The following is a 113,546-nucleotide window of genomic DNA, read 5'->3' as shown; positions in this document are numbered from 1 at the left end:
CGGCGGGGGACGCGAACTGCCGCGTCAGAAGCATCTGGACCCTGTAGAAGCGCCGCGCGTAGCGTCCGACGTCACCGTCGATCCGCCAGGCCGACCGGAAGCAGTCCGCGAAGAAACCAAGGCAGGCGAGATTGGAGGTCCCGTTCCGCCGCACCGCCTCCAGGGCGCCGAAATGGGCGAGGTCGGTTCCCCGCCGGCCGAGCATCAGCAGGTCAAGCCAGGACTCCGCAAGCCGATGGCGCATTTGCGAGTCGGTCCGTTGCACAGGATCGGCATCGTAATACTGCCCGGTCACCGAGTAGACCCAGGGATGGAAGACGATATCCAGCGCCATGTGGGTCAGGAAACCGCAGACGAAGGCGAACTTGGCGTCGTCGGAAGCCCTCCCGGCCCTTTCCGTCGTGCCGCCGCGCAGCCGTTCCAGCATTTCGCGGATCGGCGTGCCGGTATCCTCGCCCTCCTCCCCGTGGATGATGTCGCCCCAGGGGTGGAAGTCCCGGTCCAGTACCGGCAGCGTGAACCCGTAGAAGAGCGTGTCGGTGGCGATCGAACCGAAATGGAGCGTCGCGCGTTCGCGCCTCAGCAGGCTCGCCAAGCCGGTCCGGCCGCCTGCTTCCAGGTCGGCCGCCACGGCGTCCGCGAACAGGATATGCGTCAACTCCTTCGGCATCGTCGCCTTTCCCGTCTTCCAGGATCGGCCCCGACAGGAACCGGGAGCCGCGAAAGTTTGTTCAACCCGGGCTACCTTTCAAATTCGGATCGGGAGTTCCCATGGACTTGGACTGGAACAGCATCGAACTGAACTGGGGCAAGTACAAGGAACTGGTTCGGGAAAAGTGGCGGAGGATCCCGCAGGAGATCATCGACGATCTTCAGGGAAGCCGCGACCGGCTGATCGACGCGATCTCGGAGAGCTACGACGTCACGCGGGAGCAGGCGCTGCGGGAGCTGAGCGACTGGGCCGCCGACCTGCGGGAGAGGGCGGGGGTCCAGGCCGAGCGCGCGGCCCGGGCGCGGGCGGAAGCGGCTGCCGCCATCCGCAGGCTGGCCGACCAGACCTCCGGTCAGGCCGCGGCCCGTTCCGCCGCCGGGCAGCGGCGGCTGGCCGAACTGCGCGCCGTTGCCGAGCACGGGAGAGACCGGGCGGTGGCCCGCGCCCAGCGGCGGGTCCGCTCCCAGCCCGGCGCCGCTCTGCTGATCGCGTTCGGCATCGGGATGCTGCTGGGCGGGTTCGTCGGGAGGCGCCGCTGACGGGCTCCTCGGACGATCCCGCGCGGTCCCTGGACTCAGCCCTCCAGCGGCAGCGGCACGAAGCGCAGTTCGCCGCCCCGGCTCAGCAACATCAGCACGTTCTTGCGGCCCGCCTGACGCGCCTGGTCGATCCTCGACGTGACGTCCTCGGGGCTTTCGACCGGCTCCTGGCCCACCTCCACGATCACGTCGCCCGGAGCGATCCCCTGCCCTGCGGCCGGGCTGTCCTGCGCGGCTTCGGTCACCACGACGCCCTCGACCGTATCCGGGATGCTGAACGCGTCGCGTGTCGCCGGATCCAGGGTCGAAAGCGTCATGCCGAGCGTCTCCGTCGTCGGCGGGCTGGTGGTGTCGCCGTCGGGCGGCGTCTGCTCGGCTCCCAGCGCGGCCGATTGCTGCGCCTCGTCCAGATCCCCGACCGTGACCTTGATCGTCCGGTCCTCGCCGCCGCGCTGGACGACGACGTCGGCCTGCTGGCCGATCGGCGTGTCGGCGACGAGGCGGGGCAGCTGGCGCATGGCATCGACGTCCTGGCCGTTGAACCGCAGGATCACGTCGCCTTGCCGGATGCCCGCCCTCTCGGCCGGGCCGCCGCCGGTCACCGTCGTCACCAGCGCCCCGCGCGGCTCGGCCAGCTGCAGGCTCTCCGCGATCTCCGGGGTGACGGCCTGGATCTGCACGCCCAGCCAGCCCCGGCGCGGCTTGCCGTGGTCGCGGATCTGCTCCAGCACCGGCCTTGCCAGCGACGACGGCACGGCGAAGCCGATGCCGATGCTGCCGCCGGTCGGGGAGAAGATGGCGGTGTTGATGCCGATCACCTCGCCTGCCATGTTGAAAAGCGGTCCGCCGGAGTTGCCGCGGTTGATCGAGGCGTCGGTCTGCAGAAATTCGTCATAGGGACCCTGGTTGATGTCGCGCGCCCGCGCCGACAGGATGCCCGTGGTGACGGTTCCGCCCAGGCCGAACGGATTGCCGATCGCCATCAGCCAGTCGCCGATCCTCAGGCGGCTTGAGTCGCCCCAGCGCGCGGAGGGCAGAGGCTTGTCGCTCTTGATCCGCAGCAGCGCCAGATCGGTCAGGGGATCGTTGCCCACCAGTTCCGCGTCGAGCACGGTGTCGTCGTGGAGCGTGACCTGGATCTCGTCGGCGTCGGCGACCACGTGGTTGTTCGTCACCACGAGCCCGCCGGGGTCGATGATGAAGCCGGACCCCAGCGCCGTGACGGGCCTCGGCGTCGGCTGTTGCTCGCGGAACTGGCGGAAGAACTCCTCGAACGGCGACCCAGGGGGAAATTCCGGAATATCGGGACCGCCGGGCCCCCCTGGACCGCCGGGCCCCCCTGGACCGCCCGGGCCGCCGGGACCCTGCCCCGGAGGCCGCCCGGGGAGCCCCGGACCGCCCGCCCCCCGGGACTGGGTCGTCGAGATGTTCACGACGGTCTTGATCTGTTCTTCCGCGAGATCCGCGAAACCGGGCGGCCCGCTCTGCGCCGAAGCCGGTACGGGCAGGCCAAACCCGGCTGCGCCGATAAACGCGGCAAGCGGCAAGGCCAGCAGTCGCCGACCGGCTCCGGCGCGATGCGGGCGATGGTGAGACGGGATCATGAACGGTCCTCCGAAAGATACTTGGCGATAGAAGCCCGGCGACGGAAACTCGGCCTGCGAATTGCCCGGAACGACGGAGTCATCGACCATCACCGGAACCGGGCGCAGCATCGCGGTGCCATGCGGTCACTCAACACTGCAACACCGATGCTCGTTGCGTCATTGTATCGAAGGAAGCATAAACGCCACGACATGACCGTATCGAATCCGGGACATCCTTGCGCAATGTCCATGGTCCGGCTCCTTCGATGCTCCGGGCCATGCTCCGGGAAATCTGCGGAAACAAGAGTTTCGCGAGCAGTTAACCATAATTTATTACTTTAGGCTGCAGTGAAAAGGCTTTTTCAATAAATGAATAAGCTCTTCTTCGGATACAAGCAGAGACAATTTTCGTAGTCTGCGGAGCGCCGACCCGATTCGTCCGGCAGACTGCCGTCGACCGCCAGTCCAACGCTCCATTCGAGTCCTCCGGAGGCTCGGTACGACGCGCCCTCCGCTGTCTCTTCACCTCCCCCGAAATGCCCGATTCGCGCTTGAAAAGGCCAACAAACGGCAGTTTTGACTTCATTCAATGACGGCTACTTCTCCAACCCCGCGATGCGGCAGCGCAAAAATTCGCTGCTCCGCCGACAAATCTCCTGTACGAGTGAAAACGGTGCTGGTATTTTGATGGCGAATACCCAATATTGTTCTCAACAGACCACATCACCACCGCTGTCATGCGTAAACGTAGCTGCCCTCTGAGAGGAAGCCGCGCTGTTTGCGCAATTTTCTCCGAGCAAAGTCACCGAACCAATGACGCAATCTTCACTCTGGCAACCGAGCGATATCATGAGCGCTGAAGCCGGCAATGAGCCGGAGGCGCCCAAGCGGCGCGGCCGAATTCCACAATCGGCATGGCCGCACATCTTGGAGCGGCATCGGGCAGGCGCGACTTTGTCCGCGATTGCTCGCGAGTTCGACTGCACTCCAAGCGCCATCTCCTATATCGTCCGGAAGGCCGAAGCCTCCGGAATGGAACCTGCGGCCCCCCGTGCCAGCGAGACGGCGAGCCCTGCGGAAGCGGAGGAGGCCGCTCCGGCGCAGGAACCTGAAGCGGCGGCTCAGCCCCCGCAGCAGGCCGCATCGGACGAAGCGGACAAATCATCGGCATCCAACCAGGCGCCCGGCGCCCTGGAAGAGCAGCCCGCGGTGGAGCCAGCGGCTCCTCCGCCGGAACCGCGCCCGGCCCCGCGTCGCAGCGCCACTCCGGAAGGCCGGACCCAGCTGCGCGCGTCCGATATCGGCCGCAACGCCGCGCAATCGGCTGCCCGGCCGGCTGAATCCGCTCCGGCCGAGCCCCGTCCCGCTCCCGTCGCGGCAGTTCCGCAAGCCCAGCCGGCCGCCGGCGGGGAGGCGGCGCGGGCCCCCTCCCCGTCCGGCAGGCCGGAGCCGGCCCCTCCCGTCGATGCCGTCGAAGGGCGGCTCCGCGATACTGCCCGGTCATGCCTGGTGGCCTATCGCGGGTGGAAGCAGGCACCCAGCGAAGGCAGCATCCAGACCCTTCACGATGCGGTCCATGAACTGCGCAAGGCTTTGGCACGCATCGAGATCGACATGTCGGCGAGCCGTCGCGACGAGCAGGTGAACCGACCTATTCCGATCCCGGCGCATCGGGCGGCACGCCGCCCACGCTGATGTTTGAAAAGGAGGGGAGTTACTTTCCCTCTCATGTCGAGTGGAAGATCTCGACCGGTTGCCGCACAAGGTGAAAGGCGTTTTTATCGGCCGTTGTCAGGAGATTGCCTGACAACGGCCTTTTTGTTGTTCGCACATCACAGTCGTCCGCGCTGAAATCCGCCTCTTGCCGCGTTCCACCAAAAGTGCGCCGCGAACCGGTCCGGCCCGCGTCGAAGCTTCAAAACCCGAAGGCGTGACCGACAACGGTCCAGCCGTACAATGAAGTGACCAGACCGGCAAAGCCCAGAAATTCAGCGAAAAATTTGTGCACCGACATCGTATCCTCCCTTGCAGGTGATCCATCAGTTGCTGGCCGAGCGACAAGGAGGATGATATGAGAACATCTCAAGAACATCAAGCATCATGTTCGTTCTATGTTCCCATTGGATCCCGCTCAACCCCCGTTCCGGGGGGAACTTCCCCGATCATACGGCGAGGATATTGGAACTTTCAGCGACCCCAGGACGTTCTCAGGGGCATCGACAAACCAGTGTTGGAGAATAAAGTGGGGCGGAACATCTTCTACATCATCGGCGTGATTGTCGTCGTGATCGCGGTTCTTTCGCTGGTCGGCCTCGCCTGAACGAGCGTCGACGCGACCCACGCTTCGGAACGCACGATCCGCCCGGGTTACGGAAACTAACGTCCGTGACCCGGGTCGGCCGCGACGACTACCGAAGCGAGCATGCGGTCTATTCCACCCGTCAGGATTCCTCCGCGACCAACCGCCAGAATTCCTGCGCCGCCCGCGTGAGATAACGTTCCCGATGCCTCATCGCATAGAAGCGCCGTTTCGGCAGGGTTAGGTCGACTCCGACCAGCGTTCCCGCTTTCAGGGAACTTTCCGCAACCAGCCTTGAAATCACGGTCGCACCGGCTCCCGCCTCCACCGCTGCACGCACCGCCTCGTTGGACGGAAGTTCAAGGCGGATCTCAAGCGTCCGCGGGTCGACCCCCATGGTCGGCAGGACGGCCTCGAAGATCGATCTGGTTCCCGATCCGCGCTCCCGGAAGACCCAGGGCTCCCTCGGGAAATCGTCCCTTGGCTCCGGTCGCCGCCCGGCCCAGGGATGACCGGGCGCCACGACAAGCACCAGCTCGTCCTCGGCGACGGGACGGATCGTCAGGGCGGGGGCATCGATCTCTCCCTCGGTGAAGCCGAGGTCCGCCGCTCCCCCATGGACCAGACCCGACACGAATTCGGTGTTCCCGATCGTCAATGTCAGGGCGATGCCGGGATAGCGGCGGCGATACTGATGGATGACGCGGGGCAGCCAATAATTCGCGACGGTCTGGCTCGCGGCGAGTCCGAGAGAACCCCGCCTCAGCCCGGCAAGATCGCCGAGGACCGTCTCCGCGGCCGACGCGCGGGCCAGCACCGCCTTCGCTTCCGCAAGGAAGATCCGCCCCGTCTCCGTCAGCGCGATTCGCCGCCCGACCCGATCGAAGAGCTTGATCGCATAGCGCGCCTCCAGCGCCGCGATGGCCGCACTGGTCGCCGACTGCGTCAGGTTGAGATCGCGTGCGCCCTGGGTGACGTGCTCCCGTTCGGCGACCGCGACGAAGATGCGAAGCTGCTCCAGCGTCATGCCGGCTTCTTTACAGGAAAGCCTTGATCAGTCCCAGGCTGAAGCCGGCGATGAACAAGGAAGCTGCTCCTCCCAGGACCAATGGCCGGAGGCCCCTGGCGCGCAGTCGGGCGAGATCGGTTTCCAGCCCCATGCCGGCCAGCGCCAGCGACAGCAGGAAAGTGGTGGCCGCGGCAATGACCGCTTTCGCCTCGGCCGGTATCGCGACGACGCTGTTGATGCAGACCATCCCGATGAACCCCAGCACGAACCAGGGTGCCGGCGCGCGGCCCTGGCCACGGGCCTCGCCGCCACGGCGCGCCCTCATTGATGCCAGCAGGCCCAAGGCGACCACGACCGGCGCCAGCATCATGACGCGGGACAGTTTCGCGACGCTGCCGATCTCCCCGGCCTCGCTCCCGCCCTGGAAAGCGGCCGCGACCACCTGCGCCACCTCGTGGATCGACGCTCCCGCCCAAATCCCGTAGGCATGCGGGTCAAGGCCGGCCGGTCCGGCCAGCAAGGGATAGACGATCATCGCGACCGAGCCGAACACGGTCACGCAGGCGACCGCGTAGGCGACATCCTCGTCCCGCGCGCCCGTCGCCGTATTGGCGGCGACCACCGCGGAAGCCCCGCAGATCGAGGTGCCGGCCGCGATCAGTTCGGTCAGTCCGCGGTCCACGCCCAGGAATCGTCCCAGCCGGACCGTGAACCCGAAGGTGCAGACGACCGTCGCCACGATCACGGCGATTCCGGCCACCCCGACCTCCGCCACCTGACCCGCCGTAAGCTGAAGGCCGAGCAGCACGATAGCGAGCCGGAGCAGGCCCCGCATCGACAGGACGACGCCCGGCCGCGCCGGGGCGGGCATCCCGGCCACGGCGCGGAACACGATGCCGATCACGATCGCGAGTATCAGGGGGCTGAACCCGGTCAGGCCGGGAACGCGGCCCAGGGCGAGGGCGGCCAGCGCGACCGCCGACGCCAGCAACAGGCCCGGCCACACGCCCGGATCCCGTCCTCGCAAACTCCGGATTCCGGCCCCGACGGTCGAATCGGTGGTTGCCGGTGTCGCTGCGCTCATGGGACGGCTCCTTCTGGTCCGACCCCATGATCACAGGCAGGATCCGATCGATCCAACTCATTATATGGATTGTTCCGTTCGATCGGAACGATCGATCCCTGTCCCTCAGGCCCGGACCGGCGCTGCGAGCGACCAAGTCACGCCGAACGGATCGCGGAGTTGCCCGTACCGATCCCCCCAGAACATGTCCTGCAGCGGCATCACCACTTCCGCCCCGGCATCGACGGCCCGCCGCCACCAGGCGTCGACATCGTCGACCTTCATGTGCAGCGTGAAGGCCTGTGGTGCCTTCAGGGGCTGGCCGTACTCCGGATAGGGATCGTTCAGCATCACGGATCCGCCGTTCACATGCAGGTGGACATGCATCGTCCGCCCCTGGTCGTCGGCCGGCTGGCGCGCGATCTCCACCGCCCCGAAAGCCCGTTCGTAAAACCGAGCCGCCCGGATCGCACCGTCGACCATGAGATACGGCACCACGCCTCCCAGGACGGGTGCGTTCGCAACAGCTTCGCTCATCGTCAATCCTCCCGGATCAGGGCTTCAGGTCGACGGCAGCCCTGTAGCTGCCGTCCATGTGGAACGGAACCGACGTATGCTCGTGGACGATCAGCCACGAAGGGGTGAATCGCCGCAGGAACAAGGTCTGCCTCGCCCAGACCGAGACCTCCTCGCCATCCGTCTTGGTTCCGCTGATCCGGACGAAGCCGTGGCAGCAGGCATGGTCGCCGTCAACCGCCACGGAGAAATCCGCGAGCTCATAGCCGATCGGACCGCGCCAGGTCGCGAACCAGTCCTCCAGGTCCGACCAGTCCAGCGCATCCGGACCGGCCTTCGCCAGGGGAGGCGCCAGATCGAATGTCACGGCATCGGCCGCGAAAGCCGCGAGAGCCCCGCCGGCATCCTTGGCGCGGATCGCGCCCGCCCGATCGCGCAACACCGTGCGGATCGCATCATCATCGTCTTCGCCTTGGTCCGCCATCTCCACTCTCCCCGGCCCGTGTTCACCACTCCAAGGACGCGGGAGAGAGCGCGGCACCGACATGCCGGAGGATGATTCTTCCCTCAGGCCCGCTTCGTCATGGACCGGACCTTGGCCAGGAAGGAGTCCATCGCGACCGGCTTGCTGATAAGCCCCGTGTCCGGCCCCAGGAAGGCGTCGCCATCGGCCGCCGGGCGCGCATAGCCCGTCAGGAACAGCACCTTCAGCGCCGGTCTCAAGACCCTCGCCATCTCGGCGAGCTGCCGCCCGTTGATGCCCGGCAGCCCGACGTCGGTGACCAGCAGGTCGATCGGAACGGGGCCTTCCAGGATCCGCAGAGCGGACTGCCCCTCGGCGGCATCGAGCACCGTGTAGCCCTGCTCCTCCAATGTTTCGACCAGGACCATGGACACGATCATCTCATCCTCCACGACGAGGATGGTTCCCTGGCCCTCCGCGCTCGGCGAGGGTTCCGCGACGGGCTCCACCGCCGCTACCGGCACGCCGCCATGGCGAGGCAGGTAGAGCTTCACGCTCGTTCCCCGTCCCTCCATGCTGTCGATCCGGGCATGCCCTCCCGATTGCCTGGCGAAGCCGTAGAGCTGGCTGAGACCGAGGCCGGTTCCCTGGCCGACCGGCTTCGTGGTGAAGAATGGCTCGAACGCGCGTGCCAGGACTTCCGGCGGCATGCCCTTGCCGGTGTCCGTGACCGCCAGCATCACGTAATCCCCGGCCTGGACCCCGGCTCCGTCCGGCGAGGACTCATCGTCCAGGACGGCGTTCGCCGTCCTGATCGTCAGCAGCCCGCCGTCCGGCATGGCGTCGCGCGCATTGATCGCCAGGTTGAGAAGGACGTTCTCGATCTGGTTCGCGTCGGCCCAGGCGTACCAGATCCGCTCCTCGAGAGCGGTCTCGACCCGTACGGATTCGCCGACCGATCGCCGGACCAGATCCCGCATGCCGGTCACCAGCGCATTCAGGTCCACGACCTCGGGGTTGAGCGGCTGCCGCCGGGAGAACGCCAGCAGGCGCCGGGTCAGCGTCGCCGCCCGGTCGACCGACAGGCGGGCGGCGCGGCTGAAATGCCCGATGTCCGTCCGTCCGGCTTCCAGCCGCCGCTCCACCGCCTCCAGGCTGCCGCCGATCCCTTGCAGCAGATTGTTGAAGTCATGGGCGACTCCTCCGGTGAGCTGACCCAGCGCCTCCATCTTCTGCGCCTGGCGAAGCTGTTCCTCGGCAGCCCGCAGGGCGTCCGTAGCGGCCTTCTCGGCGGTCACGTCGCGGCCGACGCCATGCAGGTATTCGCCGTACGGATCGGCCGAGAGGACCCAGGCGATCCATTTCCAGGACCCGTCGGCCGCCTTGATCCTGTTCTCGAACCGCACGGGCTGGCGACCGGAGCGCAAAGCCTCCATGTGCGCCGATACGGCGTCGAAATCGTCGGGATGAATGATGTCCGGGTAAGGCTGCGCCAGCAGCACGGCCTCGTCATGGCCGAGGAGCCGCGACCAGGACGGGCTGATCCGAAGCAGCCGCCTGCCGTAATCGGCCACGACGAGCAGATCCTCGCTCACTTCCCAAAGCCGGTCACGTTCCCGCGTCCGCTCGGCGACGCGCTCCTCCAGCGTCTCGTTCAGCCGCCGCAGTTCCTCCTCGGACTGGGCCTGCTCGATGGCGGCGGAGGCGAGATGGGCGAGCTGGACCAGCATCGCCTCGTCGTCCGCGCCGAAGGTCCCGCCGTCCAGCCTCTCGGACACCTGGACCATGCCGAGACGGCGGCCTCGGCCGGATACCAGCGGCATGGCCAGCTTCGATCCGGCCACCCGGAGCGGCCTCCTGGAATCCCGCGCCGGCGCGCCGGCAGCCTCGTCGCGGCCCTCATCCCCGGTCAGGCTCACCGTGGCCTGGCCGACGCCGATGATCTCCCGGGCCGCCGCCGCGATCTCCGCCAGGGTCGCGGCAAGCGTGGGGGCCGCGGTCACGGCCAGCCACGCGTCGGCAAGCGCCTGGAGCTGCTCGGCCCGCCGGTGCTGATCTTCCACGTCCACCAGGACGGTGATGGCCGCGGCGACGGCGCCGTCGGCACCGCGCACCGGCGTGCTGCTCACCTGCAGACGCCGGCGCTTGTGTCCCGACCGCCCGCCGAGCAGATAGATCATCGGCTCGCGGTCGACGAACTCGCCCCGCGTCAGCGCCCGGACGGTGGGATAATCCTCGACCTCATAGTTCCTGCCGTCGGGATGCAGGGCGCCGTAAGTCGAATAGCGTCCCAGGCCGCTGCCGAGCACGTCGTGGCCGATCAGTTCCTTGGCCTTGTCGTTCAACGTGACGACATCCCCGGCCGGAGCGTTCGCGATGGAGATCCCGACCGGAGCGCGCCGGATCAGGGTATCCAGGAACTCCCGCTCGAAACGCAGGCGATCCTCGCTTTCCCGCAGAGCCTCCTGGGTCCGGCGGCGCTCCGTTACGTCGCGGAAATACACCGACAGGCCGCCGGTAGCGGTCGGATGGATGTCCATGTCCACCCAGTGGCGAAGGATCGGGGAGATCGTCTCGCACCGGACTTTCCGCCGCAGTCGCATGGCCTCCTGATGGGCGTCGTAGGCTTCGCTGCCGACCGCCTGCGGGAACTCCTCCCAGTACACCCGGCCGATCAGATCCTCGCGCCGGCGCCCCCACCACTCTTCAGCCTTGCTGTTGACATAGGTGAACCGCCACGCGCCGTCGACCGCATAGAAGGCATCGCTGATGCTTTCCAGGATCTCCAGCGTGTGCTCGTGCGACCTGTTCCGCCCGTCCTCCGCCTTCTGCCGTTCGATTGCGACGCCCAGCAGGTTGGCGAACCCCTGCATGAAGGCTATGTCGTCCTCCTCGAAATGGCCGGGGTCCGGACTGTCCACCTCCAGCACGCCGAACGGGTATTCGGCGACGCCGTCGCGGATGACGACGTTTATGGCGCGCCGGACGCCGTGTTCCGCCAGAAGCCGCGGTGTCCGGAACCGGGTCTCTCCCGCGAGATGATTGGAGATCACGGGCGCGCCGGTTTTCAGGGCGAAGCCGGCGGGGGACTCCAGATCGGCGCCGACGATGGCGTGGCCGACCAGCCCCGCGGCCCATCCGACCCCGGCCCGGACCAGCAGCCGATCCTCCGCCGGCTGCCACTCCAGGATCTTGCACAAGCGCGTGGCCATGCCCTCGGCACACATCTCGGTGGCGCGCTGGAGCAAGCCGTCGAGGTCGCGGCAGCGCAGCGCGTGAAAACCGAAATCGGCGAGCAGGCGTTGCTGGCGCAGGCGGTAAGCGAGTGCGTTCTCGATCGGAGCGGGTTGTGTCACGGGTGCTTGCTCAGGAGGAGACCAAGCCGCTCGCGCGGATCTGGTCGGACAGGTCGGCCATGGCCCGGGCGACCCTGGCGAAGTCGTCGCTGCCATGGAGAAAGGCCGGATTCAGCCGGCCGGACACCTTTCCGCCGCTGCAGACCAGTACCTTGTAGACATAGGCGTGCCCATCGCCCCGGTGTTCCATGCCGAAGGCGACCCGGTAGCATGCATCCGGTCCATTGACGTTTCCGGTTGCGGCGACGTCGATGTGCCGGATGGGAAAGAAGGTCTTCATGACGATGGTTTCTATGGTTCCCCAGGTCAATACAGCGGTCGCCGACCCTCTCGCCACTGCGCTTTCGGGGTGCCCGCTAATCCCTTTTTTCCAGGCACTTGCCGACGAAGTGAGAGATGGATCACAGAAAGTCGGGATGGGAAGGGCGAAACTGCGTTACCGATTGTTTAAGGCTGTGACCATGTTGGGCAACGCAGGTGGGGAGATGGCGCGATACGATCTTGATACCATCCTCAACCAGGACATCCCGGATGACCTGCTGATGGACATCGCCTATCACTGGCAGGCCAACGACAATCGCCTGACGGAGGCGCCCCCCGCCGGGGCCGAGCAGCCGCTCCCGGACCCGCCCCAATGGCTGGAAGGTCCGGCCCCGGGCGAAGATCACCGCATGACCTTGACCCTGTCCACCTGTTGAGTCCCGCGAAGATCCATCCAGCACGGGGTTCCCAGGCCATGCGCACGACCATCCTGATATTCCTGGCATCGCTTCTCGCCGTGGCGCTGTCCGGCTGCGTGCAGTCCGACGAGGAGTATTTCGAGTCGGCGAGCAGGTCCGGCATGACGCAAGAGCAGCGCGAGCGCCAGTCCCGGCGGTCCGCCTACGGCACCAACGAGTTCGAGCGCGAGCAGGAGGAAGCTTGGCGGGACCGACGCTGAACCGCCGCGACCGGCGCATCGCCGGCTAAGGAATTCCCTCCGGGTCTTCGGGCCGACTCTTCCCCGACAGCAGGCCGGCGATCAGCGGGTTGGGAAAGCGGCGGCTCTGCGCGATGGCGTAGAAGGTTTCCTTCACCTCGGGGATCCGGCACCATTCGACCAGGACGCCGGCCTTCAGCTCGTCGCGCACGACGATGGGCGGGACCAGCGCCAATCCGGGGCTCTCGCGCGCCATGAGGCGGAGCATGGCCATGTCGTCCACCTCCGCCAGGATGACCGGCCGCACGCCCGCGACCTCCAGGATCCGGTCGAAACCTGTCCTGATGTCGCTGTCCAGACTGGGCAGCAGCACCGGCCAGGTCGCCAAGTCCAGCGGAAAGCGGAAACCCGCCGACTCCGGACCGGGGCGACCGACCAAGCTGACCGGCTGCACGTCCAGCAGGTGGCTGTGCCAGGGGGTCCGCGCATCGCGCTGCACCGGACGGTTGGACAGGACCAGGTCGAGTTCATGGGCTTCCAGCCGCGCCAACAGTTCGCCCATGGTCCCGGAGCGGACCACCAGGCCGACATCCCGGCGCGCCATCAGCGGACGCAGGAACTCGATCTGGAAGTTCCGGGAGAGGGTCGTGATGGCGCCGACCCGCAGCATCTGCCTGCTCTGCCCGCCTCGCCCCTGCAAGGTGCTCAGGAGTTCCTCGCCGGCCTGGAACACGGTATCCGCATAGTCCAGCGCGATCCGCCCGGCTTCGGTCAGGACGAGGCGCTTGCCCTGCCGCTCGAACAGCGGATGCCCGAGCTGGAGTTCGAGCTTCTGAAGCTGCACGGAGAGCGCCGATTGCGACAGGTTCAGCCGCTCCGCCGCTCGCGTCAGGTTGCCTTCATGGGCGACCGCCCGGAAATAGCGGAGATGGCGATAGTTCAGCGCTGCCATGGCGTCCTTTCACAAAAGCGAACGATATCATTCAATCTTTCTATTTTATAGAAATCAACGTTCAGGATAATCCAGCGGTCGCCTCTCACCGGAGCCGACCATGCACACATCACTCCTCTGGCTCTGCGCCGCCGGACCGCTCCTGCTGATCGCGGTCGCGATGCCGTCCCTTTCGTCACCGGCCCCCTCGTCCGACCGTACCCGCCGCTCCACGGCCGGACCCGCGTTCGCCGCCAGCCTCGCCGCGCTCGCCGTCGCCTTGGCGGCCGCGGCGGCCTGGGCCGTCCATGGAACGCTGCGGACCGGGACCTTCGGCATCGGCGGCGTGGGTTTCGGAATCTACCTGGACGGCCTGACCGCGGTGATGCTGGTCCTCGTCGCCTTCGTCGGCGCCGTCGTGATCCGGTACAGCGCCAGGTATCTCGACGGCGACCCGAACCATGCCCGTTTCATGGGCTGGTTGGCCCTGACCCTCGCCGCCGTCCTGCTGCTGATCGTCTCCGGCAACCTGTTCCAGTTCGCCCTCGCCTGGGTCGGGACCAGCGTCGGCCTGCACCGCCTGCTGGTCTTCTACGCCGAACGGCCCGCCGCCGTGCTGGCAGCGCGCAAGAAGTTCCTGGCGAGCCGCATCGGCGACGTTTGCCTGATCGGCGCGATGGTCCTGATCCACCAGGTCTTCGGCAGCCTGGACTACGCCGGGATCTTCGCCGGCGCGGACGCCCTGCGTGCCTCGGGGACGGACGCCGTCCATTCCGCCCCGGTCCACGGGATCGCCCTCCTCCTGGTCGTCGCGGCCCTGCTCAAGTCGGCCCAGTTCCCGCTCCACGGCTGGCTGACGGAGGTGATGGAAACGCCCACCCCGGTATCCGCCCTCCTGCATGCCGGCATCATCAATGCCGGAGGCTTCCTGGTGCTGCGCCTCGCGGACGTGATCTCGCTGTCGATGCCCTCGCTCCACCTCCTGGCCGTGGTCGGCGGGCTGACCGCCCTGTTCGGCTCGGTGGTGATGCTGACCCAGACCTCGGTGAAGGTGTCGCTGGCCTATTCCACCATCGCCCAGATGGGCTTCATGATGCTGCAATGCGGGCTGGGCGCCTACTCCGCCGCCCTGCTGCACATCGTCGCCCACTCGCTCTACAAGGCCCATGCCTTCCTGTCTTCGGGCAGCGTCATCGACATCGCGCGGGCATCCTGGTCGCCCAGCCCGGGCGGCAGGCTGCACCCCGCGCGGATGACGATGGCCGTCGCCGCGGTGCTGGCGACGGTGCTGGTGATCGGAACGTTGTCCGGCGCGAGCCTCGCGGAAAAGCCGGGCGTGTTCGCCCTCGGCGCGATCATGCTCTTCGGCCTCGTCCACCTGATCGCCGGCGCGATCGACGAGCGGCCGACGGGATATGTCATCGGTCGGGCAGCAGCACTCGCGGTGCTGGTCGCCACGGCCTATTTCGCCCTGCAGGTCGGTGCCGAGCGCCTGCTCGCCGGATCGCTCCCGGCGGTCCAGGGACCGGGAAGCCCGCTCGACTACGCGATCGTCGCGGCGGTCGTCCTCGGTTTCGGCGCGCTGACGGTGTTCCAGAACCTGATGCCCCGCCACGCCGGGGAACCGCGCTGGCAGGCGCTCCATGTCCACATCGCCAACGGTTTCTACGTCAACACGATCGCCAACCGGCTGGTCCTGCGCCTCTGGCCCAGCCTTCCGCCGGGCCGATCCGCCTCCCAGGCCGCCACTTCCATGAACGGAGCGCACAGATGAGCATCGCCTTGGCAATCACGCCCGCGATCGAGGCCGACGTCGCCACCGGGACCGGCACTCCCGCTCCCGACCGGGCCGCCCTGCTGGCGGCGATATCCACAGCCTGCGGCAGGATAGCACCGCTCTGGCCGCTCAAGCATTTCGTCGCTGTCAATCCGTTCCTCGGATTCTCCGGCCAGGGCTTCGCGGCCACCTGCGCCACCCTGCGGCGGGTCGCGCGGACCGACATGCTGATGCCCCGGAGCTTCTACCGGCAGGCACTGGCGGACGGGGCGATGGAAGACCGGGACCTGGAAGCTGCGCTTGCCGCCATGCCCGAAGGTGCCGGCCGGCCGGCCGACCTGCCGGCCCTGAAGCGGGCGCTGGCCTCAGACCCTCTCGGCAGCCGTCCCAGGGCCGTCGTCGCCACAGTCGCCGAGATCCTCGATATGCTGGCCGCCGGTGACCGGCAGGCTTCGCGCACGTCGTTCATGATCGACGAGATCTCCAAATGGTGCGCAGCCTATTTCGACGAGGGACAGGCGAACTGGCGGCTGCCGTCGCGCCATCTGCGCCCCTATCCGGCCTGGCGGGCATCCATGCGCCACGACCGCAACCCCGAGGCGATGGGCATCCGGGGTTTCCGCAGGTCGATCGCCGCCCTGCCCGACGACCCGGTGGAGGCGATCGCAGCCGTCGTCGGGAACCTCGGGATTCCCGACCGCGCCGTCGCGGACTACCTGCACCGGGCACTGTTCGACATCGGCGGGTGGGCCGCCTATGCGCGCTATCTCGTCTGGAACAGCGAACTCCATGGGCGCCAGGACGATACGCTGATCCATCTCCTGGCGATCCGGGTCGCCTGGGGCTACGCCCTCTTCCTCGAACGGACCGATCCGGCCTTCAACGATGCCTGGCGGCGCGCGATGGACGAGGCGGCGGTCCTGCCGCAGGACGGGCGGCCCGGCGACGATGCCGACCTCGCCGTCGACCTGATCCTCCAGGACGCCTACGAATCCTGCTATCAGCGCCGTCTGCTGTCCCGGCTCGCCTCAGGGAGCGACCATGCCGGTCAGGCCGGCCCGCGGGAAGGTCGCGCAAGGCTCCAGGCCGCGTTCTGCATCGACGTCCGCTCGGAGGTCTACCGGCGCGCGCTGGAGACCGCCTGTCCCGAAGCCGAGACGGTCGGCTTCGCCGGGTTCTTCGGCTTTCCCATCGAGTACGTGCCGATCGGCCGCGTCACAGGCGGCGGTCAGTGCCCGGTCCTGCTCAAGCCGGCTTTCGTCGTCTGCGAGTCGGTCAAGCAGGCCTCGGAGGAAGAGGAGACGGAGATCCTGGGGCTGCGCCTGCTGCGCCGCCGGGCGGCCAAGGCCTGGAAGTCCTTCAAGACCTCCGCGGTGTCGTCCTTCACCTATGTGGAGACGGCGGGCCTGCTGTTCGGCGCCAAGATGCTGAGCGACGGCGCCGGGCTCACCCGGACCGTAAGCGATCCCGACATCGACGGCCTGGACCGCTCCACGGTCGGCCGGATCGGGCCCCGCCTCGCCCCGCGCACGGTCGGAGGACGCCAGACCGGCTTCACCGAGGGGCAACGCGTCGCGATGGCCGAGGCCGTGCTGCGCGCCATGTCGCTGACGGAGGGCTTCGCGCGGCTTGTCATGCTGACCGGGCACGGCAGCACGACCGTCAACAACCCCCACGCCTCCGGGCTGGACTGCGGCGCCTGCGGCGGGCACACCGGCGAGGCGAACGCCCGGGTCGCCGCGGCGATCCTCAACGATCCGGGAGTCCGCGCCGGCCTGAAAGGGCGCGGCATCGAGGTGCCGGAGGATACCTGGTTCCTCGGTTGCCTGCACGACACCACGACGGACGAGGTCACCATCCACGACGTCGACGAGGTCCCGAAGTCACACGCGGAGGACCTGAAGCAATTGCGCCGGTGGCTCGCGCGGGCCTCGGAGATCGCCCGCCTGGAGCGGTCGGCGCTGCTCGGGCTCTCTCCGCAGGCGCCCGGGGTCCACGCCGCCGTGATCGGCCGAAGCCGCGACTGGGCGCAGGTGCGTCCGGAATGGGGCCTCGCCGGCAATGCCGCCTTCATCGCGGCCCCGCGCGGCCGCACCCGCGGCATCGACCTCGGCGGGCGGGCATTCCTGCACAATTACGACTGGCGGAAGGACGCCGGCTTTGATGTCCTTACCCTGATCATGACGGCGCCGCTGGTGGTCGCAAGCTGGATCAACCTGCAATATTACGGTTCGACGGTGAACAACCGGGTCTTCGGCAGCGGCAACAAGGTGCTCCACAATGTGACCGGGACCTTGGGCGTCCTGGAGGGGAACGCGGGCGACCTGAAGGTCGGCCTGCCCTGGCAGTCGGTCCATGACGGCACACGCTTCGTCCATGAGCCGCTCCGCCTGAACGCCTTCATCGAAGCGCCGGTCCAGGCGATCGACGGGGTGATCGCGAGGCATGAAACGATCCGCAACCTCGTCGACAACGCCTGGATCCACCTCTTCGCCATTTCGGAGTCGGGTCGGGTCTCGCACCGCTATCGCGGCGCCCTCACCTGGGAGGCGCTTGACTGACCCGAGACGGCGCGGCCTCACAGCGCCTTGTGGCCGCGCACCGCCTCTTCCAGGGCGGGCTTGAGGCCGAGGAACCGCCGGTCGAGCGCCGCGGGATCGGTGCGGTTGGTCTCCAGCATCTGCGCCCGGGCCTCGCCGCCGCGCACGATCTCCAAGGCGCCGGCGATCATGCCCGCCACGATCGCCTCGGCGACCGCTTCGACGGGTTCCTTGCTGAAACCCAACTCGGGACCGGCATTGTTCGACCGCATCATCGGCGTGTCGGTCGCGCCGGGATAGACCGTCAGGACATGGATGCCCTCGCCCGCCAGTTCCCGGCGCAAGGCTTCCCCGAAGCGGCCTATCCCCGCCTTGGCGCCCGCATAGACCGCGTAGAACGGGACGCCGACCAGGGCCAGGGCGGACGCGACGTTCACGATCATCGCCTCGCCCGAGGCGCGTAGCAGGGGCAGCGCCGCGCGGGTCAGCAGGATCGGGGCCAGCAGGTCGACCTCGACCATGGCGCGGATCTCGGCTTCGTCCATCGACTCCAGACGGCCGGCACGGACCACGCCGGCATTGTTGACCAGGATGTCGAGGCCGCCGAACGCCCTGACGGCGGCGTCGAGGAAGGCCGCGCGCGCCGCCGGGTCGGCCACGTCGCCGGCCACGGTCTCCACCTCGACATCCTGCGCCCGGAGCGCCTGGCCCGCCTCCCGAAGCGGGGTCTCGCGCCGCCCCGCCAGGACGAGCCGGGCTCCCCGCGCGCCCAGCGACCGGGCGAGCGTCAGGCCGATGCCGCTCGATCCGCCCGTGACCAACACCCGTTTTCCCATGAGATCCATGACGATGTCCCTTTCCGTGGCAGGTTCCGGCTGAAACTTGCTCCCATTCCCGTGGACGATGAAGATCCCGTTCTGGAACAAGCTTCATTCCTGTACGCTATGGGTCATGGATCTGCTCGCCCTGCTCCGAATTTTCACCCGCGCCGCCGAGCTGAACGGCTTCACGGCTGCCGCCCGCGACCTCGGCCTGACCCAGCCGACGGTCAGCAAGTCGGTCGCCGCGCTGGAGGAAAGGCTGGGAACGCGGCTGTTCCAACGCTCGACCCAGCAAATCTCGCTGACCGAGGACGGCCGCCTCGCGCTGGAACAGGCGCGCAACCTGCTGGACGACGCCGCCGCCTTCGAGGAGTCGTTCGGCCATCGGCGCCGGGCACCCACCGGCGTGGTCCGGCTGGGCACCCCGGTCGCTTTCGGCCGCCTGCACGTCGTTCCGCGCCTCGCGGCGCTGATGGATCTCCATCCGGCGCTGGAGATCGACCTGGTGATGGGCGACGGCGCCGCCGATCTGGTCGAAGCCGGCCTCGACGTCGCGATCAGGATCGCCGATCTGGAAGAGCCCACCCTGATCGCGAGGCGGATCGGCGTCACCCGGCGCGTCACGGTCGCCTCGCGCGATTATTTTGACCGGCACGGCAGGCCGTCCTGCCCACAGGATCTCGCGGGCCACAATTGCCTGGCCTACACCTACTTGGCCACGGGCAACCAGTGGCTGTTCGACGGTCCGGGCGGCCGCGTCGCCGTCCGCATCCGCGGGAACCTGAAGGCGAACAACTCCGAGGCGATCCGGGAGGCTGTGCTTGCCGGAATCGGCATAGCCGTCTGTCCCGTCTGGCTGTTCGGGGATGAGCTCCGCTCGGGCCGCGTTGAGACGGTCCTGCCGGACTTCGTGCCGAAAAGCCTGCCGATCCACGCCATCTGGCCGTCCCGCCGCTTCACGTCGCCCAAGGTCCGGGCAATGGTCGATTTCCTGGCCGCCAGCTTCGGAGAAGACCCGCTGCTGTCGGACCGGTGAGACGGCCCGTGGGGCAAGCTATCGTCGCGGTCGGGTCTCCCGCCCCCTCACTCCCACTCGATCGTGCCCGGGGGCTTGCTGGTGATGTCGTAGGTGACACGGTTGATGCCCCGCACCTCGTTGATGATCCGGGTCGCGACGCGGCCCAGGAACTCATGGTCGAACGGGTAATAGTCCGCCGTCATGCCGTCCACCGACGTCACCGCCCGAAGCGCGCAGGCATAGTCGTAGGTCCGCTCGTCGCCCATCACGCCGACCGTCCGGACCGGCAGAAGCACGGCGAAGGCCTGCCAGATCGCGTCGTAGAGGCCGGCGTTACGGATCTCCTCCAGGTAGATCGTGTCGGCCTTGCGCAGGATCGCCAGCTTCTCCGGCGTGATGTCGCCGGGGATGCGGATCGCCAGGCCCGGCCCGGGGAACGGGTGCCGGCCGATGAAGCTCTCGGGCAGGCCCAGTTCCCGGCCCAGCTTCCGGACCTCGTCCTTGAACAGCTCGCGCAGCGGCTCCACCAGCTTCAGCTTCATCCGCTCGGGCAGGCCGCCGACATTGTGGTGCGACTTGATCGTCATGCCGCCGCCGGACAGGGACACGCTTTCGATCACGTCCGGGTACAGCGTGCCCTGCGCCAGGAACTCGGCGCCGCCGATCTTGTGGGCCTCCTCGTCGAACACGTCGATGAAGGTGGCGCCGATGATCTTGCGCTTCCGCTCGGGGTCCGACACCCCGGCCAGCTTGCCCAGGAACAGGTCCGACGCGTCGCGGTGGATCAGCGGGATATTGTAGTGGTCGCGGAACAGGGTGACGACCTGATCCGCCTCGCCGGACCGCATCAGCCCGGTATCCACGAAGATGCAGGTCAGCTGGTCGCCGATCGCCTCGTGGAGCAGGACCGCCGCGACCGAGCTGTCGACGCCGCCGGACAGGCCGCAGATCACCTTGCCCTTGCCGACCTTGGCGCGGATTCGGGCGATCTCTTCCTCGCGGAAGGCGGCCATGGTCCACTCGCCCCGGCATCCGGCGACATGATGGGTGAAGTTCCTCAGCAGCTGGGCGCCGTGCGGGGTGTGGACCACCTCGGGGTGGAACTGCACGCCGTAGAAATGCCGGTCGTCGTCGGCGATCACGGCGAACGGCGCGCCGTCGCTCTGCCCCACGGCGCGGAAACCTTCAGGCAAGCGGGTCACGCGGTCGCCGTGGCTCATCCAGACCTGCTCGCGGGCACCCAGCTCCCACATGCCCTCGAACAGCGCGCAGGGCTCCTTGACGTCCACATAGGCGCGCCCGTACTCGCGGTGCTCGGACCCGGTCACCTCGCCGCCCAGCTGGGCGCACATCACGTGCTGGCCGTAGCAGATACCCAGCACCGGCACCTTCTGCTCGAAGACCTCCTGCGGCGGACGCGGCGAGTTCTCCTGCGAGATGAAGGCGGGGCTGCCGGACAGGATGATCGCCTTGGGATCGAACTCCCTGACCTTCTCCGGCGCCATGCTGAACGGGTGGATCTCGCAATAGACGCCGCTCTCGCGCACCCGACGAGCGATCAGCTGGGTCACCTGGGACCCGAAATCCAGGATGAGAACGCGATCGGCGGTCAGGTCGTTCGAAAGGGGGGCGGTCATGTCTACTCGCTTCAAGCGTGGGAAAGTCTTGCTTCGTCAGAACGTGTGTTAGCGCACCGGAGGGTCGGCGGACAAGCGCGCCAGCGGTGCCAGGTCGCGCCAGCCATAGGCCGCCTCCGTCAGGTCCGCCCCGGCGAAACCGACGATCTTCTCGGCCAGCCGGCAACCGCCCAGGCGTTCGTAGAACCAGCGCGACGGGTTGTTCGCCAGCACCCAGACCACCGCGGAGTTCATACCGTAATTGATCAGTTCGGTCGCCATGGCGGCCATCAGGTGGCGGCCGATGCCCCGGCCCTGCGCATGGTCGTACAGATAGAGCGCGTAGAATTCGCCGCCATAGCCTTCGATGGCGGTCCGCTGGGTCCCGCAGGATGCGAACCCCACGATTCCGGTCGGCGGCTCCACGGCGACGAAGCTGCCATGGATGCGGGACCGGTCGGCCAGGATCCTCCGCCAGCGCTGCGCGTAGCCCGGCACGGACAGGCCGAGCAGGTAGCTGTCGGGCACCATGCCCGGATATGTCGTTCGCCAACTGGCGACATGAACCTCGGCGATGCCTGCCGCGTCTTCCGGACGGGCGGGACGGATCAGCGCCATGCCTCCTCACTTCGCCGCGCGAGCGGCGTCACGTCGGACCACCCGTAGGCCACTTCCATCACCCGCGTGCCGTCGAACATCAGCGGACGCTCGCTTACCAACACGCCGCCCATTTTCTCATAGAAACGGCGGGCGCGTAAATTGTCGCGCAAGGCCCAGACGGTGCTGGCGGTCATGCCTCGAAGCACGAGGTTCGCCGCCATGGTGGTCATCAGCCGGGTGCCCAGCCCGCGGCCCTGCCCGACCTGGAGGACGTAGAGCGCGTGGAACTCCCCGGAATAATCGGCGAGGCCGACCTGCTCCGGTCCGGTGACGCCGAACCCGACGACCCGATCCTCGCCCTCTACCGGCATCTCGGCGACGAAGACGTCGATCCGGTTCCGCTTGTTGTCCAGCACCTGCGCCCAGTACCGCGTGCGGCTGAACACGTCCATGGCGGCCAGCGTGCGGTCGGGGACGATGCCGGGGTAGGTCTCGCGCCAGCCGGCTACGTGGACATAGGCGATCGCGGCGGCATCGTCGAGCCGTGCGCGCCGGATCCGCCCGATCATTCGGCGGCGCTCCCGCGCTCCAGCACGGCGGCAAAGAAGCCGTCCGTGCCATGGCGCGCCGGCGACAGGCGCATGAAGGGGCCGGTTCCCGGGCCGGCGGTGCCGACGGCGCTGGTCCACAACTCGTCCACCGGCTTGACCGCGAAGTCGGGATGGGCCGCCAGGAAGGCTTCGACCTGCCGCTCGTTCTCTTGGGGCAGCATGGAGCAGGTCGCGTAGACCAGCCGCCCGCCCGGCTTCACCAGCCGCGCCGCCGAGTCGAGGATGCCGTGCTGGAGCTTCTCCAACTCCTCCAGCCCCGGCCCGAGAAGCCGCCAGCGGCTGTCCGGGTTGCGCCGCCAGGTGCCCGTGCCGGTGCAGGGCGCATCCACCAGGACTCGGTCGAACTTTCCCTTGTGGCGCTTCACCCAGGGATCGCGCTCGCTGGACAGCGCCCGGGTCTCGACATTGTGGAGGCCGGCACGGCGGATCCGCTCCGCCGCGCGCTTCAGCCGCTTCTCCAGCACGTCGCAGGCGACCAACCGGCCCTTGTTCTGCATGCCGGCCGCGATCGCCAGCGCCTTGCCCCCGGCTCCGGAGCAGAAATCCACCACCTGATGTCCGGGCTTCGCGTCGGTCAGCAACCCGATCAACTGCGAGCCCTCGTCCTGAATCTCGACCATCCCGCTCTTGAACGCATCGGTCGAGGCCAGGGGAGGCCGCCCGTGGATCCGGATGCCGAACGGCGACCAGCGGGTAGGCTCGCCCTCTATCCCGGCGGCGGCCAGCGCCGCCAGCGCCGCGTCGCGGTCCGCCTTGACCGGATTCGCCCTGAGGTCGAGCGGAGCGGGGTCGAGCAGGGCCGCCAGTTCCGGCACGAACCGGTCGCCGAAGAACTCGCGCAGGTGCCCGGCCGCCCAGTCCGGGCATTCGACCGCCACCTCCTCCGGCATGCCGGGGTGGTCCAGGGTGTGGCCGTCGAGCTTGTTGGCCAGCCGGATCTCCCCCTGGCTGAACTGGGCCGGCGCGAATCGGCCGCCGCTGAACAGCTTGTCCAGATGGTCGGCCGGTCGCCCCTGGGCCAGGATCTGGTCCGCGATCAGCAGCGTGCGCGCCGTGACCGGGAAGCCGCCGGCATGCTGGAACCACCAGCGAAGCCGCGCGTGGCGACGCAGCACGCCGTAGACCGTCTCGGCCACGGCGGCGCGATCCTTCGCACCGATGAATCGGCGCGCGCGGAAGAAGGCGCTGATCACGGCGTCTGCCGGACGCGGGGTCACCTCCACCTCGTCGAGGAGTTCGATGGCGGCTTGCAGGCGGGCGCCGGGGGTCATCTTGTCTCTGCTGATCGGACATGGGCACGGGGAAAACGCGAAGGTGTGACATGGGCGATGAAACGCCGCCACGCAACAGCTTTCGTCGTTCCGGCGGCACGAGCGCGTGATGAAAGTGCCGTGGGCGGGTGCGCGGCCCGCCACCCTGGGTACTGCGGCATGAAGAAACTTCGATGATGTATTGCCGAGCGCGCGGACTACCTCCATAGTCCTATGACCGACCCATGGTGCGCCGCACCATGGGCGGGGAGCGAGTCCGATATCGGTAACTTCAATGGTGCGTCGGCTATGTCGCCGGTCGAGATCGTCACTGACATCATGTTCGCCGGACTGTCCGGCATGGTCGGATTCTTCGCGGCCCGCCTGGGCGGCGAGGCCTGGTCGCGGATGATCCTCACGAGCGCCGCCGCGACCCGCGCCCGAACCAAGCTCAGGCGCTGCGCACCGCTGCTGCCCGCCTTCGACCAGCGCCGGGCCAAGTTGCGCATCGCCCTGGCCCAGAGCGAGGCCCGACGCCGCTCGGTAGAGCGCCAGATCGACCAGTTCCAGTCCAAGCTGGAGGAATTGCAGCGGCGGGACGACGAACTGATCCGGATCGTCGGGCGCAAGCGGCCCGGCTGCCGGCTGTTCAAGGCCGTCATGGTAAACCGCCATGTGCAGGCGGCACTGCGCGAAGGACGCTCGCACGGGCTGCTCGACGGCAGCTGGGCGCGGGCACAGCATGTCGAGATCTGGGCCCAGAACCTGCCGGAGGCCAAGGCCAGCCTGGACAACCGCTTCCCGGTCAGCCTCGGATTCATCCTGATCGAGATGATCGAGCCTGAAGAGGCTCCCGGCGCGGCGGCGGACGGCAAAGGGGCGGCCGCATGATCACCACCTACATCCTGTGCTTCTTCACCGGCTATCTCGGCGTGCTGATGGGCCTGCGCCTGGCCCTGGACAGGATCGCTGTCGCCCGCCATCTGGTCAACGGCCTGCAGCGGGACCGGACCCGGCAGGTGGCGGCGATCCGCGAGGCGGCGAGGGGCTGCAGGACCGCCAAGCGCAAGGCGGCCGACAGCGACCTCCTGGTCGGTCGCCTGACGGCGGAGGCGGCGAAGCTGGAGGAGAAGCTCAAGTCCATCCGCAAGAGCGACAACCGGCTGGTCGTCCTGGACGAGCGCCGGCTGCCCGAGGATCACCGCTGGATCGTCGTCATCTCCGGCGGCGGCGGAGCCCTGCCGGAAGCGACCGGCGAGGAAGGCAACGAGAACTGGAGCGGCAACCTCCGCTTCCTGGTCTGGGCGACGACCATGGAGCGCGCGGTCAAGAAGGCCGCGACCCGGTTTCCGCCGAGCCGCGGCTTCAAGATCGAGGTCGCCACGGCACCGAACGGGACGCCGCCCGGCGGCGCCCCATCCCAGCCGACCGCCGCCTAGAGCGGTCCCCGATCAGGTTGAATCGCTCCGGTCCTCGCAGCCGGCCGGTCCATTCGCCGCACTGTGTTGCGCCATGGGCGCAACCTACGGCTCGATGCAGGGCGGAGGTGATGCGGGCCGACGATCGTAGGTTGCGCCCGTGGCGCAACGCATCGAATCAGCCGTCTCGGGCGGGTCGACCTGATCGGGGACAGCTCTAGAGGTCGCGGCGGTAGTTGGGCGCCTCGTTGGTGATCATGATGTCGTGGACGTGGCTCTCGCGCAGGCCCGCGTTGGTGATCTTCACGAAGTTGCAGCGGGTCTGCATCTCCTGGATGCTGCTGTTGCCGGTATAGCCCATGGCCGCCTTCAGCCCGCCGACCAGCTGGTGGATCACGCCGCCGACCGGACCCTTGTAAGGCACGCGTCCCTCGACGCCCTCGGGCACCAGCTTCATGGTGTCGCGGACTTCCTGCTGGAAGTAGCGGTCCGCCGAACCGCGCGCCATGGCGCCGACCGAGCCCATGCCCCGGTAGCTCTTGTAGCTCCGGCCCTGGTACAGGATGACCTCGCCGGGGCTCTCGTCGGTCCCCGCGAACAGGCTGCCCAGCATCGCGCAGTCGGCGCCCGCCGCGATCGCTTTGGCGAGATCGCCGGAATATTTGATGCCGCCGTCGCTGACGACGGGGATGCCCTGGCGGTGGCATTCCTCCACCACGTCCATCACCGCGGTCAGCTGAGGAACGCCGACGCCGGCGACCATGCGGGTCGTGCAGATCGATCCCGGGCCGATTCCGACCTTCACCGCGTCGACGCCGGCCCCGATCAGCGCCTTGGCGGCTTCCGACGTGGCGACGTTGCCGGCGACCACCTGGGTGTAGTTGGACAGCCGGCGCACCCGCTCGATCTGTTCCATCACCTTGCGGGAATGGCCATGGGCGGTATCGACCACCAGCACGTCCACCTCGGCGTCGAACAGCGCCTCGGCGCGGGCCAGCCCGTCCTCGCCGGTGCCGGTCGCGGCGGCGGCGCGCAGCCGGCCCTTCTCGTCCTTGCAGGCGTTGGGGTGCAGCTGCGCCTTCTCGATGTCCTTGACGGTGACCAGCCCGATGCAGCGGTAGGCATCGTCGACCACCAGCAACTTCTCGATGCGGAACTGGTGGAGCAGCCGCTTGGCCTCCTCCCGGTCCACGCCTTCGCGGACCGTCACCAGCCTTTCGCTGGTCATCAGCTCCGAGACGCGCTGCTGCGGGTTGGACGCGAAACGGACGTCGCGGTTGGTCAGGATGCCAACCAGCTTGCCCGAGGGCTGCTCGACCACGGGAATACCGGAAATGCGGTAATTCGCCATCAGGCCCAGGGCGTTGGCCAGGGAGGCGGTCGGCTCGATCGTGATCGGGTTGACCACCATGCCGGATTCGAACCGCTTGACCCGCCGGACCTCGTCCGCCTGCCGCTCGATATCCATATTGCGATGGAGCACGCCGATGCCGCCGGCCTGCGCCATGGCGATGGCGAGGCTGCTTTCGGTCACCGTGTCCATGGCGGCGGACATCAGCGGAATGCCAAGTTCGATCGTCTTGGTCAGCCGGGTGCGGGTATCCGTCTGGGCCGGCAGCACCGAGGATTCGGCCGGCACCAGCAGGACGTCGTCGAAGGTGAGGGCTTCGCGGAACTGCGCTATCTGGGCCATTAACCGTCTCCTGGCGTAAAATTTGCGGCACTATACACAGGAAACGCGCCCTGTGAAGTCTACGTTGCCTTGCGGCATACGCAGGGCTCGCCCCATCGCGCCCTGGTGTCTCCACGCGTCAGCCGACGGACGGTTCGCATATCCGGTGAGCCTTGCCCGCTGATGCTAAATAGTGGTAGATTGCACCCGGCAAGGAGTGCGATGAGTGGCACAACATTTCCGATTTAGTCTATTGGGCAGTCCCGATCACCGGGAACCGCGAAGCGTGTCTGAGCCGCCCGCGCATAAAGGGCCGCGCCTTCCCGGGAGCCTCGCCGAATACCTGAGCCTCCACCACGATGAATTGATCACCTTGGTTGAGGCGAGGCGACGGCCGGAACACGCGGACCAGTGGGAAGAAATCTGAAACCCTCGGCAGATACCCGGCACTGGATTGACTGATCAGAAGAATGGGCTCCAGGTATACTCTCATCGCATTCAAAGGAGTCCTGAAGGACAGCGGACGGAATCATCCCGACGAAGCACCCTTCACTATGCAAAGATCTCATTTGACCGAGGATGAGCGGACCGCTTGCGAATTCGTGATTGAACTTATCCGGAACTACGGGTTCGAGCAGCGGAGAATTGAACCCGACGCAGCCTTGGGCATTCTTGATCATGGTCGAGGCCATTTTCCTTCCGAACCCTCGGACCCGACAAGGACGGTCTGCGGCCGTTACGCCGTCGTTAGGTCGCAGGTCGGAACATCCGGTATCCTGGTTCTCTTCATCCAGTCAAGGCTTCGTGGTGATCGGACTATCGAAATGATCGGTCTGCGGAGATTCAAGACTTTCTCGGACGGATCGCCGGACTTCGGCACCATTTCACCCGTCGTTCCGTCCCGCCCTGACCCGCCGCAAGACGGCTTCTGATCATTCAATCCATGAGGTCCCGCCGGGCCCAATGCAGGACCGCGCGGGACGTCGAGGATCGCCTCCCGTCACACCGACGGGCGGAAAGGCTGTCCCAGGCAGGCGGGCGCCTGGAACCGGCCGCGCCAGGGGCCGGCCGAGATTATGGTCAGCACCGCGATGGTCGCCAGGTAAGGCAGCATGGTGAACACCTGCCCCGGCAGCCCGAAGCCCAGACCGCCGCTTCCCTGCGCGTGAAGCTGGAGGATCGTCACGCCGCCGAAAACATAGGCCCCCAGCAGCACCCGGCCCGGCCGCCAGGATCCGAACACCACCAGCGCCAGCGCGATCCAGCCGCGTCCCGACGTCATGTTCTCCGCCCACATGGGTGTCACCGACAGCGACAGGAAAGCGCCGCCCAGCCCGGCCATGGCGCCGCCGAAGAGGGTCGCCAAGTAGCGCACCCCGATCACCGGATGCCCGATGGAATGCGCGGATTCAGCCGACTCGCCGACCGCCCGCAGCACCATGCCGGCATGGGTCCGCTTCAGGAACCAGCCGACCGCCAGGGTCAGCGCAACGGACAGGTAGACCATGGCGTCGTACTGGAACAGCAGCGGACCCACGACCGGCAGGTCGCTCACGCCGGGAACGGCCAGCTTGGGCAGCCCGGCGATCGGCATGCCGACGAAGCCGGCGCCGATCAGGGCGCTCAGCCCGATCCCGAAGATGGTCAGGGCAAGGCCGGTCGCCACCTGATTCGCCATGAGGGTCAGCACCAGCACCGCGAAGACCAGCGCCAGCGCGGCGCCGGCCAGCGCCGCCGAGCCGATGCCCAGGACAGCGCTGCCGGTCGTCATGGTCACGCCGAAGCCGACCACCGCGCCGATCAGCATCATGCCCTCGACGCCCAGGTTCAGCACGCCCGAGCGTTCCACCACCAGTTCGCCCACGGCGGCGAACAGCATCGGCGTCGCGGCGATCACCACGGATACCGCGATCAGGACGAGGAAATCGATCATGTCGCGGCGACCTCCCGGCGGGGCTTGGCGGCCTGGTGCCTGGCCGACTGGAAACGGATGCGGTACCGGACCAGGAAGTCCGAGGCCAAGAGGTAGAACAGCAGCATCCCTTGGAACACGCCGGTCGCCGCCTGCGGCAATTGGGCATAGACCTGGGCGTTCTCGCCGCCGATATAGGAGATCGCCATCACCAGCCCGGCCAGGATGATCCCCAACGGGTTGAGCCGCCCCAGGAAGGCGACGATGATCGCGGTGAAGCCGTAGCCCGGGGTCAGCTGCGGCGTCAGCTGGCCGATCGGTCCGGCCACCTCGATCATGCCGGCCAGCCCGGCCAGCGCGCCGCCCAGCAGCAGGCTGAGCCAGACGGTGCCCTTCTGGCTGAACCCGGCGAAGCGGGCCGCCATGGGCGCCTGCCCGACCACCTTGACCTGGAAGCCGGTCACCGTGTGGGTCAGCAGGACCCAGGCCGCCACGGCGGCGAACAGCGCGACGAAGGCGCCGGCATGCAGCCGGGTGCCCTCCAGGACGATGGGCAGGATCGCCGCCTCGGTGAACAGCCGGCTCTGCGGGAAGTTGAAGCCTTCCGGGTCGCGCCACGGTCCATGGACCAGGATGCTCAGCACCAGCGTGGCGACATATGTCAGCATCAGGCTGGTCAGGATCTCGCTGACCTCGAACTTCGTCTTCAGGAACGCCGGGATCGCCGCCCACAGCATGCCGCCCAGGGCACCGGCAACGAACATCAGCGGCAGGATCCAGAAGCCCTCGTCACCCCAGAAGGCCAAGGCCACGCCGGCGCCGAATATCGCGCCGATGGTCAGCTGCCCCTCGGCCCCGATGTTCCAGACATTGGCGCGGAAGCCTATGGCGAGCCCCGTCGCGATCAGGATCAGCGGCCCCGCCTTCACCGCCAGCTCGGCGAGGCCGAACTGGGTCTCCAGCGGCGACACCAGGAAGATGTACAGGGTCGATCCCGGGTTCAGCCCCAGGAACATGAACAGCAGGTATCCCGACAGGATGGTCAGCGCGATCGCCAGCAGCGGCGTGCCGTAGACCAGCGACTTCGGGATCTCCCGCCGCGGTTCGAACTTAAGCGACATGCTGGGAGCCCCCTTTGTTCTCCGCCCCCTGGATGGCGGGCACCTCCGCCGACATTCCGTGCAGGCCGCCCATCAGCAAGCCGATCTCCTCCAGGGAGGCGTCCGCCGTGTCGATCGCCTTCGACAGGGTGCCGACATTCAGCACCGCCAGCCGGTCGCACAGGGTCAGCAGCTCGTCCAGATCCTGGGAAACCACGACGATAGCCGCCCCGTTCTGCGCCAAGTTGAACAGCGCCTGGTGGATCGCCGCGGCGGCGCCCGCATCGACGCCCCAGGTCGGCTGGGCGATCACCAGCACCTCGGGCGCCTGGAGGATCTCGCGACCGACGATGTATTTCTGAAGATTGCCGCCGGACAGGCTGCGGGCCGCGGAATCAGGCCCACGCGCCTTGACGCCGAATTCCTGGATGATCCGCTCGGCGAACTCGCGGGTGGCGTCCCGCCGGATCCAGCCGCGCAGCGCCAGCTTCATGCGGTTTCGCGCGCTGATCAGCGCGTTCGACGCCAGGCTCATGTCGGGCACCGCGGCGTGGCCGTTGCGCTCCTCGGGAACGCAGCAGAGGCCCAGCGCCCGCCGGCGCTCGACGCCCAGGCCGCCGACCGGCTTGCCGTCCAGCCGGATGCTATCCGGGTTTCCGACCGTCAGCTCGCCCGACAGCGCCCGCATCAGCTCGTTCTGGCCGTTGCCGGCGACGCCGGCGATGCCGAAGATCTCCCCGGCCGCCACCTCGAACCCGACGCGCCTCAGCGTGGTCCCGAACGGCTGATCGGTCGCCAAATCGAGTGCCTCGACGGTGAAGCGGGTGGCGGCCTTGGGCCGGGTCCCCCGCCGGGCCAGTGTCTTCAGCTCGGCGCCGATCATCATCTGCGCCATGCCGCGGGTGGATTCCACCGCCGGGTCGCATTCCCCGACCACCTTGCCGCCGCGCAGGATCGTGGCGTGGTCGCAGAGGTCCTTGATCTCCTGGAGTTTGTGGCTGATGTAGAGGATCGAGCAGCCCTCCGATGCCAGCAGCCGCAACGTGCCGAACAGCCGCTCGACCTCCTGCGGGGTCAGCACGGAAGTCGGCTCGTCCATGATCAGCAGCTTGGGATCCTGGAGCAGGCAGCGTACGATCTCGACCCGCTGACGCTCCCCGACCGACAGGGTGTGGATTTCTCGCCTCGGGTCCAGCGGCAGCCCGTAGGCCTGCGAGACTTCCACGATCCGCCCGGACAGGGTGCGCATGTCGGGCTTGCCTTCCAGCCCCAGCGCGATGTTCTCCAGCACCGTCATGGCGTCGAACAGCGAAAAGTGCTGGAACACCATGCCGATGCCGAGCCGGCGCGCCGCGTGCGGGTTGGCAAGCTGGACGGCCTGCCCGTTCCACAGCACCTCACCCTCGTCGGCATGCAGCACGCCGTAGATGATCTTCACCAGCGTGCTCTTGCCGGCGCCGTTCTCCCCCAGCAGTGCATGGATCTCGCCCGGCTGGACGGAGAAGCCGACCCCGTCGTTGGCGACGACGCCGGGAAATCGCTTGGTTATTCCGCGAAGCTCAAGGCGGGGCGGAACCCCGCCGGCATCGTTGGTCATGTTCACTCTCCCAGTTCGGCGGGACCCTGTTCCCTCTATGCCTCGGCGTTCGCGGGTTCTGATGCCTCTTTGGACGCTTCGGCCGTCGTTATCAAGAGTTCAGCGGCGACCAGCGCCGCGATCACCTCCGGTCGCTTGTCGCGGTGCAGGGCGGACCCGATCGGGCAGGTCAGCCGGTCCAGCACGCCCGGGTTCCCCCCTTGGGCGGCGAAGGTCCGCTCGAACCGCCGCCGCTTGGTCGCCGAGCCGATCAGGCCGGCATAGGCGAAGTCCCCGCGCCGCAGCACCGCTTGCGTGATTTGGAAGTCCAGGGCGTGCAGGTGCGTCAGCACCAGAAAGCAGGCCCCCGGCGGCGCCTCGGCGACCATGTCCAGCGGCGAGTCCGTGACGACCCGGCGCACCTTGGCCCCCGGCATGGCATCCGGGAACTCCTCCGCCCGCCCGTCGATCCACAGCACGTCCAGCGGCAGCGGCGCCAGCGCCGACGCGATCGCCTTGCCCACGTGGCCGGCGCCGAACAGCAGCACCCGGGGCAGCCTGGCGGCGGCGTCCGCTTCCTCGGCCTGGAGCCGCGCCAGCACCGCCGCGTCGGCCTGCTCCAGCCGAAGCGTCACGTGGCCGCCGCAGCACTGGCCGATCGCGGGACCGAGCGGCACCTCGATCACCTCCTCCAACTCTGCCATGGACCGTGCCCGGGCGATCGCGTCCCATTCCAGCCGGCCGCCGCCGATCGTCCCGGCCGTGGCCGCCGGACCGACCAGCATCCGCGCGCCCGGTTCGCGCGGGGTGGAGCCCCGCGCCGCGGCCACCGTCACCAGCGCCGCGCGTTCGCCACGCGCCAGCATGGCCCTCAGCGCCGGCGCCAGCCCGGTCATGCCTGCCGCTTTCCCGCCCGCAGGGACTCGATCGCCGTCAGCACCTTCTCCGGCGTGGCCGGCGGATCGATCCTCGGGCAGGTCGCGTAGTCGCCGACGCTCGCCACCGCGTCCGAGATCGCGTGGAGCACCGACATGCCCAGCATGAAGGGCGGCTCCCCGACCGCCTTGGAGCGGTAGATCGTGTCCTTTCGGTTCCGCGCGTTCTCCAGCAGGTGGACGTTGAAGATGCGCGGCCGGTCGCTGCAGGCCGGGATCTTGTATGTGCTGGGCGCGTGGGTCCGCAGATGCCCCCGCTGGTCCCACCACAGCTCCTCCATGGTCAGCCAGCCCATGCCCTGCACGAAACCGCCCTCGACCTGGCCGCGGTCCAGCGCCGGGTTCAGCGAATGCCCCACATCGTGCAGGATATCGACCCGGTCGACCCTGTACTCCCCGGTCAGCGTATCGACGGTCACCTCGGCCGCCGCAGCACCGTAGGAGAAGTAATAGAACGGCTTGCCCCGACCGGCCGCCCGGTCCCAGTGGATCTCCGGCGTCTTGTAGAATCCGGTGGACGAAAGCTGGATGCGCGCCATGTAGGCCGTCCGCACCAAGTCGCCGAACGGGATCTCCTGGTTGCCGATCCGCACCCGGTTGGGCAGGAACACCACCTGCTCCCGGGGCACACCCCAGTTCTCGACCGCGAAGCCGATCAGCCGCTCCTTGATCGTCGCCGCCGCATTCTGAGCGGCCTTGCCGTTCAGGTCGGCCCCCGACGACGCCGCGGTGGCCGAGGTGTTGGGCACCTTGCCGGTCGTGGTCGCCGTGACGCGGACCTTCTCGATGTCGATCTGGAACTCCTCGGCGACGACCTGGGCGACCTTCACGTAGAGCCCCTGCCCCATCTCGGTCCCGCCGTGGTTCAGGTGGACGGTGCCGTCGGTATAGACATGGACCAGCGCGCCGGCCTGATTGTACTGGGTGGCCGTGAAGGAAATGCCGAACTTGACCGGCGTCAGCGCGATCCCCTTTCGCAGCCAGCCGCCCCTGGCGTTGTGCGCCCGGATCGCGTCGCGCCGCGCCCGGTAGTCAGACCGCTCCTCCAGCGCCGAGACGATCTCAGGCGCGATATTGTCCTCCACGGTCTGGTGATAGGGCGTCAGGTCCCGGCCTTCGCCGCCGTAGAAATTCAGCTTGCGGATCTCCAGCGGGTCCTTGCCCACGGCATAGGCGACCTCCTCGATCACCCGTTCCGCCGCGACCATCCCCTGGGGTCCGCCGAACCCGCGGAATGCCGTGTTGGACACCGTGTTGGTCTTCAGCGGCAGCGACTTCGCCGTGACCGCCTCGTAGAAATAGGTGTTGTCGCAGTGGAACAGCGCCCGGTCGGTCACCGGCCCGGACAGGTCGGCGGCGAACCCGCAGCGCGCGGCGAACAGGAACTCGACGCCCCGGATCCGCCCGTCATCGTCGAACCCGACGCGGTAATCCACCTCGAAGTCGTGGCGCTTGCCGGTGATCACCATGTCGTCGTCGCGGTCCGGCCGAAGCTTCGCCGCCCGGCCCGTCTTCCTGGCGACCACGGCTGCCGTCGCCGCGAAGAGATTCGCCTGCGTCTCCTTGCCCCCGAACGCCCCGCCCATGCGCCGGACCTCGACCGCCACGGCGTTGGCCGGCACGTTCAGCACATGGGCGACGATGTGCTGGACCTCGCTGGGATGCTGGGTCGAGCAATGGACCAGTACCTCGTCGTCCTCGCCGGGGACGGCCATGGCGATCTGGCCCTCCAGATAGAAATGGTCCTGGCCGCCGATCGAGATCCTGCCTTCCAGCCGGTGCGGCGCTCCGGCGATCGCCGCATCCGACTCGCCGCGCTTCAGGACCATGGGCGGGAACACCACGGTTCCGCGCTCCCGCGCCCGGTCCAGGGTCAGCACCGGCTCCAGGTCCTCGTAGGTCGCGACCGCGAGCCGCGCCGCCCGGCGCGCCTGCTCCCGGGTCTCCGCCGCCACCGCGAACAGGGGCTGGCCGGCATACTCGATCAGGTCGTCGGCGAACAGCGGCTCGTCATGCCGGCCCATGCAGCTCACGTCGTTGACGCCCGGCACGTCCGCCGCCGTGACGACCTCGACCACCCCCGGCGCCGATTTCACCGCCGACAGGTCCAGCGACACCAGCCTTGCATGGGGCCGATCGCTGAGGCCGAGATAGACGTGCAGCAGCCCCGCGGGTTCCCGGATATCGTCGACATAGACGGCTTCGCCGGTCACGTGCTTGTGCGCGCTGTCGTGCCGCCGGTCGGAATGCACGGCACCGGAAATGCGCTCGACGAGACCCGCCTCCGTTGAATCAGGCATGGACCAGCCTCCGGTCGCCGACCAGGCGCGTATCCGCCTCGGGGTCGGTGGTTTCCACATAGAGTTTCATCAGCAGGTTGGCCGCCACGGCTCTGCGGTAGGACGCGCTGGCCCGCCAGTCGGTCAGCGGGGTGAAGTCCCGGCCCAGCGCCGCCATGGCATCGCGCACGGTCGCCTCGCTCCAGGGCTTGCCGACCAGCGCCTTCTCGGCCTCGACCGCCCGTTTCGGGGTCGCGGCCATCCCGCCATAGGCGATCCTGGCTTCCGCCACGGTGCCGCCATCGATCCTGACCGAGAAGCAGGCGCACACCGCCGAGATGTCCTGGTCGAACCGCTTGGTGATCTTGTAGGCACGGAACCGCGCACCCGGCGCGGGTTTGGGCAGGACGACGGTCTCGACGAACTCGCCTGCCCGCCGGTCCTGCTTGCCGTAGTCGATGAAGAAATCCTCGATCGGCATCGACCGCCGGCCGTCCTTCGACCGCAGCACCAGCGTGGCGCCCGCCGCGATCAGGGCCGGCGGCGTGTCGCCGATGGGCGAGCCGTTGGCGATGTTGCCGCCGATCGTGCCGACGTTCCGCACCTGCACCGCCCCGATCCGCCGGATCAGCTCGCCGAAATCGGGATAGAGCGCCCCGACGGGACCCATGACGTCGGTGTAGGTGGCTCCGGCCGAGATCTCCAGCGCGGTGCCGGTGTCCCGGATTTCCCGGAAGCCCTGGATGCGCCCCGTGTAGATGACGACGTCCAGCACCCGCTGGAACTTGGTGACCCAGAGCCCGACGTCGGTCGCTCCCGAGACGATCCGGGCATCCGGATGGTCGGCCAGCAGGTCCGCGAACGCCTCCAGCGTCGCCGGGGCGTAGAACAGCCGCCCGGCCTTTCCGACGCGCAGCGTCTCGCCGTCCTGCAATCCCGCCAGCCGATCCGCCGTGACCGCGGCCTCCGCCGCGAAGCGGTCCGCGGCCGGCGCTCCCAGCGCGTACATCCGCTCGCTCGCCGCGACGATCGGCGAGTATCCCGTGCAGCGGCACAGGTTGCCGGCCAGCGCGTCGTCCACCGCGGCGCCGTCCGGAGCCTCCTCGCCCTTGTACAGCGCGAACATGGACATGACGAAGCCGGGCGTGCAGAAGCCGCATTGCGACCCGTGGCAATCCACCAGGGCCTGCTGCACCGGATGGAGCGAGCCGTCCGCTCCCTTCAGGTGCTCGACCGTCAGCACCTGGCAGCCGTCCAGCGTCGCGACGAAGCGGATGCAGGCGTTCACCGCCTCGTACCGCACGCGGCCGCCCTCCAGCCGCCCGACCACCACGGTGCAGGCGCCGCAGTCGCCTTCCGCGCAGCCCTCCTTGGTGCCGACCTTGCGCTGGTCCAGGCGCAGCCAGTCCAGCACCGTCAGGGTCGGATCGACCTCCCGGATCTCGATCAGCCGGTCTCCCAGCAGAAACCTTACGCAATCGCGCATGCAACGTCTCCCCTCGCGTCAGCTTCCGCGATATGTCGAATAGGCGAACGGGCTGACCAGCAGCGGCACGTGGTAATGGGCGCCGGCGTCCGCGATCCCGAAGCGCAACGGGATGCCGTCAAGGAACGGCGGGTCGGGGAGGTCTACCGCGATCTTCCGGAAATAGCCGTCCACCTCGAACACCAGTTCGTAGATCCCCGTCCGCATCCCGTCGCCGGACAGCAACGGCTCGTCGCACCGCCCGTCGGAATTCGTCTTGGCCTCGGTGATCTTCTCCCGCGCGTCGCCGTCGATCCGGAACAGCGTCACCACCATCCCCGCCGCCGGCGTTCCGTGCATGGTATCGAGGACATGGGTGGTGAGTCGTCCTCCGCTCGCCGCCGCCCCGCTCTCCGCCTGCTGTGAAGTCGCCGCCATGTATCTCTCCTAGCTCGCCTGTTTTCGACTTGTTATCGGTTCGCGGAGTTTCCTAAATTATTCTTTCACCACTCCGTCTCCGCCGTCGACATCCCTCGGGCGGAAAGAGTTTCAAAACTTTCAGGAAGGTCGCGCCGCGGGGATGGCATTATTTTGACGCTACGATCCTAATGGTGGAAGGGCACAAATGTCTCCGGATAGTTCGAAGGGTCTCGCAACCGTCGTGCCAACGGGCGCCGCTCCGGACGACAAGGCCGCCACCGACTTCGTCGCCCGCTTCGGCGGCGTGTTCGAGCATTCGCCCTGGGTGGCGGAGACAGCCCTCGCCGCCCACTCCGCCATCGCCTTCGCCGACATACCAACGCTCCATGGCGGGATGTGCGCCGCGGTGCGTGCCGCCGGCCGGGACCGCCAACTGGCGCTTCTCCGGGCGCACCCCGATCTTGCCGGAAAGCTCGCCGTGGCCGGCGGGCTGACGGCTGACTCCGCCTCGGAGCAGGCCGGTGCCGGCTTGGACCGCTGCACGCCGGAGGAGTTCGCGCGCCTTCAGGTGCTTAACGACTCCTACACGGAGAAGTTCGGCTTCCCCTTCATCATCGCCGTCCGGGGGCTGACCCGCGCCGACATCCTGGACGCCTTCGAGCACCGTATCCACAACACGCCCGAGCAGGAATTCGAGACCGCGCTGGCCCAGGTGGAGCGTATCGCGCTGCTCCGTCTCCAGCAGATGGGCCCGGCTCCCGGCAGGACCCTGATGGACCGGCTCGACGCGTTCGCCGCCATTTCCGCCGAACCGGACGCGCTGACCCGCCTGTTCCTGACACCCGAGCACCGGGCCGCCGCCGACCGGCTGATGGCTTGGATGGCCGAGGCCGGGATGGCGGCACGCATCGACGCGGCCGGCAACGTCGTCGGCCGGTACGAGGGAACCCGGCCCGGACTGCCGGCCCTGCTGATCGGTTCCCACATCGACACCGTGCGCAATGCCGGCAAGTATGACGGCAACCTGGGCGTCCTGGCCGGAGTCGCCGCCGTCGCCGAATTGCACCGGCGCGGCGAGCGCCTGCCCTTCGCGGTCGAGGTCGTCGGCTTCGGCGACGAGGAGGGTGTCCGCTTTCCCGTGACCCTGACCGGCAGCCGAGCCCTGGCGGGCCGCTTCGACCCGGCCGCCCTGGACGCGGTGGACGCCGACGGCATCGGCTACGCCGACGCCCTGCGCGCCTTCGGCGGCGACCCGGACGCCATCGCCTCCGCGGCCCGCGATCCCGCCGACATCCTGGCCTATGTGGAGGCGCACATCGAGCAGGGACCGGTACTGGAAGCCGAAAGCCTCGGTGTCGGCGTCGTCACCGGCATCAACGGCGCCTCCCGCTACAGGGTGAAGGTCGGCGGGACCGCCGGACATGCCGGCACCGTCCCCATGTCGCTCCGGCGCGACGCCCTGGCGGGGGCGGCCGAGATGATCCTGTCGGTCGAACGCCGCGCCCAGGCGATCCCCGACCTCGTCGCGACGGTCGGCCGGATCGAGGCGAAGCCCGGCGCCGTGAACGTCATCCCCGGCGGAACCGTGTTCACGATCGACATCCGTTCCCCGGACGACACCGTGCGCCTCTCCGCGATGGAGGCCATCGCCGACGATTTCGCCGCCATCGCCGCCCGCCGCGCCTTGGCCTTCTCGATCGAGAAGACCCACGACGCTCCTGCCACGGCATGCGCCCCGGCGCTGATCGACCAGCTGTCCGCAGCCGTCGAACGCTGCGGCCTCCCTCCCCGCCGCCTGCCCAGCGGTGCCGGCCATGACGCCATGGCCGTCGCATCCCTTTGCCCCGTCGGCATGCTCTTCACCCGCTGCCGGGGCGGCATCAGCCACAATCCCGCCGAATCCATCACTGTAGAGGATGCCGACCTGACCGTCCGCGTCATCCTGGATTTCATCCGCCATCTCCGGCGTTGATCATCGATCAACAAGGTTCCCATACGTCGGCGGCATATCAGCAACCCGCCGACCCCTGCCTCCTCGTCCTTGAACCGCCGGTGGGGACGGCCAATATGTTAGCATCCTAATAATAAGCTTGCTTGGTTCAGTGTCATGAATTCAAAGACGGCCAATCTCCGGGCGACCTTCGGGTTCCGGCTGGCACGGATCGCGCGCCATTGGCGCCGCGAGATCGACGACGGCCTCCGCCCCTACGGCCTGACCGAGGCCACCTGGCTGCCGCTGCTGCATCTGTCCCACATGGGGAACGAGGCGAAGCAGAAGGACCTCGCCGCCTCGCTCGACATCGAGGGCGCGTCCCTGGTCCGCCTGCTCGACGCGCTGGAGTCGTCGGGCCTGATCGAGCGGTTCGATCACGAGACCGACCGCCGGGCCAAGGTGGTCCGGCTGACCGCGCGCGGTCACGACCTGCTGGACGGCGTCAACGGCGTCGCCGCCGGAATCCGCCGCCGCCTGCTGCTCGGCGTGCTCGACGACGAGATCGCCTCGACGCTCCGCATCTTCGACCGGATCGAGCAGAGCTACTGCCTCGACCATCCGGACGACGAAGCCCGGGAACCCAAGCGGGCGGCCGGCTGACGCGCCGCCGATGTTCCTGTTCGACCCCCGCAACCTGCTGTTCGCGGCGAAGGCTTACGGCGCCGCGATGCTGGCGCTCTACATCGCCTTCGCGATGGACCTGCCCCACCCGTCCTGGTCGATGCTGACGGTATTCGTCGTGGCACAGCCGCTGGCGGGCATGGTCCAGTCCAAGGCCGCCTATCGGGTGATCGGCACCATCGTCGGTTCGGCTTTCGCGGTCTTCGCGATCACCGCCTTCAACGGTTCCCCGGAGCTGCTGAGCCTCGTGCTTTCGCTGTGGGTCGGCCTCTGCGTCTACGCGACCGTGCTGGAGAAGACACCGCGCAGCTACGCCTTCATGCTGGCCGGCTACACCGCGGGTTTCGTGGCCTTTCCCATCGTGGACACCCCCGCGATCATCTTCGACACGGCCATCGCCCGCTGCCAGGAGATCATCCTGGGCATCCTCTGCATGGTGGTGGTCAGCCAGATCGTCTTCCCCCAGCGGGTCGGCCCCCAGCTCATGGGCCGGCTGTCCGCCTGGTTCGACGATGCCGGCCGTTGGTCGTCCGACGTGCTGACGGAGCGGACCGCCGGAACCGCGGGCGAGGCCGACCGGCACCGGCTGATCGTGAACGCCGCCGCCCTCGATGCCCTGCGCGTCCACGCCCGCTACGACACCCCCGAGCTTCGAGGAGCGGACGCAGGCATCCGCCGGCTCCAGCGCCGGCTCCAGATGCTGCTGTCCAACGCGGTGGCGATCCAGGACCGGCTCCGCACCCTTCACCGGACCTGCCCCGACCTGGCGGAGGCCTGGAGCCCCCTTCTGGCCGACGCGGCCTCCTGGATCGACGGCTCGGCGGGGTCCGACCCGCAGGACCGTCAAAAGTCGCGGGACCAGCTTCTGGCCCGGATCGATGCCGCGGCCCCCCCCGACGGGGAGATCCGCCGCGATGCCGACGCGATGCTCGTTCGCTCGCTGGCGGCCCGGGTCCGCGACCTGATCCTCTACTGGGACGAAAGCCTGACCCTGCGCGAAACCATCCAGTCCGGCGAGCGGGTCGCCTCCCGCGAGGAAGCACCCTCCCTGCACCGCGACCATCTGCCCGCCGCCTTGTCCGGCGCCGCGGCGTCGGTCGCCGTCCTGCTCTGCACCGGCTTCTGGATCGCAACCGGGTGGTCGCACGGCTACCTCGCCGCGATGATGGCGGGCGTCGGCGCCAGCCTGTTCGCGACGCTCGACAATCCGGCGGGCGCCGCCGCCAAGTTCCTCAACCTCGCGATCGTCGCCATGCTGCTCGCCGGCGGCTACCTGCTGTTCGTCCTCCCGGCGGTCACCAGCTTCCCGATGCTGGTGGTGGCGCTGGCACCCGTCTTCATCCCGCTCGCCGCCGCCATCGCGGTGCCGACCCACATTCCGGTGGCGCTGCCTGTCCTCCTGACGACAGCGGCGACCCTGGCGCTCCAGAACACCTATACCATCGACTTCGCGGAGTTCCTGAACGGCGGGATCGCCCAGGTTATCGGCCTCGGCTCGGCCGTCGTGGCCCTGTCGCTGACCCGCTCGCTCGGTGCGGACTGGACCGTGGGCCGCCTGATGCAGGCCGTCAGGAGGGACCTGGCCCGGTTGGCCGGAGGTGACGCCGGTCTCGACCGCCGCCGGTTCGAGGGCCGGATGTACGACCGCCTGGGCGGCCTGGTTCCCCGGCTGGCCCTGGTATCCGCCAGGCCGGAGGGGCGGCACCTGATGCGCGACGCGCTGGCCGGGCTGCGCGTCGGCCTGAACCTTCTGGCGCTGCGCCGCGACCGTGACCGTCTCCCTCCGGAGGCGGCGGCCGAGCTGTCACGGGTGCTCGCCGCGATCCGCGGGCACTTCGCCGGGACCGGCGGCGACCGTTCGACGGAGGATCTCCGCACGGCGCTCGACGGCACGGTGGCGCGCCTGTCCGCGATGGAGACGGGACCGGCCGGCACCGAAGTGCTGCTGTCGCTGTTTGGCATCCGGCAGGCGCTGGTCCATTTCCAGCGGCCGGCATGATCAAGGACAAGTCATGAAGGAACTCGACATCGCCGGCGTCTATGTCACGCCGATCCTCGGCTGGGCGCTGATCGCCTTCGTGGTCTGGACGATGCTCCGCCGCCTGATCGACCGCGTCGGGGCATCGCGCTGGATCTGGCACCGCGGCCTGTTCGACGCGGCGCTGTTCGTCATCGTCCTGGGCGGCGTGGCGGCGGTCGCCGGATAACGGAAGCATACGAAGATGAAATTCGCCATTCCCCTCGCCCGCATCGCCGTCACGCTGGTCACGGTGGCCGTCGCCGCCGTCGTCGGCTGGTACCTGTGGGACTACTACATGGCCCAGCCCTGGACGCGCGACGGGCGGGTCCGCGCCGACGTCATCCAGGTATCGCCCGACGTCTCCGGCATCGTCGCCCGCGTCCAGGTCCGCGACAACCAGCATGTCCGGCGCGGCGACCTGCTGTTCACCATTGACCAGGACCGCTACCGGCTGGCGGTCGAGCAGGCCCAGGCGCTGGTCGAAAGCCGCCGCGCCGACATGGTGCAGCACGAGCGCGACATGGACCGGCAGCACCGCCTGAGCGGCGGCGTCGTGTCCGTCGCCGACCGGGAGGCGGCCGAGTCCGCCTTCGCCATCACCCAGGCCAGCTTCCGGCAGGCCCAGTCCGACCTGGACATGGCGACGCTGAACCTGGAGCGCACCGACGTGCGCGCCGTCGCGGACGGCTACGTCACCAACCTGGAGCTTCATGTCGGCGACTACGTCCAGTCGGGCAGCCCGGCCCTGGCCCTGGTGGACAGCAACTCGTTCCATGTCGTGGGATACTTCGAGGAGACGAAGCTGCCGCGCATCCGCGAGGGGGCGCGGGCGTCGGTCGCCCTGATGGGCCTCGGCCGGACCTTCCAGGGCCATGTGGACAGCATCGCGAGCGGCATCGTGGACCGCGAGCGCAGCCAGAGCCCCGACCTGCTGGCCAACATCAATCCCACTTTCACCTGGGTCCGCCTGGCCCAGCGCATCCCGGTCCGGATCGCGCTGGACGACATGCCGGACGGATGGCAGCCGCGGGCCGGCCTGACCGCGACCGTGACGATCCTGCCGGATCCGGTTCCCGCGGACCGGTAGGTTTCCGCCCGATGATCCGCACGATCGTTTGAAGGTGTTTCGGGCAGAAGGCGGATTGTCCGTCTGATCCAACCCACGGACTATTCCCGGGCAAGTTCCACGCGAGGCAGCCATAAGACAACAACAGCCTCGATCAGAAGCCGGGAGGGAACGTGACAGCCGAGACCCTGAACAAGAGCGTCGAGACCGACGCCGCCGCCGATCCGGAACGGGGCGACCGCTCCGCCGACATCGACTACATGCCGCCCCTGACCCAGGCGGTTCCGCTGGGCATCCAGCACGTCCTCGCCATGTTCGTCGGCAACGTCACGGTTCCGATCATCCTGGCTAAGGCCGTGGGCGCCACGCCGGATCAGGTGGTCTTCCTGGTCCAGGCGGCCATGTTCGTCGCCGGGGTGGCGACGCTGGTCCAGACGCTGGGCATCGGGCCGGTGGGCGCCAGGCTGCCGATCGTGATGGGCACCAGCTTCGGTTTCGTCCCGGTCATGATCCCGATCGCCCAGGCCTACGGCCTGCCCGCCGTCATGGGCGGCGCGCTGGTCGGCGGCCTCCTGATGGCCGGCGCGGGCCTGTACATCCGCCGGATCAATTTCCTGTTCCCACCGGTCGTGACCGGGACCTTCGTCGTCATGATCGGCATGATCCTGCTGCCGGTCGGCTTCGCCTATGTCGGCGGCGGCTTCGGCGCCGCCGATTTCGGGGCGCCCCGCCACCTGCTGCTGGCGGCCCTGGTGTTCGGCGTCACCCTGGTGTTCCACCAGTTCTTCAAGGGCTTCCTCGCCATGGCGGCCGTGCTGATCGGCCTGCTGGTCGGCTACGTGGCCGCCATCCCGCTCGGCCTGGTGGATTTCTCCAAGGTGGGCGACGCCGGCTGGTTCCAGCTGCCGCAACCCTTCGCGATCGGGATCGAGTTCCACGCCGCCGCCATCGTCGCCATCGGCCTGATGGCCGTCGTCACGGTGGCCGAGTCCATCGGCGACATCGCGGGCACCGCGATCGGCGGAGCCAACCGCGAGCCGACCCGGCGCGAGCTGTCCGGCGGCGTCATGGCCGACGGGCTGATGAGCAGCTTCGCCGCCGTCTTCAACGCCTTCCCGCAGATCAGCTTCAGCCAGAATGTCGGGCTGGTCGCGCTGACCGGCGTCGCCAGCCGCTTCGTCGTGGCGATCGGCGGGCTGTTCCTGATCGTGGCCGGTCTTCTGCCCAAGCTGGGCGCCCTGGTGTCGACCGTGCCCAACGCCGTGCTGGGCGGGGCCGTGGTGATCATGTTCGGCCTGATCACCAGCGCCGGCATGAAGATGCTGAGCCGGATCGAGTTCAACAAGCGCAACATGCTGATCATCGGCGTCTCGCTGGCCGTAGCGATCGGCCTGCCGGCCCAGAAGGGCCTGATTGCGGCGGCACCGGACAGCTTGCAGACGATCCTGGAATCCGGCCTGATCCCCGGTGCCGTTATCGCGATCCTGCTCAACCTCCTGCTGCCCCGGGGCGGCGTCGAGGAAGAGCACCATTGATCGCCCGCCCCTACTGACCAGCCCCTGAAAGGACCTGCCCCATGCGGCTCTGGATCAAGGACCCCCTCGCCATCCTCGCCGATGGTGCCGACCGCGGGATCGTCGTCGAGCAGGGCCGCATCGTCGAACGGGTGGCGGCGGGCCGGGAACCCGCCGTTCCCGCCGACGCGGTGTTCGACGCCGGCGACCATGTCGTGCTCCCCGGTCTGATCAACACCCACCATCATTTCTATCAGACGCTGACCCGCGCCCTCCCCGCCGCCCTGGACAAGGAGCTGTTTCCCTGGCTGAAGGCGCTCTACCCCGTCTGGGCCCGGCTCGACGCGCGGGCCCTGGACTCGGCGGTCACGGTGGCGATGGCCGAGCTGATGCTGTCCGGCTGCACCACGACCACCGACCACCACTATGTCTTCCCCGCCGGGCTGGAGAACGCGATCGACATTGAGGTCGATGTCGCCCGCCGGCTCGGCATGCGCGCCGTGCTGACCCGGGGCTCAATGAACCTGTCCGAGCGCGACGGCGGCCTGCCGCCGGACGGCGTTGTCCAGGACGAGGACACCATCCTGGAGGACAGCCTGCGCCTGATCGAGGCGTACCACCAGCGGGGCGACGGGGCGATGATCCAGATCGCGCTGGCGCCCTGCTCGCCCTTCTCGGTGACCCGCTCGCTCATGACCCGGACGGCGGACCTGGCGGAGCGGCACGGCGTGCGCCTGCATACCCACCTCGCCGAGACGGAGGACGAGAACGCCTTCTGCCTGGAGACCATGGGCCGCCGGCCGCTCGACTACCTGGAAGACTGCGGCTGGCTCAGCGACCGCGTCTGGCTGGCGCACGGCATCCACTTCACCCCCGCCGAAATCGACCGGCTGGCCACGGCCGGAACCGCGGTCACCCACTGCGCGTGCAGCAACCAGGTGCTGGCGTCCGGCATGTGCCCCGTCCACGGAATGGAGCGCGCCGGCGTGAAGGTGGGCCTCGGGGTGGATGGATCCGCCTCGGCCGACAGTTCCAACCTGATCCAGGAGGTCCGGGCCGCCTTCCTGCTCCAGCGCCTGCAGTACGGCGTAAAGGCGATCAGCCACCGAGACGCGCTGCGCTGGGCGACCGCCGGTTCGGCGGCCTGCATCGGCCGGGGGGACCTCGGCACCATCGCGGAGGGGTTCCAGGCCGATCTCGCCCTGTTCAAGCTGGACGAGCTGCGTTTCGCCGGACACGGCGACCCGCTGGCGGCGCTGGTCCTGTGCGGCGCCCAGAGGGCGGACCGCGTCATGGTCGCCGGACGCTGGACGGTCGAGGACGGCCGGATCCCGGGCCTGGACACGGCGGAGCTGGCGCGTGCCCACCAGTCGATCGCCCGTCGGATGACGGCGGACGCCTGAACCTCAGCCCTCCAGGGCAGCCCCGACCGGTCCGAATCCCCGCAGCGGCATCTCAGGCGGCCGTTGCAGCCAATTGTCCTCGGGGTAGTGGCAGGCCCCGTCGATCACGTGGAGAGCATAGGCGCCACGCGGGTGGGGCGACCTGTTGGGCCCGCTCCGGTGAGGCGTCAGCCCGTGCATCAGGACCAGCGTCCCGGCCTCGGCTTCGAGCGGGACGAAGTCGGCGGTCGAGAAGTCGTCAAGTCCGCCCAGGCGCTCCAGGGCCGCACCACCCTCGGGGCGGCGCCGGAACCGGGACAGCAGTCCGCGCCGCTGTCCTCCGGGCTCGACCCAGAGGCAGCCGTTCTCCGTCGTCGCATCCTCCAGCGCGAACCAGAACCCCAGGACGCTCTGGGGCTCGGTATAGAGCCAGGTCGCATCCTGGTGGTTGCCGATCTCGCCGCCGGTTTGCGCCTGCTTGAAGATCACCATCGACTGGAGCAGGCGAGGATCGGCCATTCCGACCTGATTGCAGATGCGTCCGAGGCGCGGGTCGCGCGAAAAGCCGTCGAACAGCGGATCCAGGTCGTGCAAGGCATGGCCGATCTTGTCGACCCCCTGCCAGGCGGGAGCGTGGGACCCGGCGGCCGCAGGCTGTTCTTGGTCGAAGAAGATCCTGATCTTGTCGCCCGAGGTGAGGAAATAGCCTTCGTGCTCGGCATCCCCCAGCTTCGGCAGGAACGCCATCCGCTTCACCTCCCAGGCGAGTTGCGCGGCGAGTGCCCGTGAATAGTCGAGAAGCGCCTGACATTCGGTGCGGGGCACGAAGCCGGGCAGTATCAGATATCCGGTCGATCGGTATTCGGCGATCTGTTCCTTGCTCAACACGGGGTCGTTCCTTGTCTGAGGATCAGGCGCCGGCGGCCGGACAACTCCCGGCTCCCACGTTTCCCGCCCGAGGCACCTCTACATATTAAGTAATATCCCTATCGACCGTATGGAAACGATACATAGACTCCAAAACGCCTATAGCCTCGGGAAACGCCACGCATCCAGATCCCGAAAGCCCTTTTCAGGACTTCGGAGGCCGACCGTCAAGTCATGCCCACCGCACCGGACTCACCGGAACACCTTCAGTACCATTTCGCCGAGCCCGACAATCTCATGTTTCATGTGCTGCCATGAAGTGATTTTGCGAGGTATGACGTCTTATGGACAGAGTCCTGTCCATAAGACGCCGTCGCGGACCGGCTATGCGTCCTGGTTGTAGGCCGTGACCGCGAGTTCGACCATCCGCTCCAGGACCCGGTCTATGTCGATGTCGGAACTGGCCTCGTCCACCAGCACCTCCTCCAGGTAGGTGCGTAGGCTGAAGGGCTCGACCTCGCCGATCTCGTGCTTCGCCATCAGCGGCATCTCGCCCAGCGCCTTGGCGGCGCGCTTCAGTCTTGCTTCCTGCATTTCCTGTTCCTGTAGTCGTTGCAATCCAATAACGTCCGGTGTGGGAGTATGACGCCGGGTGTTCCCCGATTGCGGACGATAAAGGGCCGTTCGGGCCAGGAAGGTATGGGATGTTCCTTTCGACCGTGGAAGGTCGTTACTGGGTCGAATTGATCGATCAGGCGACCGCGGATTGGGAAAGTTTCCGCATGAACCACGCAGTATCCAAGTATTTCGCCAAGCATGTCGCCGATCGGCGCGCGGTGCCCCCCGGCGACTTCGCCGAGGCGCGCTTCTTTTCCCTCCGGAACAGGAACGCCGATCCGGTATCGACGGCGATGATCCGGCCGAAGCGGATCGATGTCGGCGTCGCCTACGCGAACAGATCGCCGTTTCCCGATTTCATGGAGGACTACTCGATCCTGGCGCGCCATATGCGCGTCGCATTCGATACGCGGTGTTATCCCTACGGCCGCTGACGGCGGCACGCGGATTGCTCACGCCTCGGATCCATCCACGATCCTGTCGGAAACCCGCCAGGATCGCAGCCGAGAGGAGCAATCGATGGTACCAATGCTGACATTGGCCCTGCGGCTCGCCCGCCGGTTTCCCGACGACGCGGCCCTTCTGGCGGAACTGCGGGAGGACAAGCTGGTCCGCAGGACGATCGACGCCTGCGAGTTCCTGGCCCAGGCCGCGCGCGAACGGCGGACGGTCACGGTCGCGGAACTGGCCGCGGCGGTGAAGCTGCCGCTTTCCGGTCCGGCCCAGGCGGCCAACGCGAGGTCGGTCGCCACCATCCTGGCGGCGCTGACCACCTCCGACTTCGAGGGTGCCCGCCCGCTGCTGACCGCCCTGGTCCGCCGCCGGGACGGCAAGCCGCCGCCGCCCGCCTTCTTCGCGCTGGTCGACGATTTCGGCCTGCTCGCCCCCTATGACGACGAGGATGCCTTCCTGGCGGACGAGACCGCCCGGGTGCACGGCGCCTGGGCAGCCTGAGGGGGAAACCCGGAATATTCAGGGACCGCGCGACTTCCCGATTATCGGCCGAGCCTAAAATAGATCATGATGCCGCTGATGCTGGGGGAACTTGCCGATGTTCGACATGACCATGCTGACGGCGGAAGCGTTCGGGCAGGAGATATCCAACGCCTACCGGAACACTTTCGGCGTGCGGGAACCCCACAGGGCGGATTTCCTCGCGTGTTCCGCCCGGCTCGCGGTGGAGCGGATCGCCAACAGCGACGCGCTCTACCACGACGTCCACCATACGATCATGGTGACGCTGGTCGGGCAGGACATCCTGCGCGGCCGGATCATCTCGCACCGGGTCACGCCGTGCGACTGGGTTCATTTCCTGCTGGCGCTGATGACCCATGATATCGGCTATGTCCGAGGCGTCTGTCCCGGCGACGAGGCGGACACCTGCGTGATCGACGATGCCGGCAATTCGGTCCGGCTGCCCAGGGGATCGACCGACGCCTTCCTGGCGCCGTACCATATCGAGCGGTCGAAGCTGTTCGTGCGCGCCCGGTTCGGCGACGATCCGGACATCGACGTGGACCGGGTCACCCGGAGCATCGAGCTGACCCGCTTCCCGGTACCCGACGACGGCGACCACGACGCGACCGATACCGAGGCCGGCCTGGTCAGGGCCGCCGACCTGGTCGGCCAGCTCGCCGACCCGATGTACCTGCGCAAGATCTCGGGGCTCTACTACGAGTTCCTGGAAACCGGCGTGGCGGACCGGCTGGGCTACCAGTCGCCCGCCGACCTGGTCGACTATTACCCGGAGTTCTTCTGGACACGCATCGAGCCCTATGTCGGCCCCGGCCTCCGCTACCTCCAGATGACCAGCTCGGGCAAGCGCTGGATCGCCAACCTGTACAGCCACGTCTTCGCGGTCGAGCACCGGCGCCGCAGCCTCGGCCCGCACATCCCGCAGCAGAGCGCGGATGTGCGGGCCGAGGCACCGCCGGGCCGCCCGGATGCCGGCTAGGAAGGACCCGGTTTGGCGGCACTCCGAAGGCTGGAGCCCTGTTCGTCGGACCAACTTCCTGTCCATATCACCAAACGCTTATGAAGCTAGCCCGATCGTCGCCCGCCTGGAGAGCCAAGGTCGTAATGTGTTAGCCCCGATTTTCCGATAACTTTATCCAAGGCGGATCTCGACGGCCGGTTCCCGAAAGCCCGGCCGGTCGCAAGGTTCCGCGCAAAGCGTTCTCCACGGATTCGAGCGGTCGCCATGCACATCGAGTCAGCAAACTCCGGCTGGAGCGATAGAAGGCAGCCTCTCGTTCTCGTGGTGGATGACGATCCGGTGGCCCGCTTCCTCTATCGACAGGCTCTGGAGCAGGAAGGATTCCAGGTCGTGGATGCCGCCGACGGCGGTCCCGCGCTGACGATCTTCCAGGACCGCGAGCCCGACCTCGTGCTGCTCGACGTCGTCATGCCGTCGATGGACGGCTTCGCGACCTGCGCGGCCCTGCGCCGTCTGCCCAAGGGGATCGGCGCCCACGTCCCGATCCTGATCGTCACCGGGCTGGAAGATCTCGGGTCGATCAGCACGGCCTACGACGCGGGGGCGACCGACTTCGTCACGAAGCCGATCAACTGGACGATCCTGATCCAGCGTCTCCGCTACATGCTGCGGGCGAACGAAGGCTTGCGCCGGCTGTGCGAGAGCGAGCGGCGGCTCGCCCAGGCCCAGCGGATCGCGGCTCTGGGAAGTTGGGACTGGGACATCCGGTCGGGAGAGATGACCTGGTCCCGCGAGATGTTCCGCCTCCTGGGCTACGATGCGGGTCCCGATGCCGACGGGGAAGGCACGGAAGATGTCCGGCCGAGCCTGGCCGCCGTCATCAGCCGCATGCATCCGGACGACCGCGGGCCCTTCGAGGCCGCGGCCGACCACATCATCACGACGGGCGCGGCGATCGACGAGGGCATCGACGTGCGCATCGTCGGCACCGGCGAAGGCGCCGACGAGACGAGGATGATCCGCTTCACCGGGCGGACGATCCTCGACCGCCAGGGTCGCGTGGCGCGGGTCATCGGGGTGGCCCAGGACATATCGGAGCGCCGGCGCGGGGAGGACAAGCTGCGCCAGGCGCTGGAGCAGGCCGAAGCAGCGAACCGGGCCAAGTCGGAGTTCCTGGCGACCATGAGCCACGAGCTCCGCACGCCGATGAACGCGATCCTGGGCTTCACCGAGATCATGGACATGAAGCTCTACGGTCCGCTCGGCAACGAGCAGTACCAGGACTATGTCCGGATGATCCACGAGAGCGGCGAACACCTGCTGCAGCTGATCAACGCGATCCTGGACCTGTCGAAGGCCGAACAGGGCATGATAGAGCTGCGCGAGGACAAGATCGATGTCGCCGGGACCGCGCACGCCTGCCGCCGGCTGCTTCAGACGCAGGCCGACGCCAAGGACATCGCGTTCACCCTGGACCTGCCCGACCGGCCGCCGCCCATCCTGTGGGGGGACGAATTCCGGGTCCGGCAGATCCTGCTGAACATCCTGTCCAATGCGCTGAAGTTCACTCCCGACGGGGGAATGGTGACCTTCCGGATACGTTGCGGCTCCCCCGGCGGGGACGCGCCGACGGACCTGGAGGGCGGCCTGATGTTCGAGATCGCCGACACCGGCATCGGGATGCGGGCGGAAGACATCCCGATCGCCCTCGCCAAGTTCGGACAGATCGACAGCTCCCTGTCGCGCCGCTACGACGGCACGGGCCTCGGCCTGCCGCTGACGAAACGTCTCATCGAACTCCATGGCGGATCGCTGCGGATCAGCAGCGCACCCGGTGCCGGAACGACGGTCACGGTGTGGTTCCCGCGGAGCCGGGTTATCGCCGACGGCCGGCGGAAGGCCGATGACACCGGGATGACCCGTCCGACGGTTAGAACTTTATTAAATCAATACGCCTCCAATTAGTCCCCTGACAGATTTCCATGAGGTTGGCCGCCGTGCGATTCATGCCCGGTCTCAAGACGCTGCTGCCGGCTTTCACCGTGGCCCTCCTGCCGATGGCATCCGGTGCAGCCGCAACCGAACGGGCCGATCTCGCGGACCTGACCCATCTCAGCCTCGAAGACCTGATGAACCTCCGGGTGGAGGTCACGTCGGCATCGAAGAGGGCCGAGACGCTGGGCAAGGTCGCCGCGGCCGTTTCCGTCCTGACCGGTGACGATATCCGCCGCGCCGGAGCCACCAGCATCCCGGACGCGCTTCGGCTGATCCCCGGTGTCCAGGTCGCGCGGATCAACGCCAGCAAGTACGCCATATCGGTACGGGGCTTCAACGGGCGGTTCGCCAACAAGCTCCTGGTGCTGATCGACGGGCGCAGCGTCTACACGCCCCTGTTCTCCGGCGTCTTCTGGGAACTGCAGGACACGCTGCTGGAGGATGTCGACCGTATCGAGGTGATCCGCGGCCCCGGCGCGACGCTGTGGGGCGCCAACGCGGTCAACGGCGTGATCAACATCATCACCAAGCCGGCGGCCGCGACGCAGGGCCTTCTGGTGACCGGCGCCGCCGGAGACGAGGATCGGGCGTCCGGCGCCGTCCGGTTCGGCGGCGCCTTCGCCGGCGGCGACGGACACTACCGGATCTATGCCAAGCACATGCGCCGCGACGGCGGTCTCACCCCGTCGGGGGAAGATGCGCCCGACGATTCGAACCACAGCCGCGTCGGCTTCCGGGCGGACTGGAAGACCGGATCGGCCGATGCCTTCACCGCGCAGGGCGGACTCACGACCGGGCGGACGGGCGAGAGCTCCACGATATTCGAGCCCACGGCACCGTTCATCCGCCCGGTCGAGCAGCGGGACAGGATGCTGAACGCCGACATCCTGGGTCGCTGGACAAGGACCCTCTCCGCCGCATCCGAAGTTTCGCTCCAGGCCTATGTCAGCCGGGAGACCGTCCATCTGCCGCAGGTGAAGGCGACGAACGACACGGTGGACATCGAGTTCCAGCATCACGTCAAGCCGTGGGAACGGCACGACGTCGTCTGGGGGGCCGGATACCGTCTGCACTCCGACGACATCGAAGGCACCTTCTCCCTCTCCGTCGATCCGGTCCGGCGCACGGAGCAGGTGGTCAACGCGTTCGTCCAGGACGAGATCACGCTGGTTCCCGACAAGCTCCGCTTCACCGTGGGGTCCAAGTTCGAACTCAACGGCTACAGCGGCATCGAGCTCCAGCCCAGCGCCCGCCTGCTCTGGACGCCGGCGGCGGACCATACGTTCTGGACCGCGGTCTCGCGCGCCGTTCGCACGCCGTCACGGGCCGAAGACGACATCAGGATCGTCCAGGCGTCCCAACCCGGGCCGGGCGGACTGCCCGTCACGGTCGAGGCGACGGGGCAGCGCGGCTTCGACTCCGAAGACCTGCTGGCATTCGAAGCCGGATACCGGACCAGCCCGGTCTCCAACCTGTCGTTGGACGTGGCGGCGTTCTACAATATCTACGACCACCTGCTGTCGTTGGAACCGCAGCCGATCGCCTTCTCCGCCTCCCCGGCGCCCCGGTTGGCGCTGCCGCTCCTGGCCGGCAACCGGCTGGACGCCAGGACCTGGGGAGCGGAGGTCGCCGCCGAGTGGCACCCGATCGAGAGCTGGCGGCTCCGCGGCGCCTATACCCTGCTGAGGATGGATACCGAGGCCGCCGCCGGCAGCGGGGACACCATCTCGGCGTCGGCCGCCAACGGCAGCAGCCCCCAGCACCAGTTCAACCTGCAGTCCTCCACCGACCTGACTGAGGATGTCGAGTTCGACCTTATCCTTCGGCATGTCGGCGATCTGCCGGCACTTCGGATTGGCGGCTACACGACGCTGGATGCCCGCATCGGCTGGCGGGTTGCGGACGGCGTGGAGCTCTCGCTGGTCGGGCGGAACCTCGTCGGCGGCCCCCGCCTCGAATACCGGCCGGAGTTCCTGTCCACGGACCCGACACAGGTGGAGCGCAGCGTCTATGCCAAAGCGACGCTGCGGTTCTGAAGCATGCCTCCCCGCTTCTTCAGGAACCTGGCCTTGCGGGCGGTCGCGGCGCTGGTCCCGTTCCTCTCGGCCGGGGGCATGGTCTCCAAGACGTGGGCCGCTCCCAGCGAGTACGAGGTCAAGGCTGCATTCCTCTACAACTTCGCCAAGTTCACGGCCTGGCCTCCGGCACCGGAAGCACCCCCAGCCCCTTTCGCCATCTGCGTCCTCGGGGAGGACCGGTTCGGCACGGCGCTTGACGTGCTTCAAGGCAAGCCGGTCGATGGCAGGCCGGTGGTCGTCCGGCGCATGGTCGAGCCCGAAGACCTGCAGCGGTGCCGGATCGTCTTCGTCGGCCCTCCCCATGCCGATCGGATGGATCGCCTCTCCCGGACCCTGCAGGACCAGCCCGTCCTGACCGTCGGCGACAGCCCCGGATTCGTCCGCTCGGGCGGCATGATCGGGTTCGTCATCGAGGACGGACGCATCCGGTTCGAAATCGACCCCGACCGGATCTCGCCGACCGGCCTGACCGTCAGTTCCCAGCTGCTCAACCTCGCGGTCATCGTCCGCGGCAGAGGCCCCCTGTGATGCTGACCTTCTTTCGCCTGATGCCGCTTCGGCGCAAGCTGATCACCATCATGCTGCTGACCAGCGGCCTCAGTCTCCTGATGGTCACGGCAGCCCTCGTCTTGCACGAGGAAGTCCGCTATCGGGAGAGCGCCGTTAAGCAGCTGGCCTCGATCGGGCAGGTCATCGCGGCCAATACCACCGCGGCGCTGGCTTTCGACGACCCGAGGGCGGCGCAGGAAACCCTCGCGGCGCTCGGCGCCCAGCCGCAGATCCGTCAGGCCCACATCATACGGCGCGACGGCGCCATGTTCGCTGCGTACCCCGCCGGCTACGATCCGACGGACCCCGGTTCCCACGGGGATCATCGGGAGGACCTGGGCTTCCTCGAACATGCCGCCGCGGCGATCCAGTCGGGAGCAACCCCGGAATTCTACTCCTTCCGGCACCAGGATCTGGACGTCTTCGTTCCGATCCGCCTGGACGGCGAGGTGCTGGGACTGGTTCACCTGACCTCGGACACGGCCGAGCTCAGCGACAACCTGAGCCGCTACTACGGCATCGTCGCGCTGGCCGCGATCGTCTCGCTGCTGGTCACCGTGATGATCTCGACACGGCTCCAGCGCGTGGTGTCCGGTCCGATCATGGACCTGACCAGGACGATGGCGGACGTTTCCCACTCCAACGACTATGCCGTGCGCCTGCCGCGCCGCTACCGGGACTTCCGGCACCCCGCCCGCCGCGGGGACGAGATCGACGCGCTGATCGACGGCTTCAACGACATGCTGCTGCAGATCGGGCAAAGGGATGACCGTCTTGCCCGACAGGGCGAGATCCTCGAGTCCCAGGTCGCCGAACGCACCGCCGCGCTCTCCGCCGCGAACGGCGAACTGGAGCGGACCGTCCGCGAGCTTCGGCACGCGAAGCGGACCGCCGAAGCGGCGAGCCGGGCGAAGTCCGAGTTCCTAGCGAACATGAGCCACGAGATCCGGACGCCCATGAACGGCGTGCTCGGCATGGTGGAGCTGCTCCTCGAGACCGACCTGTCCGACCGGCAGCGGCGATATGCCGAGACCGTCCGGCGTTCCGGCGAGACCCTGGTCACCCTGATCAATTCGATCCTCGACCTGTCGAAGATCGAGGCCGGAAAGATGGAACTGGAGCTGGGTCCGGTCGATGTCGGGACGCTTGCCCGCGAGGCGACCGATTTCTTCGAGGGCCAGGCCGCCGCCAAGGGCATCCACCTTGCCTGCCACATGCCGGCCACGGTGCCCCTCGGGCTGGTCGGCGATGCCGGACGTCTCCGGCAGATCCTCACCAACCTGATCGGCAACGCGATCAAGTTCACGGAACCAGGCGGAAAGGTCGTGGTGCGCGCCGAGCCCGCCGCGGCGCCGCAGGAGAAGCCGCCGACCAGCAAGGTGCTGCTGCGCTTCGAGGTGACCGACACCGGCGTCGGCATCCAGCCCGACAAACACGGGACCATCTTCGAGGCGTTCGCCCAGGCCGACGGATCGACCACCCGCCGGTACGGCGGAACCGGATTGGGGCTGGCGATCGCCCGCCGGCTCAGCGCCCTGATGGGAGGGGAGATCGGAGTCGACAGTACACCCGGCGAGGGCTCGAGATTCTGGTTCACCGCCTTGTTCGATCGTCCCGGCGATGCCGCGCCGCTCACCGTGGGCGACCTTGAGGGAGCGGGGCGGGAGCGGCACTCCGACGGCGCCCGGCGGCTTTCGGGCCGGGTCCTGCTGGCCGAGGACAATCCCGTCAACCGCGAGGTCGCCACGGAACGGCTGATGCTGCTCGGCTGCGTGGTCGATGTCGCGGCCAACGGGATCGAGGCGCTCGACCGCGCGCGGCTGCACCAGTACGACCTGATCCTGATGGACTGCCAGATGCCCGAGCTGGACGGCTACGACGCGAGCCGGGCGATCCGCCTGGAGGAAGCCCGGATGCCGGCGGCGAGCCCCAGGCACGTCCCGATCGTCGCGCTGACGGCCAACGCCTTGGCGGGAGACAGGGAGCGCTGCCTTGCCGCGGGAATGGACGATTACCTCGCCAAGCCCTTCAGCCAGGGGCAGCTGCGCGACATGCTGGGGCGCTGGCTGGCTTCTCCGGACGCGGAGCCGGCCGCCCGCGCTCCCGACCCTGCGGCGACGGCGGGAGCTCCGGCTCCGCTGGATCCGGCGGTCCTCGACGAGTTGCGCCGGCTGGCCGGCGGCGGCCGGCCCGATGTCCTGGCCACCGTGGCCGGGATATACCTGGAAAGCACGCCGGAACTGCTGGCCCGCCTCCGTACGGGCGCGGATGCCGGCGACTGGCCGCTCCTCGCCGCCACGGCGCACGCGCTGAAGTCGAGCAGCGGCAGCATCGGGGCGCTGGGGTTGGCGGCACTGTGCCGGGACCTGGAAACGGCGTCCCGCCACGCCGCCGACGGCGCGCCCGCGAGCGACCGGGTGCCCGGCCGGGCGGTGGATGCTATCGAGGCGGAGTATGGGCGGGTGCGCGCCGCCCTGACCTCCCTCGCCCCGCCGGCACCACCATCGGCGCCGGCCGAAACGGTCAGCTCCTGAAGACGACGGCCGGTTCCGCGACCTGTTCCAGCGTCGGCAGCCGGGCTTCACCGTCCCGCGGCGGTCGGCAGCCGGAAAGGCGATGCCGGCGCGGACAGCGCGGTGGAGCCGAAAAGCGCCGCGGAGGCGGCCGAGGTCACTACCGGAAGGCCGGAAAGGTCACTATTCCGCTTGGCGCCCGGCTTGCCGGCCGGTGCGGGAGCCGGTGCGGGAGCGGCCGCGGGTCGGATCCGCGTGGGAGCTCCCGCCGTGGAGGCGATCGCGGGGGCCGGCGGCGGGAAGGCTACGGCCTGGACGGCTTCGTCGTCCGGGTCGCAGTCGAGGCCCTCCAGGTCGGCGTCCGGGTGCGGCCTGTCGCCGAGGAAATGGTGCGGGATGCGCTTGTCCTGGACCACGCCGCGCAGCTTCAGCCACAGCTCGATCGCGCGCAGGCTCAGCCCGAGGCTCTTGCGCTCCAGCGCCTCCTCCATGATCGTCCTGACCAGGGTTGCCGCCTCCTCCAGGTCGGCTTGGTGGCCGGCCCGCCGGTCGGCGCGGAGCTGGGCCACGCGGACCTGGATTTCCGGCTGGGTCATCAGGACGGCCCCGCGCTGCTTCGCGCCCTTGGGCGAGTACCCCGCCCGCCGCGCCGCCTCCGCCCCGCCGACGTTGCAGGCCATGGCCTGGCAGAAGGCTTCCTGGCAGGGCGGCAGCACGATCACGGGCGGGGCGGAGGCGGCTTGTGTCGGGGGCTGGTGGTCGAGCATGGCTGGGGCGCCTTGGCCGGATGGGAACAATTAGTGAACATTACCGCTAATTGCCGTCGGATGCAAGATGAGTGGAGGGGCGGCGTCCCGCGCACCGTGGGCGGCGGGACGCCGCCCCTCCGCGTGGCTTCAGTTAAGGGGGCGCTTGACCTCCTCACCCCTACCCTCTCCCCCGAGGGGGGTGCTGTATGGGAACCGTATCAGGGCCGTTCAGAGTTTGTCCGGGACAGGCCGGAGCCGGCATGTTGAAAGCGATCGTCGCGGACAAGGCTCCCTCGCCCCCCTCTCGGGGGAGAAGGTCGGGGTGAGGGGGCGGGCGAAAACCCGTGCGTGCCATGCCCGCCGCCGCCTCAGCTCTTGAAGACCACCCCCAGTTCCGCGACCTGTTCCGGCGTCAGCGGCCGGATCGGGTGCCCGTGGAGCAGGAAGTGGAGCTTGGCGGTCTCCTCCAGCTCCTCCAGCGCGTAGAGCGCGTCGTTCAGGGTCTTTCCGGCGATCACGGGGCCGTGGTTCGCCAGCAGGACCGCCGCGTGCTTGACCGCCATCTCCCTGACGGCGAGGGCCAGCCGCTCGTCGCCCGGGCGGTAATAGGGCACCAGGGCGAGGTCGCCGACGCGCATCACGTAGTAGGCGGTCAGCGGCGGCAGGACAGGCGCGCCGGGCTTGTGGTCCAGGCACGACACCGCGACCGAATGGGTCGAGTGGGTGTGGACGATGGCGCCCGCGTCCGGCCGCACGTCGTAGACGCAGGTGTGCAGGAAGGCTTCCTTGGACGGCGGGTCGCCGCCGACATGCCGGCCGGAGGCGTCCAGCCGGGACAGCCGCGCCGGGTCCAGCAGGCCCAGCGAGCTGTTGGTGGGCGTCACCAGCCAGCCGTCGTCCAGCCGGACGCTGAGATTGCCCGAGGATCCGTGGACCAGCCCGCGCCGGTACAGCAGGTCGCCCATCCGGCACAGGATCTCGCGGGCTTCGTTTTCCCTCGTCATCCGGCTTCTCCCCTCCCCTTCCTTGTTCGGCCGATCAGGCTCAGCCCATCACGGCGTTGGCGACCAGCAGGGTCACCATGGCGGTGGCCCAGCATAGCGTGGTCGGAACCGACCAGACGAGCATCTGGTGCTTCGCGTTCTTGACGCCCAGCATCCGGTTGATCACCCAGAAGTAGCTGTCGTTGAAATAGCCGAACGCCATCGAGCCGATCGCCGCCGCCTGGGCCGCGAACACCATGTTGACGTCGGGGATCTGCATCAGGATCGGGGCCGAGATCGAGGCGCCGGTAATCATGGCGACCGTGCCGCTGCCTTGGATCAGCCGCACGAGGGAGGAGATCACGAAGGGGATCAGCACGGCCGGCAGCGGCAGCGTCGCCACCAGCTCGCCCATGTACTGGCCGGTGCCGCTGTCGCGCAGGACCGCGCCCAGCGCGCCGCCGGCGCCGGTGACCAGCAGGATGATGCCGGCGCTCTCGACGCCCTTCTCCATCTCCATGATGACTTCGTTGCGCGGACGGCGCGATGCCAGGCCGTAGACCGCCACGACGACGCCCAGTCCGACGGCGATGACCGGGTTGCCGACGAAGGCGGCGATCTGGACCGGCAGGGAGGCCGCCAGGGCGGCGTCGCCGCTCGCCTTGACGATGCCCGCGACCAGCGTATTGACGAAGATCAGCACGATCGGGACGACGATCGGCAGGACGGAGAGCCACAGCGGCGGCAGCTCGGGCGACCGGGCCTGCTCGGCGTCCTTGAACTGGCGGTAGGCGGCGCTCAGGTCCTCGCCGGTGTCGCGTTGGATCATCGCCTCGATCCGCGGCCCCATCAAGCGGGCGTACCAGATCAGCACGACGGTGCTGGGCAGGGTCAGGACGACGCCCCAGAAGATCATCAGGCCGATGTCGATCCCGTAGATGCCGGCGACGCCCAGGGGTCCCGGCGTCGGCGGGACCGCGTGGTGGGTCAGCATCAGGCCGCCCGCCAGCGAGATGCCGAGGGTCAGCAGCGACTTGCCGGTGTTCTGGGACAGCGCCCGGACCAGCGGGCTGAGGATCACGAAGGCGCTGTCGCAGAAGATCGGGATCGAGACGATGTAGCCGGTGGCCGTCATCGCCCACTCTTCCCGCTTCTCGCCGAGCGTGCGGACGAAGCTGAGCGCCATGCGCTCGGCGGCGCCGGAGATTTCGAGGATCCGGCCCATCATGACGCCGAAGCCGATGACGAGGCCGATGGTCGAGAGCGTGGCGCCGAAGCCCGTCGTGATCGACTTGACGACCGCTTCCGGCGCCATGCCGGCCGACAGGCCGGAGATGGAGGCGGCGACGACCAAGGCCAGGACGGGATGGATCTTCGTGCGCAGGACCAGCACGATCAGGATGAAGATGGCGAACGCCAGGCCGAAGATGGCCGTGGGACCGACCGCGGAGACCGCGCCGTTCATTGGAGTGCTTCCTTGAAATTCTTGATTGCTTGGGTGTCGGCCGGTCGAGGCTTAGAGGCCGTGATCGCCCATGTGGCTGCGAACCACGGAGTCGAAGTCGCCGTCCTGACGGAACCCCAGCGACAGGCCGCGGGAGACGTCGAAATCGCCGGGCCAGCTCAGGACGATGTTCTTCACCCGGTCGTCCTCCCGGAAGCCGACGCGGGCACGCGCTTCCTTGCCGCCGACCCGTTCCAGGCTCTCCAGCATTTCGGCGACGGTGACGCTCAGGCCGGGCAGGTTGACGGTGCGATGACCCTCGAACCGCGCGCCTTCGACCGAGCCGGCATGGATCAGGTTCGCGATCACGGTCGCCGGCGAGGAGATCCACAGGCGCGTGCCGGCCGGCACCGGGCAGACGCTTTCGACCCCGGCCAGCGGCTCGCGGATGATGCCGCTGGCGAAGGACGACGCGGCGGCGTTCGGCTTGCCCGGGCGCACCACGATGGTTGGCAGGCGGCAGACCCGGCCGTCCACGAAGCCTTTCCGGGAGAAGTCGTTGACCAGCAGCTCGCCGATCGCCTTCTGCGCCCCGTAGGACGACTGCGGCATCACCGCGATGTCGTCGGGAACCAAGTCGGGCAGCTTGCCGCCGAAGACCGCCAGGGAGCTGGCGAAGACGAAGCGCGGCGGCTTGGGCAGCCGCCGGCAGGCTTCCAGCAGCGTGCGGGTGCCGTCCAGGTTGACCGCCATGCCGAGATCGAAATCGGCCTCCGCCTGCCCGCTGACCACGGCGGCGAGATGGTAGACGGCGACGACGTCCGGGGTGACGATGCTCTCGACGAAGTCCTTGTCGGCGATGTTGCCGATGACCGACCGGACGCGCGGGTCGGTGACCGGACAGGGCGCGAGATCGGCCGAGACGATCGAGGAGAATTCCGGGAAGCCGGGTGCGGCGCCTTGCGACAGCAGCGTGCCGATCAGGCGGGCGCCGAGGAAGCCGGCCCCGCCGGTGACGACGAGTTTCATGGGTGCTCTGTTCTCTTGGGTCGTATTGGTCTTCAGGAGGCCGGGGGTCAAACGGTTTCGGACTCCGCGAACTGGTCCGCGATATGGACGGTTATGCCCATCCTCGCGATGGCGTCGCGCACGTTGGGCGCCAGCCCGGCGTCCGTCACGACGGCGCTGAGGGCGTCCAGCGGCACGGCGTTGAAGGTCCCGACCTTGCCGTACTTGCTGGAATCGGTGACCAGCACGGCCTTGACCGCGCTCTGCACGATCGCCTGCTTGACCGGAACCTTGTTCTCCGCCGGCGTCGAGACCCCGCGCATGCCCCATGACGAGGTGGACAGGAACGCGACGTCGAAATTGTAGCGCCGGACCGCCTGGGCCGCGGTGTCGCCGACGCAGGACTGGTTCTCGCGCTCCACCTCGCCGCCGGTATGGTAGAGCCGGCAGGCGGAGTGGCGGGCCAGATAGCCCGCGACGACGAAATCGTTGGTGACGACGGTGATGTCCGAGCGCTCCGGCAGCCGCCGGGCGATCTCCAGCGTGGTAGTCCCCGCATCCAGGTAGACGACGGCGCCTTCCGGCACCAGGGCCGCCGCGGCGCGGCCGATGGCGGCCTTCTGCTCATGCTGGAGGCGCGACTTGACCACATGCGACGGCTCCACCGAGATCCGCTCCGGAAGCCGCACGCCGCCCGGCACGGTCATGACGTGCCCGTCGCGCTCCAATTGCTGGATGTCGCGACGGACGGTCATGTGGGAGACGCCCAGCAGCGCGGTCAGTTCCGCGATGCTGATGACCCCTCGTCCGGCAAGGCTGGACGTGATGAAGTGCTGGCGCTCGGCCGGGATCATCTGAGCCTTGGCCATGGCGCGCATGCCTCAGCCCTGCCGTTCCTGCGCATCGAAGAAGAAGCGCGGCCCGCCGAAATTGCCTGACTTGAGCGCCAGCGAGATCGGCCGGTCCACCGCCCGCACCCAGGGAACGCCCGGCGCGATCTGCGGGCCGATGTGGAATCCGGTCACGCCCAGCGACTGCACCACCACGCCCGAGGTCTCGCCCCCGGCGACGATGAAGGTATCGGTGCCGTCCTCGGCCAGCAGCTTGGCGAGCCGGCCGAAGGTCCGCTCCACCGCGGCGCTGGCCTGCTCGGCGCCGTACTGCCGCTGGATGCGGCCGAGCGTGTCCGGATCGGTCGTGGCGAAGACCAGCGGCGCCAGGTCGCCGCCCTGCTGGTCCCGGGTCCAGGCGAACAGCTCGTCGGCATAGTCGTCGTCTGTCAGGCAGCGGACGACATCGACCGGACAGGCCGGAGCCTCCTCCTTGTAGGCCGCCACCTGGGCGTTGGTCATCTGGGAGCAGGAGCCGGACAGCACGACCGGGCGCGCGCCGGACGGCTTGCCGGCCGCCGCCGCCTGCTCCGGATCGCTGAGCCGGTCGGTCCAGGCCTTCGCCATGCCGTCGGCCAGACCCGAGCCGCCGGTCACCAGCTTCATGCCGGCGACCGCCTGGCCGACGGTCGCCACGTCCCGGGAGTTCAGCACGTCGAGGACGGCGTAGCGCATGCCCTGCGCCTTCAAGGCTTCCAGGGCCGACTTGACCGCCTCGGGACCCTGGGCAACGTCGTCGCTCCGGACGTTGCCGCACTTGCCCCTGGACTGCGCCTCCATCAGGCGCATCAGGTTGCTGTCGGTCATGGGCGTCACGGGATGGTGGCGCATGCCGGATTCGGCCAGCGGCACGCCGTTGACGAACAGGTAGCCGTTGTAGATCGTCCGCCCGTTGACCGGCAGCGCCGGGCAGATGACCGTCAGCTCCTCGCCCAGGGCATCCAGGAGGGCGTCGGTCACGGGGCCGATATTGCCGCGCGCGGTGCTGTCGAAGGTCGAGCAGTACTTGAAGAAGAACTGCTCGCAGTTGCGCTCGCGCAGCCAGTCCAGCGCCTGGAGGCTCATGGCGACCGCCTCGTCCGGCGGGTTGGAGCGCGACTTGAGGCTGATCACGACGGCGTCGGCCTGGACCTGGAGGTCCTTGTCCGGCACGCCGTTGAGCTGGATGGTGCTGAGCCCGTTGGCGACCAGGAAGCCCGCGATGTCGGTCGCTCCGGTGAAATCGTCGGCGATGATCCCGAGACGCATCACTTGGTCTCCTTTTCCGGCAGGGTGATCCCGGCGAAGGTCTTGATCACGGCGCTGTCGTCCAGCTTGCCGTAGCCGGCGTTGCTCGCGTTGGCGAACATGGTCAAGGCCGTGGAGGCCAGCGGCAGCGGGAACTTGAGCGCGCGCCCGGTCTCGGTCACGAGCCCCAGGTCCTTGACGAAGATGTCCACCGACGAGGTCGGCGTGTAGTCGCCGTCGACCACGTGCTTCATCCGGTTCTGGAACATCCAGGAATTGCCGGCCGCGTTGGTCACCACGTCGTACATCAGGTCGAGCGGGATGCCGGCGCGGGCCGCCAGCGCCATCGCCTCGGCCCCGGCGGCGATGTGGACGCCGGCCAGGAGCTGGTGGATGATCTTGACGGTGGCACCCTGCCCGATCTCCGGCCCGATCTCGTAGACCTTGCCGGCGACGGCGTCCAGCAGGGGGCGCAGCTTGGCGAAGGCTTCGGCGCTGCCGGAAGCCATCACCGTCATCTCGCCGGCCGCCGCCTTGGCGGCACCTCCGGAAACGGGCGCGTCCAGCATCAGAAGGCCGTGCTCGGCGAGCCCCGCCCCGATCGACCGGGCGTCTTCGGCGGAGATCGTCGCGGAGACCATCACGCCGGTCCCGGGCCGAAGCCTCCCGGCGAGCCCGTCGTCCCCGAACAGGACCGCCCGGCATTGCGCGGCGTTGACGACCAGCAGGAGCACGGCGTCGAGCCGGTCGGCGAAGGCCGAGCCGTCGGCGGCGACCTCGACGGCACCCGCGCTCTTGAGATCCGCCCGGGCGGCTTCGTCGAGGTCGATTCCGTAGGTCCGGAGACCGGCGCGGATGCACGACTTCGCCGCTCCCATCCCCATGGAACCGAGCCCGACTACGCAGACATGGTACGCGTTGGCTGCCGCCACGACGATCCTCCGGATGTTATGTTTTGTGCCTGAATGCTTGCTGACCCACCAAGTATCACAAATCGTCAAACTGTAAAGCCGAATTTCACAGATTTTCACATGCGCGAACGGGCTGCACCTTCCGCGACCACGCGAACGCATCTGCGGAATGGATTGCTATCGCGAGTCAGTCGCATTATCAAAGTGACGATCGGCAATTCCTGGCAATCCGGAATCGGAGAAGGCTATCCCATGTTCACATCGGTCTCTCACGTCGCGACCGACAAGGCGGAGCGGTTCATGACCCAGCTCTGCAAGCACTTCGCCCACAAGATCCCGGCGTCATCGGAGAATGGCAGCGGCCGGATCCAGTTCGAGGCCGGCACCTGCCTGCTGGAAGCCGGTCCCGAGTTCCTGACCCTGAGGGTCGAGGCCGAAAGCGAGGACCAGAGGGCCATCGTCGAAGACGTGGTGAAGAGCCACCTGGAACGCTTCATGTGGAAGGAGCCGGCGGAGATCACCTGGAACAAGGCGTGACCCAACCTCTCGCTAGATAATGAGAATGATTTGCATCCACACCGTGGATCTGTATCATGATCGGGCTTCCGGGATCGATCGATGCGAGGAAACATGTGCGAGCAGTGCGAAGCTGGACCGGTGGAACTGCCTGACGCGGCCAAGGGGCGGCGCAAGCTCTGGGAAATCGCCCAGCACCTGCACTGTTCGATCATCGGAACGTGCCTGTCGATGGATGATCTGCGCAAGCTGACCCGTAAGGGCGGAATGCGGGTTGCCGACGATGCGACGGATTACTGCATCCACAGCTACTATGTCCGGGAGGCCGGATCGAACGGCAAGCTCGGGCGTCTCCTCCACAAGATGCTGGACGACAAGCATGCCGTGGATATCCGCCGGTTCTCCGCCGCCGGCGATGCCGCCCAGGTCGAGGCCTTGTGGAACAAGGCGTTCGACAGCGGCCGGGTAGCCGGCGCCTACTGGGCGGTCATGAGCCTGCGCGCGGTGCCGCAGGAGCTGGTGACGACCGCCTACGGGCAGGTCCACATGCTCTCCCACGTCCTGGGCAGCTACAACCGCAACGCCATCCAGCGCGTCGCGGCGGCCGAGAAGCAGATCGTCGAGCTGACGCGGCAGCGGGACGCCGCCCAGGCCGCGAAGCTGGAGCTGGAGCGCACGAAGGAGAAGCAGATCCGCGACCTGGAAGCGGAACTGCTCCGGGCGCGCTGCAACGCTCCGGCGCAGCCGGTCCCTTCGGATCCGCGCGGGACGGCCGCCTTGAAGTCGCGCCTGGCCCGGGCCGAGCAGCGCCTTTCGGCCGAGCGGGAGCGCCGCCGCGCGGCCGAGGCCCGCATTGCCCGGCTGGAGCTTATGGATGAGGGGGAGATGGCGCAGCAGCCCCCCGCCGCCGCCCGGCCCGCCGAGACGCCGGCCACGATCGACGTCGCCGGCCAATGCGTTCTCTATGTGGGCGGCCGGCAGGCCCTGGTTCCCCACATCCGTTCCGCGGTCGAGCGGCGGCAGGGCCGCCTGCTGCACCACGACGGCGGCCTGGAGCAGGCGCCCAGGATCCTGGAAAACCTGGTGACCCAGGCGGACATGGTGTTCTGCCCGCTGGACTGCGTCAGCCATGCCGCCTGCCTGCGGGTCAAGCGCCTGTGCCAGCGGCTGGACAAGCCCTTCCTTCTCCTGCGCAGCAGCGGAGCCAGCTCGCTGGTCCGGGCGCTGCGGTCGGATGCCCATCCCTGAATTCCGGAGAGACGAAACGATGACGTCCCATATCGAGCAGCTCTGCATCGAAAAAGGATTGAAGATGACCGACCAGCGCCGGGTGGTCGCCCGCGTGCTGTCGGAAGCGACCGACCATCCGGACGTGGAGCAGGTCCATATCCGGGCGATGCAGATCGACCCGAACATCAGCATCGCCACCGTCTACCGGTCCCTTCGTCTCCTGGAGGAAGCCAGCATCATCGAGCGGCTCGATTTCGGCGACGGCCGCGCCCGGTTCGAGGAGGCGTGCGAGCGCCATCACCATCACCTGATCGACATCCAGACCGGCGAGGTGATCGAGTTCATGAACGATGAGATCGAGGAGCTGAAGAAGAAGATCGCCCACGACCTCAACTACCGCCTGATCGGCCACCGGCTGGAGCTGTACGGCATCAAGCGCCGTCCGGAACCGGAGGAGTCCTGAGGGATTTCACCGGTAAACCCGTTTCAGTCGCGGCAGGTCGGCCGCGGCCGGAGGACGGCGGAGTTCGCTCGCACCGGCCACGGGGTCTGGATATACCTGCGCGCATGGGGCGACCGCTTCTTCGGAAGTATCGACCCCGCGAGCCGGGAGCCCTCGTGCCGCCCGGCTCCACCCTTTCCTTGAAATTCAGGTTGATCTCCCCGCTTACGCCGGGATGACGTAGGTCTGGACCATGGCGATACCATCCGCGGTGGACTCGGCCTGGTAGCTGAACGGCTGCGTGACGGATCCGATCGTCAGGGAGCCCTGGAAGTTCGCCGGGCCGCCCCAGTTGATGCCGAGCACCACCAGGGTGTTCAGGCCCTGGATGAGGTAGTCGTCAAGCGCGACCACGTCGTCGAGGGTCGGATCGCCGTCGGTCCTGCGGTCGTAAACCATCAGGCCGTTCAGAAAAGCGCTTACCTCGTTGTCAGCGCGGGTGACAGCAAGAACAACTTTTGCCATGTAAAACACTCCTTTGAATTTCAGCTATAGCATCAAGCCGAAATCCCAATGGAGCGTTAAGACACCAATTACAGGACATATTTAAAGATAACGCTTTTGAAATTTTTGTGAATACTTGCGCGTTCGTTTCATTGCATGGTGGTCCGATGCGGGCCGGGCGCACCGATGCGCCCGGCCCCGTCCCGTCAGACGACGGTGGTCTTCACGTCGATGTTGCCGCGGGTCGCGTTCGAGTAGGGGCACACCTGATGCGCCTTCTCGACGATCCCCTCGGCCTGGGCATGGTCGAGGCCCGGCAGGGACACCCGCAGGGCCACGGCGAGCCCGAAACCGCCTTCCGACCGCGGGCCGATCCCGACCGACGCGGTGACCGAGGTGTCGGCCGGCATCTTCACCTTCTCCTGGCCGGCGACCACCTTCATGGCGCCGATGAAGCAGGCGGCATAACCGGCGGCGAACAGCTGCTCGGGATTGTTCCCCTCGCCGCCCGCGCCGCCAAGTTCCTTGGGCGTCGCGAGCTTGACTTCAAACGTGCCGTCCGTCGTCGCGGCCCGGCCATCCCGGCCGCCGGTGGCCGTCGCCTCTGCGGTGTATTTCACATCAACTGGCATGTTCTATCCTCCCGATTTGATTGAGAATTGACTGTTCGGCGGGACTGCCATGCTAGCAGCCGTCGCCGCCCCTGTCTCGGCCTAGGTGACATACAGCATGTCGGAATGTTTTGATGCCTTGTTCTTGTAATATACGTCGAGGAACACAGCGGCAGGCAGAACGAGGCCTTTGACGACCGGCCGCCGGTCGATGCCAACTCCGATGATCGACATGCCGTTGTTGATGGCGCCCGTGATGGGATGGGCGTCATTTCCCTTGGGGTTCCCCATGGGAAACCATCCGGCGTAAGACGACCGGGCAGCCCCGGGGGCGGCTTGACGCCGGCGGGATTTCAGCTTAGCGTTAGTTTGACACGCGAATTAATTAAGTCAAGAACATGTCGCGGGCCAGGCGAACAGGCCGGCATTAAGCTGTCGGCAAGAAGAACAGCTTCGGAGGGAACGTTGATGAAGACCAGGGTCGCACTCGCCGCGGTAGTCGCGGCATCCTGCCTGTCCGCCACCTGCCTGGCCGGACCGGCTTTCGCCGATACGTCATCGAAGAAGATCGCGCTATCGAATAATTACGCAGGTAACTCCTGGCGGCAGGCCATGTTGAAGAGTTGGGCGACCGTGACGTCCAAGGCGGTCGCCGACGGAGTCGTCGCCGATGCCGCCGCCTTCACCACGGCGGAGAACCAGGCGACGGAGCAGGCGGCGCAGATCCAGAACCTCATCCTCCAGGGGTACGACGCGATCGTCGTCAACGCCGCCTCGCCCACCGCGCTGAACGGCGCGGTCAAGGAGGCCTGCGACGCCGGCGTGACGGTCGTCTCGTTCGACGGCATCGTGACCGAACCCTGCGCGTGGCGGGTCGCCGTCGATTTCCGGAAGATGGGGGAGATCCAGGTCGACTACCTGGCCGAGCGCTTCCCGGAGGGCGGGAACCTGCTGGAGATCCGCGGCCTGGCCGGCGTCTTCGTGGACGACGAGATCCACAAGGGCATCGAGGACGGCGTGAAGAAACACCCGCAATTCAGCATCGTTTCCTCGGTGCATGGCGACTGGGCCCAGGAAGTCGCCCAGAAGGCGGTGGCGGGCGTCCTGCCGACCCTGCCGGAGATCAAGGCCGTGGTGACCCAGGGCGGCGATGGCTACGGGGCCGCCCAGGCCTTCAAGGGGGCGGGCCGCGAGGTGCCGACCATCATCATGGGCAACCGGCACGACGAGCTGCTGTGGTGGAAGGACCAGAAGGAGGCGACCGGCTACGAGACCATGTCCGTCTCCATCGCGCCCGGCGTCGGCACCCTTGCCTTCTGGGTCGCCCAGCAGATCCTCGACGGGAAGGAGGTTCCCAAGGACCTGATCGTGCCCTTCCTGTCGGTGGAGCAGGACACCCTGGACGAGCGGCTGGCCCAGACCGAGAAGGGCGGCGTCACCAACGTCGAGTACAGCCTGACCGACGCCCAGGCGGTGATCTCGGGCGCCAAGTAAGGTCGGATCGCGCGACTTGGACACATTGATGAAGACCGGCACCGAAGCGGCCCTGCGGCTCGACGGCGTCCGCAAGAGCTTCGGCGCCGTCCGCGCGCTGGCCGGCGTGAGCCTCGCCATCGCGCCGGGCGAGCGCCTGGGCCTGGTTGGCCACAACGGGGCCGGCAAATCCACGCTGATGCATGTCCTGGCCGGGGTGCTTCGCCCCGACGCGGGCACCATCGCCGCCGACGGGCGGGAGGTCGCCGACTACGGCACCGCCGTCGCCGGCGGGATGGGCGTGCGCTGCGTCTTCCAGGAACTCTCCCTCTGCCCTAACCTCAGCGTCGCCGAGAATGTCCGGGTGCTTCACCCGAAGCTCCGCGGCTGGGGCTGGCGCCGCCGGGCGGCCGGGCTGATCCTCGGCCAGCTCGACGCGATCTTCCCCGGCCACGGCGTCGATCCCGGGGCGACCGTGGCCGACCTGACGCTGGGCCGCCGGCAGATGGTGGAGATCGCGCGGGCCTTCACGGTCACGGACACGCCGCTGCGCCTGGTGATCCTGGACGAGCCGACCTCGTCTCTGGACGCCACGGCGGCGGAACAGCTCCTGACCTTCCTGCGCCACGCCGACCAGCGGGGCGTCGCCACCGTCTTCATCTCCCATATCCTGCCGGAGATCCTGGCCGCCGCCGAGCGGGTCGTGGTGATGCGCGAGGGACTGGTCGTGCTGGACCGGCCGGCATCCGGCCTCGGCCGGAAGGCCATCGTCGAGAGCATGGGCGCCGAGGAACAGCAGCCGGGCGGGCCGGGAACCGCGCGCCCGGTCCGGCCGGCAGGCAGGCCGCGCGCCGTGCTGGCCGGATCGCCGGTCCCCGGCGGCATCGACCTGACGGCCGACAGGGGCGACATCGTGGGCCTCGCCGGGCTGGCGGGACATGGGCAGACGGCCATGCTGCTCCGCCTGTTCGACGCCCGGGGCCGCAGGGACCCTTCGACCGTGGTGGAGAGCCCGGTCGCCCTGGTCCCGGGCGACCGCCAGTCCGACGGGGTCTTCCCGCTCTGGTCCATCGCCCGCAACATTTCCGTCCGCTCGCTGGCGAACCTGCGCCGGGCCGGCCTGATCGACCCGGCGCGCGAAGCGGCGCTGGCCCGGACCTGGCGGGAACGGATCGGCATCCGGACGCCCGACCTGGACCTGGGCATCCTGTCGCTGTCGGGCGGCAACCAGCAAAAGGCGCTGTTCGCCCGCGCGCTGGCGTCGGATGCCGGGATCATCCTGATGGACGATCCCATGCGCGGCGTCGACATCTCGACCAAGTCGGAAGTCTACCGTTTCATCCGGGCGGAAGCCGAGCGCGGCCGGACTTTCCTCTGGTACTCGACCGAGATGGAGGAGCTGTTCCACTGCGACCGCGTCTATGTGTTCCACCAGGGCCGGATCGTCGCCCACCTGCCGCGTGACCGGATGACCGAAGCCTCGATCCTGCGCGCCTCCTACGCCGAAGGGGAGGACGCCGCATGAGCGCCCCGGCCGCTCCCGCCGTCCGACGCGGCACCCGGATCGATCCGGTCAGGCTGCTCCGGACCTTGCTGCCAGCGATCGCCCTGGCGCTGATGCTGACGGTGATCTTCTCCCAGCAGCCGCGCGCCATGAGCTATGTCGGCCTGACGCTTCTGCTGAACCTGGCGGTCCCGGTGATCCTGGCGACCCTGGCCCAGCTCTGCGTCATCACCGTCGGCGACCTGGACCTGTCGATCGGCAGCTTCGTCGGCCTGTGCGCCTGCATCGCGGCGACGCTGCTCCACCAGACGCCTTTCCTGGGCGTGCTGGCGCTGGCCGCCGCCGTCGCGGCCTACGGGCTGGTCGGCGCCCTGATCCACTGGCGCAACCTGCCCTCCATCGTGGTGACCCTGGGGCTGTCCTTCATCTGGACCGGGCTCGCCGTCCTGATCCTGCCGACCCCTGGGGGACGCGCGCCGGAATACCTGACCGCCGTCATGAAGTGGAAGCCCGACTACGTGCCGCTGCCGATCCTCTACGCGGCGGCGCTGGGCATCGCCCTCCACCTGCTGATGCGATCGTCCTTCGGAACGATCCTGCGGGGCGCCGGCGGCAACCCCAAGGCCCTGGCGAACGCGGGATGGTCGCTGCTGCGGGCGCGGGTGACGCTGTACCTGATCGCCGGCGGCCTGGGCACCCTGTCCGGCCTCGCCCTGGTGGGCCTGACCACCTCGGGCGACGCCAACATGGCGCTCCGCTACACGCTGATGTCGATCGCCGGGGTGATCCTGGGGGGAGGCGAGTTCACCGGCGGCCGGGTCAATCCCGTCGGCGCCGTCCTGGGCGCCATGACGCTGACGCTGGCCGGTTCCTTCCTGACCTTCATGCACATCCCGCCGGACTGGCAGATCGGCGCCCAGGGGGCGATCCTCATCGTCGTGCTGGCGCTCCGCGCCGTGCTGAACCGGGCGGAGGAACGGGCATGACCGCCCTGTCGCCGAAGCACCGGATGGCGGTGCCGGTCTGGGTGTGGCCGCTGGCGGCGGCCGCGGCGATCCTGGCGATCACCCTGGCCTATTCCGGCGGACAGGGTGCGGTGGAGATCGCGGCGGCGGCGGTGACCTTCTCGGCATTGTTCGTGATCGTCGGGCTCGGGCAGATGCTGGTGATCACCTCCGGCCCCGGCAACGTGGACTTGTCGATCCCGGCGGCCATCTCGCTGTCCGGCGCCATCGCCATGAAGGTGATGGACGGCAGCGACGCCCTGATCGCCGCCGGCCTCGCCGCCGCGCTGGGTGCCGCCATGCTGCTGGGGGTCGCCAACTACCTGCTGATCCGGCTGCTGCGGATCCCGCCGATCATCGCCACCTTGTCCAGCGCGCTGATCGTCCAGTCCGTCGCGATCGCCTACGGCCGGGGGCTGAAGATCAAGCCGCCGCCGGTGTTCGCCGACTTCTGCACCGGCCGCACGCTGGGCGTCCCCAACCTGGCTCTGGTCGCGGCGGCGCTGACCGCGCTGGTGCTGCTGGTCCTGTCGCGCACCGTCTATGGCCGCACGCTGCTGGCGCTGGGCCAGAACCCGAGGGCGGCCCGGCTGGCCGGCACTCCGGTGGCATGGACGCGGCTGACGACCTCCGTCGCGTCGGCCACCCTGGCCGGCCTGTGCGGAACCCTGCTGGCGGGGTTCTCCGGCGGGTCGTCGCTGAACATGGGGGAAGAGTACCTGCTCGCCTCCATCGCGGTCACCGTGATCGGCGGGACCAGCGTGGCCGGCGGCCGTGCCGAGCCGCTGGGGATCTGGGGCGCCGCGCTGCTGCTGTTCCTGATCGTGACGATGCTGAACACCTTCGGCCTGAGCGCCGGAGTTCGCCTCGTCGCGACGGGCATCATCATCGTCGCCGTGATCGCCATCGGTGGCGGAGCGAAGCGGACCTGACCCGGCGGACGTTCCGGCACGGAAGAAAAAGCGCGAAAATCGGATTCCGCGCCATTTTTCCAGTGAACCAAATCGGCCCTGGTCCGTTTTTGCAGTGCGGTAGTGATACCGCATACGCCTTCTTGGGCGTTTCCTCCCTAGACTCCAGGCCGTCCCTAAGGACGGCCTATTTTTTTGCATGTTTTCGGAAGAATTGACACATAGTCTTAAGCATATACTCTTTGGTTGAAGGCGTTGATTGGGGATCCACCTATCTGTCAGGGACGGCCTGTCGGAGAAGCTGGTGGCTCGGCACAGTGATCATGATCGGTTTGCCGTAGGTCGGCCTCGGCCGAAGGCCGACCAACGCCACTCCGCTCCACAGAACTCATCAGAATCACTGGGCGGCACCACTCGTTTTCCATGCGGAAGACATCGATTGCCGGAACCGCCCTGATGATGCTCATGGGCGTCGGAATCCGGCACGGACACCCTGGTGGTGGTCCGCACCGGCCGGGACTGACGGAGGACGGGCCTACGGGGTCGGGTTGCCGCCGGTCGCGCCGTACACCTCGCCGGTGACGAAGCTGGACTCCTGGGAGGCGAGCAGGACATAGGTCGGTCCCAGTTCCGCGGGCTGTCCGGGCCGGCCGAACGGTGAATCCTCCCCGAAAGTCGTGATCTTGTCCGGCGGCTGCCCGCCGCTCGGCTGGAGCGGCGTCCAGAACGGGCCGGGCGCCACCGCGTTCACCCGGATCCCCTTCTGGACGAGCTGCTTCGCCATGGCCTTGGTGAAGGAGACGATGCAGGCCTTGGTCTGGGCATAATCGAGCAGGTTCGCCGAGGGCTCGTAAGCCTGGATCGACGACGTGTTGATGATCGTCGCTCCCTCGGCGAGGTGCGGCAGGGCCGCCTTGGTGATCCAGAACATCGCGTAGACGTTGGTCTTGAACGTCGAATCGAACTGCTCGGTGGTGATGTCCAGGATCGACTGCCGCGACGCCTGCTGGGCCGCGTTGTTCACCAGGATGTCCAGCCCGCCGAGCCCCTCGACGGCCCTGGCGACGAGTTGGCCGCAGAAGCCCTCGTCCCGGACGTCGCCGGGGATCGCGACCGCCTTCCGGCCTTCCGCCTCGATCAGTTGCACGACCTCGCGGGCGTCCGGCTCCTCCACGGGAAGGTAGTTGATCGCGACGTCGGCCCCCTCGCGGGCGAACGCGATGGCCGCGGCGCGGCCGATGCCGCTGTCGCCGCCGGTGACCAGCGCCTTGCGGCCGATCAGCTTGCCGGCACCCCTGTAGCTCTTCTCGCCATGGTCGGGCCGCGGCTCCATCTTCGAGGCGAGCCCCGGCGGCTCCTGCTGCTGCTGAGGAAATGGCGGTTTCGGATACTGGGTCAGCGGGTTCCGCTTGGCTGCCTGCGGCGGAACGGCGGCGGCGCCCCCGGCCTGCTGCGCGGCCGCCGGGGATATTCCCGGCATAGCGGCTGCGGCGGCCATCCCTGCGCCCATTCCGCCGAGGACGGCGCGACGGGACGGCGAACTGGTGGTGTCGTTCGGATCCATGGCGTTGCTTCCGCGAGTGTTTCGTAGGGTGAACGCGATGCGTCCACGTGCCGACCAACAACGGATGGGCGCCGCGATGCGCCGTTTCGATCGTGGTATCCCGCCTGCCCGGAAGACTCCAATTCGCGAGCGACGGCTCCCCGTGGCCAGTTCGCGTGTTCCAGGAGAGACGGTCCGTCCCCGAGACGGATCGATACGGCAACCCCGAACAGGAGAGCGAAGCCAGATGACCGCGAACCCTCACCGCGAACGCCCCAGCGACGAGGCCAACAGCAAGCAGCTCGCCATCGCCCGGCGCGAGGGAGCCGCATACCAGGAAGGCCTGCGCGTCATGGCGACCGAGGTCGCCGACACCGGCGGCACCCAGCAGGCCGGCGACTACATCGTGGGCTTCGCCCAGGAACGCGCCGAGGGCATGTACCACCTGCGCGGCGAGGGCAAGCTGGAATGGATGGAGCCGGAGGATGAGAACTGCCACCTGGAAGTCTCCGTCTCCGACGCGGGTGACGGACGCTTCATTCCCTATCTGACGATCTACGCGACCCTCACCAAGGACAGCGGCGAGGTGGTCGGGCCGACCCGGATGCCGTTCGTCTGGCACCCGGGCCTGTATCACTACGGCGCCAACCTCAAGGTGCCGGGAGACGGTACCTACGACCTCGCCGTCAAGATCGAACCGCCCGACTTCATGCGGCACGACGAAGTCAACGGTAAGCGCTATGCCGAAACCGTCGAGGTTTCCTTCCCCCGGGTGCGGATCACGACCGGACGCGAGTAGCGCCCGGCGTCAGACGAAGAAGTAATCCAGCCCGAACACGAGGCCGGACGCGTCCACCGTCAGCACCGCGTCGGTATCGTCGTCCAGGAAGTCGAAGGTCGTGAAGCCGGCGCCTTCCGTGACCTTGATCCTGTCCGGAGTGGCGGGCAGCTGCAGTTCGAGCGTGTCTCCGCCCGCCCTGCCCGCCCCTTCGAACCGGGAGATCGTCTCCCCCAGCATATCGGGCAGATAGTCGCTGAACACGTCGTCGCCGGATCCTCCGACCATCCAGTCCACGCCGGCGCCGCCGCTGATCCAATCCTTCCCGGCCCCGCCATAGAGTTCGTCGTCACCGTCGCCGCCGCCGATGACGTCGTCGCCGTTCCTGCCGAATAGCACCTGTCGGCCGGATCCTCCGACCAGGAAGTCGTCGTGCCGGGTCGCGAGGACGGTGTAATCGATCTCCTGCTCGCCCCGCGTCTCGATGACGACCCGCCCCAGGCTGGAAATCTCGAAACGCTCGATGCCGTCGACGGGGGCGAAGATGTACGGCGCATCCTCCGGCGTGGAATTGCCGACCAGCAGGCTCAGAGTCCCCTCCTCTGCCAGGATTCCGACCTCGCCCCGGAACGGGCCGTCCCATCCCCCCTCGAAATCATCGATGTAATGGAGCACCTCGCTGTTGACGCGCAGCGTGTCCCGGCCGGCGCCGCCGTCCAGTTCGGGACCGGGAACGAACTGGTCCCGCAGTTCGACCGGTCCGGTATTCCATACCAGGATGTCGTTTCCATCCCCCCCGTGGAGTTTGTCGGCACCGGTACCGCCGTCGAGATAATCGTTGCCGGCCCCGCCGAAGAGCCTGTCGGCTCCGCTCCCCCCGTAAAGGCTGTCGCGGCCTGCCCCTCCCCGAAGGACATCGTTGCCGGCGCCCCCCCGGAGATCGTCCCTGCCGCTCCCCCCGTTCAGCACGTCCGATCCGGCCAGCCCCCTGATGATGTCGTTGCCTGCCAGTCCGTTGAGTACGTCGTCCTTCGGCGTTCCAACCAGAACGTCCGGACCGTTCGTTCCATCCTTCCGCATCGTCGGCTCCCGTTCTGTTTCTTTTTGGCGTGGCTTCGAAGGCCGATGGCGGCCAAAAAACAAGGATACGATCAAATATACAAATCTGGCATTGCAGTACCGTGTTCATGCAAACACGAAACGTCAACGCTGTCATTGGAGATTGCCAGGTTGCGTCCCATTTGAGTACCTATCTTCCTTACTTTTATACAATTCCGCGTGGGACCGCAGAGCCATAGGTATATGCGCAACCATAACCTGGATTGGTATCCGCAGGGTCTAGCATTGATCCGCCACGGGACGACCGAGCGACCTGGGTCCAGGCGCAAGGATCGGAATGCGGCAGGCGCGTATCCGGAATAGATGTAGCGTCATCGTGTCCGCATCATCGCCGCCCGGTCGTCTTCAGATCCGGCTGGCAAAGGAGATCAGCATGCCCGCTCCCGACGCCAACGCAGCCTTGCCCCGCGACCCGGAAGCCGACTTGCGGTGGGCCAGCCTGCTCGCGCGCGACAGGTCCGCCGACGGCACCTTCGTCTATGCCGTGAGGACGACGGGCGTTTTCTGCCGCCCCTCCTGCCCGTCACGCCGGCCGAAGCAGGAGAACGTCGTGTTCTTCGCGAGCGGAACCGAAGCGGAAGCGGCTGGATACCGAGCCTGCCTCCGCTGCCGCCCGCCGGCGATGGCAGGCCACGCTCCGCCGGGTGGCTGAGCCGCGGCAGGTCCTCCGGCCAGCATGGAACCCGCTGCTCCTTCCGGCGTTTTCAAGCCATGTCCTAGTCCAAAGGGCAACCAGGGGAGGGGAAAAATGCCTACGGTGTACAGAAGCGAGTTCCTTTGCCTGCTTCGGCGACGGTGACGGGATGTCGGGAACTTATCTGATCCTGGTCGCGGCGGCCGGTATCTCCGCACTGCTTTATCTGGTCATCAGGGTAAGGCTTCACGCGTTCGTCACGCTGCTGCTGGTCAGCCTCATGGTCGGCGTCGCGGCAGGGATGCCCCTCGGCGACGTGATCAAGTCGGTCGAACGCGGCATGGGCGGCACGCTCGGCTTCGTCGCGGTGGTGGTCGGCCTCGGCGCCATGTTCGGGCAGATGCTCGAAGTGTCCGGCGGCGCCGAACGGCTGGCCCGTACGCTGGTGCGGCGCTTCGGCGACGACAAGGTCCAGTGGGCGCTCGGCCTGACCGGCTTCATCGTCTCGATCCCGGTGTTCCTGGACGTGGCGATCGTCATCCTCGTGCCGATCCTGTACAGGCTGGCCCGCGACAGCGGCCGCCCGCTGCTCTATTACGGAATTCCGCTGGTGGCCGGCGGCGCCGTGACCCACGCCTTCATCCCGCCGACGCCCGGCCCGATCGCGGTGGCGGACCTTCTGGGCGCCGACCTGGGATGGGTGATCCTTTACGGCGCGATCTGCGGCCTGCCCGCCATGATCCTGGCCGGACCGGTCTGGGGCAGCTACATCTCCAAGCGGATCACCAAGGGCGTGCCCGACTACGTCATCCTGAAGGACATCGACGAGAGCCGCGAGCTGCCCAGCTTCGGCCAGGTGCTGGCGATCATCCTGACGCCGCTGCTCCTGATCCTGATCAGCACCACCTCGGCCATCCTGCTGGAGGAAGGGAACGCCCTGCGCTCGTTCCTGGGATTCATCGGCCATCCCTATTCGGCGCTGCTCATCGCGACCCTGGTGGCGATGGTGGTGCTCGGCTCCCGCCGCGGCTACGGCAAGGAGGAGATCCAGGACATCGTCAACAAGGCGCTGGAACCGGCGGGCATCATCATCCTGGTGACGGGTGCCGGCGGCGTGTTCAAGCAGGTCCTGATCGACAGCGGCGTCGGCCAGGTGCTCGGCGACATGATGTCGGCGTCCGGCCTCCCCTATCTGGTCCTGGCCTTCGTGGTGGCCGCGCTGATCCGGGTCGCCCAGGGCTCCGCGACGGTCGCCATGGTGACGGCGGCCGGCCTCATCGGGCCGATCCTGCAGCAGAACAACGTCGAGGGACCGCAGCTCGCGCTCGCCACCATCGCCATCGCGGCGGGCGGCACGATCCTCAGCCACGTCAACGACAGCGGCTTCTGGCTGGTCAACCGCTTCTTCGGCCTGACCGAGAAGGAAACCCTCCAGTCCTGGACGGTCGCGGTCACCATCGTGTCGCTGGTCGGCTTCGCCATGGTCCTGCTGCTCGGCGCCATCATCGGGTGACCCCTCGCCGTCCGACGGCGTTTTCCGGGCCGTCATGTCGCCTGCGGTCAGGCGCATGACGGTTCCGGTCAAGCGGACCGCCGCCGTCGGCGCAGACTGGGGCTCCGGGTCGGGATCGCTCCCGCCCCGGAGCTTCAGCAACGCCGAGCAGCGGTACCCGCCATGGCCAATTCGACAGAGATCAACCGCCGGGTCGTCATCACCTGCGCCGTGACCGGCGCCGGCGATACGGTCGGCAAACATCCCGCCATCCCGGTCACCCCGGAGCAGATCGCGGCCGCGGCGGTCGAGGCCGCATCGGCAGGCGCCGCGGTCGCCCACATCCATGTCCGCGATCCCGGAACCGGCAAGCCGAGCCGCGACCCGGCCCTGTACCGAGAGGTCATGGAGCGGATCCGGGCCAGCGGAACCGACGTGATCGTCAACCTGACCGCCGGCATGGGCGGCGACCTGGCGATCGGCCCGGACCATGACCCGGCGCGGTTCGGTCCCGGCACCGACCTGGTCGGTGCCGGGGCGCGGGCGGCCCATGTGGCCGAACTGCTGCCCGAGATCTGCACGCTGGACTGCGGCTCGCTCAACTTCGGCGACGGCTCGCTGGTCTATGTCTCGACGCCGGACATGCTGCGCCGACAGGCCGCGATCATCCAGCGCCTGGGCGTCAAGCCGGAGCTGGAGATCTTCGATACCGGGAACCTGTGGTTCGCCAAGCGGATGCTGGCCGAGGGGCTGCTCGACGCGCCGCCGCTGTTCCAGTTCTGCATGGGCATTCCGTGGGGTCTTCCGCCCGAACCGAGGATGATGCTGGCGCTCCGCGACATGCTGCCGGCCGGCAGCGTCTGGGCAGGCTTCGGCATCGGCAGGATGCAGATGCCGATGGCCGCCCAGGCCGTCCTGCTCGGCGGCAACGTCCGCGTCGGGCTGGAAGACAACCTCTACCTGGACCGCGGAGTCCATGCCAGCAACGGCAGCCTGGTCGACCGTGCCGTGACGATCGTCGAGGCGCTGGGCTCGCAGGTGGCCGGCCCGGCCGAAGCCCGCGAGATCCTGGGGCTTCCCGCCCCCCGCGGTTAAGCGAATACTCAGGAAAGACGCGAAATGACCCAATCCTTTCCCATCCGCACGCTCGGTCTGGTCGGCGGCGGCGTCATCGGCAGCGGCTGGGCGGCCCGCGCCCTCGCCCATGGGCTCGACGTGGTCGCCTTCGACCCGGCGCCCGGGGCCGAGGACGCCCTGCGGGCCGCCGTCGCGAATGCCTGGCCGGCCCTGGAACGCACGGGCCTTGCCCAGGGCGCAGGCCGGGACCGGCTACGCTTCGCCCGTTCCGTCGCGGAAGTCGCCGCGGAAGCCGACTTCGTCCAGGAGAACGCGCCCGAGCGCGAGGACCTGAAGCGCAGGCTGCTGGCGGAGATCGACGCGGGCTGCGCTCCCGGCACCGTCATCGCGTCCAGCTCGTCCGGGCTGCTGCCGTCCCGGATCCAGGCGGATTGCCGGCATCCCGAAAGGGTGGTGATCGGCCATCCGTTCAATCCGGTCTATCTGCTGCCGCTGGTCGAGATCGTGCCCGGCGAGCTTACGTCCCGCGATGTCGTGGAACGGGCGGCAGGATTCTACCGCTCCATCGGCATGCGGCCGCTGAAGATCCGCAAGGAGATCGAGGGTTACCTGTCCGACCGCCTCCAGGAGGCGATGTGGCGCGAGGCGCTCCACCTGGTCGACCAGGGCGTCGCCACCACCGAGGATATCGACGACGCGATCATCTACGGTCCGGGCCTGCGCTACGCCTTCATGGGGACCTGCCTGACCTTCCACCTGGCCGGCGGCGAGGGCGGCATGGCCCACATGCTGGACCAGTTCGGCCCGGCGCTGAAGCTGCCCTGGACGAAGCTGGAGGCCCCGGAGCTGACGCGGGAGCTCCACGACCGGATGGTGGAGGGAACGGCGGTCCAGGCCGACGGCCGGACCGTCAAGGAACTGGAGCGCTGGCGGGACGACTGCCTGGTCCGGCTGATCGAGGTCCTTGCCCCGCTGCGGCACGAGCGCCGGGCGGAGTCCGCGGATCCGGTAGCGCCATGAACGGCACGGCGCCGCTGCGCCTCCACCGCGCCCGCGTGGTTCCGGAATGGATCGATTACAACGGCCACCTCAGCGAAGCCTACTATGTGCTGATCTTCGGCCATGCGACGGATGCCCTGCTGGACGCCATCGGCATGGACGGGGACTTCCGGACCCGCACCGGGCGATCCGTCTACACGGTGGATGCCCGCATCCGTTATCTCGGCGAGGTCGCCTGCGGCGAGGAGGTGGAGATCCGCACCTGGGTCTGCGGGGCCGATGCGAAGCGCATGCTGGTCCATCACGCCATGCACCGTGCCGGATGCGACGAGCCGGCGGCGCGGACGGAGCTGGTCCTGCTCTCCGTGGCGAAGCCCGGGCCGCGCGCGGCCCCGTTCGATCCCGCGGTGTTCCGCACCATCCGGTCTCTCGCGGAAGCCGGCGGCGCCAGCTGCCCCGTCCTCCCGGACCGCTGGGTTCCGCCTTCACCTCAACGCAACCAAGAACAGGGAGATTGAACATGCCTCCGAGAACCGCCCGCCTGATGGCCGCCGCCGGCATCGCCCTGTGCGGCCTTTCCTTCTGGCCCGCCGCGGCCCCGGCCGCCGAGCCCGCCGAATGCAGGACGGTCAGGATGTCCGATCCGGGCTGGACCGACATCACCGCCACGACCACCACGGCCTCGGTCATCCTGGCCGCCCTGGGATACCAGCCCAGCGTCGTGAACCTGTCGGTCGCCGTCTCGATCGAGGGGCTTCGGTCCAAGAACATCGACGCCTTCCTCGGCAACTGGATGCCGGCACAGGAGGAGATGACCCGGAAATACATCGATGGCGGCCAGATCGACGTCGCGGCGGTCAATCTCGAAGGCGCCACGACGACGTTGGCGGTCAACAAGGCGGCGGCGGACGCCGGCGTGAAGACCTTCGCCGATCTCGACAAGAATGCCGAAAAGTTCAAACGCACCATCAACAGCATCGAGCCGGGATCGTCGGCCAATGCGAAGATCCAGAAGATGATCGAGGACGACGCCTACGGGCTGGGCGACTGGAAGCTGGTCGAATCCAGCGAGGCGGCGATGCTGGCCTCGGTCGACCGGGCCGTCCGCCGCGACGAATGGGCGGTGTTCCTGGGCTGGGCGCCCCATCCGATGAACGTCAAGCTGCCGATGGGCTATCTGGACGGCGGCGAGGAGTATTTCGGACCCAACCGCGGCAGTGCCACGGTCCGGACCCTGACCAGGGCCGGGCTGGATGAGGCCTGCCCCAACCTCGGCACGTTCCTGAAGCAGCTCGTGTTCTCCGTCCCGATGGAAAACGAGATGATGGTCATGATCCTGAACGACCGGATGGATCCCAAGGAGGCGGTCGAGACGTGGATGCGGAAGAATCCGCAGGTGCTGGATTCCTGGCTGGCCGGGGTGACCGCCCTGGACGGCAAGCCCGGCCTGCCCGCCGTCAAGTCGGCCCTCGGCATTGCCTCCTGACCGGTTCGCCCCCGGGGTCGCCGAGGCGCTGCGGATCGCCGCGGCGCGCGCGCCCGCCGCGGGCGAGGGGATCGCGGCGATGCGCAGCGCCTACGAGACGGAACGGTCCTGGTGGAACCGGCCGGTCATCGACCTGCATTCCGCAGCCGACGCGGTCCTGGAACTGGAGGACGGCCCGGTCGGAATCCGGGTGTACCGCCCGGATGCCGGCGAGTCCCTGCCGGCGCTGGTGTTCCTCCACGGCGGCGGCTTCGTCGTCGGCTCGCTGGAGTCCCACGACCGGATCATGCGGCAGCTGTGCCGCCGGTCCGGAGCAATCGTCGTCGGGCTGGACTACCCGCTCTCCCCGGAGCATCGCTATCCGGCGGCGCTCGACACGGTGGAACAGGCCTTCGTCGCCCTCGCGGAAGGTCTGGCCGTTCCCGGCATCGATCCCGGCCGGCTGGGGATCGGCGGGGATTCCGCCGGCGCCCACCTGGCGCTCGCCGCGGCGCTCCGCCTCCGGGACCGGCGGCCGGACACCGTCAGGTTCATGCTGCTCTATTACGGCCTCTACGGGCTGAAGGAGTCGGAGTCCCGGCGGCGCTTCGCCGACCCGGTCTACGGACTGCCCCCCGACGAGCTTCGGTTCTACGAGTCCAGCTACCTGGGCTCCGAAGCGTCCCCCGACGGGGAAGCGATGGACCTCCTGGCGTCCGACCTCGCCGGCCTGCCACCCGCCTTCATCGGGGCGGCGGCGCTGGATCCCCTGCTCGACGACAGCCTCGCCCTGGCCGATGCCCTGCGGCAGGCGGGCGGCCGTGCCGAGCTGCGCGTCTACGACGGCGTCCCCCACGGCTTCCTCCATTGGAGCCGGCTGGTCCCGACAGCCGCCCAGGCGCTGGAGGACGGAGCGCGCGCCGTCGCGGCCTCGCCCTTCAGGTTCCCATCCTGACCGTCGTGGCGGCGGGCGCCGGCTGGAGCCGGGCCGTCGCCCTGTCCCTGCTGGGACTGGCTCCGGCATGGCGCCGGTATGTCCGGGAGAAACCCTCGTAGCTGCCGAAGCCGCAGGCGACCGCGATCTCCGCCAGGGAATGGTCGGAGTACAGCACCAGCGACCGCGCCCGCTCGACCCTCAGCCAGAGATAATAGCTGGTGGGCGACTGGCCGAGTGCTCCATGGAACAGCCGCTCCATCTGCCGGAGCGACAGCCCCGCCCGTTCGGCCAGCGCCTGGAGCGCCAGCGGTTCCTCCAGGTTCCGCTCCATGATCCGGACGGCGGCGGCCAGCTTGGGATGGCAGACCCCGAGCCGCTGGGGCACGTCCGCCCGCTGGCTGGACCCGGCCTCCCGGATGGTGGGATGGATGAACTGCTCGGAGACGCCGACGGCGACGCGGTGGCCGCAATCGATGCGGATCAGGTGTAGCATCATGTCCAGGGCCGCCGTTCCGCCGGCGCAGGTCAGCCGCCTGCGGTCGATGACGAATATCGACGGCTGGACGTCCACCCGGGGGTACTGTTCGGCAAGACTGTCCAGGCACTCCCAATGGGTCGTGGCGGCATGCCCGTCGAGCAGGCCGGTGCGGGCCAGCAGAAGGCTTCCGCTGTCGATGGCGCCCAGGATGGTGCCCTGCCGGTCGAGACGGCGAAGCGGAGGGGCCAGGGTGTCGCTGAAGGAGTCCTGAGGATCGAAGCCGGCGCACAGGATCACCATGCCGGGCGCGCCGACCTCCTCCAGCCGCCTGTCGGGCACGAGGGTCATGCCGTTGCTCGCCATCACCGTATCGCCCCCCGCCGAAACCGTGCTCCAACGGTAGCAGGCCCGTCCCATCATCTGGTTGGCGACCCTCAGCGGCTCCACCGCGCAGGTGAAGGCCAGCATCGAGAACTTGGGAAACAGCAGGAAGGCGATGTCCCGGCCGGGCCGGTCGAGGAAGTACGCACTGTTGACGGACGGCATCGCGTTCAGGCCCTGAACCGGAAGAAAGGTCGAAGCATCGTCCATTCTGCCGGCAAGCCGGGTCGGTCGCGCAAGGGGTCTTCAGGGAATCCTACGCCTGTCCCGCCTTGCCGGCCCGCGGAAGCCGGATCAGGCGCGACGGCCGCAGCAGGTTGTTTCGCTCCAGCAGGGGATGGGCGATCGCGGCGAAATGGGCATCGATCCGTTTCAGGTCGCGCACCGCGTCGAGGTGCAGGCCGCTCGTCTCGGCCGGAAGCCCCGTTTCCGGCGGATGGGCGAACTCGTTCTCGGCGGCCGCCCGCTCCAGGTCGCGGAACCTTTCCTTCCCCTCGACGAGCCTCAGGGCCGATTGCAGGTCCTCGCCCATGAAGACGGCCACCGCCAGCCGGAGCTGCGCCAGCAGGTGGTCGTGCATGGCCTCCGCTTCCTCGACCTGCTGTTCGGTCAGGCACAGGCGGCGGCGCATGCGCTTGGCTGCGAGGTCCAGGACCCCCTTGTCGATGATGTCGCCGGCATGCTCCAGGTTGAGGGCGACGGTCTGAACCTGGGCCAGCCGCGAGCACTCCTCGGCGCCGAGCTCGCGCTGGCCGAGTTCCGACAGGAAACGCTTCAGCGCCCCGTGCAGCCGGTCGAGGACATCGTCCTTGCGCCGCAGCTCGTCGAGCAGCCGGTAGTCGTCGCGGCGCAGCAGCTCCCGCGATCCCCTCAGCATCTCCTCGACGGTGTCGGCCATGCGGAAGGCTTCCCGGGCGGCGTTGGCCAGCGCCACGCGCGGCGCGTCGAGCGAACGGGGGTCCAGGTATCGGGCGCTTCCGGCATCCTCGGGCAGCGGCCGGTCCGGCAGGATCCGTTCCAACAGCCTGGCCTGCAGCGACAAGGCAGGGATGAAGAGGGCCGCCAGCGCCAGGTTGAACACGAGATGGAAAGTCACCGCGAGCCAGGCGGGATCGTGGCGCGCCAGAAGCGGATGGTCCGCAAGGACGGGCAGCAGGGGCAGGACGAGGAGGCAGCCGATGATCCGGTTGGCGATGTTGCCGACCGGCAGGCGCAGCGCGCCGCGCTCGCCCGATGCCGCGGCCAGCAGGGGATTCAGCGCGCTGCCGAGGTTCGCGCCGAGCACCATGACCAGGGCGGCGAAAGGAGTGACGAGCCCGGTCCCGGCCAGCGAGGCGATCACCAGGATGGCGGCGACGCTGGAGTGCATCGCCCAGGCGATCAGCGCCGCGGCGGCCAGCACGGGAAGCGGCTCCCGGGTCAGGGCGGCGATCAGGTCCTTCGCCTCGGGCGAGACGCCGGTCGGCACGATGGTCTCGACCAGCAGATGCAGGGACAGCAGGACGAATCCCAGGCCGATGACGATCCGGCCCAGGTTCCGGCTGCGCGTCCGGGTTCCCGTCCTGAAGACGACGAGCCCGGCGAAGATCAGCACGGGATAGACGATGGTGATGTCGAACGAGAGGGCCCAGGCGACCAGCGCGGTGCCAACGTTGGCGCCCAGCATCACGGCCAGCGCGGGGACCAGCCCGATCAGTCCCGCGCCCAGGAAGGAGGTCGTCATGAAGGCCGTGGCGGTGCTGCTCTGGAGCGCCAGCGTGACGCCGATCCCGGCGAGGCAGGCGGCGAGACGGTTCCGCAGCGCCCGGCCGAGCAGGCGGCGGAGGTCGCCGCCGAAGGCACGCAACACGCCGCTCCGCACCATGTGGACGCCCCAGAGCAGGAGCGCCACCTCGCCCAGAAGCTCCATCAACGCATGGGTAGCGGGCATGGCGGACATCCTGCACTCCCTACCCCGCTCCCGATCGGCGGGTTCTTTTTCGTTGCTTACAGGTTAATCGGCCATGCGCCCCCGTTGTTCCATTCGTTACCGTCCTCGCTGCGGCGACCAGCCTTACAGCCCGAACCGGGTCGGACTCAGGTTCAGCGTTTCACAGATCCGGCGCGCGGCGGCGATCTGCGCCGGTGCCAGCTTCTCCTCCGGCTTGCCGCCTCCGAGCAGCGTTTCCACCAGCTCCGTCGCGGCCTGGGCGTCGCCCTTGACCGGGTGCAGGGCCTGCAGGGCGGCCATCTCCCCTTTCTCGCGGTCTTCCCGAAGATGGGCGAGATACCGATCGAACGTCTCGGCGGTGCCGTCGCCGGCCTTCGCCACGAGGGCGCGGACGGCCCCGGCGTCGGCTCCCTCGGCCACGCCCAGCAAGGCCGCCGCGGCGGCCAGCGCGGCGCCGTTCTTGTCGTCCGTCATTCGTCCCCCGTCGAAGCCGGCCAGCGATGCCTGACCCGCTTCCTGCAACAGGGCGGCGGGGAAATCGGCGCGTCTCGCCGCCACGCCGGGACGGCCGCCGGCCTTCGCCTGTTGCATCGGCGATGGAAGACACCATGATCGAACCCTGGCCGACCACCGAGGCCGAGGCCCGCGTCGTGCAGGAAGACCTGCGCGGCCGCGTCATCACCCATGACGATTTCCCCCCGCTCCGCCGCATCGCGGCCGTCGACGCGCATTACAGCGACTCCGACGGCATGACCTGGGCGGCGGTGGCCGAACTCGACCCCGGGACGCTGGAACTGACCAGGTCCGTCCTGCTGGCCCGGCCGACGGTCTTCCCCTACGTGCCGGGATACCTGTCGTTCCGGGAGGTTCCGGCCATGGCGGCGGCGGTCGGCCTGCTGCCCGAACCACCGGACCTCCTGATCGTCGACGGGCAGGGCATGGCTCATCCACGGCGTTTCGGGCTCGCCTGCCACCTGGGCGTGGTGACGGGGCTGCCGGCGATCGGCGTCGCCAAGTCGCGGCTGGTCGGCCGCTACGAGGAGCCGGGCCGCCGGCGCGGCTCCTCCTCGCCCATGTTCCACCGACGGGAGCTGGTCGGGGTGGCGCTGCGCACCCGTGACGGCACCAATCCGCTCTTCGTGTCCGTCGGTCACCGGGTAAGCCTGCCCACCGCCGTGGACCTGGTGCTCCGCTTCGCGCCGAAATGGCGCCTGCCGGAGCCGATCCGCCTCGCCGACGCCATCTCGCGCATGCACCGCTGAGCCGGGCCGGCCGCCGGCCGGCGTATACGACCTTGAATAACAATGGGAATACCGCCACAAAGAGCGCTTGCGGCGCAGGGGCGATACTTTATCTTGGCGTCGGATTGCTGGCACGGTGCGCACCAAGGGTACGGGTATCCAGGCCAGACTTGCCGAAGCGAGGGGCTCTCCGATGGCGCTGATCAAGAAATCGACATACGACAACCGGCGCCCCGCCGAGCAGGCGGAGAACGCGACCGCCCGCGCCGGAGCGGCCAAGCCGCTCCCCCACGCCACGCCGCAACGGGCGCGTGCCCGGACCTTTGCGCGCCAGCAGAAGATCGCGGAACGGATCGCCGCCGCCAGCATGGAGATCGCCTCCTCCACGTCCGAGGCCGCCTCCGCGGCGGAAGAGCTCCGCCGCAGCATGGAGCAGATCGCGGGCGGCGCGCAGCAGGCCTCCAGCGCCGCCCAGGAGTCGCTCTCCGCGATCGGCAGCATCGCGGCGCTCCTCGCGAGCGCCCGCACCATGGCGACCGCGTCGCGCCAGAGGACGGAAGCCCTGCAGGTCCTGCTGGGAGAAACCGGCACCCAGATCACCGTCTCGGTCGGCGGCATCGCGGCGGCGGCCCGGCGCCAGGCGGCCACCGTCACGCTGATCGAGGAGCTGAAGGAGCTGGCCTCCAGCATCGGGTCGATCGTCCGTACCGTCGGCTACATCGCCGACCAGACCGACCTGCTGGCGCTCAACGCGGCGATCGAGGCGGCCCGCGCCGGCCAGGCGGGCAATGGCTTCGCCGTCGTCGCGGACGAGGTCCGGGCCCTCGCGGAAGTCGCGGAGAAGAGCGCCAGGGACATCGCCGACCTGGTCGGGGAGATCCAGACGGAGATCGCGTCGCTGGCCGAGGCGATCTCCGCGACGGCCGAAACGTCGATGCGCGAGGTCGAGAACGGCACCAAGGTCGTCGCCGCGATCGAGCAGGTCCGGACGGACATGGGCGAGCTGGCCGCGCTCAGCCTCGACATGGCGGCGGCATCCCAGGAGGCGGAGCGGGCATCGGTGGAGGTCCAGCGCGGCGCCGAGCAGATCGCGGCGGCGGCCGAGGAGCAGGCGGCGGCCACCGAGGAATCCCTGCGCAGCCTGGCCGAGCAGAGCCTCGCCCTGGAGCAGGCCCAGCTGGCCGCGCAGGAGCTGTCCCTGCTGTCCGACGAGCTGCGCCAGACCAGCGACCTGATCCGCAGCGCGGAACAGGTCGCCTCCGCGTCCGAGGAACTGTCCGCGACCGTCCAGGAACTGTCGGGAGCCGCCGTCCAGATCATGGCCGCGGTCGACCAGATCAGCCGGGGCTCGGGGCAGCAGGCCGCCGCGACCCATCAGTCCAGCACGGCGCTCCGCCAGATCGAGGCCGCGACGCGGCGCACCCGCGCCAGCACCGGCGGCGCGGTCGAGCGGTCCGCGGCCATGTCGGCGCTCCTGGCCGAGGGGCGGCGGAACATCACCTCCCTGATCGACGGTGTCGGACAGGCCGTCACCCATACCCGCCACAGCCTGAACCGCATCGGATCGCTCGAACAGATGGTGCGGCGGATCGAGAAGATCGTGGACGGCATCAACTCCGTCTCGATCCAGACCAACATGCTTGCGATCAGCGGCTCGGTGGAAGCCGCGCGCAGCGGCGACGCGGGACGCGGGTTCGCCCTCGTCTCCTCGGACATCCGGAGCCTGGCGCGGGACTCGGCCGAGAACGGCGACCGGATCAAGGATACGGTCCGCGCGATCCAGGACCAGGTCCAGGCGGTCAGGCGCGAACTGGAACTGACGCTGGCCGCCAACGAGGTGGAGGTGCAGAAGAACCGCGACATCATCGCCACCTTCGCCGCCGTGGAGACCGACATGGCGACGGTCCGGAAGAGCAACGAGGCGATATTCCGGGATTCCGACGTCATCCTGCAGGCGGCGCAACAGGCCGCCGCCGGCACGCAGGACGTCGCCGCCGCGGCGGAGCAGGCCAGCCGGGCCACCGCCCAGGCGGCGACCGCATCGCGGCAGCAGGCGCGCGGAGCCGAGGACCTGGCCGCGGCCATCGAGGAAATGGCGTCCCTCGCCGACGAACTCCAGAACTCGGCCGGCTGACGTCGAGCCGGAAGGACCCCATGTCCCCGCCCCCCTCCGCACAGGCGCTCGCGCCCGCCCCGTCGATTCCGGAGCCCCCGGACCGCCGGCCGCACCTGGTGTTCCGCGTCGGCGGCCTGCGCGCCGCCCTGCCGCTCCGGGTGGTCCGGGAGATCGTCCGCCGCCCGGACGTGCTGGACGTCCCCTTGAGCCCCCCGACCGTCGAGGGGTTGATCAACCTGCGCGGCACCGTCACCGTCCTGCTCAACATGCAGCGCCTGCTGGGACAGCCCGCCACACCTCCGGACGACGGAGGTCGGGTGGTGGTCCTGGACTCCGGCACGCCCGTCGGGCTCCAGGTCGATCAGGTCGCCGGCATCGTCGACCTGTCCCGCGGGCAGGTCGAACGGACCGACCCGGCCGACGAGGGCGACCTGTTCTCCGGCACGGTCCCGGGGGACGGGGACGAATCGGCCGTCTCGGTGCTGGCGCTCGAACGGGTCCTGCGGCGGGTCTCGGCCACGCGTCCCGCTGCGCCGCTTGCCGGCAGGTCCGCGCCGGCCGGCGCCTCGGCGGGGGCGCGGCCCGCGCCGGAACCGGCCTCGGGAACGCCGGCGGCCACCCGCATGCTGGTCAGCTTCGAAGCCGACGGCGAGGAGTACGCGGTGCCGGTTTCCGCGGTGGACGAGGTGGTCCGCACCCAGGCCAGGACCGTGCGCATGCCCCATGCCGACGGCAACCTGCTGGGCGTCGTCACGGTGCGCGGGCGGCTGATCCCCCTGTTCGACCTGGGAACGCTCCTGGGGCTGGGCCGGCCGCGTCCGCGGGGCGGAGAAGCCGACGCGGCCCGGGTGATCGTCCTGTCGTTCGGCGGGATGCGCGCCGGGCTGCTGGTGGACAGGGCCCGCGAGATCCTGCGCGTGCCCCCCGGCCAGATCGACCCGGTGCCTCCGCTGTTCCGCCAGGATGCCGGGGAGATCGAGGGGATCTGCCGGCTCGACCAGGGCCGCAGGCTCGTTTCCATCCTCGATCCCGACCGCCTGTTCCGGTCGGCGGGAGCGCGGAGCGGCCTCGCGGCCCATTCCGATCAACCTGACGCCGACATCCCGGAGGAAGGCATGGCCGATCGCGCCGCCGTCACGGAGTCCTTCGTGATCTTCCGGCTGGGAACCGTCGAATACGGTCTTCCCTCGTCCTGCGTCGAGCAGGTCGCGGCGGTGCCGGACCAGCTGACCCCGGTCCCGAAGGCGCCGGACTTCATCGAGGGGGTCATCAACCACAGGGGCAGCGTGCTGCCCGTGATCGACCAGCGGCGGCGTTTCGCCTTGTCCGGAACGGCCCCGGAGCGCAGCCGGCGCATCGTCGTCACCCTCATGGGGACGGCCCGTGCCGGGATCCTGGTGGATGCGGTGACCGGCGTCCTCAGGATACCGGCCGATGCGATCGAGCCGGCGCCCGACCTTTCGGCCGAGCAGGTGGCCCTGATCTCCCGCGTGGCCAACCTGGGCGGGAGGATGATCCTGCTGCTCGAGCCCGGGCACCTGCTGGCCCGGCACGAGGCGGACCAGCTCTCCGGTCTCGACGGCGCGACAGCCGCCCAGGCGCCCGTCTGACGCGCCGCCATGATCCGTCTGCTGATCATCGACGATTCGGCCCTGATGCGGAAGCTGCTGGCCGGCATCTTCGAACAGGAAGGGGATTTCGAGATCCGGACGGCCCGCAACGGCGCCGAGGCGCTGGATCTCGCCCGGAGTTTCGCCCCCCAGGTCGCGACCCTCGACATCAACATGCCGGTGATGGACGGGCTGACCTGCCTGAGCCGCCTGATGGTCGAGACGCCGCTTCCGGTGGTGGTCGTGTCGTCCCAGACGCCCGAGGGGGCGGAGACCACGCTGGAGGCGCTGGCGCTCGGCGCGGTCGACGTGATCGCCAAGCCGGAAGGCACGGTTTCGCTGAGCATCGACCGGATCCGCCCGATGCTGGTCGAGACGGTTCGCGCCGCGGCGGGCGCCCGCCTGCGGCCGACGCTGCGGCTCGCCGACCGGATCCGTCACCGGATGAGCCGGACGGCCGCGCCGGACCAGCCGCCGGCGTCCGCCCCGGCGATGCCCCCGACGATGCAAAGGCGGCGGGCCGGGCAACCGGAGCCGGCCCCGGGCCTCGTCCTGATCGGCGCTTCGACCGGCGGGCCGCAGGCGCTCGAGACGATCCTGACCGGCTTTCCCGAGGACCTGCCCTGGCCCGTCCTGGTGGCCCAGCACATGCCGGCCAGCTTCACCGGGGCTTTCGCCCAGCGGCTGGACCGGATCTGCCCGCTGCCCGTCGAAGAGGTCCGGCAATCCATGCCCCTGCTGCCCGGCCGCGTCCATGTCGCGCGGGGCGACGCCGACCTGATCGTCGCCCGGCGGCCCGCCGGGCTGATCGCCACGCCGGTCCCCTCCTCGCCGGCCCACCGCTGGCACCCGTCGGTCGACCGGATGGTGACCAGCGCGCTCAACCATGTGCCGGCCGGCCTGCTGGTCGGCGTGCTGGTCACCGGCATGGGCGACGACGGAGCAGCCGCCATGGCACGGCTGAGCGCGGAGGGCGGCCACGCCATCGCCCAGGACGAGGACACCGCGGTGGTCTGGGGAATGCCGGGCGCCCTGGTCAGGCTCGGAGGCGCCGATACCGTCGCCCCGCTGCCGGACATCGCGCGGGCCGTCGCCGGGGCGGTCGCCCGGGCCGGTTCGCGCAGGAGCGAGGCGCCATGCCGCTGATCCGCCGCGCCCCGCCCGGCCCCGCCGGGGAAACGCCGACATCGCCCGATGCGGCCCGGCACGACCTGCTGAATGGAGATCCCCTGGTCCGCAGGCGCGCCGTCCGCAGTCTCGGCAATGGTCCGGAGGCCGTGCCGACGCTGATGGAGGTGTTGCTGCGCGAAGGGGATCCCGCCGTCCGCGAGGCGATCTTCACGGCCCTCGCCGCCCTTCCGGACGCCGCGGAACCGCTGGCCTCGCTGCTTCGGTCGCGGGATGCCGGCCTGCGCAACGGCGCGATCGAGGCGCTGCAGGCCATGCCCGGCCCGGCGCGTGCGCTGCTGCCCGGCCTGCTCGCCGACCGCGATGCGGACGTGCGCCTGCTGTCCGCGGAGATCGCCCGCGGCCTTCCGGCCGCCGAGGCCACGGCGCTGCTGTGCGGTCTGCTGGAGCGGGAGGACGACGTGAACGTCTGCACGGCCGCCGTGGAGATCCTGGCCGAAATCGGCACGCCGGATGCCGTGCCGGTCCTGCGCGGAGTGCCCCGGCGATTCCCAGGAGCCCCGATCGTCTCCTTCGCCGCGGATGTCGCGGTCAAGCGCATCACGGGCGCGCAGAACTGACGACCATGCCCGCAGACAAGCCTGACCAGCCGGGCAGCCCCGACATCCGGATCGCCGATCATGAGTTCCGGCGGTTCCGCGACTTCCTCTATCGCCGCACCGGCATCGTCTTCGGCGATGCCCAGCGGGCCTATGTGGAACGCCGCCTGGCCGACCGGATCCTCGCCGCCGGCTCGCGCGGCTTCTCCGAGCATTTCGCGCGCCTGCTGGTCGAACCGGACGAGATGGAGCGCCTGATCTCCGCCTTCACGGTCAACGAGACCTATTTCTACCGGGAGGACTACCAGCTCCGTTGCCTGACCTCCACGCTGCTCGACCGGATCACGGCGCGAAAGCGCCGCGGCCAGCCGATCCGCCTGTGGTCGGTCCCGTGCTCGACCGGGGAGGAACCCTATTCGATCGCCATCTGGCTGCTGGAGAACTGGCCCCACGTGGATTCCTGGGATATCGAGATCGTCGGCTCCGACATCGACGTCCGGGCCCTGGACGCCGCTCAGGAGGGCGTCTATTCCGAGCGGTCGCTGATGCGCCTGTCCCGTCCGCTGGTCGCCAAGTATTTCACGGCCCTGGACGGTGGGCGCTATCGCATCGACGAGGCGCTGCGGGGATCGGTCCGGTTCAGCCAGGTCAACATCATCGACCAGGGCGACACGGGGCTGTGGCGCGACATGGACGTGATCTTCTGCCGCAACGTGCTGATCTATTTCGACGACATGGCCCGGCGCACCGCCGCCAGCAATCTTTACGACAGCCTGGCGCCGGGTGGATATATCTGCCTGGGCCATACCGAATCCATGAGCCGGATATCGCCCCTGTTCCATGTCTGCCGGTTTCCGGAGGCGATCGTGTACCAGAAGCCCGGGGAGGGCGGCCATGACTGATCGGCCCGCGCGGCCGCGCGTCCTCGTCGTCGACGACGGCGCGCTGATCCGCCTCTATTACCGCGAGACGCTGGAGGCCGCCGGCTTCGAGGTGGCCGAAGCCCTCAACGGGATCGAGGCGCTGGAGAAGGTGCTGTCCGAGCCGTTCGACCTGCTGGTCGTCGACATCAACATGCCGAAGATGGACGGCATGTCGTTCCTGCGGAACCTGCGCGGCGAGACCGCCGCCGCCGCGGCAGTTCCCGCCCTGGTGATCTCCAGCGAGGCGGGCGAGCAGGACGCCGACGACGCGCGGGCGGCGGGGGCGAACTACTATCTGGTCAAGCCGGTCGCGGCAGCCGACCTCGTCCTCCATGTCGCCGTGCTGACCGGGGTGACGGCATGAACGCACTGCTCGAACAGTTCCTGTCCGAAGGCCGGGATCTGATCCAGGAGTCGACACGCGGGCTGATCGCGCTCGAGCGGATGCCCACCGGCGACGGGGTCGCCCTGGTGTTCCGCGCCTTCCATACGTTGAAAGGTTCGTCCGGCGTCTTCGACGTGCCGCCGATGACCCGGATGCTCCACGCGGCGGAGGATGCCCTGTCCGCCGTCCGCGCCGGGCGTGCCGCGATCGACGCGTCGCTCATCGACCTGCTGCTGGAGAGCCTGGACCGGACAGCCTCGTGGCTGGACGCGCTGGAAGCGCAGGGCAGGCTGCCGGCGGACGCCGACGCGGCGGCGTCGGACCTGATCGACCGATTTCGCCGACTCGTCTTGGGGAACGCGGATACGGCGGAGGCACCGACGGCCCCGCTCCCGGACGACCTGCCGGCCTACACGGCGGTCGAGCGGTCCACCGCCCTAGACCTGTTGCGGCAGGGAGACGCCGGAACCGGCGCGTTCAGGATCGTCTACGATCCCGACCCAGGCTGCTTCTTCAACGGCGAGGATCCGCTGAAGCTGGTCAGCCGCCTGCCCGGCCTGGCCGCCGTGCGGATCTCTCCGCGCGAGGACTGGCCGGCGCCGGAGAACCTCGACCCCTTCCTCTGCAATCTGCGGATCGACCTGCTGGCGGTCGGCGAGGAGGCGGCGATACGCCATGCGTTCCGCCTGGTCGCCGACCAGGTCCGTATTTCCGCGGTCGATCCCGAAATCCTCGGCCCCGGACCCGCTCTCCCTCACCCGCCCGCCGACATCGTCCAGGCCGTGCTGGACGAGCAGCGGCGCCTGCTCGCGGCCGCGACGCCCGAGGGCGAGATGGCCGGACGCTGGGGATCGGCGGCGACCGCCGCCGCCAACGCGCTGCGGCATGGGGGCCGGGCGGATCTGGCGGACGCCGTCGCGGCGGCGCTCGCCCGGTCGATGGAACGGCGGGACCCCGCCCCTCTGGCCAAGTCCCTGGTCCATGCCACCCGCGCCCGGCACCCCGCCGCCCGGGAACGGGATGTTCCGTCCTCCCCGGCGCAGCCTCCCTCGTCGCGCCCGCTGCGGGTGGACGAAGCGCGCATCGACCGTCTCTTCGCCCTGGTCGGGGAGATGATCGTGGCGAAGAATTCGCTGGGCTGGCTGGCCGGACGGGCCGCGCAGCCGGACGGATCTGGAGACATCGTCCGGTCGCTCCGGGACCTGCACGGCACGATGGACCGGCTGGTGCGCGACATGCACGATGCCATGGTTCGGATCAGGATGGTGCCGGTCGGCCAGGTCTTCGACCGCTTCCCCCGGTTCGTCCGCGACCTGTCCCTTCGTCTCGGAAAGCCGGTCGACCTGGTGATCGAGGGGGAGGAGACCAGCGCCGACAAGACCGTGGTCGAGACGCTTTACGAGCCGCTGCTGCACCTCGTCCGCAACAGCCTGGACCACGGGATCGAGCCGCCGGAGGAACGCCGCCGCCGCTCCAAGCCGGATCGCGCCACCCTGACGCTGCGCGCCTTCCACTCCAACGACCGGATCGTGGTCGAGGTCGGCGACGACGGCCGCGGCATCGATATCGCCGGGGTCGGCCGCAAGGCAGTCCAGGCCGACGTGATCGACGAGGCGCAGCTTGCCGCCCTGGAGGATGCCGAGGCCTCCCGCCTGATCTTCACGCCGGGTCTCTCGACGGCGGAGGAAGCCTCCGATCTGTCGGGCCGCGGCATGGGCATGTTCGCGGTGCGCATGGCGGTCGAGCGGCTGGGTGGCGGCGTGGCGGTGGAAACCGCCCGCCACCGCGGCACGACCATCCGGCTGGAACTGCCGTTGACCCTGGCGCTGCTGCGGATCGTCACGGTCGAGGCGGCAGGAAGGCGTTTCGGCGTTCCGCTCGACGATGTCGCGGAGATGCTCAGGCTGCCCGAGGACCGGGTCCAGCGGATCAAGGCGCAGTCGGCCTTCGCATGGCGCGACCAGGTTGTCCCGCTGCATTCCCTCGCCGGCCTGCTGGACCTGGGCGACGACCTGCCGGCATCCCCGGAGGCAAGGATGGTGCTGGTCGTCAGGACCGAGGACGGAGTCTTCGGCCTCGCGATCGACGGGATCGGCGATCGGCTGGAAGTGATTCTCCGCCCGATGGACGGCGTGCTGGCCGACATTCCAACCTATCTCGGGACGACCCTGCAAGGCGACGGCCGGGTGCTGCTCATCCTGAACCTGAAGGAAATCCTGCCATGAGCGTCCGGTTCGCCGACGGGACCATCATCCTGGAAGGGGAATGCCAGGTCGACGAGGCCGAACCGCTGCTCGAGTTCCTGCTGGCGGACCCGGGCGCCCCGGTCGACTGGGCCGGCTGCACCTATCTTCATACTTCCTTAATCCAGGTGCTTCTTGCCGTTCGGCCGAGGGTGATCAATTCCCCCCAGTCGGAGTTCGTCCTGAAGTGGGTAGTCCCGACATTAAATTGCCGCTGACCAAGAATATCCGTTCGTCTTGGGACGAATGTGGCAACTATCCCGCTGCACTGCCATATTCATCTGGAATCCCGGTGGACTCGGTTGCATTATTTGCCAGCGATGCGGCGCCCCGGTTACGCCAAGTACAGTGGTCGCATTGGACCACCCCCTCCTTTCCGAAGGAGCGGATCGCCGGAGAGGCGGGTGGACGTAAGCATATTGGAGAATTCATAGTATGGCGCGAACCGTTTTGGTTGTGGATGACAGCAAGCTGGCTCGCATGGTCGTCAAGCGCATCCTCGAGAAGACCCGGTCCGACTGGCAGATCGCGGAGGCCGCCAACGCGCAGGAAGCCCTCGGCTTCCTGGCGGAGAAGCGCGCCGACATCGCCCTGATCGACTTCAACATGCCGGACCGCGACGGCCTGTCCCTGGCCGAGGAATTGCGCGCCGCCGACCCCGACATGCCCATGGCGATCATCTCGGCCAATGCGCAGGACGCGATCCTGGCCCGCGCGCGGGAACTCGACACCGCCTTCGTCGAGAAGCCGCTGACCGAGGACACCCTGACGGCTTTCCTGTCCGGGGCCGCCCTGAAGCTAAGGCGTGCCGGCAAATGACGCCGGAATTCGACGGCGACCGGATCCTGCTGACCGACCTGGAGCGCGACGCGCTGACGGAGATCATCAATATCGGCGTCAGCAGGGCCGCCAAGAACCTCAGCCGGATGGTCAGGGACCAGGTCCACCTGTCCGTCCCCCGGACCGAGATCATGAGCCGCGACCAGGCCGTCGGCTGGCTGTCCCACCGGGAGAACAGCAGCCTGGTCGCCGTGGGGCAGAACTTCCGGGGGTCCTTCTCCGGCCAGGCCCTGCTCATCTTTCCCGAGGCGAAGAGCCTGGAGCTTGTCCGCACCATCCTGGACGACGGCTTGTCGCTCGAGGAGATCGTGGACCTGGAGCAGGAGGCGCTCGCCGAGGTCGGCAACGTGGTGCTGAACGGATGCCTCGTCGTCATGGCCAACATGCTCAAGCAGGCGCTCGACATGTCGCTTCCCCGCGTGATGCGCGGCAGCAGCCAGGTCGTGCTCCTGGGAGGCAACGTCAACGACCCGGGCGAGATGGTCCTGTTCCTGACGATCGATTTCGCGGTGCGCGCCCGCAACATCAACGGCTATATCGCCCTCTTCATGGATTTCCCGTCGCTCAGCGCGATCAAGTCGCTGATCGGCGACTATATCGACGGCTTCGAAGACAAAGAATGAGTCCCTCGTCCGATTCCATCCAGCACAAGGACCTGGTCCTGGATGCGCTCGATTCTGGAATCATCATCCTGGGCGGCGACCATCGGGTCCTGACCTGGAACGTTTGGATGGAACGCGCCACGGACGTGGCTCAGGCGACCCTGATCGGTCGATCCATCTGGGACGCGTTCCCGGCGCTGCTCGACACCCGGTTCGGCGACGCGATCAACGACGCGCTCGACGCCGGAGCATCCAGCATCCTCACCCACTCGCTGCACGCCAAGCTGCTTCCCCTGCACCTGCCGGACGGGCGGCCGCTGCTTCACGACCTGATCATACGCCCCCTGTCCTCGCAGTCCGGCCGGCACTGCCTCATCCAGGTCAAGGACGTGACGGTGACCGTCGAGCGCGAACGCCTGCTGCGCGAAAGGCGCGACGCCAAGTACAGGGCGGTCGTGGACACGGCGCAGGACGCCATCGTCACGACCGATGCCGGAGGCACGGTGCAATGGATGAACTCGGCCGCGGAGCGCACCTTCGGGCTGGCCTCCCAGGACGCGCTCGGGAAGGACATCACCCATCTGCTCTCCCCCGGCGGGGATGTCCCGTGGCCGCGCGACCTGGCGGCCCTGGCGCTGCGGGAGTCGTCCGCGCAGCCGGTCGAGCTGACGGTGGAGCGCCATGACGGAACGGTGCTGAACCTGGAGCTCTCGCTTGCCCGCTGGCAGAGCGAGAACCGCAACTTCGTGACCGGGATCCTGCGGGACGTCACGGAGCGGCGACGCGTCCGGGACGCGCTGGAACAGGCCGTGGCCGACAAGACGGTGCTCCTGCGGGAGATCAACCACCGGGTCAAGAACAGCCTGCAGCTGGTATCCGGGCTGCTGAACCTCCAGATGGCGAGCCTCGTCGACCAGTCCGCGCGCTCGCTGCTCAGGGAAGCCTCCGACCGGATTTCCGCGGTCGCACGGGTTCACCACCGTCTCTATCAGACCGACAGGTTCCGCACCCTGGACTTCGCGGCCTTCCTCAACGAGATGCGCGACGACCTGATCAAGGCGTCGGGCGAGCGCGTCTGCGACATCGACTTGGCGACCGAGCCGCTGGAGGTCAGCATCGATCACGCCGCCCCGCTCGGCCTGATCACCAACGAGCTGATCACCAACGCGATCAAGCATCGCGGTGCCGATGCCGCCGTCATCAAGATCACCCTGGAATGCTGGCCGGATGGTTACGCCCTGACGGTGAGCGACCAGGGGCCGGGGCTTCCCCCCGGTTTCGATGCCGCCAAGTCCCGGACCCTCGGCATGCGCATCGTCACGGCCCTGACCCGCCAGATCGGCGGCACGATGGAGATCCCGCCGGTAGCCCGCGGCGCCACCTTCCGCATCACCGTCTCCGGCCACCAGCACTCCTGCACCGATCCGGAGGACGGCGCTCCCTGAACGGTCGGCCCGCCCGGCAACGACGGCCATGGCGGACTGTTCATCAGGACCGCAACAACGAGGCCGTCATGATCGTCCGCAACCGTCCGTCGGCCCTTCGATTGTTCTTCGTCATGAAAGGGTCGATTGTCCCGCGCATAAAGTGGCAGGTACTCTCCACCGTGGCCGTGGCCATCCTGGTGACGCTGGCACACGGCACCTTGTTCAGTCTCAAGGTGACGCTGACCCCGATCCCGTTCAGCCTCATCGGACTGGCGCTCGCCATCTTCCTCGGGTTCCGCAACACCGCCAGCTATGACCGCTGGTGGGAAGGGCGCAAGCTCTGGGGCGAACTGCTGATCAGCGCCCGCGCCGCGACGCGGCTGGTCGTCAACCATGCGCGGCCAACAGGGCAGGAAGGCGAGAAGACCCGGATCATGGTCCGGCGGCTGATCGCATTCGCATATGCCCTGAAGCACCATCTGCGCGGAACCCGCGACGACCAGAGCAGGCGCTACCTGCCCGAGGCGGACGCCCGGTCCATGGCGTCGTCGGCCAACGGCCCGGACCACCTCCTGCACCTCCTCAGCCGGGACGCCGCAGCACTCGGCGCGGCAGGCCGCCTGGACCCCATGCTGGTGGCGCAGCTGGAGCAGAACCTGACCGTCCTGGCGGGCGTCCAGGCGGGCTGCGAACGCATCCGGCACACGCCTCTACCGTTCTCCTATACCCTGCTGCTCCATCGGACCGCTTACCTGTACTGCTTCGCCCTGCCCTTCGGGCTTCAGGATACGACCGGCTTCATGACTCCCTTCGTCGTCGGGCTGGTCTCCTACACCTTCTTCGGGCTCGATGCGATCGGGGACGAGATCGAGGAGCCGTTCGGCTTCCTGGCGAACGATCTCCCCCTCGAGGCGATGTGCCGGCGGGTCGAGATCGACCTGCTGACCGCGTTGGGCGAAACCGAACTGCCGCCACCGCTGAAGCCGGTCGACCACTGGTTGGCGTGACTCGGCTCCGGCACCGGAACGATGCCGACGTTCGTCGATCGTGAAGGAAGAGACGAGGTCGAGTGCGAGCACGACGCAATCCGGTTCAGCCAGGGCCTGTACCCCTGTGGGCAATGTTGGCTGACCCCCTAAAGAATCCGACATCCTTTCTGAGCGCATGAGCGAATATCGAGTGCGAGCATCGCCTGAAACGGCGACCATGGGGGGACCGGCTGACCGCCAAGCTGCGGCTATCTTATGGGATTGGCTCTCTGCGGTGTCCCTGCGTACGGGATGTCCATGATAGAACTTACAAATGACATCCTCGTCGCCTATGTCGACGAGGAATTGCCCCTAGAGACAGTTTTGGCCGTGGACGCCGCCATGGTCGCTCTCGTCATCGGCACCGGTCTCTCCGCGTATCCGTCGCACGGCGGGCGTGGCGACTTCTTGGCCGACGTCCCGGCGTTCCATGCCGTTTACGCGGCGGAAACAGAACATCTGGCGGAAGCCGATCAGCCGACGGCGCTGTGCATCACCAAGTCCGACCAGACCGCGAGCGATCCTGTCCAGTACGATCCGGCGAAGGGGCTGAAGGTTGCTGCACAGGACAATAGCGGGTACCTATGCATTGTAGTAGGCGCCCTTGCTTCGACCGAACTCGACCGACTTACGCAGGAGGTCAGGCATCACTTCCAGGATGCCTGATAAACGAATTCGAGTTTCCGTTCTATTTTGTGGCATCACGGCGGAAACGGTCCGGCCGACGGAATACGCCACCGGCGGGATCGTCATCGCATCGAGGGCATCGCCTGGTCAAAAGCTGGAGGAAGTCATGGGGAATTCCCGCCAAGGGGCTCATAGCCTGAAAGCAATCCGTCCGATTGCCGGACGCCGGATACCCGAACGCCGGACGGGCGATCGCAAGCGTCCGTCCGCGGCCGCCGGCTTCACCCTCCTGGAGCTGCTGGTCGTGCTCGTCATCCTGGGGCTTCTGGCCTCGGTCACCGCACCGGCGGTCGCGCGTTATCTCAGCGGGGCCAAGGTGGATGCCGCCAAGTTGCAGATCCAGAATCTGTCGACTACTCTCGACATGTACCGGCTGGATACGGGAAGCTATCCGTCCCAGCAGGACGGCTTGAAGGCCCTGGTCGAGCGTCCGTCAAGCGCGCAGCGCTGGAACGGCCCCTATCTGCGGAAGGCCGACATGATCAAGGATCCCTGGGGTCAGGAATACAAATACCGGACTCCGGGAGAACGCGCCGAGGTCGAGGTGTTCACGCTGGGCGCGGACAAGGCGGTCGGCGGCACCGGGGAGAACCAGGACCTGGGCAGCTGGTGATCCGGTCACCGGCCCGCGTCCCGATCCGATCATGAAGCGATCCGCCGGTTTCACCCTGCTCGAACTGCTCGTCGTCATGACGATAGCCGGGCTGGCGATGCTGGCGGCTCCGCGCCTGGGGGGCGCCTGGGCAGAGGGGGCCAGGGAAAGGGCCGCCGTCCGGGAACTGGGATCGGCGATGTCCCGCGCCCGCTACATGGCGACGGCGACGCGAAGCCCGGTCGAAGTGCAGTTCGACCTGAAGGCCCGGGAATGGCGGGTCCAGCCCGGCGGAAAAGGAGGCCGCCTGCCCGGTTCCGGTGTCCAAGTCCTCGGCATCGACGGCGGCGCGCCGGGCGACGCCGCGACGGCCGCGATCCGTTTCTATCCCGACGGGGGCTCCTCGGGCGGGACGGTCCTCCTGGATCTGCCCAGCGCCAGGGGCGGGCAGGCGCGGATCGCGGCGGACTGGCTGAGCGGCAGGATCCAGGTCGATGACTGAGGCGCCGTCCGTCCGCCGACAGCCCCGGCCCCCTGGGCGGCGCCCCGGATTCAGCCTGATCGAGGTGCTCGTCGCGCTTGCGATCCTGGGCATCGCCTTGGGTGCCATGCTGCCGCGACTTTCCTTCGGAAGCCTGGCGTCCGAACGCGCCGAACGCACGGAGGAAGCGGTGATGCTGGCGGAGAGGCTCCTGACCGAGGTGGGGCGGACCATTCCGATGCCGTCCGGAACGCCCCTCGACGGCACCAGCCCCGATGGGTTCTCCTGGCGCATCGAGACTTGCTGCCTGCGGGCGCTGAGCGACGCCACCGGACGTAACACCGCCGGCATCGCCGATGTCCGGGTGGAAGTGTCCTGGCTGTCCATGCGGGGCAGCAGGAACATCTCGATGGTGACCCGCCGGATGATGCCGGGAGAGACGAGATGACCCGCCGCCCCGGATTCACGCTCCTGGAGATGCTGGTGGCGATGACGCTCATCGCCTTCATCATGGTTGCCGGCCAACAGGTGATCGCCCTGGCGGCCCGCGCCGCCGCGCCCCGGGGCGACGGCGGCCATATGTTCCTGACGCATCGCCAGATCGCCGACTGGCTGGAAACGGCCCTGCCCATCCGGTCGGACCGACGCGACCGCGCGCCGCTGATCTTCGCCGGAGACCAGGCTTCGCTCCGATTCGTGACCGTCCTTCCACAACGCTTCGGCGTCGCCGGGCCGAACGTCGTCACCTTGGGCGGAGCGCCCGGCGGCCTGCTTGCGCGATGGCAGCCGCTCCGCTTCGACGGCGAGCAGCAGGGAAACGAACGGTTGATCCTGGAAGGCGTCGAGCGGGTCTCGTTCCGCTATTGGGACAGCACCGGCGGGTGGCGGAACGCCTGGCCGGCCGGCCAGCGCCTGCCCGATCTGGTCGAGTTGAGCGTAAGCGGCGGTCCCGCCCAGGAGTGGCCGCCGATCGTCGTGGCTCCGCGCAATCGCTGACGGCTAACCGTCCATGGAACGCCAGCCGTACCACGCGACGGGCTGGCGCATGTCGCCGGTTATCCTGAAGGATGCCGCGCGCGTCAGCCTGATCCCGCCGGGCAGCGCCGCCTCGGCCGTCACCGAGAACATGCGCCGCCGCGAGGGCGCCATCCCGCTGAGAAGCCCGGCAGCCTCCACGGCGCTGCCCAGCCGCTGAAGCCCCGGCGGGCTGACGACCGGATCGAACTGCGCCCGTCCGCTGTGCACCGTCAGGAACGGCGCCGCCGCGGCGGCCAGTTCCGGCGTCATGCCGAGGACCTGTTCCAGTTCGCCCACCGTGTCGAAGACGCTGTCCTTGGCACCCGCCGCCAGTCCGGCCGCGGCATATTCCGGATCCTCGGCTCCGTTGGGCCGGCGCAGATTGTCGATGTCGCGGAAGTCGGCGATGCGTTCGGAAAGCGCCACGGGATCGCCGACGGGGAGGTCGGGGTTGTCCCGTGCCAGGGCCTCGAACAGGAGCGCCAGCAGTTCGGGCTGAGCGCCGTTGAGGTCGATCTTGCCGTCCTCGTCCTGGATCGTCACATGAACCGGGATGTCGTCGATGCGCAGGTCCAGTTCCTGGACACCGGCGAGGTCGGTCACCGGCTGCCCCGAACCGAGGCGTTCCACCATCCGGAACGCCGCTTCCTCCACGGCGCCGTCGGCGGCGGCCCGGACCCGGCCCATATCCAGCGCCCACCGGCTGCGATCGATGTCGAAGCCGGTCCGAGACGCCACGATCGCGGTGAACAGCCCGACCACCATGACGATCCAGAATACCGCGATCAGGGCGAAACCGGGTCTGCGCATAGCGTTGCCTCGACGATGCCGACGGGATCCTGACGTACCGGCCGTCGTTCGGCCATGGCGAATTCGTCCCGGACCCTTCATCCGGCGGCAGGCGTGATAATCCGTCCTGATGACCCGGGGCGCTTCACTGGACCGGAAGCCCTTGCCGGGTGCCCTGGATAGGCTCCCGATGGACGACCGGCAGCAAAGCCTGCATCCGTGCCCGCAGTTCGTTGGTCATGTCGCGCGCGTCCTGGGTCGACTGGACGATCCGGGGGCGCAGCAGGATCAGCAGTTCGGTGCGCCTGACGTCGGTCGCCCGGGTTCCGAACAGGGGGCCGACGATCGGCAGCCTGGACAGGTAGGGGACGCCGTCCATGCCGGCGGTGGAGCCGTCGCGGATCAGGCCGCCCAGGCCGATCGTCTCGCCGCTCCTGACCGCCACCGTGCTGGCGATCCTGCGCTGGGCGATGGTCGGGGCATCGATCTCTGACGTGGTGGTCACCGTCGCCTCGGAGACGTTCTGCTCGATCTCCATCCTGACCATGCCGCCCTCGTTGACCCGCGGGATCACCTGGAGCGTGACGCCGGTATCGACGTACTGGACCGAATTGACGATCGGCGCGTCGGGATTGACGACGCTGACCGCCTGCTGGACGGGGATCGGCACGCTGTCGCCGACCTGCAGCAGCGCGGTCTGGTTGGTCAGCGCCAGGACCTGGGGCGACGAGATCACCCGCACGTCGGTGACCGATTCCAGCGCGCGCAGGACGACCCGCGCGTCCGGCGTGTTGAAGGCGACGGCGAAGCCCGGAAGGGCGGGCTGCGGCGTGGCGCTCGCGCTCTGGCTCAACAGTGCCTGGAAGTTGCCGCTGTTGAAGAACCACTGGAGGCCGTACTGGAGCGTATCGTTGAGGGTCACCTCGGCTATGGTCGCCTCGATCAGCACCTGGAGCGGCTGGGTGTCGAGCTGGCGGAGCGCGTTCTCGATGCGGCGGTATTGCTGGCGGGTGCCCTGGACGATCAGCGCGTTGCGGCTGTCGTCGGCGATGATCCGCAGGCCCGGTGCCGCCACGGCCGTGAAGCCGCTGCCCTGCCCGCCGGCACCGCCGTCGAACCCGCCGTCGAAGCCCGTGCCGCCCTGGCCGCCGATGCCGCCGCCGCCCAGGGGATCGCTGCCGAACCCTCCCTGGCCGCCCTGCCCCAGACCGCCTTGCCCCAGACCGCCTTGCCCCAAGCCGCCTTGCCCCAATCCTCCCTGGCCCAGCCCGCCCTGGCCGGAGAGTCCGCCCTGGCCGCGCCGGGTCAGGTTGGACTGCGCGAGCTGGCGCGACTGGAGCCCGGGCGCCACGCCGCCGATCTGCTGCCCGGTCGGTTCGGCGCCGAAGATCTGCCCCAGCGCAGTCGCGAGATCGGCGGCCCTGCCGTTCTGGACGGGATAGACGAAGAGCTCCGGGTCGGACCCGCCGCCCTCCTGGTCCAGCCGCTCGGCCCAGTTCAGCATGCGGTCGATCATGTCGGCGTTGCGGGTCACGATGACCAGGGCGCTCATGCGCTCGACCGGCACGAAGCGAACCTCCTGGTCCCCTTCCTCCGACCCGAAGATCGCCGTCAGCTCCTCGGCCATCGCCGCGGGTGCCGCGTAGCGGAGCGGCTTGAGCGCGAAGGACATGCCCTGGAGCTGGTCCAGGTCGATCGCCTGCACGGTCGCTTCCATCAGGTCGAGCTGCGGCCCCGATCCGGCGAGCACCAGCAGGTTCCGCTTGGGATCGACCGAGACCACGGCTCCCCTGGGCGTCAGCGGTGCCAGCAGCTCGGACGCCTTCGAGGCCTCGATATGACGCAGCGGCAGGACCCGGATCCCCATGCCCGGCCCGCCGGTCAGGGTCGGGCCGTTGGTCAGGGCCGACTCCGCCGGGACGACCTGATAGCCGTTGGGGAACGGGACCAGCGCGACGCCGTGCATCTGGAGCACGCGCTCGACCAGCGGCAGGACGTCGGCCCGCGGGATCGCCCCCCGGGTATCGACGCTCACGGTTCCCTCGATCCTCGGATCGACCGCATAGGTCAGCCCGAGGATGTCGCCGATCACGGCGCGCGCGAACTCCCTGATGTCGGTGTCCGGGAAGTTCAGCTCCACGCTCTCGCCGGTCGGCGTCGGGCGCGTCGCGGTCGCCGGCATCTGGATGCGCAACCCGCCCCGCTCGACATAGGTGGGTCGCCTCGGCGGTTCGTCCCGGCCGCCGGGGGCGGGTCCGAGACCTCCGGGCGGAACGAGCGACGTCGGCTGACCCGATGTTCCGCCGTCCGGGCGCATCAGTTCGGACATCCGGTCGTCCAGGTTGTTCCGCGCCGTTCCCTGGGCGCATCCGGCCAGAAGGGCCAGGACGGCACAGGCGGAAATTCCCAGTCGGAGACCGGATGGAGCGGACCTTTGCTGTGTCGTCATCGATCGTTCACCGACTAAAAGCAACCGGGGTTCAAGGGAAGACCTGATGTCGGAAACCGAAACCTCCGTGGGTCGCCGAGGCTTGCACTCGCCGATGGAACCGGCTCATCTGTCCTGTCACTCATGACCCGGGCACTAGAAAAGATCATCGGAATGGTAGTGAAGTCAGGTTCCGCCACTCCTTCTCAATAATCCTAAGCGACGATCGGGAACCAAAACTATCCATCGCTGGAGTGACTGGGTGAAAAAGAGTGGATCCAGACTGGTCTCTTGGGATTAACCTCTTGCGCAGCTTGGATTGCAAGCGACGCGTAATTCATCGGCTATCCTCCGGTTCAGCAATGTTTTTCCATTGCATTCAGCCGGGAAAATCCTGGACAGTGCCGCCCCCAGTACATATGGCGAATCCCCGGCTGGTGGAAAATGCATGTCGGCCTTCGGCATGACCAGTACATCTTTAGGCACATTCGGGGGATCGCGGTCCCGAATGCCCGCGTCGATGCGGCCCGTCCACAAGGCGAAAGGGCGTGGTGCGGGAATAAATTCGACCGCTGTCCCTCACCACACGGGTATCATCGCGCCAATGCGGTGATCCCGCATGTCCACGGAAACGGACCGGAATAAGCAGGTGGACGGCTTGGAATTACTTCTGATCGCGTCAGCCCCACTGTGCGGTGCCATCGTCGGCGTGCTGGTCGATCGCTATCCCGCCCCGCCGGGCGGGGACGACGCATGCCTGGAGGGTGCCGAGGGACAGCCGGCGACCCTGCGCAGCCTTCATCCGTCCATCGAGGCGGCCTGCACCCTGGCGGCGATCCTGGCCGCCGTTCTCCTGCCGATGCCCCTGTCGGTCTTCGCGGCCATCCTGGGCTGGGCCCTGCTCGGCCTGGCCCTGATCGACCTCCGCTACCTCGAAGTCCCGGACGCGGTTTCCCTGCCGCTCATTCCCGCCGGCTTGGCGGTCACCTGGTGGGTGGAGCCGCAGGCGGTTCCGGCACATGCCGCCGCCGCCGCGATCGGTGCCGGCGTCATCCGGCTGCTGGGCGCGGCCTACCGCAGGATCCGGGGACATGAGGGCATCGGCGGCGGGGATGTCCGGCTGTTCGCCGTGGCCGGTGCCTGGGTCGGGCTGGCGGCGCTTCCGGGCGTCCTGTTCCTGTCCGGCGTCTTCGGCCTGTTCGCCGCGGCGTTGCTCGTCCGCGGCGGCTGGGTGGAGCCGGACGGCCGCATTCCCTTCGTCCCCGCCCTGTCAGCCGCATTGTGGGTGGTTTTCCTCGTTCCCGAACTGGTGCAGCCATGATGAGCCTCGCCGACAGCCTGATCGCCACGTCTGCCACGGGGACTCCCGCGGACGCTCCCCAGGATGCGTTCGCGGCCGACCTGCTCGGCTCCGGACATCTGTCGCCGGCATCGCTGGAACGTGCCCGCCGGGCGGCGTCGGAAAGCGGGATCGGGCTGCCGACGGCGGTCGTCAACCTGGGCATCGTCCCGGAGACGATCGTCGCCGAAGCGCTGGGCCGTGCGCTCTCGCTCCCCCTGGTCGAACCCCACGAGTGGCCCGCCGAGGCGGTCGGCGAGGCCAGTCCGCGCTGGATGGAGCAGGCCCGGATCCTTCCCCTCCGGGTGGAGGAGGATCATGTCGCGGTGGCATCGGCCGACCCGACGGACTCCGGCGCGCTCCAGGCGGCGGGACTGCTGTTCGACCTGCCCGTCAGGGTCCGGGTCGCGACCCAGTCGGACATCCGGAAGGCGGTCGCGAAGCTGCGCGACGGTGCCGCGTCGGACACCCACGTCACCACGGTGGCCGGCGACGACGATCTTCAGCGCCTGAAGGACCTGGCGAGCGAGGCGCCGGTCGTCCGGTTCGTCAACCACATGATCGTCCAGGCGGTGGAGAGCCGCGCGTCCGACCTCCATCTGGAAAGTCACGAGGGCGGACCGGTGCAGTGGCTCCGCATCGACGGCGACCTCGCCCAGACCGAGGCGCCCGCGCCGGTCCTTCACCGGGCCGTCGTGTCCCGCATCAAGATCCTGGCCGGCATCGACATCGCCGAACGCCGCCTGCCCCAGGACGGCCGCATCAAGATGACCGTCGGCGGCCGCCAGGTCGACCTGCGCGTCGGCATCGTCCCGACGCTTCACGGCGAAAGCGTCGCCATCCGCGTGCTCGACCGCAGCTCCGTGGCGCTCGATTTCGGAAAGCTCGGCTTCACCGGACCGGTCCTCGACAAATGGCTGGAGGCGTCGAACCGGCCCTACGGGATCGTCCTGGTGACGGGTCCCACCGGCAGCGGCAAGACGACCACGCTCTACAGCTCGCTGCTCCGCGTCTTCGTGCCGTCCCGCAAATACTTCACCATCGAGGACCCGATCGAGTACCAGCTGCCGGGGGTCAACCAGACCGAGGTCAAGCCCGGGATCAAGCTGACCTTCGCCTCGATCCTGCGGGCCTTGCTGCGGCAGAATCCGAACGTCATCCTGGTCGGCGAGATCCGCGACCGAGAAACGGCGCAGACCGCGATCGAGGCCTCGCTCACCGGCCACCTGATCATGTCGACCCTGCACACCAACGACGCGCCCGGCGCCATCACGCGCATGCTGGAGATGGGCGTCGAGGATTACCTCCTGGCGTCCACGCTCAACGCCGTGCTGGCGCAGCGGCTCGTGCGGACCCTGTGCCCGGACTGCCGCGAGCCCCATCCCTACGCGGACGCGATCGTCCAGCGGTTCGATCTCGACCGCTTCGTCGACGGCGGGCGGGCGCAGCCGATGCACGCGCCCGGATGCCCCTCCTGCCGCGGCACGGGATGGCGCGGCAGGACCATGATCACCGAGCTGATGGTGATGACCGACCGCATGCGCGCCGCAGCCATGGCCCGCGGGGAAGCCCCCCGGCTGGCCGAGATCGCGCGGGAGGAAGGCATGGAGACGCTGTTCGAGAGCGGCCTGCGCAAGGTCGCGGAAGGCTCCACGACGGTGGAGGAGGTCTTGCGGGCGACGCTGCAGGGAGCCTCCTGATGCCCGTCTTCCAGTTCGAGGCGGTCGAGCGGGACGGCAAGGTCGCCGTCGGCACCCTCAGCGCGGCGGACAGCGAGGCGGTCGCGCGCCGGCTCCAGGAACGGGGCGCCGTGCCGCTCCGCATCGAGGCGGGCCAAGCCGCCGCCACCGGGTTCGCCATCGGCCGCAAATCCCTGCCGGCGGCCAAGCTGTCGCGATTCGCCCGCGAACTGGCGCTCCTGCTCGATGCCGGGCTGCGGCTCGACCAGGCGCTGGCGTCGGTCGCCCGGTCGCGCGACCTCAAGCCCATGGCTCCGGCCCTGGCCGTCGTGCTGGAGCAGGTCCGGTCGGGCATCCCTTTCAGCGAAGCGCTGGAGCAGCGGCCGGAGATCGCGCCGCCCTATGCCATCGGCATGATCCGCGCCGGGGAGGCTGCCGGCGCGCTCGCCACCATCCTGCGCAGCCTGGCCGATCTCGCCGACCGGCGCGCGAGGTCCGCCAAGGCCGTGCGGGCCGCCCTGACCTACCCCGCTATCCTGGCGGTCACGGCCGCCGTTTCCATCGCCACCCTGTTCACCGTCGTCCTGCCCCAGCTCGAACCCCTGTTCGAGGGGGCCGGCGACCGCCTGCCGACCATGACCGTCGTGGTGCTGGAGGCCAGCCGCCTGTTCCGCGGATACGGGTTCCATGCGCTGGGCGCGCTGGTCGCGGCGGCGATCGCCGTACGGGTCTCGCTCAACGCCCCGGAAACCCGCCGCGCGCTGCACGGGCTGCTGCTGCGGGCTCCGGTGGCCGGCAGCCTGATCCGCCGGATCGAGGGCGGCCGGTTCGCGCGTCTGTTCTCCACCCTGGTCGGTGCCGGCCTGACGGCCGCCAACGCGCTCGAACTGGCCCGCGGCGGCGCCACCAACATGGCTTTCGCCGATGCGCTGAAGGATGTCCGCGGCGCCCTGGTCGAGGGCCGCGGCATCGCCGAGCCTCTGGCAGCCACCCGGATCTTTCCGGCCGTCCTGCTCGACCTGGCCCGCGTCGGCGAGGAGAGCGGACGGCTCGGCGAAGTCCTGGGCCACGCCGCCAACATCCTGGAGGAGGAGGCCGAGAGCGAGATCCAGCGCGGCATCGCCCTGCTGGCGCCGCTGCTGACCATCGGCCTCGGCGGCGTGATCGCCTTCGTCATCGCGTCCGTCGTGATGGCGATCCTCAGCATGAACTCGATAGCCATGTAGGGGAGCCCCATGCAAGAGGGCGCCATGCAAGGGCATGGTCAGGATCCGGCCGGCTCCTGACGACGCGACCCGGCTCCACGACATGGCGATGGCGCATACCAGGCACATCCACCTGTTGAACAAGAAGGGCCAAGTTGTCCGATATATTGACCCAAGTATGTCGCCAGAACAGCTTGCCAAGCGCCTCGCCGACCTGATCAATGAAGGCTGATCGCCGTCGTCACGACGCGGCGGATGATCGCGATTGGAGAAGTTGTTCATGACCGCGACCGGCACGCTTACCGAGACCGCATCGAAGGGCTGGCGCTGGTGGACCGGCGAGCTGAGTTCCCTCGTGCCGCGCAGGCTCCGTACCCTGTTGCGGCCGAAGGACCTCCGCGTCGAGCTTGCGGCGGACGCGATCACCGTCCGCCGTTCGGCCCGGTCATCCTCGACTTTTTCACTGCCGCTCGCCGTGGATGACAGGGAAGCCCTGAAGCGGCTGCTGAAGCGCCGCCGCATCGCCGCCGTCTTCGCGGCGGGCCGGGCCGTCACCAGCCCGGTGGAACTGCCGCTCGCCGCGGAGCGTTCGGCCCTCCAGGCCCTTCGCTTCGAGGTCGACCGGCGAACCCCGTTCAAGGCGGACCAGGTCCATCTCGGGTATCGCGTCCGGCAGCGCGACGCCGCCGGCCGGCGGCTCGTCGTGGACATGATCTGCGTTCCGAAACGCCTGCTCGATCCGATCCGCGCTATCCTGGCGGACGCCGAGGCCTCCATCGGGTCCCTGTCGGTCGATCTTCCCCAGGGCACCGTCGACCTCGGCTTCGGCGCCACCCGGCCCGCGGCCGGAGGTGCTGGCCGATTCGTGGCCTTGTGCTGGGCGATCGGCCTGGGGGCCGCCCTGGCCGGCGTCCTGATTCCCCTGGTCCGGCTGGAGACGGCGGCCGAAACCCTGGAGGCGGAGGTGGCCGACCTGCGCCTCGAGGCCGCGAGGGCCGGCGACCTGGAGCGCCGGATCTCCGGGATCGCCTCCCGCGAGCAGGCGCTGGATGCCTTCCTGGCCGACAAGGTTCCGCTCGTCCTGCTGGCGGAACTGGCCCGCATCACGGGCGACGACACCTACCTGACGGGTTTCCGGTTCGACGGTAGAACCGTGCAGATCGAGGGTTCGACCAATTCGGCTGCCGGCGTGGCCGAGGTGATCGAGGGTTCGCCCCGTTTCCGCAACCCGGTCTTCCGCACGGCGGTCGTCCCCTCGGGCGATGCGGGCGAGGATTTCTCCCTCAGCTTCGAGCTGGAGCGTGCGGCACCGGAGGGCCGATGAACACCCTCACCATTTCACCCCGACTTTCCAAGCTGCTGGCGCTGACGATCCTCGTCTCGCTGGTCATGGGATCGGTCAACCTCGTCGTCATTCCCTTGCTGGACCGCTTCGAGGCGGCCCAGGCCAGGCTGGCCGACGCCGCGGCCTGGCGGGCGCGCCTGACGGCCGCGGTGCAGCGGATTCCCGTGCTGGAGCAGACCCTGCAGGAAACGCAGGACGCAGCGGGCAGCCGCAAGGGCATCCTGCGCATCGAGAACGAAGCTCTCGGGTCCGCCGAGTTCCAGAAGCTCATCCAGAAGCTCGTGGCGGAATCCGGAATCCAGCAGCGCAGCATCCAGCCGGTGCCGGCGCGGCGCGAGCACGATGCGGTCCAGCTGGGCATCCGCGTGACGGCCGCCGGCGACGAGGCATCCCTGGCAAGGCTTCTCGGCGCCGTCCAGCAGCATGATCCGTCGCTGGCCGTGCGCAGCCTCCATATCGCCGCCGACTCCAGCCGCGGGGACCCGTCCGCAGAGGCCCCCCGGATCGACATACAGGCGGATTTCGACATCCTGGCCATCGAGGACCGTAAGGAATGAGCCCTTCCTCCCCCCTTCTCATGTCGTTGTTCGCCATGGCAGCCGGCGGCATGATGCTGGTCCAGGGATTGGGCTGGCAACCGGAAGAGCCGGCGGTGGACATTCCGCCGGGATCGATCGAGGCGGAGCGGGTTCGGTCCCAGGACACGGGCGGTCAGGTCGCCGCCGACATCGACGAGCTGCTGCGGAGGCCCGCCTTCACGCCTGGCCGACGCCCCTACGTCCCGGCAGGGGTCGAGTCCGCCGCCGCGGAGGAGGAGCCGGCCCAGTCGGACGTGCCCGTGCCGCAGGTTCTCGGCGTGGCGGTCTCGTCGGCCAGGGCGGTGGCGGTCGTCTTGGACGCCGACGCCGGCCGGACCCGCCGCGTCGCGCCGGGGGACGAACTCGCCGGATGGCGCGTCGTCGCGATCGACCGCGAAAGGGTGACCTTCGGATCGGACGCGGTACAGGCCGTGGTCTACCTGAAGCGGTCGGGCGACCAGCAGCGGGTGGAGGTCACGCCGACCGTTGCCGAAGTCGCCGAACGGGTCCTGCGGGAAGCGTCGCGGAAGCCCGAACCGGGCCCTCTCTTCTGAAACGCCGCCACCGAAGGACAGCCCGTATCCTCCCGGCCTCCACCGGCTCCTGCCAGCCTCGACATGTCCCGTGACCGACCAGCGCTTCGAGGTCCGGCGTTTCCGGTTGGAACGTCCCTTGCGCCCTGCCGGGACTGCATCACCGCGAGCCGCCCCGCCCATCCGAAATCCTCCTTTACCTGGATCAAGGCAAGCCTTCGCGTCGGCGCCTAGAGTCGGCGGAAACGCGCATGCGGAAGGCTCCGCAGGTTCAAGGGAGGAAGACGGCAATGGCTTACCTGGACATTCTCGCGCATGTCCGTCCCTACGGGTCGATCGAGCCCGTGGAGGTCGCCCTGCGGCTCGGCGGGCGGTTCGATGCACGCGTCACCTGCCTCTACGCGCTGGAGGACGTCGCGCGCATGCGGGCGATCCTGACGGAAAACTCGGCGCCGCTGCAGACGCTGATAGAGCGTGACTACGCGGCGGCCGCCGAGGCGGAACGGCGGATACGCTCCCTGGCGGAGCGCGAAGGTGTCGATCTCGCCTGGAGCGCCTACGAGGGCGACGCCGCAGACCTGATCGCCATCGTCAGCCGCCTGCAAGAGCTGGTCGTCGTCGGCAAGACCGAACCCGGCGAGAGCTGGGGCGTGGTGGAGGAGATCGTGACGGTGCCTACCGGCCGCCCGATCCTGGTCGTGCCGTCCACCGGCCCCTTCTTCGACACGGGCAAGTCCGTCCTGGTCGCCTGGAACGGCAGCGCCCAGGCCGCGGACGCCGTGATGCGGGGCATGCCCTTCCTGACGGGAGCGGAGCGTGTCGTCGTGCTGTCCGGCAGCGAGGACCGCGAGAAGCTGCCGCCGGCGACCCCCCGGCCCGAGCCGGACTTGATGGCCTACCTGCAGCGCCACGGGATCGCGGCCGAGCTGCGTCGCACCGACGTCTCCGGCTCCGCCGCGGGCTCGGCGATCCTGGACGCGGCCCACGACGTTTCGGCGGACCTGATCGTGATGGGGGCGTTCGGCCGCTCACGGCTCCGCGAATGGGTCCTGGGCGGGGCGACGCGCACCGTGCTGGACTACATGCACGTTCCCGTCCTCATGGCCCATTGACCCGGGGGCCGCCGGCGCGCCTCCGTCGCGCACCGGCGGCTGGCGTCCCGTCACCCGGCATCCCGGGCCGGACGGCCGAGCCCTTGCTCCAGCTCCACGACCGCGCGCAGCGTCTTCAGTACGCTGTCCGGCGTCAGGCTGATGGAATCGATGCCGAGCCGGACCAGGAACTCGGCGATCTCCGGGTAGTCCGACGGCGCCTGCCCGCAGATCCCGCAGGGCCGCCCGTTCCGTTTCGCGCCCTCGACCGCCTGCCGCAGGAAGGCAAGGACGCCGGGATCCCGCTCGTCGAAATCGAAGGCGACCAGCGGGCTGTCCCGGTCCACGCCGAGGGTCAGCTGGGTCAGGTCGTTGGAGCCGATGGAGAAGCCGTCGAACAGCTTGGAGAACTCGTCCACCAGAAGCACGTTGTTCGGGATCTCGCACATGACATAGACCTCGAGCCCGTCGGTCCCCCGCTCCAGCCCGTGCCGCGCCATCGCCCCGATCACCCGCTCCGCCTCGTCCAGCCGACGGCAGAACGGCACCATCACCTTCACGTTGGTCAGCCCCATGTCCCGGCGCACGCGGGCAAGCGCCCGGCATTCCAGGGCGAACCCCTCCTCGTAGGCCGGATGGGCGTAGCGCGCGGCGCCCCGGAAGCCCAGCATCGGGTTCTCCTCGACCGGTTCGAACCACCGTCCGCCGACCAGCGACGCGTATTCGTTCGTCTTGAAGTCCGACAGGCGGACGATGACCGGGCGCGGATAGAAGGCCGCGGCGATCGTCCCGATCCCTTCCGACAGGCGCTCGACGAAACAGGCCCCGCCGTCCGCGTGGTGCCGGATCAGCCGGGCGATCCGGCCGCGCTCCCCGTCGTCCTCGACGCGCTCCGGGTGGATCAGCGCCATGGGGTGCGCCTTGATGGCCTCGGCGATGATGAACTCCATCCGGGCCAACCCGACGCCGTCCACCGGCAGCCGCGCGGTCTGGAAGGCCTGGTCGGGATTGCCCAGGTTCACCATGATGCGCGTCCGCGGCCGGGACAGCCGGCTCAGGTCGAGGCGCTCGACCCGGAAGGGGACGACGCCGTCATAAACCATGCCGGTATCTCCCTCGGCACAGGATACCGTCACGGTCTGCCCGTCGGCCAGCGCCTCGGTCGCGTGCTCGGCCCCCACGACCGCGGGAATCCCCAGTTCCCGAGCGACGATGGCGGCGTGGCAGGTGCGGCCGCCCCGGTTGGTCACGATGGCGGCGGCCGTCTTCATCACCGGTTCCCAATCCGGCGTCGTGGTGTCGGCGACCAACACCTCGCCGGGGCGGAACGACGCCAGGTGATGGGCGTCCGTCACGACCCGCACCGGGCCGCCGGCGATCCGCCCTCCGACCGCGCGGCCGGACGCCAGCGGCCTTCCCTTCCCCTCCGGAACGAAACTTTCCAGCTCCAGGGCGCTGCTCCGGGAAGCGACCGTCTCCGGCCGCGCCTGGACGATGTAGAGGCCGCCGTCCAGCCCGTCCTTGGCCCACTCGATGTCCATGGGCTGGCAATAATGGTCCTCGATGCGGATGGCGATCCCGGCGAGCCGCAGCACTTCCGCATCGGAAAGGCAGAACCGCTCCCGGTCGGCGCGGGGCGTCTGAACGACGCGCGTCGGTTCCCGCGAGCGGCCCGGCCGATAGACCATCCGCACCTGCTTCTCGCCGAGCCGGCGCCTCAGGACCGCCCGGTAGCCGTCCCGGAAAGTGGGCTTGTGGACGTAGAACTCGTCGGGATCGACCGCCCCCTGGACGACCGTCTCGCCCAGCCCATAGGCGCCGGTGATGAAGACGGCGTCGCGGAAC

Annotated in this window: 105 protein-coding genes (2 of these 105 running past the window's edge); 63 read left to right on the top strand and 42 right to left on the bottom strand. The window is 68.6% G+C overall.

Features of this window, described 5'->3' with window-relative positions; all coding sequences use genetic code 11:
• On the bottom strand, positions 1-670 hold the 5' portion of the coding sequence (locus IGS68_RS11715) for a zinc dependent phospholipase C family protein (protein ID WP_201080138.1). It extends 383 nt beyond the left edge of the window; the window shows 670 of its 1,053 coding nt (coding positions 1-670); it begins with the start codon at positions 668-670; the stop codon falls past the left edge of the window.
• A gap of 101 nt (positions 671-771) precedes the next feature.
• On the opposite strand from IGS68_RS11715, the gene IGS68_RS11710 reads away from it, so the two are divergent.
• Positions 772-1,251: a CsbD family protein gene (locus IGS68_RS11710; protein WP_201080137.1), complete on the top strand. Its 480-nt coding sequence runs from the start codon at positions 772-774 to the stop codon at positions 1,249-1,251.
• Between the two features lie 35 nt (positions 1,252-1,286).
• Here IGS68_RS11710 and IGS68_RS11705 read toward each other — a convergent pair whose 3' ends face one another.
• The gene (locus tag IGS68_RS11705; protein WP_201080135.1) at positions 1,287-2,855 is read right to left on the bottom strand and encodes a DegQ family serine endoprotease; all 1,569 of its coding nucleotides are present in this window, start codon (positions 2,853-2,855) and stop codon (positions 1,287-1,289) included.
• A 1,014-nt stretch (positions 2,856-3,869) separates the two neighbouring features.
• Here IGS68_RS11705 and IGS68_RS11700 point away from each other — a divergent pair.
• Positions 3,870-4,532 carry a hypothetical protein gene (locus tag IGS68_RS11700; protein ID WP_247881285.1) on the top strand — a complete coding sequence of 221 codons (663 nt, stop codon included), beginning with the start codon at positions 3,870-3,872 and terminating at the stop codon, positions 4,530-4,532.
• A 746-nt stretch (positions 4,533-5,278) separates the two neighbouring features.
• Here IGS68_RS11700 and IGS68_RS11695 read toward each other — a convergent pair.
• The 6 genes from IGS68_RS11695 to IGS68_RS11670 form a co-directional block, all read right to left on the bottom strand.
• On the bottom strand, positions 5,279-6,163 hold the full coding sequence (locus IGS68_RS11695; RefSeq protein ID WP_201080131.1) for a LysR family transcriptional regulator: 885 nt from the start codon (positions 6,161-6,163) through the stop codon (positions 5,279-5,281).
• 10 nt (positions 6,164-6,173) lie between these two features.
• The gene (locus tag IGS68_RS11690; RefSeq protein WP_247881284.1) at positions 6,174-7,151 is read right to left on the bottom strand and encodes a YeiH family protein; all 978 of its coding nucleotides are present in this window, start codon (positions 7,149-7,151) and stop codon (positions 6,174-6,176) included.
• A 183-nt stretch (positions 7,152-7,334) separates the two neighbouring features.
• On the bottom strand, positions 7,335-7,745 hold the full coding sequence (locus IGS68_RS11685; protein WP_201080127.1) for a VOC family protein: 411 nt from the start codon (positions 7,743-7,745) through the stop codon (positions 7,335-7,337).
• Positions 7,746-7,761: 16 nt separating this feature from the next.
• Positions 7,762-8,208, bottom strand: a complete 447-nt coding sequence (locus tag IGS68_RS11680; RefSeq protein ID WP_201080125.1) for a YybH family protein — start codon at positions 8,206-8,208, stop codon at positions 7,762-7,764.
• 83 nt (positions 8,209-8,291) lie between these two features.
• A complete protein-coding gene (locus IGS68_RS11675) occupies positions 8,292-11,543 on the bottom strand; it encodes a PAS domain S-box protein (RefSeq protein ID WP_201080123.1) in 3,252 nt (1,083 codons plus the stop codon).
• 10 nt (positions 11,544-11,553) lie between these two features.
• Positions 11,554-11,823 carry a hypothetical protein gene (locus IGS68_RS11670; protein ID WP_201080121.1) on the bottom strand — a complete coding sequence of 90 codons (270 nt, stop codon included), beginning with the start codon at positions 11,821-11,823 and terminating at the stop codon, positions 11,554-11,556.
• Between IGS68_RS11670 and IGS68_RS11665 the strand changes: the two genes are divergently transcribed.
• Both IGS68_RS11665 and IGS68_RS11660 read left to right on the top strand, forming a co-directional pair.
• Complete coding sequence (locus IGS68_RS11665) at positions 11,822-12,241, top strand: hypothetical protein (RefSeq protein ID WP_201080119.1); 420 nt, start codon at positions 11,822-11,824, stop codon at positions 12,239-12,241. The genes IGS68_RS11670 and IGS68_RS11665 overlap by 2 nt on opposite strands.
• 38 nt (positions 12,242-12,279) lie before the next feature.
• Positions 12,280-12,483 (top strand): lipoprotein, encoded by a 204-nt coding sequence (locus tag IGS68_RS11660; protein ID WP_201080117.1) that lies wholly within the window; start codon positions 12,280-12,282, stop codon positions 12,481-12,483.
• A 25-nt stretch (positions 12,484-12,508) separates the two neighbouring features.
• Here IGS68_RS11660 and IGS68_RS11655 read toward each other — a convergent pair whose 3' ends face one another.
• Positions 12,509-13,414 (bottom strand): LysR family transcriptional regulator, encoded by a 906-nt coding sequence (locus tag IGS68_RS11655; RefSeq protein ID WP_201080115.1) that lies wholly within the window; start codon positions 13,412-13,414, stop codon positions 12,509-12,511.
• Between the two features lie 100 nt (positions 13,415-13,514).
• Between IGS68_RS11655 and IGS68_RS11650 the strand changes: the two genes are divergently transcribed.
• Positions 13,515-15,167: an NADH-quinone oxidoreductase subunit L gene (locus tag IGS68_RS11650; protein WP_201080113.1), complete on the top strand. Its 1,653-nt coding sequence runs from the start codon at positions 13,515-13,517 to the stop codon at positions 15,165-15,167.
• On the top strand, positions 15,164-17,731 hold the full coding sequence (locus IGS68_RS11645) for a YbcC family protein (protein WP_201080111.1): 2,568 nt from the start codon (positions 15,164-15,166) through the stop codon (positions 17,729-17,731). The genes IGS68_RS11650 and IGS68_RS11645 overlap by 4 nt, the downstream gene beginning before the upstream one ends.
• A gap of 17 nt (positions 17,732-17,748) precedes the next feature.
• Here the strand turns inward: IGS68_RS11645 and IGS68_RS11640 are convergent, their stop codons facing one another.
• Positions 17,749-18,555 (bottom strand): SDR family NAD(P)-dependent oxidoreductase, encoded by an 807-nt coding sequence (locus IGS68_RS11640; RefSeq protein WP_201080109.1) that lies wholly within the window; start codon positions 18,553-18,555, stop codon positions 17,749-17,751.
• A gap of 106 nt (positions 18,556-18,661) precedes the next feature.
• On the opposite strand from IGS68_RS11640, the gene IGS68_RS11635 reads away from it, so the two are divergent.
• Entirely contained in the window at positions 18,662-19,567 is a 906-nt protein-coding gene (locus IGS68_RS11635) for a LysR family transcriptional regulator (protein WP_201080107.1), read from the top strand.
• A 47-nt stretch (positions 19,568-19,614) separates the two neighbouring features.
• Here the strand turns inward: IGS68_RS11635 and guaA are convergent, their stop codons facing one another.
• From guaA to IGS68_RS11615, 4 genes are read right to left on the bottom strand one after another with little or no spacing between them, the layout of a single operon-like run.
• A complete protein-coding gene (gene guaA, locus IGS68_RS11630) occupies positions 19,615-21,186 on the bottom strand; it encodes a glutamine-hydrolyzing GMP synthase (RefSeq protein ID WP_201080105.1) in 1,572 nt (523 codons plus the stop codon).
• Positions 21,187-21,234: 48 nt separating this feature from the next.
• Complete coding sequence (locus IGS68_RS11625) at positions 21,235-21,783, bottom strand: GNAT family N-acetyltransferase (RefSeq protein ID WP_201080103.1); 549 nt, start codon at positions 21,781-21,783, stop codon at positions 21,235-21,237.
• Entirely contained in the window at positions 21,774-22,334 is a 561-nt protein-coding gene (locus IGS68_RS11620) for a GNAT family N-acetyltransferase (protein WP_201080101.1), read from the bottom strand. The genes IGS68_RS11625 and IGS68_RS11620 overlap by 10 nt, the downstream gene beginning before the upstream one ends.
• The gene (locus IGS68_RS11615; protein WP_201080099.1) at positions 22,331-23,647 is read right to left on the bottom strand and encodes an RsmB/NOP family class I SAM-dependent RNA methyltransferase; all 1,317 of its coding nucleotides are present in this window, start codon (positions 23,645-23,647) and stop codon (positions 22,331-22,333) included. The genes IGS68_RS11620 and IGS68_RS11615 overlap by 4 nt, the downstream gene beginning before the upstream one ends.
• 288 nt (positions 23,648-23,935) lie before the next feature.
• Here IGS68_RS11615 and IGS68_RS11610 point away from each other — a divergent pair, with 288 nt between their 5' ends.
• On the top strand, positions 23,936-24,517 hold the full coding sequence (locus IGS68_RS11610) for a hypothetical protein (RefSeq protein ID WP_201080097.1): 582 nt from the start codon (positions 23,936-23,938) through the stop codon (positions 24,515-24,517).
• A complete protein-coding gene (locus IGS68_RS11605; protein ID WP_201080095.1) occupies positions 24,514-25,065 on the top strand; it encodes a hypothetical protein in 552 nt (183 codons plus the stop codon). Before IGS68_RS11610 ends, IGS68_RS11605 begins: the two co-directional genes overlap by 4 nt.
• 196 nt (positions 25,066-25,261) lie before the next feature.
• On the opposite strand, the gene guaB is transcribed toward IGS68_RS11605, so the two are convergent.
• The 8 genes from guaB to uraH all read right to left on the bottom strand — a co-directional run bounded on the left by guaB (position 25,262) and on the right by uraH (position 36,421).
• Positions 25,262-26,737 (bottom strand): IMP dehydrogenase, encoded by a 1,476-nt coding sequence (gene guaB / locus IGS68_RS11600; protein ID WP_201080093.1) that lies wholly within the window; start codon positions 26,735-26,737, stop codon positions 25,262-25,264.
• 979 nt (positions 26,738-27,716) lie between these two features.
• Complete coding sequence (locus IGS68_RS11595) at positions 27,717-28,649, bottom strand: ABC transporter permease (RefSeq protein WP_201080091.1); 933 nt, start codon at positions 28,647-28,649, stop codon at positions 27,717-27,719.
• The gene (locus tag IGS68_RS11590; RefSeq protein ID WP_201080089.1) at positions 28,646-29,749 is read right to left on the bottom strand and encodes an ABC transporter permease; all 1,104 of its coding nucleotides are present in this window, start codon (positions 29,747-29,749) and stop codon (positions 28,646-28,648) included. The genes IGS68_RS11595 and IGS68_RS11590 overlap by 4 nt, the downstream gene beginning before the upstream one ends.
• Complete coding sequence (locus tag IGS68_RS11585) at positions 29,739-31,325, bottom strand: ABC transporter ATP-binding protein (RefSeq protein ID WP_201080087.1); 1,587 nt, start codon at positions 31,323-31,325, stop codon at positions 29,739-29,741. Before IGS68_RS11585 ends, IGS68_RS11590 begins: the two co-directional genes overlap by 11 nt.
• Positions 31,326-31,360: 35 nt before the next feature.
• Positions 31,361-32,200 (bottom strand): xanthine dehydrogenase accessory protein XdhC, encoded by an 840-nt coding sequence (xdhC, locus tag IGS68_RS11580; RefSeq protein ID WP_201080085.1) that lies wholly within the window; start codon positions 32,198-32,200, stop codon positions 31,361-31,363.
• The gene (xdhB, locus tag IGS68_RS11575; RefSeq protein ID WP_201080083.1) at positions 32,197-34,539 is read right to left on the bottom strand and encodes a xanthine dehydrogenase molybdopterin binding subunit; all 2,343 of its coding nucleotides are present in this window, start codon (positions 34,537-34,539) and stop codon (positions 32,197-32,199) included. The genes xdhC and xdhB overlap by 4 nt, the downstream gene beginning before the upstream one ends.
• Entirely contained in the window at positions 34,532-36,004 is a 1,473-nt protein-coding gene (gene xdhA / locus IGS68_RS11570) for a xanthine dehydrogenase small subunit (RefSeq protein WP_201080081.1), read from the bottom strand. Before xdhA ends, xdhB begins: the two co-directional genes overlap by 8 nt.
• Positions 36,005-36,022: 18 nt before the next feature.
• A complete protein-coding gene (gene uraH, locus IGS68_RS11565) occupies positions 36,023-36,421 on the bottom strand; it encodes a hydroxyisourate hydrolase (RefSeq protein ID WP_201080079.1) in 399 nt (132 codons plus the stop codon).
• Positions 36,422-36,608: 187 nt separating this feature from the next.
• Here uraH and IGS68_RS11560 point away from each other — a divergent pair, with 187 nt between their 5' ends.
• From IGS68_RS11560 to IGS68_RS11530, 7 genes are all read left to right on the top strand, one after another.
• A complete protein-coding gene (locus tag IGS68_RS11560; protein WP_201080077.1) occupies positions 36,609-38,375 on the top strand; it encodes an allantoate amidohydrolase in 1,767 nt (588 codons plus the stop codon).
• A 135-nt stretch (positions 38,376-38,510) separates the two neighbouring features.
• Positions 38,511-38,996 carry a MarR family transcriptional regulator gene (locus tag IGS68_RS11555; protein ID WP_201080075.1) on the top strand — a complete coding sequence of 162 codons (486 nt, stop codon included), beginning with the start codon at positions 38,511-38,513 and terminating at the stop codon, positions 38,994-38,996.
• Positions 38,997-39,006: 10 nt separating this feature from the next.
• On the top strand, positions 39,007-41,016 hold the full coding sequence (locus IGS68_RS11550) for an FUSC family protein (protein WP_201080073.1): 2,010 nt from the start codon (positions 39,007-39,009) through the stop codon (positions 41,014-41,016).
• A 13-nt stretch (positions 41,017-41,029) separates the two neighbouring features.
• Positions 41,030-41,224: a DUF1656 domain-containing protein gene (locus IGS68_RS11545; protein WP_201080071.1), complete on the top strand. Its 195-nt coding sequence runs from the start codon at positions 41,030-41,032 to the stop codon at positions 41,222-41,224.
• A gap of 15 nt (positions 41,225-41,239) precedes the next feature.
• Positions 41,240-42,124, top strand: coding sequence for an efflux RND transporter periplasmic adaptor subunit (locus IGS68_RS11540; RefSeq protein ID WP_201080069.1), 885 nt, complete (start codon positions 41,240-41,242; stop codon positions 42,122-42,124).
• Between the two features lie 152 nt (positions 42,125-42,276).
• A complete protein-coding gene (locus tag IGS68_RS11535; protein WP_201080067.1) occupies positions 42,277-43,638 on the top strand; it encodes a uracil-xanthine permease family protein in 1,362 nt (453 codons plus the stop codon).
• Positions 43,639-43,679: 41 nt separating this feature from the next.
• Positions 43,680-45,020 carry an 8-oxoguanine deaminase gene (locus IGS68_RS11530; protein WP_201080065.1) on the top strand — a complete coding sequence of 447 codons (1,341 nt, stop codon included), beginning with the start codon at positions 43,680-43,682 and terminating at the stop codon, positions 45,018-45,020.
• A 3-nt stretch (positions 45,021-45,023) separates the two neighbouring features.
• On the opposite strand, the gene IGS68_RS11525 is transcribed toward IGS68_RS11530, so the two are convergent.
• Positions 45,024-45,884 carry a phytanoyl-CoA dioxygenase family protein gene (locus IGS68_RS11525; protein ID WP_201080063.1) on the bottom strand — a complete coding sequence of 287 codons (861 nt, stop codon included), beginning with the start codon at positions 45,882-45,884 and terminating at the stop codon, positions 45,024-45,026.
• Between the two features lie 366 nt (positions 45,885-46,250).
• Positions 46,251-46,460 carry a hypothetical protein gene (locus IGS68_RS11520; RefSeq protein ID WP_201080061.1) on the bottom strand — a complete coding sequence of 70 codons (210 nt, stop codon included), beginning with the start codon at positions 46,458-46,460 and terminating at the stop codon, positions 46,251-46,253.
• A gap of 110 nt (positions 46,461-46,570) precedes the next feature.
• Between IGS68_RS11520 and IGS68_RS11515 the strand changes: the two genes are divergently transcribed.
• The 7 genes from IGS68_RS11515 to IGS68_RS11485 all read left to right on the top strand — a co-directional run bounded on the left by IGS68_RS11515 (position 46,571) and on the right by IGS68_RS11485 (position 55,576).
• Positions 46,571-46,918, top strand: a complete 348-nt coding sequence (locus IGS68_RS11515; protein ID WP_201080058.1) for a hypothetical protein — start codon at positions 46,571-46,573, stop codon at positions 46,916-46,918.
• An 85-nt stretch (positions 46,919-47,003) separates the two neighbouring features.
• Positions 47,004-47,438: a hypothetical protein gene (locus IGS68_RS11510; protein ID WP_201080056.1), complete on the top strand. Its 435-nt coding sequence runs from the start codon at positions 47,004-47,006 to the stop codon at positions 47,436-47,438.
• Between the two features lie 97 nt (positions 47,439-47,535).
• Positions 47,536-48,438, top strand: a complete 903-nt coding sequence (locus IGS68_RS11505; protein WP_201080054.1) for a hypothetical protein — start codon at positions 47,536-47,538, stop codon at positions 48,436-48,438.
• Positions 48,439-48,744: 306 nt separating this feature from the next.
• A complete protein-coding gene (locus tag IGS68_RS11500) occupies positions 48,745-50,385 on the top strand; it encodes an ATP-binding response regulator (protein ID WP_201080051.1) in 1,641 nt (546 codons plus the stop codon).
• 41 nt (positions 50,386-50,426) lie between these two features.
• Positions 50,427-52,451: a TonB-dependent receptor plug domain-containing protein gene (locus IGS68_RS11495; protein ID WP_201080049.1), complete on the top strand. Its 2,025-nt coding sequence runs from the start codon at positions 50,427-50,429 to the stop codon at positions 52,449-52,451.
• Positions 52,452-52,454: 3 nt separating this feature from the next.
• Positions 52,455-53,021: a YfiR family protein gene (locus tag IGS68_RS11490; protein ID WP_201080047.1), complete on the top strand. Its 567-nt coding sequence runs from the start codon at positions 52,455-52,457 to the stop codon at positions 53,019-53,021.
• Positions 53,021-55,576: an ATP-binding protein gene (locus IGS68_RS11485; protein WP_201080045.1), complete on the top strand. Its 2,556-nt coding sequence runs from the start codon at positions 53,021-53,023 to the stop codon at positions 55,574-55,576. Before IGS68_RS11490 ends, IGS68_RS11485 begins: the two co-directional genes overlap by 1 nt.
• A 47-nt stretch (positions 55,577-55,623) precedes the next feature.
• Here the strand turns inward: IGS68_RS11485 and IGS68_RS11480 are convergent, their stop codons facing one another.
• The 7 genes from IGS68_RS11480 to ltnD form a co-directional block, all read right to left on the bottom strand.
• Complete coding sequence (locus tag IGS68_RS11480) at positions 55,624-56,322, bottom strand: terminase small subunit (protein WP_201080043.1); 699 nt, start codon at positions 56,320-56,322, stop codon at positions 55,624-55,626.
• A gap of 350 nt (positions 56,323-56,672) precedes the next feature.
• Positions 56,673-57,308, bottom strand: coding sequence for a 3-oxo-tetronate 4-phosphate decarboxylase (otnC, locus tag IGS68_RS11475; RefSeq protein ID WP_201080041.1), 636 nt, complete (start codon positions 57,306-57,308; stop codon positions 56,673-56,675).
• Positions 57,309-57,348: 40 nt separating this feature from the next.
• A complete protein-coding gene (locus IGS68_RS11470; protein WP_201080039.1) occupies positions 57,349-58,752 on the bottom strand; it encodes a GntP family permease in 1,404 nt (467 codons plus the stop codon).
• A 51-nt stretch (positions 58,753-58,803) separates the two neighbouring features.
• Positions 58,804-59,760, bottom strand: coding sequence for a D-erythronate dehydrogenase (denD, locus tag IGS68_RS11465; protein ID WP_201080037.1), 957 nt, complete (start codon positions 59,758-59,760; stop codon positions 58,804-58,806).
• Positions 59,761-59,807: 47 nt separating this feature from the next.
• Positions 59,808-60,608: a DeoR/GlpR family DNA-binding transcription regulator gene (locus IGS68_RS11460; protein WP_247881283.1), complete on the bottom strand. Its 801-nt coding sequence runs from the start codon at positions 60,606-60,608 to the stop codon at positions 59,808-59,810.
• Positions 60,609-60,620: 12 nt separating this feature from the next.
• Positions 60,621-61,877 (bottom strand): 3-oxo-tetronate kinase, encoded by a 1,257-nt coding sequence (gene otnK / locus IGS68_RS11455; protein ID WP_305800088.1) that lies wholly within the window; start codon positions 61,875-61,877, stop codon positions 60,621-60,623.
• A complete protein-coding gene (gene ltnD / locus IGS68_RS11450; protein WP_201080033.1) occupies positions 61,877-62,788 on the bottom strand; it encodes an L-threonate dehydrogenase in 912 nt (303 codons plus the stop codon). Before ltnD ends, otnK begins: the two co-directional genes overlap by 1 nt.
• Before the next feature lie 231 nt (positions 62,789-63,019).
• Here ltnD and IGS68_RS11445 point away from each other — a divergent pair, with 231 nt between their 5' ends.
• From IGS68_RS11445 to IGS68_RS11435, 3 genes are all read left to right on the top strand, one after another.
• Entirely contained in the window at positions 63,020-63,304 is a 285-nt protein-coding gene (locus IGS68_RS11445) for a DUF2218 domain-containing protein (RefSeq protein WP_201080031.1), read from the top strand.
• Between the two features lie 120 nt (positions 63,305-63,424).
• The gene (locus IGS68_RS35535; RefSeq protein ID WP_247881282.1) at positions 63,425-64,531 is read left to right on the top strand and encodes a DUF2325 domain-containing protein; all 1,107 of its coding nucleotides are present in this window, start codon (positions 63,425-63,427) and stop codon (positions 64,529-64,531) included.
• Positions 64,532-64,550: 19 nt separating this feature from the next.
• Positions 64,551-64,976 (top strand): Fur family transcriptional regulator, encoded by a 426-nt coding sequence (locus IGS68_RS11435; protein WP_201080029.1) that lies wholly within the window; start codon positions 64,551-64,553, stop codon positions 64,974-64,976.
• A 204-nt stretch (positions 64,977-65,180) separates the two neighbouring features.
• On the opposite strand, the gene IGS68_RS11430 is transcribed toward IGS68_RS11435, so the two are convergent.
• From IGS68_RS11430 to IGS68_RS11420, 3 genes are all read right to left on the bottom strand, one after another.
• Positions 65,181-65,480 (bottom strand): hypothetical protein, encoded by a 300-nt coding sequence (locus IGS68_RS11430; protein WP_201080027.1) that lies wholly within the window; start codon positions 65,478-65,480, stop codon positions 65,181-65,183.
• A 185-nt stretch (positions 65,481-65,665) separates the two neighbouring features.
• Positions 65,666-66,091, bottom strand: coding sequence for an organic hydroperoxide resistance protein (locus IGS68_RS11425; protein WP_201080025.1), 426 nt, complete (start codon positions 66,089-66,091; stop codon positions 65,666-65,668).
• A gap of 81 nt (positions 66,092-66,172) precedes the next feature.
• Positions 66,173-66,361, bottom strand: a complete 189-nt coding sequence (locus tag IGS68_RS11420; protein ID WP_201081743.1) for a hypothetical protein — start codon at positions 66,359-66,361, stop codon at positions 66,173-66,175.
• 177 nt (positions 66,362-66,538) lie between these two features.
• Between IGS68_RS11420 and IGS68_RS11415 the strand changes: the two genes are divergently transcribed.
• The 4 genes from IGS68_RS11415 to IGS68_RS11400 are packed head-to-tail and all read left to right on the top strand — an operon-like array spanning position 66,539 to position 70,983.
• Complete coding sequence (locus IGS68_RS11415) at positions 66,539-67,564, top strand: ABC transporter substrate-binding protein (RefSeq protein WP_201080023.1); 1,026 nt, start codon at positions 66,539-66,541, stop codon at positions 67,562-67,564.
• Between the two features lie 28 nt (positions 67,565-67,592).
• Positions 67,593-69,068 (top strand): sugar ABC transporter ATP-binding protein, encoded by a 1,476-nt coding sequence (locus IGS68_RS11410; RefSeq protein ID WP_201080021.1) that lies wholly within the window; start codon positions 67,593-67,595, stop codon positions 69,066-69,068.
• Positions 69,065-70,033, top strand: coding sequence for an ABC transporter permease (locus IGS68_RS11405; protein WP_201080019.1), 969 nt, complete (start codon positions 69,065-69,067; stop codon positions 70,031-70,033). The genes IGS68_RS11410 and IGS68_RS11405 overlap by 4 nt, the downstream gene beginning before the upstream one ends.
• Positions 70,030-70,983, top strand: a complete 954-nt coding sequence (locus IGS68_RS11400; protein WP_201080017.1) for an ABC transporter permease — start codon at positions 70,030-70,032, stop codon at positions 70,981-70,983. Before IGS68_RS11405 ends, IGS68_RS11400 begins: the two co-directional genes overlap by 4 nt.
• A 514-nt stretch (positions 70,984-71,497) precedes the next feature.
• Here IGS68_RS11400 and IGS68_RS11395 read toward each other — a convergent pair.
• The gene (locus tag IGS68_RS11395) at positions 71,498-72,526 is read right to left on the bottom strand and encodes an SDR family oxidoreductase (RefSeq protein WP_201080015.1); all 1,029 of its coding nucleotides are present in this window, start codon (positions 72,524-72,526) and stop codon (positions 71,498-71,500) included.
• A gap of 226 nt (positions 72,527-72,752) precedes the next feature.
• On the opposite strand from IGS68_RS11395, the gene IGS68_RS11390 reads away from it, so the two are divergent.
• Positions 72,753-73,304 carry an iron transporter gene (locus IGS68_RS11390; protein WP_201080013.1) on the top strand — a complete coding sequence of 184 codons (552 nt, stop codon included), beginning with the start codon at positions 72,753-72,755 and terminating at the stop codon, positions 73,302-73,304.
• 9 nt (positions 73,305-73,313) lie between these two features.
• On the opposite strand, the gene IGS68_RS36175 is transcribed toward IGS68_RS11390, so the two are convergent.
• On the bottom strand, positions 73,314-74,363 hold the full coding sequence (locus IGS68_RS36175; RefSeq protein ID WP_201080010.1) for a calcium-binding protein: 1,050 nt from the start codon (positions 74,361-74,363) through the stop codon (positions 73,314-73,316).
• Between the two features lie 412 nt (positions 74,364-74,775).
• Between IGS68_RS36175 and IGS68_RS11380 the strand changes: the two genes are divergently transcribed.
• From IGS68_RS11380 to IGS68_RS11350, 7 genes are all read left to right on the top strand, one after another.
• Complete coding sequence (locus IGS68_RS11380; protein WP_201080008.1) at positions 74,776-75,054, top strand: Ada metal-binding domain-containing protein; 279 nt, start codon at positions 74,776-74,778, stop codon at positions 75,052-75,054.
• Positions 75,055-75,205: 151 nt separating this feature from the next.
• The gene (locus IGS68_RS11375; protein WP_201080006.1) at positions 75,206-76,549 is read left to right on the top strand and encodes a GntT/GntP/DsdX family permease; all 1,344 of its coding nucleotides are present in this window, start codon (positions 75,206-75,208) and stop codon (positions 76,547-76,549) included.
• 162 nt (positions 76,550-76,711) lie between these two features.
• Positions 76,712-77,623 (top strand): beta-keto acid cleavage family enzyme, encoded by a 912-nt coding sequence (locus tag IGS68_RS11370; RefSeq protein ID WP_247881281.1) that lies wholly within the window; start codon positions 76,712-76,714, stop codon positions 77,621-77,623.
• A 24-nt stretch (positions 77,624-77,647) separates the two neighbouring features.
• Entirely contained in the window at positions 77,648-78,625 is a 978-nt protein-coding gene (locus IGS68_RS11365; RefSeq protein WP_201080004.1) for an L-carnitine dehydrogenase, read from the top strand.
• On the top strand, positions 78,622-79,122 hold the full coding sequence (locus IGS68_RS11360; protein WP_201080002.1) for a thioesterase family protein: 501 nt from the start codon (positions 78,622-78,624) through the stop codon (positions 79,120-79,122). The genes IGS68_RS11365 and IGS68_RS11360 overlap by 4 nt, the downstream gene beginning before the upstream one ends.
• 2 nt (positions 79,123-79,124) lie before the next feature.
• Positions 79,125-80,090 carry a choline ABC transporter substrate-binding protein gene (choX, locus tag IGS68_RS11355; RefSeq protein ID WP_201080000.1) on the top strand — a complete coding sequence of 322 codons (966 nt, stop codon included), beginning with the start codon at positions 79,125-79,127 and terminating at the stop codon, positions 80,088-80,090.
• On the top strand, positions 80,080-81,024 hold the full coding sequence (locus IGS68_RS11350; RefSeq protein WP_201079998.1) for an alpha/beta hydrolase fold domain-containing protein: 945 nt from the start codon (positions 80,080-80,082) through the stop codon (positions 81,022-81,024). The genes choX and IGS68_RS11350 overlap by 11 nt, the downstream gene beginning before the upstream one ends.
• On the opposite strand, the gene IGS68_RS11345 is transcribed toward IGS68_RS11350, so the two are convergent.
• The 3 genes from IGS68_RS11345 to IGS68_RS11335 all read right to left on the bottom strand — a co-directional run bounded on the left by IGS68_RS11345 (position 81,008) and on the right by IGS68_RS11335 (position 84,386).
• The gene (locus IGS68_RS11345) at positions 81,008-82,075 is read right to left on the bottom strand and encodes a GlxA family transcriptional regulator (RefSeq protein WP_201079996.1); all 1,068 of its coding nucleotides are present in this window, start codon (positions 82,073-82,075) and stop codon (positions 81,008-81,010) included. The genes IGS68_RS11350 and IGS68_RS11345 overlap by 17 nt on opposite strands.
• A 46-nt stretch (positions 82,076-82,121) precedes the next feature.
• The gene (locus IGS68_RS11340; RefSeq protein WP_201079994.1) at positions 82,122-83,795 is read right to left on the bottom strand and encodes a Na/Pi cotransporter family protein; all 1,674 of its coding nucleotides are present in this window, start codon (positions 83,793-83,795) and stop codon (positions 82,122-82,124) included.
• Positions 83,796-83,918: 123 nt separating this feature from the next.
• Positions 83,919-84,386, bottom strand: coding sequence for a hypothetical protein (locus IGS68_RS11335; protein WP_201079992.1), 468 nt, complete (start codon positions 84,384-84,386; stop codon positions 83,919-83,921).
• A gap of 17 nt (positions 84,387-84,403) precedes the next feature.
• Here IGS68_RS11335 and nfi point away from each other — a divergent pair, with 17 nt between their 5' ends.
• The 18 genes from nfi (at position 84,404) to IGS68_RS11245 (ending at position 100,693) form a co-directional block, all read left to right on the top strand.
• Positions 84,404-85,057 carry a deoxyribonuclease V gene (gene nfi / locus IGS68_RS11330; protein WP_201079990.1) on the top strand — a complete coding sequence of 218 codons (654 nt, stop codon included), beginning with the start codon at positions 84,404-84,406 and terminating at the stop codon, positions 85,055-85,057.
• A 172-nt stretch (positions 85,058-85,229) separates the two neighbouring features.
• Positions 85,230-87,170, top strand: coding sequence for a methyl-accepting chemotaxis protein (locus IGS68_RS11325; RefSeq protein WP_201079988.1), 1,941 nt, complete (start codon positions 85,230-85,232; stop codon positions 87,168-87,170).
• Positions 87,171-87,190: 20 nt separating this feature from the next.
• Complete coding sequence (locus IGS68_RS11320) at positions 87,191-88,762, top strand: chemotaxis protein CheW (RefSeq protein WP_201079986.1); 1,572 nt, start codon at positions 87,191-87,193, stop codon at positions 88,760-88,762.
• Between the two features lie 9 nt (positions 88,763-88,771).
• Positions 88,772-89,908, top strand: coding sequence for a chemotaxis-specific protein-glutamate methyltransferase CheB (gene cheB, locus IGS68_RS11315; protein WP_201079984.1), 1,137 nt, complete (start codon positions 88,772-88,774; stop codon positions 89,906-89,908).
• Complete coding sequence (locus tag IGS68_RS11310; RefSeq protein WP_201079982.1) at positions 89,899-90,510, top strand: HEAT repeat domain-containing protein; 612 nt, start codon at positions 89,899-89,901, stop codon at positions 90,508-90,510. Before cheB ends, IGS68_RS11310 begins: the two co-directional genes overlap by 10 nt.
• Positions 90,511-90,515: 5 nt before the next feature.
• Positions 90,516-91,391 carry a CheR family methyltransferase gene (locus IGS68_RS11305; RefSeq protein ID WP_201079980.1) on the top strand — a complete coding sequence of 292 codons (876 nt, stop codon included), beginning with the start codon at positions 90,516-90,518 and terminating at the stop codon, positions 91,389-91,391.
• On the top strand, positions 91,384-91,776 hold the full coding sequence (locus IGS68_RS11300; RefSeq protein ID WP_201079978.1) for a response regulator: 393 nt from the start codon (positions 91,384-91,386) through the stop codon (positions 91,774-91,776). Before IGS68_RS11305 ends, IGS68_RS11300 begins: the two co-directional genes overlap by 8 nt.
• Positions 91,773-94,022, top strand: a complete 2,250-nt coding sequence (locus IGS68_RS11295; protein ID WP_201079976.1) for a chemotaxis protein CheA — start codon at positions 91,773-91,775, stop codon at positions 94,020-94,022. The genes IGS68_RS11300 and IGS68_RS11295 overlap by 4 nt, the downstream gene beginning before the upstream one ends.
• Positions 94,019-94,258 carry an STAS domain-containing protein gene (locus tag IGS68_RS11290; protein WP_201079974.1) on the top strand — a complete coding sequence of 80 codons (240 nt, stop codon included), beginning with the start codon at positions 94,019-94,021 and terminating at the stop codon, positions 94,256-94,258. Before IGS68_RS11295 ends, IGS68_RS11290 begins: the two co-directional genes overlap by 4 nt.
• A 217-nt stretch (positions 94,259-94,475) precedes the next feature.
• Complete coding sequence (locus IGS68_RS11285; RefSeq protein WP_201079972.1) at positions 94,476-94,859, top strand: response regulator transcription factor; 384 nt, start codon at positions 94,476-94,478, stop codon at positions 94,857-94,859.
• Positions 94,856-95,503, top strand: a complete 648-nt coding sequence (locus IGS68_RS11280) for a chemotaxis protein CheC (protein WP_201079970.1) — start codon at positions 94,856-94,858, stop codon at positions 95,501-95,503. The genes IGS68_RS11285 and IGS68_RS11280 overlap by 4 nt, the downstream gene beginning before the upstream one ends.
• Entirely contained in the window at positions 95,500-96,927 is a 1,428-nt protein-coding gene (locus IGS68_RS11275; protein WP_201079968.1) for a sensor histidine kinase, read from the top strand. Before IGS68_RS11280 ends, IGS68_RS11275 begins: the two co-directional genes overlap by 4 nt.
• Before the next feature lie 68 nt (positions 96,928-96,995).
• Positions 96,996-97,916 (top strand): bestrophin family protein, encoded by a 921-nt coding sequence (locus tag IGS68_RS11270; RefSeq protein ID WP_201079966.1) that lies wholly within the window; start codon positions 96,996-96,998, stop codon positions 97,914-97,916.
• A 279-nt stretch (positions 97,917-98,195) separates the two neighbouring features.
• Complete coding sequence (locus tag IGS68_RS11265; protein ID WP_201079964.1) at positions 98,196-98,603, top strand: hypothetical protein; 408 nt, start codon at positions 98,196-98,198, stop codon at positions 98,601-98,603.
• Between the two features lie 127 nt (positions 98,604-98,730).
• Positions 98,731-99,237, top strand: a complete 507-nt coding sequence (gspG, locus tag IGS68_RS11260) for a type II secretion system major pseudopilin GspG (RefSeq protein WP_201079962.1) — start codon at positions 98,731-98,733, stop codon at positions 99,235-99,237.
• A 31-nt stretch (positions 99,238-99,268) separates the two neighbouring features.
• Positions 99,269-99,718 carry a GspH/FimT family pseudopilin gene (locus IGS68_RS11255; protein WP_201081257.1) on the top strand — a complete coding sequence of 150 codons (450 nt, stop codon included), beginning with the start codon at positions 99,269-99,271 and terminating at the stop codon, positions 99,716-99,718.
• Positions 99,711-100,145: a type II secretion system protein gene (locus IGS68_RS11250; RefSeq protein ID WP_201079960.1), complete on the top strand. Its 435-nt coding sequence runs from the start codon at positions 99,711-99,713 to the stop codon at positions 100,143-100,145. The genes IGS68_RS11255 and IGS68_RS11250 overlap by 8 nt, the downstream gene beginning before the upstream one ends.
• Entirely contained in the window at positions 100,142-100,693 is a 552-nt protein-coding gene (locus IGS68_RS11245) for a type II secretion system protein GspJ (RefSeq protein WP_201081255.1), read from the top strand. The genes IGS68_RS11250 and IGS68_RS11245 overlap by 4 nt, the downstream gene beginning before the upstream one ends.
• A gap of 3 nt (positions 100,694-100,696) precedes the next feature.
• Here IGS68_RS11245 and IGS68_RS11240 read toward each other — a convergent pair whose 3' ends face one another.
• Entirely contained in the window at positions 100,697-101,524 is an 828-nt protein-coding gene (locus IGS68_RS11240) for a type II secretion system minor pseudopilin (RefSeq protein WP_201079958.1), read from the bottom strand.
• Between the two features lie 124 nt (positions 101,525-101,648).
• Complete coding sequence (gene gspD / locus IGS68_RS11235; protein ID WP_201079956.1) at positions 101,649-103,952, bottom strand: type II secretion system secretin GspD; 2,304 nt, start codon at positions 103,950-103,952, stop codon at positions 101,649-101,651.
• 598 nt (positions 103,953-104,550) lie between these two features.
• Between gspD and IGS68_RS11230 the strand changes: the two genes are divergently transcribed.
• From IGS68_RS11230 to IGS68_RS11200, 7 genes are all read left to right on the top strand, one after another.
• On the top strand, positions 104,551-105,252 hold the full coding sequence (locus IGS68_RS11230) for a prepilin peptidase (RefSeq protein WP_201079954.1): 702 nt from the start codon (positions 104,551-104,553) through the stop codon (positions 105,250-105,252).
• Complete coding sequence (locus IGS68_RS11225; protein ID WP_201079952.1) at positions 105,249-106,970, top strand: GspE/PulE family protein; 1,722 nt, start codon at positions 105,249-105,251, stop codon at positions 106,968-106,970. Before IGS68_RS11230 ends, IGS68_RS11225 begins: the two co-directional genes overlap by 4 nt.
• Positions 106,970-108,175: a type II secretion system F family protein gene (locus IGS68_RS11220; RefSeq protein WP_201079950.1), complete on the top strand. Its 1,206-nt coding sequence runs from the start codon at positions 106,970-106,972 to the stop codon at positions 108,173-108,175. Before IGS68_RS11225 ends, IGS68_RS11220 begins: the two co-directional genes overlap by 1 nt.
• 259 nt (positions 108,176-108,434) lie before the next feature.
• Positions 108,435-109,478: a PilN domain-containing protein gene (locus IGS68_RS11215; protein ID WP_201079947.1), complete on the top strand. Its 1,044-nt coding sequence runs from the start codon at positions 108,435-108,437 to the stop codon at positions 109,476-109,478.
• The gene (gene gspM, locus IGS68_RS11210; protein ID WP_201079945.1) at positions 109,475-110,056 is read left to right on the top strand and encodes a type II secretion system protein GspM; all 582 of its coding nucleotides are present in this window, start codon (positions 109,475-109,477) and stop codon (positions 110,054-110,056) included. Before IGS68_RS11215 ends, gspM begins: the two co-directional genes overlap by 4 nt.
• Entirely contained in the window at positions 110,053-110,631 is a 579-nt protein-coding gene (locus IGS68_RS11205) for a hypothetical protein (protein ID WP_201079943.1), read from the top strand. The genes gspM and IGS68_RS11205 overlap by 4 nt, the downstream gene beginning before the upstream one ends.
• A 269-nt stretch (positions 110,632-110,900) precedes the next feature.
• On the top strand, positions 110,901-111,722 hold the full coding sequence (locus IGS68_RS11200; protein ID WP_201079942.1) for a universal stress protein: 822 nt from the start codon (positions 110,901-110,903) through the stop codon (positions 111,720-111,722).
• Between the two features lie 50 nt (positions 111,723-111,772).
• Here the strand turns inward: IGS68_RS11200 and ppsA are convergent, their stop codons facing one another.
• Positions 111,773-113,546, bottom strand: partial view of a phosphoenolpyruvate synthase gene (gene ppsA / locus IGS68_RS11195; protein ID WP_201079940.1) — the 3' portion only. The gene runs 635 nt beyond the window's last position; only the last 1,774 of its 2,409 coding nucleotides appear in the window; its start codon lies beyond the right edge, outside the window — the gene reads right to left on this strand; its stop codon occupies positions 111,773-111,775.

The organism is Skermanella sp. TT6, from assembly GCF_016653635.2.
GTDB classification, from domain to species: domain Bacteria; phylum Pseudomonadota; class Alphaproteobacteria; order Azospirillales; family Azospirillaceae; genus Skermanella; species Skermanella cutis.
This window is presented reverse-complemented; position numbering and strand designations above follow the sequence as displayed.

Bases quoted from the DNA above. Each gene is read 5' to 3' on its own strand.
- IGS68_RS11710 (WP_201080137.1), top strand. From the start codon at position 772: ATGGACTTGGACTGGAACAGCATCGAACTGAACTGGGGCAAGTACAAG.
- IGS68_RS11705 (WP_201080135.1), bottom strand. From the start codon at position 2,855: ATGATCCCGTCTCACCATCGCCCGCATCGCGCCGGAGCCGGTCGGCGA.
- IGS68_RS11700 (WP_247881285.1), top strand. From the start codon at position 3,870: ATGGAACCTGCGGCCCCCCGTGCCAGCGAGACGGCGAGCCCTGCGGAA.
- IGS68_RS11695 (WP_201080131.1), bottom strand. From the start codon at position 6,163: ATGACGCTGGAGCAGCTTCGCATCTTCGTCGCGGTCGCCGAACGGGAG.
- IGS68_RS11685 (WP_201080127.1), bottom strand. From the start codon at position 7,745: ATGAGCGAAGCTGTTGCGAACGCACCCGTCCTGGGAGGCGTGGTGCCG.
- IGS68_RS11680 (WP_201080125.1), bottom strand. From the start codon at position 8,208: ATGGCGGACCAAGGCGAAGACGATGATGATGCGATCCGCACGGTGTTG.
- IGS68_RS11665 (WP_201080119.1), top strand. From the start codon at position 11,822: ATGACGATGGTTTCTATGGTTCCCCAGGTCAATACAGCGGTCGCCGAC.
- IGS68_RS11670 (WP_201080121.1), bottom strand. From the start codon at position 11,823: ATGAAGACCTTCTTTCCCATCCGGCACATCGACGTCGCCGCAACCGGA.
- IGS68_RS11660 (WP_201080117.1), top strand. From the start codon at position 12,280: ATGCGCACGACCATCCTGATATTCCTGGCATCGCTTCTCGCCGTGGCG.
- IGS68_RS11655 (WP_201080115.1), bottom strand. From the start codon at position 13,414: ATGGCAGCGCTGAACTATCGCCATCTCCGCTATTTCCGGGCGGTCGCC.
- IGS68_RS11650 (WP_201080113.1), top strand. From the start codon at position 13,515: ATGCACACATCACTCCTCTGGCTCTGCGCCGCCGGACCGCTCCTGCTG.
- IGS68_RS11645 (WP_201080111.1), top strand. From the start codon at position 15,164: ATGAGCATCGCCTTGGCAATCACGCCCGCGATCGAGGCCGACGTCGCC.
- IGS68_RS11640 (WP_201080109.1), bottom strand. From the start codon at position 18,555: ATGGATCTCATGGGAAAACGGGTGTTGGTCACGGGCGGATCGAGCGGC.
- IGS68_RS11635 (WP_201080107.1), top strand. From the start codon at position 18,662: ATGGATCTGCTCGCCCTGCTCCGAATTTTCACCCGCGCCGCCGAGCTG.
- guaA (WP_201080105.1), bottom strand. From the start codon at position 21,186: ATGACCGCCCCCCTTTCGAACGACCTGACCGCCGATCGCGTTCTCATC.
- IGS68_RS11625 (WP_201080103.1), bottom strand. From the start codon at position 21,783: ATGGCGCTGATCCGTCCCGCCCGTCCGGAAGACGCGGCAGGCATCGCC.
- IGS68_RS11620 (WP_201080101.1), bottom strand. From the start codon at position 22,334: ATGATCGGGCGGATCCGGCGCGCACGGCTCGACGATGCCGCCGCGATC.
- IGS68_RS11615 (WP_201080099.1), bottom strand. From the start codon at position 23,647: ATGACCCCCGGCGCCCGCCTGCAAGCCGCCATCGAACTCCTCGACGAG.
- IGS68_RS11610 (WP_201080097.1), top strand. From the start codon at position 23,936: ATGTCGCCGGTCGAGATCGTCACTGACATCATGTTCGCCGGACTGTCC.
- IGS68_RS11605 (WP_201080095.1), top strand. From the start codon at position 24,514: ATGATCACCACCTACATCCTGTGCTTCTTCACCGGCTATCTCGGCGTG.
- guaB (WP_201080093.1), bottom strand. From the start codon at position 26,737: ATGGCCCAGATAGCGCAGTTCCGCGAAGCCCTCACCTTCGACGACGTC.
- IGS68_RS11595 (WP_201080091.1), bottom strand. From the start codon at position 28,649: ATGATCGATTTCCTCGTCCTGATCGCGGTATCCGTGGTGATCGCCGCG.
- IGS68_RS11590 (WP_201080089.1), bottom strand. From the start codon at position 29,749: ATGTCGCTTAAGTTCGAACCGCGGCGGGAGATCCCGAAGTCGCTGGTC.
- IGS68_RS11585 (WP_201080087.1), bottom strand. From the start codon at position 31,325: ATGACCAACGATGCCGGCGGGGTTCCGCCCCGCCTTGAGCTTCGCGGA.
- xdhC (WP_201080085.1), bottom strand. From the start codon at position 32,200: ATGACCGGGCTGGCGCCGGCGCTGAGGGCCATGCTGGCGCGTGGCGAA.
- xdhB (WP_201080083.1), bottom strand. From the start codon at position 34,539: ATGCCTGATTCAACGGAGGCGGGTCTCGTCGAGCGCATTTCCGGTGCC.
- xdhA (WP_201080081.1), bottom strand. From the start codon at position 36,004: ATGCGCGATTGCGTAAGGTTTCTGCTGGGAGACCGGCTGATCGAGATC.
- uraH (WP_201080079.1), bottom strand. From the start codon at position 36,421: ATGGCGGCGACTTCACAGCAGGCGGAGAGCGGGGCGGCGGCGAGCGGA.
- IGS68_RS11560 (WP_201080077.1), top strand. From the start codon at position 36,609: ATGTCTCCGGATAGTTCGAAGGGTCTCGCAACCGTCGTGCCAACGGGC.
- IGS68_RS11555 (WP_201080075.1), top strand. From the start codon at position 38,511: ATGAATTCAAAGACGGCCAATCTCCGGGCGACCTTCGGGTTCCGGCTG.
- IGS68_RS11550 (WP_201080073.1), top strand. From the start codon at position 39,007: ATGTTCCTGTTCGACCCCCGCAACCTGCTGTTCGCGGCGAAGGCTTAC.
- IGS68_RS11545 (WP_201080071.1), top strand. From the start codon at position 41,030: ATGAAGGAACTCGACATCGCCGGCGTCTATGTCACGCCGATCCTCGGC.
- IGS68_RS11540 (WP_201080069.1), top strand. From the start codon at position 41,240: ATGAAATTCGCCATTCCCCTCGCCCGCATCGCCGTCACGCTGGTCACG.
- IGS68_RS11530 (WP_201080065.1), top strand. From the start codon at position 43,680: ATGCGGCTCTGGATCAAGGACCCCCTCGCCATCCTCGCCGATGGTGCC.
- IGS68_RS11520 (WP_201080061.1), bottom strand. From the start codon at position 46,460: ATGCAGGAAGCAAGACTGAAGCGCGCCGCCAAGGCGCTGGGCGAGATG.
- IGS68_RS11515 (WP_201080058.1), top strand. From the start codon at position 46,571: ATGTTCCTTTCGACCGTGGAAGGTCGTTACTGGGTCGAATTGATCGAT.
- IGS68_RS11510 (WP_201080056.1), top strand. From the start codon at position 47,004: ATGGTACCAATGCTGACATTGGCCCTGCGGCTCGCCCGCCGGTTTCCC.
- IGS68_RS11505 (WP_201080054.1), top strand. From the start codon at position 47,536: ATGTTCGACATGACCATGCTGACGGCGGAAGCGTTCGGGCAGGAGATA.
- IGS68_RS11495 (WP_201080049.1), top strand. From the start codon at position 50,427: ATGCCCGGTCTCAAGACGCTGCTGCCGGCTTTCACCGTGGCCCTCCTG.
- IGS68_RS11490 (WP_201080047.1), top strand. From the start codon at position 52,455: ATGCCTCCCCGCTTCTTCAGGAACCTGGCCTTGCGGGCGGTCGCGGCG.
- IGS68_RS11485 (WP_201080045.1), top strand. From the start codon at position 53,021: ATGCTGACCTTCTTTCGCCTGATGCCGCTTCGGCGCAAGCTGATCACC.
- IGS68_RS11480 (WP_201080043.1), bottom strand. From the start codon at position 56,322: ATGCTCGACCACCAGCCCCCGACACAAGCCGCCTCCGCCCCGCCCGTG.
- otnC (WP_201080041.1), bottom strand. From the start codon at position 57,308: ATGACGAGGGAAAACGAAGCCCGCGAGATCCTGTGCCGGATGGGCGAC.
- IGS68_RS11470 (WP_201080039.1), bottom strand. From the start codon at position 58,752: ATGAACGGCGCGGTCTCCGCGGTCGGTCCCACGGCCATCTTCGGCCTG.
- denD (WP_201080037.1), bottom strand. From the start codon at position 59,760: ATGAAACTCGTCGTCACCGGCGGGGCCGGCTTCCTCGGCGCCCGCCTG.
- IGS68_RS11460 (WP_247881283.1), bottom strand. From the start codon at position 60,608: ATGGCCAAGGCTCAGATGATCCCGGCCGAGCGCCAGCACTTCATCACG.
- otnK (WP_305800088.1), bottom strand. From the start codon at position 61,877: ATGCGTCTCGGGATCATCGCCGACGATTTCACCGGAGCGACCGACATC.
- IGS68_RS11445 (WP_201080031.1), top strand. From the start codon at position 63,020: ATGTTCACATCGGTCTCTCACGTCGCGACCGACAAGGCGGAGCGGTTC.
- IGS68_RS11435 (WP_201080029.1), top strand. From the start codon at position 64,551: ATGACGTCCCATATCGAGCAGCTCTGCATCGAAAAAGGATTGAAGATG.
- IGS68_RS11430 (WP_201080027.1), bottom strand. From the start codon at position 65,480: ATGGCAAAAGTTGTTCTTGCTGTCACCCGCGCTGACAACGAGGTAAGC.
- IGS68_RS11425 (WP_201080025.1), bottom strand. From the start codon at position 66,091: ATGCCAGTTGATGTGAAATACACCGCAGAGGCGACGGCCACCGGCGGC.
- IGS68_RS11420 (WP_201081743.1), bottom strand. From the start codon at position 66,361: ATGGGGAACCCCAAGGGAAATGACGCCCATCCCATCACGGGCGCCATC.
- IGS68_RS11415 (WP_201080023.1), top strand. From the start codon at position 66,539: ATGAAGACCAGGGTCGCACTCGCCGCGGTAGTCGCGGCATCCTGCCTG.
- IGS68_RS11410 (WP_201080021.1), top strand. From the start codon at position 67,593: ATGAAGACCGGCACCGAAGCGGCCCTGCGGCTCGACGGCGTCCGCAAG.
- IGS68_RS11405 (WP_201080019.1), top strand. From the start codon at position 69,065: ATGAGCGCCCCGGCCGCTCCCGCCGTCCGACGCGGCACCCGGATCGAT.
- IGS68_RS11400 (WP_201080017.1), top strand. From the start codon at position 70,030: ATGACCGCCCTGTCGCCGAAGCACCGGATGGCGGTGCCGGTCTGGGTG.
- IGS68_RS11395 (WP_201080015.1), bottom strand. From the start codon at position 72,526: ATGGATCCGAACGACACCACCAGTTCGCCGTCCCGTCGCGCCGTCCTC.
- IGS68_RS11390 (WP_201080013.1), top strand. From the start codon at position 72,753: ATGACCGCGAACCCTCACCGCGAACGCCCCAGCGACGAGGCCAACAGC.
- IGS68_RS36175 (WP_201080010.1), bottom strand. From the start codon at position 74,363: ATGCGGAAGGATGGAACGAACGGTCCGGACGTTCTGGTTGGAACGCCG.
- IGS68_RS11380 (WP_201080008.1), top strand. From the start codon at position 74,776: ATGCCCGCTCCCGACGCCAACGCAGCCTTGCCCCGCGACCCGGAAGCC.
- IGS68_RS11375 (WP_201080006.1), top strand. From the start codon at position 75,206: ATGTCGGGAACTTATCTGATCCTGGTCGCGGCGGCCGGTATCTCCGCA.
- IGS68_RS11370 (WP_247881281.1), top strand. From the start codon at position 76,712: ATGGCCAATTCGACAGAGATCAACCGCCGGGTCGTCATCACCTGCGCC.
- IGS68_RS11365 (WP_201080004.1), top strand. From the start codon at position 77,648: ATGACCCAATCCTTTCCCATCCGCACGCTCGGTCTGGTCGGCGGCGGC.
- IGS68_RS11360 (WP_201080002.1), top strand. From the start codon at position 78,622: ATGAACGGCACGGCGCCGCTGCGCCTCCACCGCGCCCGCGTGGTTCCG.
- choX (WP_201080000.1), top strand. From the start codon at position 79,125: ATGCCTCCGAGAACCGCCCGCCTGATGGCCGCCGCCGGCATCGCCCTG.
- IGS68_RS11345 (WP_201079996.1), bottom strand. From the start codon at position 82,075: ATGGACGATGCTTCGACCTTTCTTCCGGTTCAGGGCCTGAACGCGATG.
- IGS68_RS11340 (WP_201079994.1), bottom strand. From the start codon at position 83,795: ATGCCCGCTACCCATGCGTTGATGGAGCTTCTGGGCGAGGTGGCGCTC.
- IGS68_RS11335 (WP_201079992.1), bottom strand. From the start codon at position 84,386: ATGCAACAGGCGAAGGCCGGCGGCCGTCCCGGCGTGGCGGCGAGACGC.
- nfi (WP_201079990.1), top strand. From the start codon at position 84,404: ATGATCGAACCCTGGCCGACCACCGAGGCCGAGGCCCGCGTCGTGCAG.
- IGS68_RS11325 (WP_201079988.1), top strand. From the start codon at position 85,230: ATGGCGCTGATCAAGAAATCGACATACGACAACCGGCGCCCCGCCGAG.
- IGS68_RS11320 (WP_201079986.1), top strand. From the start codon at position 87,191: ATGTCCCCGCCCCCCTCCGCACAGGCGCTCGCGCCCGCCCCGTCGATT.
- cheB (WP_201079984.1), top strand. From the start codon at position 88,772: ATGATCCGTCTGCTGATCATCGACGATTCGGCCCTGATGCGGAAGCTG.
- IGS68_RS11310 (WP_201079982.1), top strand. From the start codon at position 89,899: ATGCCGCTGATCCGCCGCGCCCCGCCCGGCCCCGCCGGGGAAACGCCG.
- IGS68_RS11305 (WP_201079980.1), top strand. From the start codon at position 90,516: ATGCCCGCAGACAAGCCTGACCAGCCGGGCAGCCCCGACATCCGGATC.
- IGS68_RS11300 (WP_201079978.1), top strand. From the start codon at position 91,384: ATGACTGATCGGCCCGCGCGGCCGCGCGTCCTCGTCGTCGACGACGGC.
- IGS68_RS11295 (WP_201079976.1), top strand. From the start codon at position 91,773: ATGAACGCACTGCTCGAACAGTTCCTGTCCGAAGGCCGGGATCTGATC.
- IGS68_RS11290 (WP_201079974.1), top strand. From the start codon at position 94,019: ATGAGCGTCCGGTTCGCCGACGGGACCATCATCCTGGAAGGGGAATGC.
- IGS68_RS11285 (WP_201079972.1), top strand. From the start codon at position 94,476: ATGGCGCGAACCGTTTTGGTTGTGGATGACAGCAAGCTGGCTCGCATG.
- IGS68_RS11280 (WP_201079970.1), top strand. From the start codon at position 94,856: ATGACGCCGGAATTCGACGGCGACCGGATCCTGCTGACCGACCTGGAG.
- IGS68_RS11275 (WP_201079968.1), top strand. From the start codon at position 95,500: ATGAGTCCCTCGTCCGATTCCATCCAGCACAAGGACCTGGTCCTGGAT.
- IGS68_RS11270 (WP_201079966.1), top strand. From the start codon at position 96,996: ATGATCGTCCGCAACCGTCCGTCGGCCCTTCGATTGTTCTTCGTCATG.
- IGS68_RS11265 (WP_201079964.1), top strand. From the start codon at position 98,196: ATGATAGAACTTACAAATGACATCCTCGTCGCCTATGTCGACGAGGAA.
- gspG (WP_201079962.1), top strand. From the start codon at position 98,731: ATGGGGAATTCCCGCCAAGGGGCTCATAGCCTGAAAGCAATCCGTCCG.
- IGS68_RS11255 (WP_201081257.1), top strand. From the start codon at position 99,269: ATGAAGCGATCCGCCGGTTTCACCCTGCTCGAACTGCTCGTCGTCATG.
- IGS68_RS11250 (WP_201079960.1), top strand. From the start codon at position 99,711: ATGACTGAGGCGCCGTCCGTCCGCCGACAGCCCCGGCCCCCTGGGCGG.
- IGS68_RS11245 (WP_201081255.1), top strand. From the start codon at position 100,142: ATGACCCGCCGCCCCGGATTCACGCTCCTGGAGATGCTGGTGGCGATG.
- IGS68_RS11240 (WP_201079958.1), bottom strand. From the start codon at position 101,524: ATGCGCAGACCCGGTTTCGCCCTGATCGCGGTATTCTGGATCGTCATG.
- gspD (WP_201079956.1), bottom strand. From the start codon at position 103,952: ATGACGACACAGCAAAGGTCCGCTCCATCCGGTCTCCGACTGGGAATT.
- IGS68_RS11230 (WP_201079954.1), top strand. From the start codon at position 104,551: ATGTCCACGGAAACGGACCGGAATAAGCAGGTGGACGGCTTGGAATTA.
- IGS68_RS11225 (WP_201079952.1), top strand. From the start codon at position 105,249: ATGATGAGCCTCGCCGACAGCCTGATCGCCACGTCTGCCACGGGGACT.
- IGS68_RS11220 (WP_201079950.1), top strand. From the start codon at position 106,970: ATGCCCGTCTTCCAGTTCGAGGCGGTCGAGCGGGACGGCAAGGTCGCC.
- IGS68_RS11215 (WP_201079947.1), top strand. From the start codon at position 108,435: ATGACCGCGACCGGCACGCTTACCGAGACCGCATCGAAGGGCTGGCGC.
- gspM (WP_201079945.1), top strand. From the start codon at position 109,475: ATGAACACCCTCACCATTTCACCCCGACTTTCCAAGCTGCTGGCGCTG.
- IGS68_RS11205 (WP_201079943.1), top strand. From the start codon at position 110,053: ATGAGCCCTTCCTCCCCCCTTCTCATGTCGTTGTTCGCCATGGCAGCC.
- IGS68_RS11200 (WP_201079942.1), top strand. From the start codon at position 110,901: ATGGCTTACCTGGACATTCTCGCGCATGTCCGTCCCTACGGGTCGATC.